General features: G+C 46.6%; 97 protein-coding genes, 4 tRNA genes and 1 rRNA gene (1 of these 102 running past the window's edge). 49 read left to right on the top strand and 53 right to left on the bottom strand.

Features of this window, described 5'->3' with window-relative positions; all coding sequences use genetic code 11:
• The 4 genes from AB6805_RS30910 to AB6805_RS30925 form a co-directional block, all read right to left on the bottom strand.
• Positions 1 to 276: ribosomal RNA gene (locus AB6805_RS30910) — 16S ribosomal RNA — on the bottom strand; the annotation flags it as partial.
• 552 nt (positions 277 to 828) lie between these two features.
• Positions 829 to 1,593 carry a tRNA pseudouridine(38-40) synthase TruA gene (gene truA, locus AB6805_RS30915; RefSeq protein WP_370913302.1) on the bottom strand — a complete coding sequence of 255 codons (765 nt, stop codon included), beginning with the start codon at positions 1,591 to 1,593 and terminating at the stop codon, positions 829 to 831.
• A 108-nt stretch (positions 1,594 to 1,701) separates the two neighbouring features.
• Positions 1,702 to 3,213, bottom strand: a complete 1,512-nt coding sequence (locus AB6805_RS30920) for a DUF4476 domain-containing protein (RefSeq protein ID WP_370913303.1) — start codon at positions 3,211 to 3,213, stop codon at positions 1,702 to 1,704.
• Positions 3,214 to 3,249: 36 nt separating this feature from the next.
• A complete protein-coding gene (locus AB6805_RS30925; RefSeq protein WP_370913304.1) occupies positions 3,250 to 3,747 on the bottom strand; it encodes a biotin/lipoyl-containing protein in 498 nt (165 codons plus the stop codon).
• A 135-nt stretch (positions 3,748 to 3,882) separates the two neighbouring features.
• Here AB6805_RS30925 and AB6805_RS30930 point away from each other — a divergent pair, with 135 nt between their 5' ends.
• The gene (locus AB6805_RS30930) at positions 3,883 to 6,429 is read left to right on the top strand and encodes a M1 family aminopeptidase (RefSeq protein ID WP_370913305.1); all 2,547 of its coding nucleotides are present in this window, start codon (positions 3,883 to 3,885) and stop codon (positions 6,427 to 6,429) included.
• A gap of 213 nt (positions 6,430 to 6,642) precedes the next feature.
• On the opposite strand, the gene AB6805_RS30935 is transcribed toward AB6805_RS30930, so the two are convergent.
• The 4 genes from AB6805_RS30935 to AB6805_RS30950 all read right to left on the bottom strand — a co-directional run bounded on the left by AB6805_RS30935 (position 6,643) and on the right by AB6805_RS30950 (position 9,520).
• Complete coding sequence (locus tag AB6805_RS30935) at positions 6,643 to 7,563, bottom strand: hypothetical protein (protein WP_370913306.1); 921 nt, start codon at positions 7,561 to 7,563, stop codon at positions 6,643 to 6,645.
• 18 nt (positions 7,564 to 7,581) lie between these two features.
• A complete protein-coding gene (locus AB6805_RS30940; protein WP_370913307.1) occupies positions 7,582 to 8,361 on the bottom strand; it encodes a YgcG family protein in 780 nt (259 codons plus the stop codon).
• Positions 8,362 to 8,396: 35 nt separating this feature from the next.
• On the bottom strand, positions 8,397 to 8,855 hold the full coding sequence (locus tag AB6805_RS30945) for a TPM domain-containing protein (RefSeq protein WP_370913308.1): 459 nt from the start codon (positions 8,853 to 8,855) through the stop codon (positions 8,397 to 8,399).
• A gap of 86 nt (positions 8,856 to 8,941) precedes the next feature.
• Positions 8,942 to 9,520: a LemA family protein gene (locus tag AB6805_RS30950; RefSeq protein ID WP_370913310.1), complete on the bottom strand. Its 579-nt coding sequence runs from the start codon at positions 9,518 to 9,520 to the stop codon at positions 8,942 to 8,944.
• Between the two features lie 388 nt (positions 9,521 to 9,908).
• Here AB6805_RS30950 and AB6805_RS30955 point away from each other — a divergent pair, with 388 nt between their 5' ends.
• Entirely contained in the window at positions 9,909 to 10,373 is a 465-nt protein-coding gene (locus tag AB6805_RS30955; RefSeq protein ID WP_370913311.1) for a response regulator, read from the top strand.
• A 113-nt stretch (positions 10,374 to 10,486) separates the two neighbouring features.
• Here AB6805_RS30955 and AB6805_RS30960 read toward each other — a convergent pair whose 3' ends face one another.
• Positions 10,487 to 11,260 carry a hypothetical protein gene (locus tag AB6805_RS30960; protein ID WP_370913312.1) on the bottom strand — a complete coding sequence of 258 codons (774 nt, stop codon included), beginning with the start codon at positions 11,258 to 11,260 and terminating at the stop codon, positions 10,487 to 10,489.
• Positions 11,261 to 11,491: 231 nt separating this feature from the next.
• Here AB6805_RS30960 and AB6805_RS30965 point away from each other — a divergent pair, with 231 nt between their 5' ends.
• Together AB6805_RS30965 and AB6805_RS30970 are read left to right on the top strand one after the other, a co-directional pair.
• Positions 11,492 to 12,862 (top strand): dipeptidase, encoded by a 1,371-nt coding sequence (locus tag AB6805_RS30965; protein ID WP_370913313.1) that lies wholly within the window; start codon positions 11,492 to 11,494, stop codon positions 12,860 to 12,862.
• A gap of 48 nt (positions 12,863 to 12,910) precedes the next feature.
• On the top strand, positions 12,911 to 13,309 hold the full coding sequence (locus AB6805_RS30970) for an RNA-binding S4 domain-containing protein (RefSeq protein ID WP_370913314.1): 399 nt from the start codon (positions 12,911 to 12,913) through the stop codon (positions 13,307 to 13,309).
• A gap of 71 nt (positions 13,310 to 13,380) precedes the next feature.
• Here the strand turns inward: AB6805_RS30970 and AB6805_RS30975 are convergent, their stop codons facing one another.
• Positions 13,381 to 14,736 carry an ATP-binding protein gene (locus tag AB6805_RS30975; protein ID WP_370913315.1) on the bottom strand — a complete coding sequence of 452 codons (1,356 nt, stop codon included), beginning with the start codon at positions 14,734 to 14,736 and terminating at the stop codon, positions 13,381 to 13,383.
• 515 nt (positions 14,737 to 15,251) lie between these two features.
• Here AB6805_RS30975 and lysA point away from each other — a divergent pair.
• Together lysA and AB6805_RS30985 are read left to right on the top strand one after the other, a co-directional pair.
• A complete protein-coding gene (lysA, locus tag AB6805_RS30980; protein ID WP_370913316.1) occupies positions 15,252 to 16,475 on the top strand; it encodes a diaminopimelate decarboxylase in 1,224 nt (407 codons plus the stop codon).
• Positions 16,476 to 16,697: 222 nt separating this feature from the next.
• A complete protein-coding gene (locus AB6805_RS30985; RefSeq protein ID WP_370913317.1) occupies positions 16,698 to 19,031 on the top strand; it encodes a GAF domain-containing protein in 2,334 nt (777 codons plus the stop codon).
• A 72-nt stretch (positions 19,032 to 19,103) separates the two neighbouring features.
• Here AB6805_RS30985 and AB6805_RS30990 read toward each other — a convergent pair whose 3' ends face one another.
• Together AB6805_RS30990 and AB6805_RS30995 are read right to left on the bottom strand one after the other, a co-directional pair.
• Positions 19,104 to 22,757: a BamA/TamA family outer membrane protein gene (locus AB6805_RS30990; RefSeq protein WP_370913318.1), complete on the bottom strand. Its 3,654-nt coding sequence runs from the start codon at positions 22,755 to 22,757 to the stop codon at positions 19,104 to 19,106.
• On the bottom strand, positions 22,754 to 23,602 hold the full coding sequence (locus AB6805_RS30995; RefSeq protein WP_370913319.1) for a hypothetical protein: 849 nt from the start codon (positions 23,600 to 23,602) through the stop codon (positions 22,754 to 22,756). Before AB6805_RS30995 ends, AB6805_RS30990 begins: the two co-directional genes overlap by 4 nt.
• Positions 23,603 to 23,764: 162 nt before the next feature.
• Here AB6805_RS30995 and AB6805_RS31000 point away from each other — a divergent pair, with 162 nt between their 5' ends.
• From AB6805_RS31000 to AB6805_RS31020, 5 genes are read left to right on the top strand one after another with little or no spacing between them, the layout of a single operon-like run.
• Positions 23,765 to 25,027: a Pycsar system effector family protein gene (locus AB6805_RS31000; protein WP_370913320.1), complete on the top strand. Its 1,263-nt coding sequence runs from the start codon at positions 23,765 to 23,767 to the stop codon at positions 25,025 to 25,027.
• 6 nt (positions 25,028 to 25,033) lie between these two features.
• Entirely contained in the window at positions 25,034 to 27,025 is a 1,992-nt protein-coding gene (ppk1, locus tag AB6805_RS31005) for a polyphosphate kinase 1 (RefSeq protein WP_370913321.1), read from the top strand.
• Positions 27,026 to 27,053: 28 nt separating this feature from the next.
• On the top strand, positions 27,054 to 27,557 hold the full coding sequence (locus tag AB6805_RS31010) for a thioredoxin family protein (RefSeq protein WP_370913322.1): 504 nt from the start codon (positions 27,054 to 27,056) through the stop codon (positions 27,555 to 27,557).
• Positions 27,558 to 27,564: 7 nt separating this feature from the next.
• Positions 27,565 to 28,074, top strand: a complete 510-nt coding sequence (locus tag AB6805_RS31015; RefSeq protein ID WP_370913323.1) for a DUF4442 domain-containing protein — start codon at positions 27,565 to 27,567, stop codon at positions 28,072 to 28,074.
• Between the two features lie 33 nt (positions 28,075 to 28,107).
• Positions 28,108 to 29,511, top strand: coding sequence for an MBL fold metallo-hydrolase RNA specificity domain-containing protein (locus AB6805_RS31020; RefSeq protein ID WP_370913324.1), 1,404 nt, complete (start codon positions 28,108 to 28,110; stop codon positions 29,509 to 29,511).
• 41 nt (positions 29,512 to 29,552) lie between these two features.
• On the opposite strand, the gene AB6805_RS31025 is transcribed toward AB6805_RS31020, so the two are convergent.
• The 3 genes from AB6805_RS31025 to AB6805_RS31035 all read right to left on the bottom strand — a co-directional run bounded on the left by AB6805_RS31025 (position 29,553) and on the right by AB6805_RS31035 (position 33,778).
• The gene (locus AB6805_RS31025; RefSeq protein ID WP_370913325.1) at positions 29,553 to 32,750 is read right to left on the bottom strand and encodes a two-component regulator propeller domain-containing protein; all 3,198 of its coding nucleotides are present in this window, start codon (positions 32,748 to 32,750) and stop codon (positions 29,553 to 29,555) included.
• Between the two features lie 158 nt (positions 32,751 to 32,908).
• Positions 32,909 to 32,980: transfer RNA gene (locus tag AB6805_RS31030), tRNA-Glu, on the bottom strand.
• 111 nt (positions 32,981 to 33,091) lie between these two features.
• Positions 33,092 to 33,778: a DUF1345 domain-containing protein gene (locus AB6805_RS31035; RefSeq protein WP_370913326.1), complete on the bottom strand. Its 687-nt coding sequence runs from the start codon at positions 33,776 to 33,778 to the stop codon at positions 33,092 to 33,094.
• Positions 33,779 to 34,069: 291 nt separating this feature from the next.
• Between AB6805_RS31035 and AB6805_RS31040 the strand changes: the two genes are divergently transcribed.
• The 4 genes from AB6805_RS31040 (at position 34,070) to AB6805_RS31055 (ending at position 36,739) form a co-directional block, all read left to right on the top strand.
• A complete protein-coding gene (locus AB6805_RS31040) occupies positions 34,070 to 34,618 on the top strand; it encodes an RNA polymerase sigma factor (protein WP_370913327.1) in 549 nt (182 codons plus the stop codon).
• A complete protein-coding gene (locus AB6805_RS31045; RefSeq protein WP_370913328.1) occupies positions 34,615 to 35,061 on the top strand; it encodes a hypothetical protein in 447 nt (148 codons plus the stop codon). Before AB6805_RS31040 ends, AB6805_RS31045 begins: the two co-directional genes overlap by 4 nt.
• A gap of 90 nt (positions 35,062 to 35,151) precedes the next feature.
• Positions 35,152 to 35,586, top strand: a complete 435-nt coding sequence (locus AB6805_RS31050) for a hypothetical protein (protein ID WP_370913329.1) — start codon at positions 35,152 to 35,154, stop codon at positions 35,584 to 35,586.
• A 7-nt stretch (positions 35,587 to 35,593) separates the two neighbouring features.
• A complete protein-coding gene (locus tag AB6805_RS31055) occupies positions 35,594 to 36,739 on the top strand; it encodes a C1 family peptidase (protein WP_370913330.1) in 1,146 nt (381 codons plus the stop codon).
• Positions 36,740 to 36,797: 58 nt separating this feature from the next.
• Here the strand turns inward: AB6805_RS31055 and AB6805_RS31060 are convergent.
• Positions 36,798 to 36,869, bottom strand: a tRNA-Glu gene (locus AB6805_RS31060).
• A 140-nt stretch (positions 36,870 to 37,009) separates the two neighbouring features.
• Here AB6805_RS31060 and gap point away from each other — a divergent pair.
• The 3 genes from gap to AB6805_RS31075 all read left to right on the top strand — a co-directional run bounded on the left by gap (position 37,010) and on the right by AB6805_RS31075 (position 40,933).
• Positions 37,010 to 38,026, top strand: a complete 1,017-nt coding sequence (gene gap, locus AB6805_RS31065) for a type I glyceraldehyde-3-phosphate dehydrogenase (protein WP_370913331.1) — start codon at positions 37,010 to 37,012, stop codon at positions 38,024 to 38,026.
• Between the two features lie 163 nt (positions 38,027 to 38,189).
• Positions 38,190 to 39,383 carry a phosphoglycerate kinase gene (pgk, locus tag AB6805_RS31070; RefSeq protein WP_370913332.1) on the top strand — a complete coding sequence of 398 codons (1,194 nt, stop codon included), beginning with the start codon at positions 38,190 to 38,192 and terminating at the stop codon, positions 39,381 to 39,383.
• Positions 39,384 to 39,520: 137 nt separating this feature from the next.
• Positions 39,521 to 40,933 (top strand): cation:proton antiporter, encoded by a 1,413-nt coding sequence (locus AB6805_RS31075; protein WP_370913333.1) that lies wholly within the window; start codon positions 39,521 to 39,523, stop codon positions 40,931 to 40,933.
• A gap of 79 nt (positions 40,934 to 41,012) precedes the next feature.
• Here AB6805_RS31075 and AB6805_RS31080 read toward each other — a convergent pair whose 3' ends face one another.
• From AB6805_RS31080 to AB6805_RS31120, 9 genes are all read right to left on the bottom strand, one after another.
• On the bottom strand, positions 41,013 to 42,290 hold the full coding sequence (locus AB6805_RS31080; protein ID WP_370913334.1) for a lytic transglycosylase domain-containing protein: 1,278 nt from the start codon (positions 42,288 to 42,290) through the stop codon (positions 41,013 to 41,015).
• 10 nt (positions 42,291 to 42,300) lie between these two features.
• Entirely contained in the window at positions 42,301 to 43,746 is a 1,446-nt protein-coding gene (gatA, locus tag AB6805_RS31085; RefSeq protein WP_370913335.1) for an Asp-tRNA(Asn)/Glu-tRNA(Gln) amidotransferase subunit GatA, read from the bottom strand.
• A gap of 60 nt (positions 43,747 to 43,806) precedes the next feature.
• On the bottom strand, positions 43,807 to 44,061 hold the full coding sequence (locus AB6805_RS31090; protein WP_370913336.1) for a twin-arginine translocase TatA/TatE family subunit: 255 nt from the start codon (positions 44,059 to 44,061) through the stop codon (positions 43,807 to 43,809).
• A gap of 189 nt (positions 44,062 to 44,250) precedes the next feature.
• Complete coding sequence (rplS, locus tag AB6805_RS31095) at positions 44,251 to 44,598, bottom strand: 50S ribosomal protein L19 (RefSeq protein ID WP_079473603.1); 348 nt, start codon at positions 44,596 to 44,598, stop codon at positions 44,251 to 44,253.
• Between the two features lie 119 nt (positions 44,599 to 44,717).
• Positions 44,718 to 45,389 carry a tRNA (guanosine(37)-N1)-methyltransferase TrmD gene (trmD, locus tag AB6805_RS31100; protein ID WP_370913337.1) on the bottom strand — a complete coding sequence of 224 codons (672 nt, stop codon included), beginning with the start codon at positions 45,387 to 45,389 and terminating at the stop codon, positions 44,718 to 44,720.
• A gap of 36 nt (positions 45,390 to 45,425) precedes the next feature.
• A complete protein-coding gene (rimM, locus tag AB6805_RS31105) occupies positions 45,426 to 45,947 on the bottom strand; it encodes a ribosome maturation factor RimM (protein WP_370913338.1) in 522 nt (173 codons plus the stop codon).
• A gap of 130 nt (positions 45,948 to 46,077) precedes the next feature.
• Positions 46,078 to 46,542: a 30S ribosomal protein S16 gene (gene rpsP, locus AB6805_RS31110; RefSeq protein WP_370913339.1), complete on the bottom strand. Its 465-nt coding sequence runs from the start codon at positions 46,540 to 46,542 to the stop codon at positions 46,078 to 46,080.
• Positions 46,543 to 46,651: 109 nt separating this feature from the next.
• Positions 46,652 to 47,977, bottom strand: a complete 1,326-nt coding sequence (gene ffh / locus AB6805_RS31115; RefSeq protein WP_370913340.1) for a signal recognition particle protein — start codon at positions 47,975 to 47,977, stop codon at positions 46,652 to 46,654.
• Between the two features lie 273 nt (positions 47,978 to 48,250).
• Complete coding sequence (locus AB6805_RS31120) at positions 48,251 to 49,123, bottom strand: RNA polymerase sigma factor RpoD/SigA (RefSeq protein ID WP_209857032.1); 873 nt, start codon at positions 49,121 to 49,123, stop codon at positions 48,251 to 48,253.
• Between the two features lie 357 nt (positions 49,124 to 49,480).
• Here AB6805_RS31120 and AB6805_RS31125 point away from each other — a divergent pair, with 357 nt between their 5' ends.
• Complete coding sequence (locus AB6805_RS31125; RefSeq protein ID WP_079473597.1) at positions 49,481 to 49,861, top strand: START-like domain-containing protein; 381 nt, start codon at positions 49,481 to 49,483, stop codon at positions 49,859 to 49,861.
• Here AB6805_RS31125 and AB6805_RS31130 read toward each other — a convergent pair.
• Positions 49,858 to 50,472 (bottom strand): hypothetical protein, encoded by a 615-nt coding sequence (locus AB6805_RS31130; RefSeq protein ID WP_370913341.1) that lies wholly within the window; start codon positions 50,470 to 50,472, stop codon positions 49,858 to 49,860. The two genes, AB6805_RS31125 and AB6805_RS31130, sit on opposite strands and share 4 nt — an antisense overlap.
• Before the next feature lie 132 nt (positions 50,473 to 50,604).
• On the opposite strand from AB6805_RS31130, the gene AB6805_RS31135 reads away from it, so the two are divergent.
• The 3 genes from AB6805_RS31135 (at position 50,605) to AB6805_RS31145 (ending at position 54,439) form a co-directional block, all read left to right on the top strand.
• Positions 50,605 to 52,050 (top strand): LptF/LptG family permease, encoded by a 1,446-nt coding sequence (locus tag AB6805_RS31135; protein ID WP_370913342.1) that lies wholly within the window; start codon positions 50,605 to 50,607, stop codon positions 52,048 to 52,050.
• A gap of 28 nt (positions 52,051 to 52,078) precedes the next feature.
• Positions 52,079 to 52,753, top strand: coding sequence for a phosphatase PAP2 family protein (locus tag AB6805_RS31140; protein WP_370913343.1), 675 nt, complete (start codon positions 52,079 to 52,081; stop codon positions 52,751 to 52,753).
• 63 nt (positions 52,754 to 52,816) lie between these two features.
• Entirely contained in the window at positions 52,817 to 54,439 is a 1,623-nt protein-coding gene (locus tag AB6805_RS31145) for an ArnT family glycosyltransferase (RefSeq protein ID WP_370913344.1), read from the top strand.
• Positions 54,440 to 54,657: 218 nt separating this feature from the next.
• Here the strand turns inward: AB6805_RS31145 and AB6805_RS31150 are convergent, their stop codons facing one another.
• Positions 54,658 to 55,386, bottom strand: a complete 729-nt coding sequence (locus tag AB6805_RS31150) for a superoxide dismutase (RefSeq protein WP_370913345.1) — start codon at positions 55,384 to 55,386, stop codon at positions 54,658 to 54,660.
• A 447-nt stretch (positions 55,387 to 55,833) separates the two neighbouring features.
• On the opposite strand from AB6805_RS31150, the gene AB6805_RS31155 reads away from it, so the two are divergent.
• From AB6805_RS31155 to AB6805_RS31180, 6 genes are all read left to right on the top strand, one after another.
• Positions 55,834 to 56,931, top strand: a complete 1,098-nt coding sequence (locus AB6805_RS31155) for a ThiF family adenylyltransferase (RefSeq protein ID WP_370913346.1) — start codon at positions 55,834 to 55,836, stop codon at positions 56,929 to 56,931.
• Positions 56,932 to 57,017: 86 nt separating this feature from the next.
• Positions 57,018 to 57,668, top strand: coding sequence for a hypothetical protein (locus AB6805_RS31160; RefSeq protein WP_370913347.1), 651 nt, complete (start codon positions 57,018 to 57,020; stop codon positions 57,666 to 57,668).
• A 71-nt stretch (positions 57,669 to 57,739) separates the two neighbouring features.
• Positions 57,740 to 59,890 carry a 7TM diverse intracellular signaling domain-containing protein gene (locus AB6805_RS31165; RefSeq protein ID WP_370913348.1) on the top strand — a complete coding sequence of 717 codons (2,151 nt, stop codon included), beginning with the start codon at positions 57,740 to 57,742 and terminating at the stop codon, positions 59,888 to 59,890.
• A gap of 18 nt (positions 59,891 to 59,908) precedes the next feature.
• On the top strand, positions 59,909 to 61,006 hold the full coding sequence (locus tag AB6805_RS31170; protein WP_370913349.1) for an ATP-binding protein: 1,098 nt from the start codon (positions 59,909 to 59,911) through the stop codon (positions 61,004 to 61,006).
• Positions 60,990 to 61,409 carry a two-component system response regulator gene (locus AB6805_RS31175; RefSeq protein ID WP_370913350.1) on the top strand — a complete coding sequence of 140 codons (420 nt, stop codon included), beginning with the start codon at positions 60,990 to 60,992 and terminating at the stop codon, positions 61,407 to 61,409. The genes AB6805_RS31170 and AB6805_RS31175 overlap by 17 nt, the downstream gene beginning before the upstream one ends.
• A 56-nt stretch (positions 61,410 to 61,465) precedes the next feature.
• Positions 61,466 to 61,538 (top strand) — tRNA-Ala (locus tag AB6805_RS31180).
• Positions 61,539 to 61,591: 53 nt separating this feature from the next.
• On the opposite strand, the gene AB6805_RS31185 is transcribed toward AB6805_RS31180, so the two are convergent.
• The 5 genes from AB6805_RS31185 to AB6805_RS31205 form a co-directional block, all read right to left on the bottom strand.
• On the bottom strand, positions 61,592 to 62,875 hold the full coding sequence (locus tag AB6805_RS31185) for a response regulator (RefSeq protein WP_370913351.1): 1,284 nt from the start codon (positions 62,873 to 62,875) through the stop codon (positions 61,592 to 61,594).
• 88 nt (positions 62,876 to 62,963) lie between these two features.
• A complete protein-coding gene (locus AB6805_RS31190; RefSeq protein WP_370913352.1) occupies positions 62,964 to 63,536 on the bottom strand; it encodes a chemotaxis protein CheB in 573 nt (190 codons plus the stop codon).
• An 18-nt stretch (positions 63,537 to 63,554) separates the two neighbouring features.
• Positions 63,555 to 64,382 carry a protein-glutamate O-methyltransferase CheR gene (locus AB6805_RS31195; protein ID WP_370913353.1) on the bottom strand — a complete coding sequence of 276 codons (828 nt, stop codon included), beginning with the start codon at positions 64,380 to 64,382 and terminating at the stop codon, positions 63,555 to 63,557.
• Positions 64,379 to 64,759 carry a response regulator gene (locus AB6805_RS31200; RefSeq protein WP_370913354.1) on the bottom strand — a complete coding sequence of 127 codons (381 nt, stop codon included), beginning with the start codon at positions 64,757 to 64,759 and terminating at the stop codon, positions 64,379 to 64,381. The genes AB6805_RS31195 and AB6805_RS31200 overlap by 4 nt, the downstream gene beginning before the upstream one ends.
• Positions 64,760 to 64,764: 5 nt before the next feature.
• Complete coding sequence (locus AB6805_RS31205; RefSeq protein WP_370913355.1) at positions 64,765 to 68,775, bottom strand: response regulator; 4,011 nt, start codon at positions 68,773 to 68,775, stop codon at positions 64,765 to 64,767.
• Between the two features lie 157 nt (positions 68,776 to 68,932).
• On the opposite strand from AB6805_RS31205, the gene AB6805_RS31210 reads away from it, so the two are divergent.
• Positions 68,933 to 69,334, top strand: coding sequence for a response regulator (locus AB6805_RS31210; RefSeq protein WP_370913356.1), 402 nt, complete (start codon positions 68,933 to 68,935; stop codon positions 69,332 to 69,334).
• A 144-nt stretch (positions 69,335 to 69,478) separates the two neighbouring features.
• Here AB6805_RS31210 and AB6805_RS31215 read toward each other — a convergent pair whose 3' ends face one another.
• Entirely contained in the window at positions 69,479 to 70,894 is a 1,416-nt protein-coding gene (locus tag AB6805_RS31215) for a S41 family peptidase (protein WP_370913357.1), read from the bottom strand.
• 130 nt (positions 70,895 to 71,024) lie between these two features.
• Here AB6805_RS31215 and AB6805_RS31220 point away from each other — a divergent pair, with 130 nt between their 5' ends.
• Positions 71,025 to 73,313 (top strand): hypothetical protein, encoded by a 2,289-nt coding sequence (locus AB6805_RS31220; RefSeq protein WP_370913358.1) that lies wholly within the window; start codon positions 71,025 to 71,027, stop codon positions 73,311 to 73,313.
• A 66-nt stretch (positions 73,314 to 73,379) separates the two neighbouring features.
• Here the strand turns inward: AB6805_RS31220 and AB6805_RS31225 are convergent, their stop codons facing one another.
• Positions 73,380 to 73,796, bottom strand: coding sequence for a VOC family protein (locus tag AB6805_RS31225; RefSeq protein ID WP_370913359.1), 417 nt, complete (start codon positions 73,794 to 73,796; stop codon positions 73,380 to 73,382).
• Positions 73,797 to 73,854: 58 nt separating this feature from the next.
• Positions 73,855 to 75,078 carry an ROK family transcriptional regulator gene (locus AB6805_RS31230; RefSeq protein WP_370913360.1) on the bottom strand — a complete coding sequence of 408 codons (1,224 nt, stop codon included), beginning with the start codon at positions 75,076 to 75,078 and terminating at the stop codon, positions 73,855 to 73,857.
• Between the two features lie 237 nt (positions 75,079 to 75,315).
• Between AB6805_RS31230 and AB6805_RS31235 the strand changes: the two genes are divergently transcribed.
• The 5 genes from AB6805_RS31235 to AB6805_RS31255 all read left to right on the top strand — a co-directional run bounded on the left by AB6805_RS31235 (position 75,316) and on the right by AB6805_RS31255 (position 79,488).
• Positions 75,316 to 75,397: transfer RNA gene (locus AB6805_RS31235), tRNA-Leu, on the top strand.
• 217 nt (positions 75,398 to 75,614) lie between these two features.
• Complete coding sequence (gene tig, locus AB6805_RS31240; protein ID WP_370913361.1) at positions 75,615 to 76,994, top strand: trigger factor; 1,380 nt, start codon at positions 75,615 to 75,617, stop codon at positions 76,992 to 76,994.
• Positions 76,984 to 77,685, top strand: a complete 702-nt coding sequence (gene clpP / locus AB6805_RS31245; RefSeq protein ID WP_370913362.1) for an ATP-dependent Clp endopeptidase proteolytic subunit ClpP — start codon at positions 76,984 to 76,986, stop codon at positions 77,683 to 77,685. The genes tig and clpP overlap by 11 nt, the downstream gene beginning before the upstream one ends.
• Positions 77,686 to 77,901: 216 nt before the next feature.
• Complete coding sequence (gene clpX / locus AB6805_RS31250) at positions 77,902 to 79,146, top strand: ATP-dependent Clp protease ATP-binding subunit ClpX (protein WP_079473576.1); 1,245 nt, start codon at positions 77,902 to 77,904, stop codon at positions 79,144 to 79,146.
• A gap of 54 nt (positions 79,147 to 79,200) precedes the next feature.
• A complete protein-coding gene (locus tag AB6805_RS31255; protein WP_079473575.1) occupies positions 79,201 to 79,488 on the top strand; it encodes a hypothetical protein in 288 nt (95 codons plus the stop codon).
• Between the two features lie 62 nt (positions 79,489 to 79,550).
• On the opposite strand, the gene AB6805_RS31260 is transcribed toward AB6805_RS31255, so the two are convergent.
• The 6 genes from AB6805_RS31260 to AB6805_RS31285 form a co-directional block, all read right to left on the bottom strand.
• Positions 79,551 to 80,426, bottom strand: a complete 876-nt coding sequence (locus AB6805_RS31260) for a cytochrome c (RefSeq protein WP_370913363.1) — start codon at positions 80,424 to 80,426, stop codon at positions 79,551 to 79,553.
• A gap of 419 nt (positions 80,427 to 80,845) precedes the next feature.
• Positions 80,846 to 81,985, bottom strand: a complete 1,140-nt coding sequence (locus AB6805_RS31265; protein ID WP_370913364.1) for an acyl-CoA dehydrogenase family protein — start codon at positions 81,983 to 81,985, stop codon at positions 80,846 to 80,848.
• Positions 81,986 to 81,997: 12 nt separating this feature from the next.
• Complete coding sequence (locus AB6805_RS31270) at positions 81,998 to 83,035, bottom strand: helix-hairpin-helix domain-containing protein (RefSeq protein WP_370913365.1); 1,038 nt, start codon at positions 83,033 to 83,035, stop codon at positions 81,998 to 82,000.
• Positions 83,036 to 83,105: 70 nt separating this feature from the next.
• Positions 83,106 to 83,867, bottom strand: coding sequence for an MBL fold metallo-hydrolase (locus AB6805_RS31275; protein WP_370913366.1), 762 nt, complete (start codon positions 83,865 to 83,867; stop codon positions 83,106 to 83,108).
• A 25-nt stretch (positions 83,868 to 83,892) separates the two neighbouring features.
• On the bottom strand, positions 83,893 to 84,216 hold the full coding sequence (locus AB6805_RS31280; protein ID WP_370913367.1) for a hypothetical protein: 324 nt from the start codon (positions 84,214 to 84,216) through the stop codon (positions 83,893 to 83,895).
• A gap of 26 nt (positions 84,217 to 84,242) precedes the next feature.
• On the bottom strand, positions 84,243 to 85,796 hold the full coding sequence (locus AB6805_RS31285; protein WP_370913368.1) for a response regulator: 1,554 nt from the start codon (positions 85,794 to 85,796) through the stop codon (positions 84,243 to 84,245).
• 346 nt (positions 85,797 to 86,142) lie between these two features.
• On the opposite strand from AB6805_RS31285, the gene AB6805_RS31290 reads away from it, so the two are divergent.
• From AB6805_RS31290 to AB6805_RS31325, 8 genes are all read left to right on the top strand, one after another.
• Positions 86,143 to 87,387 carry an HD domain-containing protein gene (locus tag AB6805_RS31290; RefSeq protein ID WP_370913369.1) on the top strand — a complete coding sequence of 415 codons (1,245 nt, stop codon included), beginning with the start codon at positions 86,143 to 86,145 and terminating at the stop codon, positions 87,385 to 87,387.
• Positions 87,388 to 87,455: 68 nt separating this feature from the next.
• Positions 87,456 to 88,505, top strand: coding sequence for a UDP-3-O-(3-hydroxymyristoyl)glucosamine N-acyltransferase (gene lpxD, locus AB6805_RS31295; RefSeq protein WP_079473567.1), 1,050 nt, complete (start codon positions 87,456 to 87,458; stop codon positions 88,503 to 88,505).
• 40 nt (positions 88,506 to 88,545) lie between these two features.
• On the top strand, positions 88,546 to 89,961 hold the full coding sequence (locus AB6805_RS31300; protein ID WP_370913370.1) for a bifunctional UDP-3-O-[3-hydroxymyristoyl] N-acetylglucosamine deacetylase/3-hydroxyacyl-ACP dehydratase: 1,416 nt from the start codon (positions 88,546 to 88,548) through the stop codon (positions 89,959 to 89,961).
• A 5-nt stretch (positions 89,962 to 89,966) separates the two neighbouring features.
• Positions 89,967 to 90,767, top strand: coding sequence for an acyl-ACP--UDP-N-acetylglucosamine O-acyltransferase (gene lpxA, locus AB6805_RS31305; RefSeq protein ID WP_325643621.1), 801 nt, complete (start codon positions 89,967 to 89,969; stop codon positions 90,765 to 90,767).
• The gene (locus AB6805_RS31310) at positions 90,751 to 91,368 is read left to right on the top strand and encodes an ATP-binding cassette domain-containing protein (protein WP_370913371.1); all 618 of its coding nucleotides are present in this window, start codon (positions 90,751 to 90,753) and stop codon (positions 91,366 to 91,368) included. Before lpxA ends, AB6805_RS31310 begins: the two co-directional genes overlap by 17 nt.
• Positions 91,369 to 91,414: 46 nt before the next feature.
• On the top strand, positions 91,415 to 92,692 hold the full coding sequence (locus AB6805_RS31315) for an MFS transporter (protein ID WP_370913372.1): 1,278 nt from the start codon (positions 91,415 to 91,417) through the stop codon (positions 92,690 to 92,692).
• 41 nt (positions 92,693 to 92,733) lie between these two features.
• Positions 92,734 to 93,573 (top strand): MBL fold metallo-hydrolase, encoded by an 840-nt coding sequence (locus AB6805_RS31320; protein WP_370913373.1) that lies wholly within the window; start codon positions 92,734 to 92,736, stop codon positions 93,571 to 93,573.
• Between the two features lie 57 nt (positions 93,574 to 93,630).
• On the top strand, positions 93,631 to 94,011 hold the full coding sequence (locus AB6805_RS31325; RefSeq protein WP_370913374.1) for a co-chaperone GroES: 381 nt from the start codon (positions 93,631 to 93,633) through the stop codon (positions 94,009 to 94,011).
• Positions 94,012 to 94,094: 83 nt separating this feature from the next.
• Here the strand turns inward: AB6805_RS31325 and AB6805_RS31330 are convergent, their stop codons facing one another.
• Together AB6805_RS31330 and AB6805_RS31335 are read right to left on the bottom strand one after the other, a co-directional pair.
• Complete coding sequence (locus tag AB6805_RS31330; protein WP_079473561.1) at positions 94,095 to 94,298, bottom strand: helix-turn-helix transcriptional regulator; 204 nt, start codon at positions 94,296 to 94,298, stop codon at positions 94,095 to 94,097.
• A 21-nt stretch (positions 94,299 to 94,319) separates the two neighbouring features.
• Entirely contained in the window at positions 94,320 to 94,802 is a 483-nt protein-coding gene (locus AB6805_RS31335; RefSeq protein ID WP_370913375.1) for a DUF2975 domain-containing protein, read from the bottom strand.
• 167 nt (positions 94,803 to 94,969) lie between these two features.
• On the opposite strand from AB6805_RS31335, the gene AB6805_RS31340 reads away from it, so the two are divergent.
• Positions 94,970 to 96,523 carry a helicase HerA-like domain-containing protein gene (locus AB6805_RS31340; protein WP_370913376.1) on the top strand — a complete coding sequence of 518 codons (1,554 nt, stop codon included), beginning with the start codon at positions 94,970 to 94,972 and terminating at the stop codon, positions 96,521 to 96,523.
• Between the two features lie 48 nt (positions 96,524 to 96,571).
• Entirely contained in the window at positions 96,572 to 97,618 is a 1,047-nt protein-coding gene (locus AB6805_RS31345) for a Gfo/Idh/MocA family oxidoreductase (protein WP_370913377.1), read from the top strand.
• Between the two features lie 318 nt (positions 97,619 to 97,936).
• On the opposite strand, the gene AB6805_RS31350 is transcribed toward AB6805_RS31345, so the two are convergent.
• Both AB6805_RS31350 and AB6805_RS31355 read right to left on the bottom strand, forming a co-directional pair.
• On the bottom strand, positions 97,937 to 99,844 hold the full coding sequence (locus AB6805_RS31350; protein ID WP_370913378.1) for an ATP-dependent DNA helicase RecQ: 1,908 nt from the start codon (positions 99,842 to 99,844) through the stop codon (positions 97,937 to 97,939).
• A 245-nt stretch (positions 99,845 to 100,089) separates the two neighbouring features.
• A complete protein-coding gene (locus AB6805_RS31355) occupies positions 100,090 to 102,192 on the bottom strand; it encodes a heavy metal translocating P-type ATPase (RefSeq protein ID WP_370913379.1) in 2,103 nt (700 codons plus the stop codon).
• A 205-nt stretch (positions 102,193 to 102,397) separates the two neighbouring features.
• On the opposite strand from AB6805_RS31355, the gene tsaE reads away from it, so the two are divergent.
• Positions 102,398 to 102,835 (top strand): tRNA (adenosine(37)-N6)-threonylcarbamoyltransferase complex ATPase subunit type 1 TsaE, encoded by a 438-nt coding sequence (gene tsaE, locus AB6805_RS31360; protein WP_370913380.1) that lies wholly within the window; start codon positions 102,398 to 102,400, stop codon positions 102,833 to 102,835.
• Positions 102,836 to 102,877: 42 nt separating this feature from the next.
• Complete coding sequence (locus AB6805_RS31365) at positions 102,878 to 104,095, top strand: alanine dehydrogenase (protein WP_079473555.1); 1,218 nt, start codon at positions 102,878 to 102,880, stop codon at positions 104,093 to 104,095.
• Positions 104,096 to 104,315: 220 nt separating this feature from the next.
• Here AB6805_RS31365 and AB6805_RS31370 read toward each other — a convergent pair whose 3' ends face one another.
• The 3 genes from AB6805_RS31370 to AB6805_RS31380 all read right to left on the bottom strand — a co-directional run bounded on the left by AB6805_RS31370 (position 104,316) and on the right by AB6805_RS31380 (position 106,376).
• Complete coding sequence (locus AB6805_RS31370; protein WP_370913381.1) at positions 104,316 to 105,116, bottom strand: undecaprenyl-diphosphate phosphatase; 801 nt, start codon at positions 105,114 to 105,116, stop codon at positions 104,316 to 104,318.
• Positions 105,117 to 105,191: 75 nt separating this feature from the next.
• Entirely contained in the window at positions 105,192 to 105,467 is a 276-nt protein-coding gene (locus tag AB6805_RS31375) for a DUF3098 domain-containing protein (RefSeq protein WP_370913382.1), read from the bottom strand.
• A 36-nt stretch (positions 105,468 to 105,503) separates the two neighbouring features.
• A complete protein-coding gene (locus tag AB6805_RS31380) occupies positions 105,504 to 106,376 on the bottom strand; it encodes a cell division protein FtsX (RefSeq protein WP_370913383.1) in 873 nt (290 codons plus the stop codon).
• Between the two features lie 261 nt (positions 106,377 to 106,637).
• Between AB6805_RS31380 and leuS the strand changes: the two genes are divergently transcribed.
• On the top strand, positions 106,638 to 109,403 hold the full coding sequence (leuS, locus tag AB6805_RS31385) for a leucine--tRNA ligase (RefSeq protein WP_370913384.1): 2,766 nt from the start codon (positions 106,638 to 106,640) through the stop codon (positions 109,401 to 109,403).
• Positions 109,404 to 110,037: 634 nt separating this feature from the next.
• Here the strand turns inward: leuS and AB6805_RS31390 are convergent.
• Genes AB6805_RS31390 through AB6805_RS31400 form a run of 3 tightly spaced genes read right to left on the bottom strand, consistent with a single transcriptional unit; the run spans position 110,038 to position 112,475 of the window.
• The gene (locus AB6805_RS31390) at positions 110,038 to 110,304 is read right to left on the bottom strand and encodes a hypothetical protein (protein ID WP_370913385.1); all 267 of its coding nucleotides are present in this window, start codon (positions 110,302 to 110,304) and stop codon (positions 110,038 to 110,040) included.
• A gap of 10 nt (positions 110,305 to 110,314) precedes the next feature.
• Positions 110,315 to 111,724, bottom strand: coding sequence for a radical SAM protein (locus AB6805_RS31395; protein WP_370913386.1), 1,410 nt, complete (start codon positions 111,722 to 111,724; stop codon positions 110,315 to 110,317).
• The gene (locus AB6805_RS31400; RefSeq protein ID WP_370913387.1) at positions 111,717 to 112,475 is read right to left on the bottom strand and encodes a prolipoprotein diacylglyceryl transferase; all 759 of its coding nucleotides are present in this window, start codon (positions 112,473 to 112,475) and stop codon (positions 111,717 to 111,719) included. The genes AB6805_RS31395 and AB6805_RS31400 overlap by 8 nt, the downstream gene beginning before the upstream one ends.
• 66 nt (positions 112,476 to 112,541) lie before the next feature.
• Between AB6805_RS31400 and AB6805_RS31405 the strand changes: the two genes are divergently transcribed.
• On the top strand, positions 112,542 to 113,228 hold the full coding sequence (locus tag AB6805_RS31405) for a peptidoglycan DD-metalloendopeptidase family protein (RefSeq protein ID WP_370913388.1): 687 nt from the start codon (positions 112,542 to 112,544) through the stop codon (positions 113,226 to 113,228).
• A 59-nt stretch (positions 113,229 to 113,287) separates the two neighbouring features.
• Here the strand turns inward: AB6805_RS31405 and AB6805_RS31410 are convergent, their stop codons facing one another.
• Positions 113,288 to 114,682, bottom strand: a complete 1,395-nt coding sequence (locus AB6805_RS31410) for a RagB/SusD family nutrient uptake outer membrane protein (RefSeq protein WP_370913389.1) — start codon at positions 114,680 to 114,682, stop codon at positions 113,288 to 113,290.
• Positions 114,683 to 114,707: 25 nt separating this feature from the next.
• On the bottom strand, positions 114,708 to 115,343 hold the end of the coding sequence (locus AB6805_RS31415; RefSeq protein WP_370913390.1) for a SusC/RagA family TonB-linked outer membrane protein. It continues 2,937 nt past the right edge of the window; only the last 636 of its 3,573 coding nucleotides appear in the window; its start codon lies beyond the right edge, outside the window; the stop codon is at positions 114,708 to 114,710.

The following is a 115,343-nucleotide window of genomic DNA, read 5'->3' on the forward strand; positions in this document are numbered from 1 at the left end:
GGCTTGGTGAGCCGTTACCTCACCAACTACCTAATCAGACGCACGCCCATCTTTAAGTGATAAATCTTTAAATGCTATCTGATGCCAGATCACATTCTTATGGGGTATTAATCCAAATTTCTCTGGGCTATTCCCCGCTTAAAGGAAGGTTGCGTACGTGTTCCGCACCCGTTTGCCGGTCGCCACCCAGTATTGCTACCTGTGCTGCCCCTCGACTTGCATGTATTAGGCCTGCCGCTAGCGTTCATCCTGAGCCAGGATCAAACTCTCCATTGTAAAGAAGTTTTGATACTGACTAATTTCTCTCGAAATCAATCGGATCTTTATTAATTATGTTTAGCTGTACATTACCTGTTTGAACCTAAGCATCACTACTTAGATTCGTGCTGTTGTTTCCAATCTTTCAAAGAACTTTTGACCATCTTACATGATCATTGCTGATGTGTGAGATCCGATCTCTGTGGCTCTTTTGCCAAACATCTTATTCAACTTTTTCTGCAACTTTCGCTTTCCGTTTGTTGCCCCGTTGTTGTTGGGGTTGCAAAGGTAATCAACTTTTGTTTTCTACCAAATCTTTTTAAAGATTTTTTCAAATTTTATTTTTTCATGGTGGCTGATCGCAGAAGCACTGATACCAGGTATTACGGCTGTACCGCCATGATGAAATAAGTGTAGAAATATAGTGTCGGAAAGAGCTTTTGTATGCGTGCTTTCTATCAAAGCGGAGCGCAAAGGTAGGCGGAATTTTTACACTTCCAACTTTTTAACCCGACTATTTTTTATATTTCTCTGTAACCCTTTACTACAAAGGATTACAGAGACAAAGAATTATTGACGATCAAAGCTTATTGGCTGCAGCAACCCATCAGGATATCTTACTTTCATTAAAAACAAACCCTGCGGAGGAACTGCAAAGTCAGCATTTGTACAATCGAGGCTCTCTATCGCTGCCTTAAACTGATCTATAGAAAGCTTACCACGCCCCACTCTCAGCATCGTTCCCACCAGGCCGCGTACCATACCACGCAGGAAACGGTTGGCTGTAACGTTATAGACTATACGTTCTCCATCTACCGTCCAGTACGACTCGGTAATATTGCAGATATAAGTCTTCACCTGTGTATTGCGCTTCGAGAAAGTGGTAAAGTCGCTATAACCCTTAATCACTTCTGCTGCCTCCTGCAATGCAGCGATATCCATCTTATAAGGGAAAAAGTATCCCCTGTCCTTCAGAAAAGGATCTTTGCGGGTATATAAAGTATACTCATAGGAGCGGGCCAATGCGGCAAACCGGCTGTTGGCATCCGGCGGTACCTGGTAGATAGCCCGCAGCACGATATCATCGGGCAAAATGGCGTTGATCTTATACAGGAACTGCGGATGCAGGGGCAATTCTGTATCAAAGTGCAGGAAGTTCTGTTGCGCGTTTACGCCGGCATCAGTTCTGCTGGAGCCAGTGCTCTCCGTCTTTTCCCGGAATAATGTACTCAGCGCGTGGTCTATTTCCGCCTGCACGGTATGTGCATTTTCCTGTACCTGGAAACCGCTGTACTGCGCCCCCTTATATCCAACTTCAATAAAGTACCTGTTCATATGGGGGCGAAAATAAAGAATTACGGACTATCCGGAATGAATTACGGAGTTATAGTCAGATGATCCTGTGATCCATCTTCCTATAACTCCGTAATAATGAAGGTTATATTATTTATGCAACATGGCTTTGAACCGGCCCCTGTAATAATCATCTATTAACAGGGTTTCCAGGGAGCCATATTTCTCGGTATCCACTGTTTTGGAATAGGCCGTATCCAGCAGGCGATAGCGCGTATCATCCGCCGTGAGCAACTGTACCAGGGTTTTCACCTGAACCGTTTGCAGGCAATAGTTGCGGGTTTGTTTCTTAAATACTTCGATCATACTGTTATCCGTTCTGGCAGCTACGAATTTGCGTAACACCTTGCGGAAAGTATCATCATCCATTACATTGGTGCAATCTGAGTTGATCAGGCGTGCATCGGCTTTCTTCTTTTCAGCGGTCGTCATTTCAGGCGCCACTTCTGCTCCCACCGGCGCTCCTGCTGCATCTGCAATTGCCACTTCTTCCTCACTGCGTTTCTTCTTCTTTTTGCTTCTTACCGGTTCTTCTTCTGTAACAGCAATACCATAGCCACTGGAATCGGTGATGATATTTGCCGGGTGCTCTGTATCATCAAAGATCTTTTTCTTCTTCTTTTTGGCGCGTACCGGCGCTTCTTCTGTAGCGGTTACCGGCACTTCCACCACTACCGGCGCAGCAGCTTCCGTAGTAGCAGCTGCTGCTGCAGGAGCTGCATCATCCTGGAATTCTATAAAGTCAGGATCTCCTTCTTTTGCTTTATGTTTCTTTGATCTCTTTTTCACCGGCTCTCCGGCAGGAGCGGCGGTGGTTTCAGCTTCTACAGCAGCTTCGCCGGCGGCGGCTTTACCTTCTTCTGCCAGCACACTGCTCAAAATCGCCTGTTCCTCTTCTGTTAAAGGCTCTCTTTCTCCTTTATTACGCTTCTTCCGGGGTTTCTTCACCTCTGCTTCAGCAGCCACCGGCGCCACTTCCGCAGGAGCTGCTTCTTTTTTCACTTCCGGCTCTGGCTCCGGCTCATTCCTGTCGTCGCCGCCTACCACTACTTTATCCAGCGCAGAAGCAAAAGGATTGCCGGATTTGGCGGGAGCTGTTTTAGCAGGACCGGTTACAATTGCTTTATCGGCAAAAGTAGTTTCCAGGTCTTTCTGCAGGTTGGACATCATTTCCTTTTTGGCCGTGTCCAGCTCCGGCACAATGGAATCTGCGGCGGGAGGCGCTGCTGCCAGTGCCGTTTCGCCGGCATCTGATTTCAGTTCCCGGAAAGTTTGAAGGTTATATAAAGAATAACCGGCTTCGCCGGACTGTTTCAACAGAAAGCCCTGATCACCTTTTGTTATTCTAAGGTTAAACTGTGCTTCCCTGGATTCTTTGTTTGGAAAACCCACCGTAATGGGGGCTGTACCTGTTTCCAGCCGGGGGATAATGATGTAGCCCCTTTCGGTGGAACTCAGCACTTTGCCGTTATGTTTTACATAAAACGGCTGTCCCTTCTCGCTCTGAATATACACGTAGTGGAGTTGTTCCTGCGCCCACAGCCGGCCGCATAGTAACAGACATGCCCATACGAATATTACTGTCCTGTATTTGAGATGCATACTATATATTGGTATAAAACTGTCCTTGTGCAAATATTATTCCAGCACGATCAGCACCTCACCTTTTTCCACGGCGGTGCGCTCTTTTACCTTGATTTCTTTTACGATAGCATCTGAGCCGGCCTTGAATACGTTCTCCATTTTCATGGCTTCCAGGATCAGCACCGGGTCGCCCTTTTTGATGGCCTGACCTGCGGTTACCAGCACTTTCAGTACCAGTCCGGGCATCGGCGCCTTGATGTCATTCACCTTTTTGGTCATCGCATCCTTGATCCCCATGGAGGCCAGCAGCTGGTCGATCGGTTCTTCTATCACCACTTCAAACTGTTGCTGATTTACCTGTAACACCACGGTTTTAGTATCTTTCTCTATCCTCAACACCTGCGCCTGGTAGCTGCGGCCGTCCATTATAACGCTGTAATCGCCGGTAGGCAGCTTCACTGCCGACCAGTCCACTTCCTGGTTATCGCAGGTAAGTTTGGTATCGTTATTAACGGCAAATGTAGATTTACCATTCACTATTGCTTTGATCATAATGCTGTTTTATTGGCCTGTAAGCTCAACAAAAATAGCATTTTTAACCACTTACCTCATATTTGGCCCATTTGTTTAAATTTGACTCTTTTTAATTGGCGCAAGCCGATACATTTGTTTAAAACAGTCTTTTACATGAATCTACATCTGAAGCAATCCCTGATGGGGATGCTGATCGGAGGAATAGCCGGACTCGGGATGAGCACTTCCCTGATGGCCCAATCTGACAAAGCTGCCCAGGAAGACCCCGCACTAAAGATCTACCGCGCATCCGCCACTAAAGTGAACGATCTGGTACACACTAAGCTGGACGTACGTTTCGACTACGCCAAGCGGTACCTCTATGGCAAAGCCTGGATAACCCTCAGGCCGCATTTTTATGCCGCCGACTCCCTCACCCTGGACGCCAAAGGCATGGATATTAAAGAAGTGGCCGTAGTTAAAGCAGGTAAAAGCAGTCCGCTGAAATACAGCTACGACGACCTCCAACTGCACATCGCTTTGGATAAAAGCTACAAAGCCACCGAATCATATATCATCTATATCAGCTATACAGCAAAACCCGATGAACTCAAAGTAAAGGGAAGCGCCGCTATTTCTGATGCCAAAGGACTCTATTTTATCAACCCCGATGGCAAAGATCCCAAAAAGCCCACCCAGATATGGACGCAGGGCGAAACAGAAAGCTCTTCTGCCTGGTTTCCTACTATCGATAAAACCAACCAGAAGTGCACCGAGGAAATCAGCATGACCGTTGAAAAGAAATATGTTACCCTTTCCAATGGTAAACTGGTAAGCCAGAAAAATAATGCCGACGGTACCCGTACAGATACCTGGAAGATGGATCTCCCCCACTCCCCTTACCTGTTTATGATGGCGGTAGGCGAATATGCCATTGTAAAAGATACCTGGCGCGGCAAAGAAGTAAGCTATTATGTGGAAAAGCCTTTTGAGAAATATGCCAGAAACATTTTTGGTAATACGCCTGAAATGCTCACCTTCTACTCTAAAATACTGGGATATGATTATCCCTGGGTGAAATACTCCCAGATCACCGGCCGCGATTACGTTTCCGGTGCTATGGAAAACACCACCGCCACCCTTCACGGGGAGTTTATACAGAAAACGGACCGGGAGCTGCTCGACAATAACAACTACAATGAAGGCGTAATTGCACATGAACTGTTCCACCACTGGTTTGGCGACCTGGCCACCGCGGAGTCGTGGAGCAATCTTACTGTGAATGAATCCTTCGCCGACTACAGCGAATACCTGTGGCTGGAGCACAAATATGGTAAAGACGCTGCAGATGAACACAGCCTGGAAGCAGCACAGTCGTATATGTCGATGGTGCAATACGCCGGCGATAAAGACCTGGTACGCTTCCATTATCACGACAAGGAAGATATGTTTGACCAGATCACCTATCAGAAAGGTGGCCGTATCCTGCATATGCTCCGCAATGCCATAGGAGATTCTGCCTTCTTCAAATCACTGAACGTTTACCTGAAAACAAACGCCTTTAAAGCTACCGAAGCGCATCAGCTGCGTTTGGCCGTAGAAGAAGTAACCGGCAGGGATATGAACTGGTTCTTCAACGAATGGTATTTTGGTAAAGGCTTCCCACAGCTGGATATCAGCTATAAGTATAATGACGCCGCCAACACAGTGACCGTTATATTACAACAGATCCAGAAAGAAGATAAAGTATGGCACATTCCGATGGCCATTGACATCTATGAAGGCGGCAAAGCAAACAGGCATAACATCTTCATGGAACACCGGGTTGATTCCTTCACCTTCTCTTACACGGCTAAACCGGACCTGGTAAATGTAGATGCAGATAAGGTAGTTTTAGCCAAGATAGACGACCACCGGGCGTTCAGCACTTATGCTTATCAATATGCCCATGCGCCTAATTATATGGACCGCCATATTGCTATAGATGAAGCAGCAGATGCACAGGCCACCAACCCTGAAGCAGTGAAACTGTTGCAACTGGCTTTGAAAGATAAATATCACGGCTTAAGAACTTATGCCATCGGAAAGCTGAACATGAGCAATGCAGCTGTGAAAACAGCCGCCCTGCCTATTTTGACGGACCTTGCCAAACAAGATCCCAGCTCCCTGGTACGTGCAGCAGCACTGCTGCAACTGGGTGAACTAAAAGATCCGCAGTACGCCGCCTTGTTTGAAGCAGCAACAAAAGACAAATCCTATGCTGTAGAAGCCGCCGGCCTGGAAGGCTTAGCCACCCTGGATCTGGAAAAAGCATACACCATCGCCAAACAGCTGGAAAGCGACACCAAAGGCAAGCTGGTGAATGCCATTGCGGGTGTATATGCCAGGAAAGGCAACGCTTCAGATGTTACTTTTGTGGCAACAAAATTTGATGAAACCTCCGGCCAGGACAAGCTGAATGCTGCTTTCGACTACCTGGGTTTCTTATCCAAGATCAACAACACCCCTGCTGTAACAAAAGGTGTGGACCAGGTAAAAGCCATGACCGCCCAATTTAATAACTCACAGGTAAGCACCTACATCAGCAACTGGATGCAGGAAATCAGCAAAAGCAAATCGCAGGAAGCCACTGCCGTAACCGGCGCTAACCGCGACGAACTGCTGAAACAGGCGGACTATCTGCGCAAGGCGTCGGAGGAGATCAAAGCGAGTATTAAATAACGCGTGCGCGGATTTTGTCTTTCCCGCTGATTACGCTGATTTTACTGATTTACTTTTTTTGATTTTTAATTGATTTATTTTTTATAACTGATAATGGGAGATAGAAGCCGGACATCGCTTTTATCTCCCATTATCTTTTAATCCTAAAAAAATCAAAAAAAGTAAATCAGTAAAATCAGCGTAATCAGCGGGAAAGACAAAATCCGCGACAATCTACGCTTCAATCTCCACGAGGGCGTTGAGTTGCGGGTCCCAGCGCCAGGGGGTGTTGGCGAGTTTTACGCCTCCGAGCCAGCGGTGCTCGAGCGATATGTAGTCGAGGTAGTTTTCTTCTTCTTCCAGTATTTCCTTTCCCAGGCTGGTGATTTTCAGCATCTGGTCGTGTTCTTCGATGACGCCGGCATTGGCCATGCGATGGATGAGGACGTCGAGCTGGAAGTTGGTGAAGCCGTATATTTCCAGTTCGTTCCAGAAAAGCATGTAGAGGTCGTACCAGCGGTAGCTTCCGAGCACGAGGCGGAGCAGGAAATAGTTTTCAATGGTGTTCAGTCCGGTATTGATATCGGGAAAGCGTTTGAGATGTGCGGTGATGGCTTCGGGCAGGTATTTAAGATTTCCGGCGGGCAGCTTACTGATGGTTTCCAGTGCTTGTGGGGTACTAAGGCACCAGGCGTCCCATACGTCGGCGGCCCAAAGCAGGTCTTCCGGCTGAAGCTGTGTCCGTTGTTCAAATATCTGCGGGAATTCATCCGCGGTGGGGTGATGGTGCAGATCTACCAGGGTGATGGGGGGAAGGATAGTAAGCCGGCTGCTGAGATAGTAAAGGATGAACAGCATATTGATCTGGCAAAACAAATCGTATTCAAACCACAATACGATTTCATCTGCAGCGGAGCCGGAGAGTGCTAATTTCTCCAGCTCCTGTACTACATTGGTATAATAGGTTTGTTTATCTATTCCGTAATGGAATTCGAGATGCTTGGCGCGGCTTTCAAAGAATTCTGTGAGGTCTTTTGTATACTTTACTTTGCCTTCGCACATCATTTCCCGGCACACCACTATCTCTCCCGGCACCTTGCTTTGCCGGAACAAGGCAAGGGTAGCATCTCCATTTAACACATGCAAATATGACATAAAATAGTTTTCATGCTCTTACCAGCTGCCACTGGCGCCACCGCCGCCACCGGAACCTCCTCCGAAGCCGCCGAAGCCGCCACCTCCTCCACCGCCGGACCATCCGCCGCCGCTGCTGCCACTGCCGAAGCCCCCCATACCGCCGATTACCGGCCATATCCATCCGCCCCGTCTGTTATAGGTGGTACCGCCACCTCTGCCTCCACCACCGCCACGGCCGATGATGGAAACAATGATTACAATTACCATGATGATCAGGAAAACGGCTCCCGGGCTGATGCCGGGTTTACTCTGCCGCGGGTCTGCACGGTACTCGCCGGCAGCTGCTTTCTGAATGGCCTCCACGGCGCCGTCGAGGCCCTGGTAGTAGTGTCCTTCACGGAAAGCTGGCTTTATGATCTGTGAAATGATCTGGTTGGCGGTCGCGTCGGGCACTACGCCTTCCATGCCATAGCCTGTTTCAATCCTGATCTTCCTGTCTTCCACTGAAACAAGAATAAGTATACCATTGTTCTTGCCTTTGGTACCTATTCCCCAGTCGCGCAATATTTTTAATGATACCTGACTGATATCGTAGTCACCGATGGACTTGAGTGTAACAATTGCTATTTGCGTGGAGGTGCTGTCGAAATAGGCCACTACTTTTTGTTCGAGGGCATCATCTTCCGTTTTCAGCAACACGCCTGCAAAGTCATTGACTAAAGTGGGAGGATTAGGCCGGGGCGGTATATTCTGGGCATTTGCCAGCAAACCCGCCATCATTAATAATCCCGGTAAAAACCAGCGTAGTATCCTCATTGTATCAAAGCTAAAATCGTTAAAAAGAGTGGCTTTTATTTGCCGAAGACGATATCGTCGGGCAGTTCATTCGCATCATTACCGGCTTCATGCGGGAAAAAGGTACGGAGTGAGGCGCCTATTTCCGCTATACATGCTTCGATGCCATCGATAATACGATTGCTCTGAAAGTGGTCGATTAACAATGCTGCTTCCTTCACCCAGAATTCGTCGCCTACTTTTTCATGTATGCCCTGGTCGCCCAGGATCGCAAACTGCCGGTCTTTGATGGCCACATATACCAAAACGCCGTTGCGCAATTTTGTTTTTCCCATATCGAGTGACACGAAAGCTTCTTTCGCCCTGTCCATAGGATCCACATAGCTGCAATGGCTTTCTACAAACAACCTGATTTCTCCGGAAGTAAGCCGTTCTGCCACCCGGATAGCCTGCACGAGTCTTTCTTTCTCCGTTTCTGAAAAAATCTCTTTTCGTTTAAAAGGGAAAATGCGCATGCTGAATATAATTTTTGGATTGCTGTTCCGGGGGATGCCGGTATTGCACCAGCATCCCGGAGACAGCTTATCTTTTAAGGGTTGTTTTAGAATTTAACCTCGGGAGCATTTTGGGCACCTGCGGCTGCTTCGAAATAACCTTTTTGTTTAAAGCCAGTGATACCGGCTACAATGTTGTTTGGGAAAGTACGAACGGAGCTGTTGTAAGCATTTACCGCTTCGTTGAAATCGTTACGGGCTACGTTAATCCTGTTTTCCGTTCCTTCAAGTTGCGCCTGGAGGTTCTGGAAATTAGCATTTGCTTTCAGGTCGGGGTAGGCTTCAGATACGGCGAGTAAGCGGCCCAGTGCCTGGCTTAACTGTCCTTGTGCAGCCTGGTATTGTTGAATTTTCTCAGGGCTGAGATCATTCACATCTACTTTGATCTGGGTAGCGCTGGCGCGTGCCTGGATCACTTTTTCGAGGGTTTCAGTTTCGAAATTAGCGGCGCCTTTCACTGTGGCCACCAGGTTAGGGATCAGATCAGCACGGCGTTGATAGCTACTTTGTACCACTCCCCATTTATTTTTCACATTTTCGTCTTTAGTAACGAGGCCGTTGTATTTACCACAACCTAACATGACCAACAACGCGAGTACTACAATAACAATAATTCCTGTTTTCATCTGAATTTAAATTTAAGTTTTAAGTGCCGGCAAATGTGCAAAAGGTATTCCCGATTTTACGCTTGCCGGTGTAAGTAGTTTTTTCACCGGTGAACGCTATAAAAAAAGCGGTTAACGCGCGCTTTTCATAACTACACGAAAATATGGAAACTCCCCCACTAAATCGCTATTGGATAAGGAAACGGCTATTTTTTAAAAAAGTTCATTCATCCTTGAAATATTCATCATAAAACAGTATGTTTATATGTACCTTTGTTGAGCGTAAAACATTGAACGTTTTACCGTATGATTTAAGGTGAATGGGGCAGAATGGATACAAAATCGATATCGAAAGTTTCATTGTTTCTAACTCATTTATTATCAATAACTTGGAACTAAGTCTGCTTAAATGAGTGCACAACACATCCATATTCTCTATATTGATGATGAAATACACAATCTGAATGCTTTCAAAGCTTCATTCAGAAGGCTGTACAACGTGGTTACAGCCAATTCTGCAGAAGACGCGGAAAAGCTGCTGGCAGAACAGGAATTTCACATCATTATCTCGGACCAGCGGATGCCAAAGACAACCGGGATAGAGTTTTTTGAATCAATACTGGAAAAGTACCCCGAGCCTATACGTATGCTGCTGACCGGCTATGCCGATATCAACGCGGTAGTAGATGCCATTAACAAAGGACAGGTATATAAATATTTCTCCAAACCCTGGAATGAAGAGGAGTTGAAACACAATATCGAAAAGGCATATGAAGTGTACGCCCTCCGCAAAGAGAATAAAGAGTTAACCGCCAAATTGCTCGATGTAAACCAGAAACTGGAGTTCCTGGTAAGACAGAAACTAATTTCCTGATCATTATTAGAGGCAGTGAAGATAACGAGGCGTTCCTGTAAAATGGGGACAGGCCTGCTTATGCCTTACTTTTCCCTTGCACGCAAGGTGGACTTGATCAGGAGAACACCTGCTCATTCCCTTTGATGTACCGCCACCATGTGAGGTATACGCAAGGTAGTATTGTACTTTTTCCCGCGTGCTTCTTTGTAACAGGGTACTTTCCTTACATCCGGTATAATGGTCGCCCGCTGTTTTGTGACTGCCGGTGTGACCACTGTGACTATGTTTGCCGCTATGAACCGGCGGTTGGCTGATGCCAGCGACCCGTTGAAGCTTCTTACCTGTAGTATTACCAGCAAGGTTCCTTTTCCCGGCAACGTTACATCCAGCTCCATATCCCGGCAGGGCGTGTCCATACCGATCATTACAGTGGCAGTACGGCTACCAATGATGCGCCGTTCCAGGAAACTGACGCGAACGGCAATGGCCTTCACTTCCAGGTGGGTGGCTGTGCCTTCCGGCCGCAGGGTTTGCGCAGGTATGGTTACCACGCCGGCAGGTGAGATCACCGGCTGCTGGCAGAAGAATTGCTCCACGCCGGCATGCCTGTTGAACCGGAAGCCGGTTAACATTTGCAATTGATCCTTTCCTGCTGAGATCAGCGTTTTGTTCAGGCGGTTCACCAATGAGCCATCGCGGTTGATATCCAGGTGGGGAGTGACAGCCTGGCGGATCAATTTTCCTTTCCTGCTGGCGATCCCGAAATCCCGCGATGCATGCCGGGTAGCGGCGGTTTGCCGCACCGTTTCGGGCATGGTGCGGACAAAGTATTGCCCGTTCCTCCGGTAACCGATCAGGTTACCCAGCTTGCCCGTAAAGCTGATTACTCCAACTTGTTTTCCCATAATAGATTATTTTTTTACTGAAAATAAGATAAAAGCTTAGCAGGGTATCCGGTCAGAATTTTGAGATTGACAAACGGGAGAGTATCACGTATTGGATGTTATTCAAACGGGGAGGCATAACGGTTCACTTCTCTCTAAAACGGCATGGACTACCATTCGAAACTATCTAAATCTGTAAATGTTGATTTTCCTTTAACTTGCACCACATTGTGAACTTAATTTCCTAGAATCATGCAAGTTTGGAAAGATTACCAGGCAGAGAACAAAGATCGTTTCCTGGATGAATTACTGGCGCTGTTACGCATTCCTTCTGTGAGTGCGGATTCCCGTCACAATAAAGATACCCAGCAATGTGCGGAAGCGGTAAAAGTACGTTTGGGAGAAGCCGGCGCAGATAAAGTAGAAGTGTGTCAGACTGCTGGTCACCCGATCGTTTATGGCGAAAAGATCATAGATCCTTCCTTACCCACCGTACTGGTATACGGCCACTATGATGTACAGCCTGCAGATCCGCTGGAGCTGTGGCACAGCGGTCCGTTTGAACCCGTAATTAAAGATGGCAATATTTATGCCCGTGGCAGTGCGGACGACAAAGGCCAGTTTTACATGCATGTAAAGGCTTTTGAAACCATGAACAAAACCAACACGATTCCCTGCAACATCAAATTTATGATTGAAGGGGAAGAAGAAGTAGGTTCTGCTAACCTGGGCATCTTCCTGAAAGATAACAAAGAGCGCCTGAAAGCGGATGTCGTATTGATTTCAGATACCTCCATGATCAGCCTGGAAAACCCTTCTATTGATACCGGCCTGCGCGGACTGGCTTATATGGAAGTGGAAGTAACCGGTCCTAACCGCGACCTGCACAGTGGTGTATATGGTGGCGCCGTAGCTAACCCGGCTACTATCCTGGCCAAAATGATTGCTTCCCTGCATGATGAAAATAATCACATCACCATTCCCGGCTTTTATGATAAAGTACAGGACCTGAGTGCAGCAGAAAGGACCGCGCTGAATGCCGCTCCTTTTGATGAAGAAGAATATAAAAAAGATCTGGGTGTAGCGGATGTTTGGGGAGAGAAAGGATTTACCACTATCGAAAGAACCGGTATCCGGCCAACACTGGAAGTAAACGGTATCTGGGGTGGTTATACCGGCGAAGGTTCCAAAACCGTATTGCCATCAAAGGCATTTGCCAAGATTTCCATGCGCCTTGTTCCTAACCAGGACTGGCACGAAATATCGGACCTGTTCACCAAACATATTGAAGCCATTGCACCAAAGAGTGTGAAGGTGAAAGTAACCAAGCATCATGGCGGCAGCCCGTATGTTACGCCAATCGACTCGGTGGCATTTAAGGCAGCGCACAAGGCTATCCATGCTACTTTTGGCAAAGACCCTATCCCGGTGCGCGGTGGCGGTAGTATTCCTATCGTGGCGCTGTTTGAAAAGGAACTGGGGCTGAAAACAGTACTGATGGGCTTTGGACTGGACAGCGACAACCTGCATTCTCCCAACGAGAGGTATGGTTTAGCCAATTATTACAAAGGCATTGAAACCATTCCTTATTTCCACAAATTTTTTGCGGAGATGAGTAAATAGGCCAAACCGGCGGCAGCTCCGGTTGCCGCCGGCTTAAAGTTTTTGAATATGAGTAATACCGAAAAAGTACGCGTAGATAAATATCTCTGGTCTATAAGGGTGTTTAAAACCCGCAGCCAGGCTGCAGATGCCTGCGACGGCGGTAAAGTGAAGATGAACGGCTCCTCTGTGAAAGCCGCTAAGCCCGTAAATCCGGGGGATAAATTTGAGATCAGAAGCGAAGCCCGTAAGTGGGTGATTGAAGTAGTGAGCGTTATCTCCAACCGGGTGCCGTATAGTGAAGCCATTAAACATTATATAGACAATACCCCTGATGAGGATAAACTGGCGCCCGCCTTTGTTGCCTCTGTGTTTCAGACAGGTAAGCGGCAGAGTAAGATTGGCCGGCCCACGAAGAAAGACCGGAGGAGTATTGAAGGGTTTATGGAAGGGGATGAAGAGGAGTAGTGTAAGACCTTGTTAAAGCATATGAAGCTAATCTGAGGGAAACCGGCTACAGCCGACCATTGGGCGACACATTAAAGTTTCTGTTGGACAAACCATTCAATATATAGCGGCAAACATGTACCTAAATAGTATGGTAAGTTCATAAGTAGATAGGGCTTTTTATTAGGGGTCATGGCTTGTTCTACCTTAAAAACACCAGCATACATACGAATAGCATACGGGTGATCTGCTGCGTCAATGAATTGATGAAGTGATTTCAAGCTCCCTGTACCACCTGATTTTATTTCTATAGGAATAACTAAATCATGATTGGTGAAAAGTAGGTCAACCTCTGCATTTGATTGTGTTTTTTCCCTAACCCAAAAATTAGGCTTATGGGCTGAAATACTTTGAAGAGATATAAGCTCCTGTGTTATTAAATGAGGTATAACAGCGCCTTTATAAGCGCTATTCAAATCATCCATAGCTAACATTTCTAATTGAATACCAAGAGAATAATTGACCAAACCAGTATCCAGAAACTGTAGACGTGGTGACTTCTTTAGATCTGTTTTTAGAGGTGGGTGCAAATCTGTAGTCGGATAAATCAATCGTATAATTTTTGCATCATCAAGTGTTCTGAAAGCTTCTCCTACCTCTCTTGACCGGTAGTTGGAATTTCCAAAACCCTGAAATTTTACACGTTCATCGAGATACAGCGGAGCGGTATCCATCAAGTGCTTAATAATTTTTCTTTCGGTATCATTAGACGTATACTTTTCCACGTCACTTTTATAGGTCCCCCAAATACTTTCATATATCCTTGGTAAATCAGAAAGATTTTGCTGCTGAACATCCATTTTTATTACTTCCGGCATTCCACCAATAATTGCATAGCGATGGAAAGTATCCATTAACAACTTATGAGCAACTGCCCTTACCGGAACTGTGTGTAAATGTTCTAACAACGCTTGTTTACCTATTGCTTCCAGGTATTCCTGAAAATTTAATGGATGGAGATATAAAAACTCCACTCTACCTACCGGAAAGCTTGGTACCTTTTGCATAGCAAATTCTAAAAGAGAACCGGCGCTGATCACATGAAGTTCCGGTAGTTCTTCATAGAAATACCGTAATAACTGGATAACTTTTGGACTCTCCTGAATTTCATCAATAAAAAGAAGCGTATCAGCAATAGCAGACGAAGGAATAGCATTTGCTAATAACAACGCTTCCAGAATAGTTTGAACGTCATCAAAATCTTCAAAATAACTCCGATCATTAGGCTTCTCCAGATTAAGTATAATTCTATACTGATAAGTCTTAGCAAAATCTCGTATCAGTGTTGTTTTTCCTACCTGACGTGCTCCTCTGATGATCAGGGGTTTCCGATTATCGCTTAACTTCCAAACATTAAGATATTTTTCAATATTTCTTTTAAATGACATGCCAGAGGATATTTTTTTCAAATTTGTCACAGAACAAGCCCAAATTTATTCTAATTTTGTAACAAAACAAGCCCTGTTTTGATCTCTTTTTGTAACAAAACCAGGGCAGCAAAAACGGCAGATACTGGGAGCTACCATACAAAGCGCCAGCATAGCGCCTAATGACTATATTCCGGATTAGAAAACACTTGTCCCATTATTACTTCTGTTTCCTACATGAAAATACAGTCTTATCCATCCGTGGCGGGTTATTCAAATCAAAACCATAGGCTTTTGATGTTAGATACCATGCCTGACGGAGCCGTTCAGCCAGCGAAAGGCTTAAATCGACATTATCCGCATCGGACTCAGCATATGTTTTGATCTTGAAGGCTGTTCTGTCAAATTTGTATGGCCCCATAAATACATGAATTTATTAATAAGTACCTCCACTACCGGGGATTCTCCCTTTTTTCTACAATTTCTCACTTTTGCGTAGTAATTTTGCATCCTCATTCTTAAACTAAGGATTTTCAATGCCTAAACAAAGCGACGTACTTACTGCCGATTTCCTTGTGAAAGTAGCAGAAGAATTTGGTACCCCGGTATATATATACCATGCAGAAAAGATTAAAACCCAGTATGAAAAGCTGCAAAAGGCCTTTCATAAGTCTGACACCCGCTTTTTCTACGCCTGTAAGGCATTGACCAACATCAATATCCTTAAGTACATCAATTCTATTGGTTGCGGCCTGGACACGGTGTCGATCCAGGAAGTACAACTGGGCCTCAGGGCTGGCTTTGATCCGAAGAATATCATCTTTACGCCTAACTGTGTAGACCTGCAGGAAATTATTGCAGCGAAAGACCTGGGCGTAATCATTAATATAGACAACCTCTCCATCCTGGAGCAGTTTGGCAACAAGTTCGGTGGCAGTTATCCGATCTGTATCCGCCTGAACCCACATATTATGGCGGGCGGAAATTTCAAGATCTCTACCGGGCATATTGATAGCAAGTTTGGTATTTCCATCCACCAGATGCGGCATATCGAACGCATTATCAATTCTACTAAACTGAAAGTAACCGGCCTGCACATGCACACCGGCTCTGAAATAAAGGATGTAGACGTGTTCCTGCGGGGCGTGGAAGTGATGTTTGAAATGGTGCAACACTTCCCTGACCTGGAATCTATTGACCTGGGCAGCGGCTTTAAGGTAGCTTACCAACAGGGAGATCCTGAAACAGACATCGACCTGCTCGGCAAAAAACTGAGCGAAGCGTTCAATAACTTTGCTAAATCATACGTACGCCCGCTGCAGCTGTGGTTTGAACCAGGAAAATTCCTCGTAAGCCAGAGCGGTTACTTTGTAGTAAAGGCCAACGTGATCAAGCAAACTACCGCCAACGTATTTGTAGGCGTGAATTCAGGCTTCAACCACCTGATCCGGCCGATGTTTTACGAGGCGTTCCACCTGATCCGTAATATTTCCAACCCGAAGGGCACGGAGCGGATCTATACAGTGGTGGGTAATATCTGTGAAACAGACACTTTTGGATGGGACCGTAAGATCAATGAGGTAAGGGAAGGCGATTACCTGGTGTTTTATAACGCCGGCGCCTATGGTTTTGAAATGTCCTCTAACTTTAACTCCCGCCTGAAACCGGCGGAAGTACTGGTAAAAGAAGGCAAACCACACCTGATCCGCAAGCGTGATACTTTGGAAGATCTGCTTAAAAACCAGATCGAATTGCAATAAATCTTCCGGATTTCCACGGATTCAGGTATTTGATTATCAGGTGTATACCAGATTTGACAAATACCTGAATCCCGGAATTCAATATTGATACAATATTTCCCCTACCTTTGCGTCTACATTAGTACCCTCCTCTGTTATTCCTGCAATGTTTTACTGTAAATTGTAATAAGAATTTATTACTGGCACTAAAAGGACAGCCTTTGGTTATAATTGTACGATAATATGAAAGTTTTAACTGCACACCCCGGTATATTTAACGATGATAAAGTAATTGAATCCAATATATCATTCGTACCCTTCCTCAATTATCTGAAGGAAAAGGTAACACATGAAGGAGAAGCCCGTTCGTCTTTCTATAAACTGATCATTGATAAATTTGAAAGTAACCCGGAAATACTCAAACCCATTCCCGGCAATGGTGATCTCAGCGCTTATAAGGAATACCTGGATCTATTGATAGCCGCCATTTTCCCGGTGACCACGGATTCCAGCAAAGACATCTATGGCATAGGCGTTCCGTTTAAGTTCGCCATCTTCCATTATTCTGATCTCTTTAAACAGCTATTTGCAGAAAACGGCTCCGAGTTATCGGCCGTTCCGGACGGCATTTCCATTGCACAGGTAAAAAAAGACAAGATCACCTGGTTATATAAACTGATCCTGGAAAAGGTATTCCACTTTCCCATGAACTATAAGAACGATATCATCCATACGCTGGAAACGCCGGATGGTGGTAAACGTTATGTGAAAGTAAATATTGATCCCAGGTTTGTAGATGTAAAGGTAAACGGTGAACTGCCGCACCTGAACTATGACATGTTCTGTTCCAAACAGATTACGCCGGATGCCCTGCAGGAGCTGTTGCCTACCAGCATGTTTTCTTTGGAAGGCTTTGTTATCTGGACCGTGAAAGATGTAACCCAGTCGGAAACGCTCAATAATATCAAGAGCCTGGTGATGAACATGCGTGCCAGTAACGAGGTGGAGAGCTACCGCACCCTGGAGAAAATGATCCCGGTTATTTTGGGCATACCTGATGTAACCGCCCACCTGGTACCTTTCCCCAAAGTGAATGGCAAGAACGTACTGGAAGAACAATTTTCCAATACCGATCCGATCCTGGGAGTTGGCAACAAAAAACAACAGCAACACTTTTTCCAGCTGCTGCTGGAACATGCGCAGCAAAACCCTGCGCCGCTGATTGTTCCGGATGTAAATGAGGCGTCTATTGCGCCCCACGCATTCCTGAAATATTTGCCAATCAAGAACATCCGGAGTTTTCTCATACTCCCGATCACCCATAAAAAGGAAATACTGGGCGTGCTGGAGCTGGCCTCCTCCACTCCCAACCGCTTGTCGGCTGACCCGCTGTGGAAGCTGCAAAACACCTATCCCCTGCTGGTGCTCATGCTGAACCGCAGCATGAATATCCTCGAGAACCGGCTGAATGAAGTGATCAAAGACCAGTTTACTGCATTACAGCCTTCCGTAGAATGGAAGTTTGTGGACGCTGCCTGGAGTTACCTACTGACACCCGAAGAAGAAAGAAAAGATATTGAAAGCATCAGCTTTGATGAGGTATACCCGCTTTATGGCGCTGTGGATATCCGCAACTCATCTGTACAGCAAGGCACCGCTATCCGCGAGGATTTGCAGGAACAGCTGGAACTGATCCGCGATACTCTTGAAACCATCGGTAAAACCATTCACCTGCCTTTACTGGAAGAACTGCAGTTTAAAACAAATGACCTGCTCGACAATCTCAGTAACAGCCTGCAGGCGGGCGAAGACCTGAAAGTGAATGAATTCATGGACCAGGAGATACAGCCTGTACTGGAACATCTCTGTGAAGATAATGAAGATCTGAAACCCTTACTGGCCAGCTATTTTGCCCAGATGGACAAATCGGAAGGACATGTTTATCATCACCGGAGGGAATATGAAGACAGTTTAGCCAGCATCAACACAGCCATCAGCCAGTACCTGGAGAAAGAACGCCAGTATATCCAGCATTCTTTCCCCTGCTACTTTGAAAAGTACCGCACCGATGGCGTGGAGTATACTATTTATATTGGCCAGTCGATTGCCCAGGAAAAGAAGTTTGACCAGCTATACCTGCGCAACCTGCGCCTGTGGCAACTTTCCTCTATGGCGCATATCGCAAGACTTACGCATAAACTGGGGCCTAAATTAAAAGTCCCGCTGCAAACCACGCAGATGATCCTGATGCACAGCGCTCCTATCACCATCAGCTTCCGCAGCGATGAACGCCGGTTTGATGTGGAAGGCGCTTACAATGTGCGTTATGAGATCATCAAAAAACGCATTGATAAAGTACACATAAAAGATACCGGCGAGCGGTTAACGCAGCCTGGTACCATTGCAATGGTATACTCTTATGTGAGGGAAATGGAAGAACTGAAAAAGTATATCACTTTCCTGCAAAGCAAGAAAATACTGTTGCCGGAAATTGAAATGCTGGACCTGGAAGAGTTACAAGGTGTGAGTGGATTGAAAGCGCTCCGCGTGAAAGTAAATATGGAAGCTCCGCTGTGAAGCGAGGATACGTTGCCCGTTGGGTGACACAAAAAAAGAGGCCGGCTCAAATGAGCCGGCCTCTTTTTTTATTTAGAATTTAAACCCAAAGGTTATGTAGGGTACTGTTTCTTCTTTGGAATGCCCTACCACTGCGGTAATGATGAGGGCGTTGATGGGCGCAATGTAAACGCCGCCGCCATATCCGTCGTGCCATACGTGGGAGGTTTCATTTTCCCGCCATATGCGGCCTATATCATTGAAGGCTATCAGCCCTACGCCTGCGGGCAGGAGATATGTTTTCAGGTCGAATAACTTCACGCGTATTTCTGTATTGTTATACACGCTGGCGTCGCCGGCAAAGCGGAAATTGCGGTACCCGCGCAGGTTTTGAACGCCGCCTACGGTGAGTGCCTGGAAGTACTCGTAGTTCCCCCAAAGTTTACCACCACCAAAACGGCTGACGATTACAAAATTAGCCGGGATGCGGAAGCTCATGTATAAGCTCAGATCCGATTGCAGTGAAGTAGTATTGTGACTGTTATCATTTACACCGAAGTTACCTGCGTAGGTGGTAGTCCACAGGATACCGCGGGTAGGAATGATCTTGTTGTTACGGGTATCGATAGTAGCCACTATTTTACCACCGGCATATGCTTTATTGGCGTAGATACCGGCAGAATCCAGGCCGTTGTCTTCGAAGTCGGTGATGAAACGGTCGTGATTCTCATCCTTATTAAAGGCGTAGTTATTGAATGTGGGACCATACGCAATGGTCATATGATTTCCTACGCTGGTACGCAGCAATGCTTCTGCTGTATAAAAGTTATACCGTGCGCGATAGTAGGAAATGGTTTTATTATCTGACTTATCGAATACGGTTTCGTTTCCATATCCGAAGAAGTTGATGGTATTGTTTGGCGCTTTTGCTCTTGCAAACAGCAGCAGGTCTGATTTCCCGATGACGTCTGTATATTCTCCTTCATAGCGGAAGTTCCAGGCGCGGGTGGCTACTGCGTGGGTGGCGGTGAACAGGTGTTTGGTGGAGAACGGCTCCCGGCGCCATGCGTGGCGGGTAATAGACAAGCCTACTCCAAGCAGCAAACCGTCGTCGCGGTTGTAGCCACCGGCCAGTAACGGCATTGTTTTTTCATATTTGAAAGCGTTGCGGTTATATTTGATATTAGCAGGATCGTTGGACAGGCGGCGTTGTTCATTGCCGGTGAGGGCGAAACTATCTTTGCCGGATCGCTGATCGTATATACGTATCCGTTTGCCCGCCCTGCTGGTGGTGCTGTCGATATAGGTATCTGCCTCCTTGCCGCCAATGAGACGTATGCGTATGGGTGTTGCGTTATCGCCTTTTATCACAAAGCGGTCGTTGCCACCCATGCCATATACATTTACTTCTTTGGTTACAGCAGGGTCGAAGGTGCGGGAGTAGATATTTTGCTGAACGGCTCCTTTCTTGCTGATCTTGAATATATCCAATGCTACTTTGCCACCGGGTTGTTTTTCCACGGAGATAAGTTCATTCTTTTCTGTGGCCGGCACGTCCACACCTTTAGCGAGGAAGCGGTAGTATTTCAGCATATTTTTTTCCAGGATGTTGCGGCGGGCAGATAATTTCTCTATCATCATAGGACCTACCAGCGACTGAATAGTATCTGGAAAAGCTTTTACAGCAGCGTTGATCGCACTGTCGGTCATCTTCTTTAACAGCTTATCTGTTTGTTTCTTCCAATCCTCTTCATCCATTTCGTTGAGGAAAGAGCGATCGAAGTAACGGGTGCTGAAGTTGAAGCCGTTGATATCCGGGATATCTTTCCGGAAGCCCTGGATAGCCGGCATGAACCATGGACGGGCAGCCTGGCGGGGAATAAAACCTCCGTTCAGGAAAAACGCCTGGTCGCGGTCGCGGGGTACCGGGTAATAAAATTCTTCTCCTTTGTGCTTTTCCTTATACCAGCGCCACTGGTCATCATGGCGATCGAAGTCCATGATGTACATATCGAAGATACGGGCGCGGAGCACGGATTTCTGGTCAATATGTTCATCATTGTCTCCCCAGATCTTTGCCAGCACCTTTGGTGTGTTGTAAGTTTTATCGTTGCTGCCGGTAACGGGTTCTCTTTCTTCAAAGAGGAATACTTCGTTTCCGTAGTCGTTTGCATAGATGCCGAGCGAGCTATCGGCGGGCAGGTATACAAAAGTGGGATTAGTGTGCGGCACACCGGCGGCTTCCGCCAATACGCTTACTGCCAGCGGGGCGTAGGGGTTAGCGGCGGAGATCTGGTCCTGTACTACTTCGCGGGCAATGGTTTCGCGCAGCTGTTCAGGAATGGCTGCCAGCGGGAACTTTTTCAGGGAGCGCATGGACCATTCGGTGCCGGTGCTGTCTTCCAGGCGGAGGGAGTGTGTTTGTTTTCCACCGCCGCGTTGCAGGATCTTCAGGCCGCCTTTAGCGGTTTTGAGGTCCAGTACCGGGAAGTTCAACGGGGTGGCCCATACTTTCCGGTAATTTTCTCCCAGCAATTTTTTATGAAAGTTAGAGACCTGCACATACTGTGTATCGGCGGCTACCCTGATAAAGGGAGGCAGTGATGCCGGCGGAGTATAGGTAAGCGCCTGTTGAGAAATATCCTGCAGGCGGAACAGGTTATTACTGAAAACGGGTTGTGCGCCGTTATCAGCCGTATAATACTGTACGCGCACGGTGCTGTCGGACATTAATTCAATGGTGCCAAAACCGTTATCTGTACTGGCAAAAAGGGATTTAGCGCCTTTTTTTACGCGGTTATTTTTTGCGCCGCTGCCACTTACCACGTAGGCGTTCTGCTGATCTTTTATAAGCTGGAGGGTGTGATCATGACCGGAAACAAATACAACGGGGCCATGTGGTTTCAGGGCTGCCTCCACTCCTTTGACCATCTGCTGGTACTTTGGATTGGGAATATCTTCCGGGGTACCAAAAACGCCGCGGGCGATGGGATAGATAGAACCTATCACCGGCAAAGGCACATACAGTGCGGGGCGCAGGTCTGTTAGCGGGAAAATATGTTGCTTGATCGTATAATATCCTCCGTGGATGCCGTAGCTGCGGAAAGGGTGATGGGTAGCAAATATGATCAGTTTGTTGCGGTTGGTGGCCACTATTTCCGACAGCCTGGTGAGGATCTCGTCGTTGTCTTTACAATCGCAGGAAGATTCCAGTCCGGGTTTCTGATAAGGGAACACCCACCATTCGCTATCCATAATGATGAGGGTGATATTATCAGAGATCTTTACTTCAATGGGGCCGGGGCATCCTTCTTTTGGTTCAAACTGTACGTTATCGAGGTGTTGCGAATCCACATACTGTTGCTGGTTGCGGATAATATCCCATCCATCGGGTTTGCTTTTGTCCCAGTCGTGGTTACCAGGAATAATATACCCCTGGGCTTTGGTACCGCGTACCAGGTTGATCTGGTAGTCGATGATTTCTTTGGCCACCTGGAACTTGCCGCTGGCGGAGTCGGGTAACCCGTGCGGATATACGTTATCGCCCAGGAAGAGGATGGTATTGCGGCTGTCCTGGAGGTCGAAGGTATTGCGTACGGCATCCACTACGGAGTTTTTGCCGTTGTCGTGCAGTTCTCCGGCGTCGCCGATAAGGATTACACGTTTCACTACCTGCGGCGACTGGGCGTAGGCGGCAGTACAGGTAACAATTAGCAGGGCAATATAGATGATGGTTGATCTGATCATTTGGTCTTGTAGGTAAATTTAAGAATATTGGCGGTACCGTCGTATCCGCCTTCATTGGAAATATACATATCGCCGTTTGGCGCGAAGGCCAGCCCTTCCGGTTGAAGGAACAGGCGGTGTTTAAGGTTGTAGGCTTCCTGCACATGACCCTGAAGATCGGCAATTACGAGCAGTCCGTTCACGGAGGCGATGATGTACAATCGCTTTTCGATGGGATGAATGGCTGCTGCAGATGGTTTGAAGAACCGCATATCAGAACCGGCCAGGCGGGCAATTTCCTGGTTATTGAACTTATAGACAGCTGTGGTATCAAATGTTTTGGTAGCCAGGTCGAAGCGGTAGGCGCTGGTTACGCCAAGGCGTTTATCATCTTCACAGTTCTTACAGATCATCACAATCCCGTTATGAGAAGGATCGTAGTAGGTGGTTTCAAATTCTTTCTTCCCGGTTTTAGGCATTTTGTGATGATCGCTGTAAACGCTGTCGGTGAACAGGCCGTGGACCTGGAACAGGGAGCCGTTGCTTTTCAGCACAAACCAGCCGCTATCTGTGTGACAGATATCTTCATAATCCCCGTCTTTTGCAAATTTAAAGTGCGGGTAAGGTTCCTTTGCCAATACGTCCAGCTGGTAGATGCGTCCTTCCTCATCGTTAATGGCCATGATCTTATGTTCATCGGGGAATAATTCTATACCCGAAATTTCCTGCATAGATTCCCGGACCCGGTAGCGTACCGGCTCTTTTAAATCGTAACCACGGGGGGAGGCGTATACTTTTTGTTCCCTGTCGCTCAGATTACATGACAGTAAGAAAAGGAGAAATATTAACCCGATGCGGACATCCATAGTGTAACTTTATGGCATAAAATTAACTCAAAAATGCAGTAACTTAGGCTCAATTTGCGATTTGTAATACGCGAAATAGCGAACATACCGTTATTAGTACGATAAAAAGTACAAAGTATACAGCGTATTTCGCAGTTCCTTATCTTAATTTTCGTCTTCCTTATGCAAAAGAATGCTATTATAGATGCAGCCCGGGACTATGTTTTAGCCCAGTATCAGCAACACCCGCGCCCTAACCTGGTTTATCATAATCTCGTACATACGCAACAGGTAGTACAGGCTGCCGGGCAAATTGCGGCTCATTACCGCCTGCAGGACGACGAATTAGCGGCAGTGTATGTGGCTGCCTGGTTTCATGACGCCGGGTATCTCCTGGGCGAAGGCAGTGCCCATGAAGAAAACGGCGCCAAAGAAGCCCTGCAATTCTTACAGCAACAACAGGCGCCTGAAAATGTTCAGTCGATGGTGCAGGGCGCTATCCTGGCCACAAAAATGCCCCAGTCGCCGCACAATCTGGTAGAACAGATTGTTTGTGACGCCGACCTCTCACACCTGGGGTCCAAAGAGTTCCCCGACCGGAACAAACTGCTCCGGCACGAAATGGAGCTTACCTACCAAACCGATATTCCTGCCATCAAATGGCTGAATACAAATATTACTTTTTTAACGGACCATCATTACTGGACCGACTATGCCCAAACTTTGTTTAAACAACAGAAAGAAGAGAACCTGGAGAAGCTGAAAAAGAAGCTGGAGAAAAAAACAAAAGAAGCGGCGGAAAATAATATCGCTGCTGTCACCGCCATTCCCGGTACAGACCTTTCCGGCGAGGCGCCTGCTACCGCCACTGAAAAGAAGAAAAAGGACAAGGGCAAGGACAAAGCCGGCAAATCGGAACGTGGCGTGGAAACGATGTTCAGAACCACTTCCACCAATCATATCCGGCTTAGCTCTATGGCCGACAGCAAAGCGCATATCATGATTTCGGTGAATTCCATTATCATTTCGGTGATATTGAGCGTGCTGGTAAGGCGGCTGGAAGATTATCCGAATATGGTGATCCCGTCCATTATTTTCCTTTTCACGGCAGTACTCACAGTCATCTTTTCGGTGCTGGCCACCCGCCCGAATGTAACCAGCGGCATCTTCACCAAAGCGGATATCGAAAAGAAAGATGCCAACCTCCTGTTCTTTGGTAACTTTTATAAGATGCACCTGGAAGAATACCAGTGGGGAATAAAGCAGATGATGGATGATTCTGAATTCCTGTACAGCAGCATGACCAGAGACATTTATTACCTGGGCGTAGTACTGGGTCATAAATACAAACTGCTGCGTATTTCCTATAATATTTTCATGTTTGGTCTTATCATTTCTGTATTCGCTTTCCTGATTGCAGCAATTTTCTTCCCGGTAAAAGCATAATGATTCATGGGTGTTCCTTTATATAACCGCGATCTCAGCTGGTTATCCTTTAATTACCGGGTGTTGTTGATGGCGGCAAACCAACAGGTACCACTATACGAAAGGATTAAATTCCTTTCCATCTTCTCTTCCAACCTCGATGAATTTTTCCGGGTGAGAATGCCGGCTATACTTACGATTAACCGGGTACTGGAAAATGATCCGGCAGCCGGTGAAAATGAATCGATCAGCAGCGATACCTTACAACAGGTGTTGCAGGAAATAAACCGGCAGCAACAGGAATACGGCCAGATCTTCACCGGCAGCGTGTTACCCGATCTGCAGGCACAGGGCGTACAATTGTATTATAATCAACCCTTCCAAACTGCTCATCTCTCCTTTACCAAATATTATTTCCTTACTACTGTACTGGCCTATTTGCAACCAGTATGGCTCAATGGGAAACATAAAAAATTATTTCTTGAAAATAACCAGCTGTACCTGGCGGTAACGCTGGTACCTGAAAATAATACGGGCATACAGGAATTTGTAATTGTGAATATTCCGGCCGACCTTCCGCGTTTTCAGCAGCTGCCGTCGCTGGATGGTATTCATTACATTGCTTTCCTCGACGATATTATCCGTGCTCATTTGTCCTACCTTTTCCCTGGCTATACGGTGGAAAGCTGTCACAGTGTGAAGCTTACCCGCAATGCTGAAATGGATATGGACGAAATGAAAGGCGATATCCTGGAAGAAGTGGAAACGTTGATCCGTAAACGTGAGTTAGGCGTGCCTACCCGTTTCCTGTATGATGCCGCCATTTCCCGGTCGCTGCTGCATTTCCTGGCCATCCAGTTTGATGTACAGGAGGATGAACAGGTGATGGGCGGACGTTATCATAACCTGAAAGACCTGGCTAACCTGCCTGCACCGGCAGGGTTACAACAGGTGGATTATCCCAAAGTAATACCTGCCGAAAACAAAGCCATTGTGGCTACCGACCGGTTGCTGGACCTGGTATTACAACAGGACCTGCTGATACATCTCCCCTATCAGCGATATGACTACATCCTGCGCTTCTTTAACGAAGCCGCCGCAGACCCGGATGTAGCGGAAATATATGTAACGCTGTACCGCATTGCTTCCGGTTCACAGATCGCACAGGCGTTGATCAGCGCGGCTAAGAACGGGAAAAAGGTAACGGTGTTTGTGGAACTGAAAGCGCGCTTTGACGAAGCCAATAATATCCGCTGGGCCAAGAAAATGAAGGATGCCGGCGTAAAGCTTATTTATAGTATTCCGGGCATGAAGGTGCACGCCAAAACAGCACTGGTAAAGCGTAACCGTGGCTACCAGTGGGATTATTGCGGCCTTATTGCCACCGGTAATTTTAATGAAAGCACCGCACGTTTTTATACCGATCATGTTTTGTTTACCGGGCATAAGGAAATTACCCGGGAGATGGAACTGCTGTTCCTCTACCTTCAAAGCAGGGAGCAACCAGCTGGTTACCAGTTTTTGCAGTTCCAGCATTTGCTGGTAGCGCAGTTTAATATGACAACGCGTTTTTCCGGGTTGATAGACCGGGAAATTGTTCACGTAAAAGAAGGGAAACCCGGCAGGATCATCATCAAAATAAATAACCTGCAGGAAAGAGGGATGATCAGTAAACTGTATGAAGCCAGTGAAGCAGGCGTACAGATAGACCTGATTGTGCGCAGTATCAATTGCCTGGTGCCGGATATCCCGGAAAGTAAAAATATCCGCATTACGCGTATTGTAGACCGGTACCTGGAACATGCGCGGGTATTCATCTTCCATAATAATAACCAGGAAGAAGTATATATGGGTTCGGCCGACTGGATGAACCGTAATCTTCATCGCAGGATAGAGGTATGTGTGCCGGTATATGATCCGGCGTTGCAGCAACAGCTGAAAGATATTGTTCTTTTGCAGTTGCAGGCCCCTGCCAAAGCCCAGCTGGCCATCCAGCAGTATGTGCAAAATATAGTGTAAATTAGATATCCTGATTAATTGTTTTTTTATGAAGAAGTTTGTTTGGACGTTGTTATTGAGTATAGCTTTTGCGATTCCTGCCACGCAGGCGCAAACACATGACCTGGAGCATATTTACAATCCTGCTGCCGATGCAAAGGCGGATATGGCAGCTGCGGTAAAAAAGGCAGCGAAGGAACAGAAACATGTGTTGCTGCAAATTGGTGGTAACTGGTGTATCTGGTGTAAACGATTATATAAATTTATAGAAGATGATGCCGAGCTGAAAGCGGCACTGAATGATAATTATGTAGTGTATCATCTTAACTACAGCAAGGAAAACAAGAACCTGCCTGTGCTGAAAGAGCTGGGTTATCCGCAGCGTTTTGGTTTCCCGGTGCTGGTAATACTGGATGCGAAAGGTAACCGGCTGCATACGCAGAATTCCGGGTTGCTGGAATCGGCAGATACCTATGATAAAAAGAAAGTGCAGGAGTTCCTGAAACAATGGTCACCCGCTGCGTTGCAGCCTTCCCATTATATCAACGAATAGCATCGTCATGGATAACGGCATTACCACTTTTAATACGGATGCTGTGCAATCTTTTCAGAAGTTTGCACAGCATCCGTTTAAGTTTTCGGCCTACCTGTTCTGGAAGCTGCCGGCAGCCTGGCTTTCAGGGGTACGGTTAAAATCGCTGGAAACCAATAGCTGTGTAACCACGGTTCCTTTCCGGTGGTTGTCGCAGAACCCATTCCGGTCTACCTACTTTGCCTGCCTGGCGATGGCTGCAGAACTCAGCACCGGTTTACCCGCCATGATGTATGTACGCAGCGCTCCGCGACGTGTATCCATGCTCGTTACCGGCATGGAATCTACTTTTGTAAAAAAGGCGACTGGCCTTACCACCTTTACCTGCTCCGAACTGCCGCTGCTGAGGGCTACTATAGAGCGGGCGTTAAATGATAATTCCGCTGAAACAGTAACCCTGCATAGTGAAGGCAGGGATAAAGACGGCATGTTAATTGCCTCCTTCGCGATCACCTGGTCGTTTAAATGTAAATCGTAAAATGTTGAACTCCGTTCACGCTAAATTTCAGATATGAAAATTGCATTTCATGGTGCCGCACGCACTGTTACGGGATCAAAGCACCTGATCACACTTAAGAATGGCAAAAAGATTTTATTGGATTGTGGTATGTTCCAGGGCATGGGTCATGAAACAGATGCTCTTAACAGGGACTTTGGTTTTGACCCGCAGGAAGTAACGTACATGGTGTTGTCGCATGCACATATCGACCATTCCGGTCTTATACCGCGACTGGTGAAACTTGGATTCAGAGGCGATATTTTCTGCACACCGGCCACCCGTGACCTGGCGGAAATACTGCTGCTCGACTCCGCCGAAATACAACGTGATGATGCGAAATACACCAACAAAAAAATGGCGAAAGAAGGACTTCCTTTTATAGAGCCGTTGTATAGTGTGGATGATGCCAAACTGGCCATTGACCGGTTGAAGCCTATGGATTACCGTACCTGGACGAACATTGACAAGGACATACAACTGATGTTCACCGACGCCGGGCATATTGTAGGCGCCGCGTCTGTACACCTGCGTATCACGGAGAACGGTAAAACAGAGCAGATCTCTTTCAGCGGTGATATTGGCCGCTATAATGATGCGATATTGAAATCGCCGGAGGTGTTTCCACAGGCGGATTACATCCTGATAGAATCTACCTATGGCAGCACGCTGCATGCAGACGCCGCTCCTGCTGATGCTGAGCTGCTGCGGCATATCCGGGAAACCTGTATGGAAAAAAGAGGGAAGCTGATCATTCCTGCCTTCAGTGTGGGCCGTACACAGGAGTTACTATATGCGTTGAACAATGCGCAACTGGCGGGTAAGCTACCAAAGGTTGACATTTTTGTTGACAGCCCGCTGTCGACAGAAGCAACTGCGGTTACCAAAGCGCATCCCGAAGTATTTAACAGGGAGGTGGCTGATATCCTGAAAAAGGATGATGATCCGTTTGACTTCCCCGGACTGCATTACATTAAAACGGTAGATGAATCCAAAGCACTGAATTTCCGCCAGGAACCTTGCGTGATCATTTCCGCATCGGGCATGGCAGAAGCGGGGCGTGTGAAGCATCATATCGCCAATAACATTGACAATGCCCGTAATACCATCCTGATTGTGGGTTATTGCGAGCCGCAATCGCTCGGTGGTAAACTGATGCGTGGGGCCAAAGAGGTTTCTATTTATGGTACCCGTTTCCATGTAAATGCGGCGGTAGGCGTGATCCGTTCTATGAGTGCGCATGGCGACTATGAAGATCTGGGCCAGTGGCTGGCGTGTCAGCAACCAAAAGAAGTAAAAAAACTTTTCCTGGTACACGGGGAGTATGATGTGCAGCAAATCTTCAAGGCATGGTTGTTTAAAAAAGGCTTCCAGGATATTGAGATTCCGGAGCGGCATTATGAAACCGGTCTTGCCTAAAATATTCCGGTAAATGGGAAGGCTTACTGCTTTCCCATTTGCTATTCTTCCACAAACGGGAACCACAGGTTGACTCTTGTTCCCAGTGCTTTCCCTTCTTCATCTGTCAGGTCTTCTATATCGAAGCTGGCATCTACATTAAAGCGGCTGTTATACAGTGAGAGGCGGTCGCGGGTAATTTGCAGTCCGCGGGATTGGTGGCGGGGTTTGCTCAGGCGCTTCATGGCTGCAGATTTTTCTCTTCCGATACCGTTATCTTCTATGGTACATAAAATGCGGTCATCTACTTTTTTAAAAGTGATGGTTACTTTGCCTTTTCCTTTATCGTGCAGTAACCCGTGCCAGATGGCATTTTCCACGAATGGCTGAATGATCATGGTGGGTACATCCACCATGTTGGCGTCGAGAGTGGGGTCGACGATGATTTCGTATTCAAACTCGTCGCTGAAGCGGAGTTTCTCCAGCTCCATATAATTTTCCAGCACGCTGATTTCCTGTGCTACGGTGGTATTATTGAGTTGTGAATTATCGAGTACGTTGCGGATCAGTTTTGCGAAGCGGCTCAGGTAGGCCAGGGCCTGTTCTGTTTCGCTTTTCATCATAAAGGTTTGGATAGAGTTCAGCGCATTAAAAATAAAGTGCGGGTTCATCTGGGCGCGCAGCGCTTTCATTTCCAGCTGGGCAATTTGTTGTTGAATAGCTTCGCGTTGTTTTGCTTCTCTTTTAATACCTGCAATGCGAAGCCGGTAGTAGAGGTATACCAGTGAACCTGCCAGCAGCAGGCATAATAGCCGGAACCAGGAGGTTTGCCAAAAGGCGGGTTTAATAAAGATCTGTAATGCAGTGATATGTTCAGAGAAGGTGCCCGCGGTATTTACGGCACGCACGCGGAAGGTATAATTACCGGGAGGCAGGTTGGTATATTTTGCTACCAGTAAATTATCTGTAAGCACCCAGTTTTCATCTACGCCTTCCAGCTGATAATAATAGCGGATCTTTTCTTCGTGGTATTGCAGGCTTTTAAATTCTATGCTGATAAAGTTTTGTTTATAGCTGAGTGTTACCGGCACACTGTCTTGCAGCGCGGCATGGATCAGCACTATACTATCGAGTGCTTTAAGGTTTACAATAGTAACATCCGGTGGTGGTGGCGCTACGCGCAGGCTGGTGGGATCGAAGGTCACAATATGATCAGAAGCGCCTACGAGCAGGTTGCCATCATCCAGTTTTACGAGGCGGCGTCTTACTTTGCGGGTGTTATCGATGATATCATCACCCTCGATGAAGGTTTCCACGCGGTTGTCTGCCACATGATAGCGATAAAATCCATATTGGGTGGTAAACCATATTTTGCCTGGCCCATCTTCTTCCATGCTCAGCACCCACTGATCGAACAGGTTAGTGTTGATGAGGAGCGGCTTATAGGTATGGCGCAGCGTGTTATAAACCCACAGCCCGTGATCGGTGCCAGCCAGTAATGTGGTGTCGTTAAAACGGCGGAGGGAGGTGATATTGCTGTATACTTTTGCATCCAGTTCAAATGTTTGCCGGTGGGTAATGCGGCGTGAGCGGGTATTGAACTGTATAAGGCCTGCACTGCTGGAGCCGAGCCACAGGAGGGAATCTCCATCCGGAACGATATCCATTACAGAAACGGGTCTTTTCAGGGAATCTGTTATTTCATGATAGTGTTGAAAAGTATTTTGTTGGGGGTTCCAGCTGGCGAGTCCCCGTTTGTATAGTCCTATCCAAACGGTGGTATCGTGTTGTGGTTTCAGGTTGAGTATTGTTTGTTCATAGAGTACGGGCGATGTGAGGTGTTTTATGAATTTCCCGGTGGCGGGATTAAACAGCGAGACGAATGCATTTTCCTGTCCGACGAGGATGGTCCCATCTTTCAGTTCTGCGAAAGTCCATACCAGTCCCCGTTCTTCCGGGAGTGTGTATGCGGGGTCGCCATTGTCGTGTACATAGTTGCGGATCAGTTCCAGGTTGGCATTTAAGCGGCTGAAGCCTTTTCCCCAGTATCCTATGTACACATCGCCGTTGGAAGCCTGGAAAACGCCGGTTACTTCCGTTGCCGGCAGGTGTTGTTGGGTGTTAGCGAAAGTGGTTCTGTTATCCAGGATACGGAATGTTTTGTTGTGCAGGCTAAGGATATTTATTCCCAGGTCGGTACCGATCCAGAGGTGGCCTTCGCGGTCGCTGAGAAAGCAATTGGCTTCGTAGGTATAATGAAATCCTTTTTCGTCTGCATTGTCGGCGGCGATGTTCAGATCAAAGCGTTTCAGTTCGCGGTTATAGCGGAATATGCCGCCTTTTTCGGTGGCTATCCAGAGATTTTTATCGCTGTCGGTTACCAGGTCGAAGATGGCATCATAGGCTTCATTATACTTTTTGCCTTCCGGAGCATCGAAGGTATAATGCGAGAGTTGGCGGGAAGCGGGATCGTAGTTGTATAAAAGTCCGTGTCTGCCGGCCAGCCATACCTGGTGATAGGGATCGGTAAATATTTTCTTGAAGGTATTATCGATGTTGAGTACCGGCAGTTGCTGCGGGTTATTGGCCGCATTGTATAAATTTTTCCGTTGGCGGTCAAGGATATATACACCGTGTTTTCCGCTGATCCAGAGGTTACCGCTTTCATCTTCCATGATGGCATCCATCATCTGGATGCGGACTTCTTCAGGGATGATGGACGCTTTCTGAAAGTGAAATAACTTTTCATCGAAGCGTAGCAGTCCGTCGTGCGTGGTGGCCCATATTACGCCATCGTGATCTTCCAGGATCTGGCTGCATTGCAGCCCCTCCGGCCGGACGTCCCTGCCGGCTACCAGGAGGGCTCTTACCTGGTCGGTGGCGGGGTCATATACCCGGATGTTATCGGGTGTTCCCATCCAGATGCGGCCTTTCCTATCTTCACAAAGGCAAATGTCGTCGTAATAGATAGAACCGGGTACCCTGTCGAAGCTGGCCACTGTTACCAGGTTTGTGCCGTCGTAACGTTGTAATGCGGTGCTGGCAATCCAAATAAACCCTTTCCGGTCCTGCATAATGGCGGAAACGTGATTGCTGGCCAGCCCGTTGCTGATATCGAGGTGGGTGAAGTTGTAGGTAGCATTTCCCCGTTTCTGGGCATTGGCGTTGGTGAGGGACAATATCATCCACAGCAGGTAAAAGCTATACCTGACTACAGTTTGCCATCGTTGGTCGTGTGCCTTTATAGGACCATTAATCATTTCAGTTTCAGGGAAAGGAGTGCTGTTGGAATAAATGTACTAAATGTTGTTGTGAATTTGTTGCAGGAGACAACTTTGTAGCAAAACTTTCGCGGGGGAATGAGCATAAAATGTCTGAAATAAAAGAAGGACTTCTTCGCAGAAGTCCTTCTTTTTTGTACCACGTACGGGATTCGAACCCGTGATTCCTCCGTGAAAGGGAGGCGTCTTAACCCCTTGACCAACGCGGCATTTTCGTTTGGGATTGCAAAGATAGGAAAATGTTTTACAAACCAAAACTTTTTTTCGATTCTTTATCAAAGGTAAGAAGATTATGAAGAAAACACGGTAGCCAGGCGGACTTATTGTTTCAATCCGGCGATTAAATTTATCGTTAATGCTACCACAAACGTGTTCAGCAAAAAGGACAATAAACCATGCGCTAATGCTGTACGACGGATCACTCTGCCGGTGATTTCCACATCGGAAACCTGGAATGTCATACCGATCACGAAAGCGAAATAAGCGAAGTCGATATAGTCCGGTTTTTTCTCCTTGGGAAACTCCAGTCCTTCCGCCTGTTTGGTATTGTCATCTTCTGCATCGTCGTAATACAAATGGGCATAATGAAAAGTGAGCGTAGTATGTACCATTGTCCATGAAGCCAGCATGCCGGAAACGGCCACCGGGAGATACAGGATCTTTGAAAGACCGGTCAGTTCTTTTGACAACATCATTAACAACACCAGTACCAGGCTCGCCACAGATGCTACTACCACTGTTAATGTAACGAAAGTGCGGCTGCCATCATCTATCCTCGCCCAGGTGCGGATTTCTTCAATGGTGCGGTTAAAAAAAACGATCCAGCCGGTAGTGATATAGGAAATGGCGAAGATATCCCATAACAGTGCAGTCAGCACCAACGGATGCATTGTTATCTTCAGCAATAAAAAAGCAATAAACACCAGGAGTGTGAATCCCAAACTCACCAGCACCCGTTGTAACGGATGCATACTCACCAACAGGGAAGCAACTTTCTTTTTTTTCATAGCAGACAACTTGATCTCTAAAGATACCTAAAAATAAGAGCATCTTACCTGCCGCAAGGAAGTTCGCGTGGCATTATCCATTCTCTTAAAATAATATCCAACAGATATTTCGTAGCATATAAAATGACTGAACGAGTAAGATCTTTGTTAAACATTTTGGAAGAAATCTGAGAAACCCGGCATTAGAAACAACTGCTTCCTGCAACCTTTTTCTGTTTATGACGTCTGATATATACGATGTACCCAGGGCGCCCTCCTATTCTTTCAGATGAAGACATGATAAAAAAAATCATGGAGGGCAACCCTCATGCGGCTACCCTATTGCTCCGCAGCACCGAAAAACTGGTAGCAAATATTATCTTTAAGATGATTAGTAACCCGTCGGACAGAAAAGACCTGATGCAGGATATCTATCTCAAGGTATTCAGGTATCTTCCGAAATTCCGTTTTCAATCCCGGCTGTCTACCTGGGTTGCGCAAATCAGCTATACTACCTGTTTAGACCATTTGCAAAAATACAGGCCGGAACTGACCGGCATTCCTGATGATGATAAATTGCTTTTACGCGAAAGCGCCTGGCAGGAAATCAATAAGGATACACTAGATGCCAGCCAGCTACTTTCTCTGAAAGAAAGAGCAGAGATCCTGGAAAAGCTCAGTGCTGCGTTGCCACCTGTCTACCGTACACTTATTACTTTATTTCATAAAGAAGAGCTCAGTATTGATGAGATCATGAACATCACAGGACTTCCAGCCGGAACAGTCAAAAACTATTTGTTCCGCGCAAGAAAAGTATTGAAGGAACGATTACTTGATTATTACTCAAAAGAGCATTTATGAGCAAGATACATTTAAGCGAAGAACAGCTCCAGCGCTATGCACTTGAAGAGTTCGCGGCCCCGGCGGCTGCCGGGCACGTTGCGGATTGCATCCACTGTCAAATGCAGATCAGGACTTACCAAATGCTGTATGGCCTTATCAAAGAAAGCGAAGTTCCTTTGCCGGATTTCCAAACAGCACATCTCATTCCTGATTTATTGTCTGAAGCCAATGCACCTGATAGAAAAGAAGCCCGGTATCTGTATGGCTTGCTGTTTGGCGCCATCGGCCTGGTGACCGCAGGTTTAATAGCGTGTTGGAGTACGATCAGCTGGATCTTTTCAGGCATCGCTGCGGTGGGCCTCGTGCCGGAATTGCTGCTGTTCTCTGGCGTATTGATCATGCAGTTTATGGAACTATATAACACTTACCGGAAAAAGATCAGGACATTGAATCTTGAGTAAAACTGCAACCTGAAAACCGGTATGAAGGTCTAATGATAAATAACGCATTTGACTCACGCCGGCTTCATCACCACTAAACAATTTACGCAGATGAAGAAAATAATTTTAGTCCGTTTATTAAATGCGCACATGGCTTCCGGAAGTGCTGATGGCGGTTTCACGCTTGCCAATGGCACCTATGTTCCCGATGTAATTATCCGTACCGTCATCATCATCCTGCTGTTCTATGTAGTAACGGGTTTTTTGTTAACGCTGATCCGCATGCTGCTTAATTATCGTCTTAAAAGCAAGATGATCAGCCGGGGGATTGATGTCAGTGAAGTAGAAAAGATGCTGCGGATTGGTGTGGAAAGTAAAGACTATGCAGCGAAATATTTTTTCCTGTTACTGAGTGCCGGTATCGGTTGCGCAGTAGTGAACAGCTTTCCATCCGGATGGCTTTCAGCAGGCATGCTGGCCTTCAGCTTGTCGTTAGGTTTCGCCGGGTATTATTATTATCTGAAAAAGAGAAAAGAAACATTGTAAGCCCGTTATGAAAAAAGATCTGCTACTTGCTTTATTATTCCTGCTTTTGCTGCCCGTTATCCAGGCCTGTAACAGTAAACCTGAAAAGGTTGCTACGTTGCCGCAGCGAAAAAGCAGCTACGTTTTCTCTGTTTTAACGGAAGTTCCCGCATTACCGGTTATCAGCCAGAACGCTTCGGGTACCTGTTGGAGTTTTTCCACCACTTCCTTCCTGGAGTCCGAGATCATCCGGTTGAAAGGAGAAAAAATTGATCTTTCAGAAATGTATTTTGTGAGATGCGCCTATTTACTGAAAGCCAGGAATTATATCCTGCGGCAAGGCACTGCGCGCTTTACTGAAGGCGGCCTTAATCATGATCCCATCATCAGCTCAGTTGAATTCGGGGTATTACCGCAAACGGTATATACCGGCCTGCTAAACGGACATACGGAACATAACCATTCCGCGATGTTTAAAGAGCTGGAAAGCACCGTAAAAAAATATGCTGACCCTGCCAATAAGCTGGGCGCCGGATGGAAAAAGGAGGTCCCTGCCAAACTGGATAGTTTTTTAGGAAAGGCGCCGGATGAATTCCTGTATGAAGAAAAGACATATACCCCTATGAGCTTTCTTGCCTATACCCGGTTAAATCCGGATGATTACCTGACCATTACATCTTTTACGGATGTTCCTTTCTATAAACCCTTTGTATTGAGTATCCCGGCAAACTGGGCCAATGAACGGTTTTATAACCTGCCCCTCGATGAATTTATGGCAAACATAGATCACGCGATCGATGCAGGGTTTTCCCTCGCCCTCGACCTGGATGGGACCGAGCCTACATTTACTGCAGAATTAGCAGTATTACCTGAAAAGCAGGAAGATAAGGAGCTGATACTTACGGAAGCCCGGCCGGAAAAGAAAGTGACCCAGGAAATGCGGCAATCTTCCTTTGAGGATTTCAGCACTACAGACGACCACCTTGTGCATATTACCGGCAAGCTGAAAGACCAGTACGGCAACATCTATTATAAAGCTAAAAATTCGTGGGGATCTGAAGCAGGGAGACAGGGATTCATTTATCTGAGCGTTCCTTATATGAAAATGAAAGGAATCTCCGTGTTGCTTCACAAAGATGGGCTGACGAATTCAACCAGGCGTAAGCTTTTTTAAGAGTGAGAAAGCGTAAATAAAAAAGGGTTCTTCCAAACAGAAGAACCCTTTTTATTTGTACCACGTACGGGAATCGAACCCGTGACTCCTCCGTGAAAGGGAGGCGTCTTAACCCCTTGACCAACGCGGCGCATCATTTTCGGATTGCAAATGTAGGATGTTATTCTAAATTTCCAAAAAATATTTTCATAACCTAAAATTATATTGATTAATAAGGGTATTGATTGTAAATTCGCTCTCGATTTTTTCATACTCAAATCACGATGTAAAATGGGAACTACTCTCAAAATTGGTATTAATGGTTTCGGTCGTATCGGCCGTTTGGTATACCGCCAGATTTACAAAATGCCCGGCATTGATGTGGTAGCTATCAATGACCTCACCAGCCCCAACGTGCTGGCGCATTTGCTGAAATACGATTCAGCACAGGGTAGATTCGATGCAGACGTTAAGCATTCTGAAAGCGCAATCAATGTGAACGGTGAAGATGTGAAGATATATGCACAGAGAGATCCGTCTCAAATTCCCTGGAAAGAACATAACATCGATGTAGTGATCGAATGTACCGGTTTCTTTGCTGACAGGGATAAAGCGGCCGCTCACCTTACTGCCGGCGCTAAACGTGTTGTTATTTCTGCTCCTGCTACAGGTGATCTGAAAACGATTGTTTTCAACGTAAACCACGAAATCCTGGACGGCAGCGAAACAGTTATTTCCTGCGCATCCTGCACCACCAACTGTCTCGCTCCTATGGCGAAAGTACTGCAGGACAGCTACGGTATTGCTACCGGTTTAATGACCACCGTTCACGCTTACACCAACGACCAGAACACCCTGGATGCGCCGCATCCGAAAGGTGACCTGCGCCGTGCCCGTGCTGCTGCGGCCAACATCGTACCTAACAGTACCGGTGCTGCAAAAGCTATCGGCCTGGTATTACCGGAACTGAAAGGCAAACTGGACGGTAGTGCACAACGCGTTCCTACCATCACCGGTTCTTTAACTGAGCTGACTACCATCCTCAATAAAAAAGTAACGGTTGACGAAGTTAACGCCGCTATGAAAGCTGCTTCCAACGAATCTTTCGGTTATACCGAAGATGAAATTGTAAGCTCTGACATCATCGGTATCCACTTCGGTTCCCTGTTTGATGCTACACAAACCAGGGTACTGACTGTAGGTGAGCACCAGATGGTTAAAACCGTTTCCTGGTACGATAACGAAATGAGCTATGTATCTCAGCTGGTGCGTACTGTGAAGTACTTCGCCGGTTTGATCAGCAAATAATAATTATAACAGGTACTCCCGGTGCAAACCGGGAGTCTTTAAATTCCGCGGAACTACACCATAGCAGCAATTGGCCAGCATTACCTGGTTATATACTCGCTTTGCGCTGTTGGTACCGCGGTTTTTTAATTTACCCCTTCTCGTTATCTTAAATTGATACATTATGAGCAAATTTTCTGACTATAACTTCAACGGCCGCAAAGCCTTGATCCGCGTGGACTTCAACGTGCCCCTGAATGATAAATTCGAGATCACGGATGACAACCGTATGCGTGCAGCAGTTCCTACCATCCAGAAAATCCTGAAAGATGGCGGCGCCGTTATCCTGATGTCTCACCTGGGTCGCCCGAAAGATGGTCCTACCGATAAATACTCTTTAAAACACCTGGTATACCACCTCATTTCCTTACTGGGTGGCGTAACCGTTAAATTTGCGGAAGACTGCGTAGGTCCTGTGGCAGAAAAAGCGGCTGCCGATCTGCAAATGGGCGAAGTACTGCTGCTGGAAAACCTGCGTTTCCACAAAACCGAAGAAAAAGGTGATGCCGCATTTGCTGAACAGCTCTCTAAACTGGGCGACGTATACGTAAACGACGCATTTGGTACCGCTCACCGTGCACATGCTTCCACGGCAGTGATTGCACAATACTTTGCACCGGAGAACCGTATGTTCGGTTTGCTGATGGAAGCAGAAGTAAACAGCGCACAAAAAGTACTCAACGACGCCGCATCTCCCTTTACTGCAATACTGGGCGGCGCTAAAGTGAGCGATAAGATCCTGATCATCGAAACCCTGATGGACCGCGCCAACAACCTGATCATTGGTGGCGGTATGGCCTACACTTTCCTGAAAGCCCAGGGCAAAGAAATTGGCAGCTCCCTCTGCGAAAATGATAAACTGGACCTGGCGAATGAACTGGTGACCAAAGCAAAGGAAAAAGGCGTACAACTGTTACTGCCGGTAGATTCCATTGCAGCGGATAAGTTTGCAGCAGATGCAAATACCCAGGAAGTTTCCAACGATAATATTCCTGCCGGATGGATGGGCCTCGACATAGGACCTAAGTCTGTAGCCCTTTTCAGCGAAACCATTGCTGCCTCCAATACCATTTTATGGAATGGACCAATGGGCGTATTTGAAATGGCTGCTTTCCAGGCTGGAACCAAAGGCGTGGCCGAAGCCATTGTAACGGCTACTGCCAAAGGAGCTTTCTCCCTGGTGGGCGGCGGCGACTCTGTTGCTGCAGTAAACCAGTTCGGTATTGCAGATAAAGTAAGTTATGTTTCCACCGGTGGTGGCGCATTACTGGAGTTCTTTGAAGGAAAAGAACTGCCGGGAATTGCCGCTATCAGCTAAACTGCCGGCTAATTATATCCACAAAAAGCTATTACAGCGATAACCGTATGCAAAGATTTAACCTGCTGCAGCGGTCTATCCCCGTAATAGCTTTTTGCTTTTTTATATCTTGCAGCTAACCATTAATATTTCCTGTCATGACTAAACGCTTTCTCTGGTACCCTGTGATTATTGGCGTTTTTGCAGCGCTGATCTGGGTAATCCTTCAGAAGGGACAATCTTTACCGGTGAATGCGCACACGGTTATTGCTCCTGCACCGGCAGCGACGGCTATGGCCACCGGCGGCTGGTGGCGCTACCTGGAAAATCTGAAACACCCGCTTGGACTGTTGCTGTTGCAAATCATCCTGATCATGCTGGCAGCGCGGGTATTCGGACTGATCGCCAATAAACTGAAGCAACCGGCAGTGGTGGGTGAAATCATCGCGGGTGTATTGCTGGGTCCTTCCCTGCTGGGTTGGGTGGCGCCGTCATTTTCCGGTTTTTTATTCCCGGCAGATTCGTTGAAAAACCTCCAGTTCCTCAGCCAGATAGGACTTGCCTTCTTTATGTTTATTGTTGGGATGGAGCTGGATATCAGTAAAATCAGGAATAAAGCGCATGACGCGGTAATGATCAGTCATGCCAGTATTATTATTCCTTTTTTCCTCGGGGTTTGGCTGGCATATTTCCTTTTTACGCAGTTTGCTCCTGCCAATGTCAGCTTTTTATCTTTCGCGCTGTTTATGGGCATCGCCATGAGTATTACCGCTTTCCCGGTGCTGGCGAGGATTGTACAGGAACGGAAACTAACCAATACGCCCCTGGGCATCATGGCCATTACCTGCGCCGCCGCAGATGATATTACCGCCTGGTGTATCCTGGCGGTAGTGGTGGCTATTGTGAACGCCGGCGGGATAGTGAGTGCCCTCGTGACCATTTTACTGGCAATTGCATTTGTAGCCGTGATGTTACTGCTCGTCCGCCCCTGGCTGAACAGAACCATGCAGGCACAAATGGCGAAAGGCCATCAGAAAGCAGCAGTATCCCTGATATTTTTTATGCTGCTGATATCTGCATGGGTGGCGGAAGTGATTGGAATACATGCCTTATTTGGCGCGTTCCTGGCGGGTGTGATCATGCCTCATGGCACCAATATCAGGCAACTGCTGACAGATAAGCTGGAAGATGTGAGCGTATTACTACTGCTTCCTATCTTCTTTGTGTATACCGGGTTAAGAACGCATATTGGTTTATTGAACCAGGGCGATCTCTGGGTAGTATTTGGGATGATCATGCTGGTGGCTGTAGCGGGGAAATTTGGGGGCAGTACCATCACAGCGCGGTTAATGGGTCAAAGCTGGCGGCAGTCAGTTTCTATTGGCGCATTAATGAATACCCGGGGATTAATGGAGCTGGTGGTATTGAATATCGGGTTTGACCTCGGCATCTTATCGCCGGAGATATTTGCCATGATGGTGCTGATGGCGCTGGCCACCACCTTTATGACCGGACCATTGCTGGACCTGGTAGCTTTCAGTGAAAGACGTAAAGGCTTACTTACTACCTGATATGAGCTTATTAACAATAAAAAAAGAGACCGGTGATGATCACCGGTCTCTTTTTTATTTCGTATACCCTTGCGGGTGATTATTTCTTTGTGGTAGTTTTCTTTTTAACAGCTGTCTTCTTTTTAGCGGTATAATGATGCTTTTTGGAAGAATAATGTTTTTTGCTGCTGGTAGCAGTTGCTTTTTTAGCGGTGGTATTCTTTTCTGCCATTTTCACCGGTGGCGGGAATTTGGATTTATCTACCCCAACTGCTTTATCGTCCAGGGTCATCTGAACAGATTCTTTCAGCATTTCATTTTTTTCTGCCATGAACTGCTTCATCTTTTCTTTAGGGATGCGCAGGTCGTAGTTATTTTCGGCGCTGGCCATTGCTTTGGAGAAGCCCGGGTTGAAGCGGTCTAATTCGGCCACGTTCATATCCAGTTTCTTTGCAATTGCTTCCAGGCGGTATTTGCCGGTTACATTGATTTCCACCGTATTGAAGATCTCCTCTTCTGTTAACGGGCCTCTCGCAACGGGAGCAGACAGGTTATCTGCTACAGGCACATTTACAGTAATGGTGTTATCTTCACTTACACCGAAGAAGTTATTGAACTTATCGAGGATATAACCGGTAGCAATGAATTTGTAAACATGGTTACGTGATTCTGCAGGCAGGAAGTATTGCATGCCCCAGAAATCGGTACGTCCGCTGGCTTTGATAGCGCGTTGAACGCCACCTGCGCCGCAGTTGTAAGCGGCAACTACCAGTAACCAGTCGTCGAACTGTGCATACAGCTGATTAAGGAACTGGGCAGCGGCCAGGGTAGATTTATAGAAATCTTTTCTTTCGTCAATTTTCTTACCTACGCTCAAACCAAAGATACGGGCGGTTCCGGCCATAAACTGCCAGGCGCCTACTGCTCCTACCCTGGAACGGGCATTGGTATTAAAGCTGGATTCGATTACTGCGAGGTATTTCATTTCCTCAGGGATACCATTATCGCGGAACACCTTTTCAATCATATTGAAATAGGGTTGTCCTTTATCGATCATGATTTGCAGATGCTGACTATACCGGGTGGCATAGTTACTTACGTAACCGGCAACCAGGTTATTGTTGATCTGTTCATACACTTTCGCACTGCGAATGGTGTTAGGCAGGCTCTGAGCAGCTTTCTTCACTGCCACGGATGTTGGCGATGGCAATAAAGCAGTATCTTTTGGTAAACGTACCTTGTGATTCAGCTTTACTACAGAGGTATCGGGTGAAAATACCGGATACGCCATCTCTTTAGGATTGCTATTGCCCCCCATTGCACTCACACTCACTAAACTTATTGCTGGCAACAGCAGTAGTAAAAAGATTTTTCTCATACAATTTATTTTAAACAACAGTAACCTGCTCCTTAGCCATCAATTGATGCGCTATATGTAACAAGTTTGCTTCGCTAAACTTCTTTGTGATGATCTGTACACCATATGGCATTCCGTTTGAATGCCGGTACAAAGGAACGGATATAGCCGGAACCCCTGCCAGATTTGCCAGTACCGTATAAATATCAGCCAGGTACATAGCTATAGGGTCATCAGTCTTCTCCCCTAATTTAAATGCTGTGGATGGCACAGTTGGCATTAAAATGGCGTCGTATTCTTCTAATATATCGTTGAGTTTTTCTGTTACAAGACGCCTAACCTGTTGTGCCTTAGTATAATATGCGTCATAATAGCCCGCACTCAACACAAAAGTCCCCAGTAATATACGACGTTTTACCTCTTTCCCGAACCCTTCGGATCTACTTTTTTTGTAAAATTCTGTCAAATCCAGGTTCTTTTCAGCGGTTCTGTGTCCATATTTCACCCCATCAAACCGGGATAAGTTGGAGGATGCTTCCGCTGTAGTCAGTACATAATATGCTGGAACTACATGGTCGAGGTATTCAAAACTTTTTCCTGATACCGTATGACCCAAAGACTGCAAACTTTCAAAGAAATCAATATAGCCGTTCTTCATCTCTGCGTCCAGCCCATCGTGGTACTGTGCATCCCTTAAATACGCAAATTTGAATGTTTTATTGTTTTCCAGGTCTGCTTTATAATCCGGTACTTCTTTTTGGGAAGCAGTACTATCAAACTCATCCGGGCCCGCAATCACCTGTAGAACTGACGCCACATCGGCAATATTCTTGCCAAAAATGCCTATTTGGTCAAATGAAGAGGCGTAAGCGATGAGTCCGTAGCGCGAAATACGTCCATAGGTGGGTTTCAGGCCAACTATACCGCAGAAGTCGGCCGGTTGCCGGACAGAGCCGCCGGTATCACTACCGAGACTTACCTGGCATAAGTCTGCCTGGACTGCTACGGCAGAGCCCCCGGAGGAGCCGCCTGGTACGCGGGTATTATCCAGTGCATTCAGCGTGGGGCCATAGGCGGAATTTTCATTGGTAGACCCCATGGCGAATTCATCGCAGTTGAGATTACCGATGATAATAGCATCTTCTGCCAGCAATCTTTCGATGGCGGTGGCAGAGAACAGGGAATTGAACCCTTCCAGTATCCGGGAAGCGGCGCTTACATTATGGCCTTTATAGCAGATCACATCTTTAATACCTACCACTACACCCGCGAGTGCGCCCAACTTTTCCCCGTTTTTGAGGCGGGTATCAAGCTCGCGCGCTTTCTCCAGGGCTTCCTCTTCATATACTTCCAGGAAGGCATTCAAGTGTTTTAACTGAGCTATACGGTCGAGGTAATAACGCACCCTCTCCGCACAGCTTGTGCTGCCGGCGTATAATGCTTTATGGAAAGTGATTATACTGCTGAATTCAGACAAGACTAAACCAGTTAAATTAAATTAACAGAAAAATACTCCTTTTAGGGAGTTGGCTACAATTTATACTTTGGGCAGTGGAGCTTCTTCAGTGCTGGTATGTGGTGCATCTGTAGTGGCCGGTGCTGCAGCCTGAACGGGCTTTTCCCTCATTCCTTCTTCGATTTCCTGGCGCACATTGTTCTTTGCGTCATTAAACTCGCGGATACCTTTACCGAGGCCACGCATTAATTCGGGAATTTTTTTACCTCCGAAGAGCAGCAATACTACCACAGCAATCAACAGCAGCTCGGACATTCCAATGTCCTGAAGGATCAAAAATGATGAATTTAAAAAAACAGCAGTCATCTTCTCAATGTTTAAAAGTTCAGTCAACAAAGATAGCAGATATAATCGGCTTTTTTACCGTTATGGGCAATCCTGCGCTAGTTTTAATACCATTTTAAGCACACGAAAAAAGCGGCACCGGTAATGGTCCCGCTTTTAACAAATTTCCCTGTATTTATACTAAACCCTTTTTTCTTTGATACGGGCTTTCTTACCAGCACGTTCGCGCAGATAGTAAAGCTTAGCTCTTCTTACTTTACCTACCTTGTTCAACACGATACCATCGATATGAGGAGAGTAAAGCGGAAACAGTCTTTCCACACCAATGCCATCAGAAATTTTTCTAACAGTGAAAGACATTGTTGATCCCGTACCCTGGATTTTCAACACATCACCTTTAAAGGACTGAATCCTTTCTTTATTACCTTCCACGATTTTATAGTTGACAGTGACGTTGTCGCCTGCTTTAAACTTCGGGTACTGTTTGTTAGCTGTCAGTTGTTCGTGAACAAACGAAATTGCGTTCATCTTTCAAATATTTATGGGAGTGCAAAAGTAAGTCAAGAAATAGCATTTACCAAATTAAAAATCAAGAAATTATCCCTATCAAATGGTAAAGCGCTCTATATGACCTATGTATCATTAAGTTATAACAGGTCGGGCCTGCGTTGTTTTGTTCTTTCTACTGATTCCTGGTGTCTCCATTCGTCGATCTTTTTGTGATCTCCGCTCAGGAGGATTTCCGGCACCTTCCATCCACGGAACTCTTCCGGGCGGGTGTATACCGGCGGCGCCAGTAAATTGTCCTGGAAGGAGTCTGTAAGGGCGCTGGTTTCATTATTCAGCACGCCGGGCAGGAGGCGTCCAATGGCATCCACCAGTACGGCGGCGCCCAACTCTCCCCCGCTCAGCACGTAATCGCCGATGGAGATCTCTTTGGTGATAAAGTGATCGCGGATGCGCTGATCGATACCTTTATAGTGCCCGCAAAGCATGAGCAGATTGCCTTTGAGCGACAGCTGGTTGGCCATTTTCTGGTTCAGCGTTTCGCCATCGGGGGTGAGGTAGATCACCTCATCGTACTGCACTTTTGCCTGGAGCGATTCAATCGCATTTACAATAGGCTCCAGCATCATTACCATGCCTGCACCACCACCAAACTGGTAGTCGTCTACCTGGTTGTGTTTCAGGTTGGAATACTGCCTGAGCGGGTGTACGTGAACTTCCAGTAAGCCTTTTGCCTGTGCTCTCTTCATGATAGAGTGTGACAGCGGGCTTTCGAGCAATTCCGGTAATACGGTGATTATATCTATTCGCATGATTGTGTGCCCTTTATAACAGTTGAATCCGTCAGATCAACCGGTGTATAATTCAATCAAACCATCCGGGAGGTTGAGGTGTACCGTCTGGTTCTTCTTGTCTACTTTCACCAGCGACTGCTCATTGACCGGCAGCAGGGCTTCTTTGCCCTTGATGAATACTTTTACGAGTACCTGCATAGGCATTTCAATGACTTCCTCAATAGTGCCCAGGGGGCCATATTGCTGGTCTTCCACGGCAAATCCCAGCAAAGCAAGGGGTGCAGAGGAAGCGGTTTGTTGTTTGAAGTCTTCTTCCTGCAGGTATACCTGAGCGGGCATCAGTTTGTGTGCGGCTTCCTTGGTATCTATTCCTTCCAGCTTGATGTATACGCTTTCTGCATCCTTTACGGTTACCTGCTGTATAAAGTAGGGAATAAAGCTGTTTTTGCGCTCCTCCAGGAATATAACGGTTACACCTTTCAGCGCAGATCTTTTGCCGAGGCTGTGCCTTAAAACCAGGTCGCCCTGCAAACCGTGCGCGGAGGCCAGTTTACCTATACTGAAATAATTACTCATAATTTTTTGCTGTCGGACTTTAGCGGATCAGGTAACTGATTGCTGATGAGGCTATTAACAAAAATTAAAAAAGGAAACATTTGCGGTTGCAAATATTTCCTTTTTCAGGTATTGTTAAAACGTTGCCGTTTTATGCTTCGTTACCTTCTTCTGCTGCTGGTGCTTCAGTCGCTGGAGCAGCCGGAGTGTCTTCTACCTTTCTTACGATTGGAGCAGCAATCCTTGCTTTCTTGTGACCGTCGCGGCGGGCAGAAACTTTCTGTTCGTGTTCAGCTTGCCATTGTGCGAACTTCTGGTAAGCAGTAGGCTCGTCGAACAGGTTCAAAGTAACACCTCTTAACAGGTGTTTCAAATACAATACACCTTTGAATGACAAGATTCTTCTAACAGTGTCGGTAGGTTGTGCACCTTTCTGCAACCAACGCAATGCCTTTTCGGTATCGATGTTGATGGAAGCCGGAACTGTTAAAGGATTGTAAGTACCAATTTTCTGGATGAATTTACCATCTCTTGGTGCGCGGGCGTCGGCTACTACGATAAAATAGAAAGGCCTTTTTTTCGCGCCATGTCTCTGCAGTCTGATTTTTACTGGCATAAATAAGTCGAGTTATTTTTTGCGAGTTAGGAAATATTGTTTAATTAGGGATGCAAATGTAATCAGTAAGTTGGTATTTGCAAAAAATATTTATATCAATCTGATCCGTTTATCTCACCATTCCTTTCAAACCCTTACCACCACCGCCAAATTTATTCATCATTTTCATCATCTGGCGCATCTGTTCAAACTGTTTCATGAACTGGTTGACGTCCTGGATGTTTTTTCCGGCGCCTTTTGCGATGCGTTTGCGGCGGCTTCCGTCGATCATATCCGGGTCGGCACGCTCCGCCTTCGTCATGGAGTTGATCATGGCCTCAATGCCCTTAAAAGCGTCATCGCTGATGTCCAGGTCCTTCACTGCCTTCCCCACGCCGGGGATCATGCCCATCAAATCTTTCAGGTTACCCATTTTTTTGATCTGCTGGAGTTGTTCCTTGAAATCGTCGAAATCGAACTGGTTCTGGCGGATTTTCTTTTCGAGCTTTTTGGCCTGTTCTTCGTTGAACTGTTCCTGGGCGCGTTCCACCAGGGTGGTGATATCCCCCATTCCGAGGATACGCTGGGCCATACGTTCGGGGTAGAAAACATCGAGGGTATCGAGTTTTTCACCCATACTTACGAACTTGATGGGCTTTTCCACCGTGTATTTGATGGTCAGTGCCGCACCACCGCGGGTATCGCCATCCAGTTTGGTGAGCACCACGCCGGTAAAGTCCAGGCGTTCGTTGAACGCTTTGGCGGTATTTACCGCATCCTGGCCGGTCATGGAATCCACCACGAACAGGATTTCCTGTGGTTTCACCGCAGCTTTTACAGCGGCTACTTCGTTCATCATCACTTCGTCAACCGCCAAACGGCCGGCAGTATCGATGATGATAACGTTGAAGTTATTGGCTTTCGCGTGTTTGATGGCGTTTTCAGCGATCTGAACGGCATTCTTATTTTCCGGTTCGCTGTAAACTTCCACCCCTATCTGCTCTCCCAGTACTTTCAGCTGGTCTATCGCCGCTGGGCGGTAGATATCGGCTGCTACCAGTAAGGGTTTCTTATTTCTCTTTGTTTTCAGGAAGTTACCCAGTTTACCGGAGAAGGTGGTTTTACCCGAACCCTGCAAACCTGCGATCAGTACAACGGTAGGATTGGATTTGAGGTCGAATTCTGCTTCGGTGCCGCCCATAAGTTCGGCCAGTTCGTCCTTTACGATCTTCACCATGAGCTGTCCGGGCGAAATAGCTGTTAACACCTTTTCTCCCAGCGCTTTATCCTTTACTTTATCTGTAAATTCCTTGGCAATTTTATAGTTCACATCCGCATCCACCAATGCACGACGGATTTCTTTAACGGTAGAGGCGATATTTATTTCTGAAATCCGGCCTTCCCCTTTAAGCTGTTTAAACGCGGAGTCTAGTCTCTCTGATAATGATTCAAACATTGTTGGTATTTTAAACGGACTGCAAAAGTATATTTTTTTGCGGATTCTCGCGCGGATTTTGTCTTACGCGGAGTTTGTCTTACTCAGGATTACGCTGATTAGGCTGATTACCTGGATTTGATCATTTGGGATTAAAAAAGATTAGCGAAGAATGTTGTGGTATTATCTACCGCAACAAGCTTCGCTAATCTTTAAAAATCTTTACAAAATCAACTAAAAACTCAAGGTAATCAGCCTAATCAGCGTAATCCTGAGTAAGACAACATTCGCGCGTTATCCGAGGTAGTTGCGCAGCAACTTGCTCCTGGAGGTAGTTCTTAATTTGGTGATGGCTTTGTCTTTGATCTGGCGTACGCGTTCGCGGGTCAGGCCAAATTTTTCGCCAATATCTTCGAGTGACATGGGATGTTCAACGGCGATGCCGAAGTACAGCATGATCACATCTTTCTGACGGTCTGTTAAAGTAGAGAGTGAGCGCTCGATTTCGCGGCGGAGGGAATCGTGGTGATCCAGTTCTTCGTCAGCGCTAACGGCATTCGGGTTTTCGAGTACATCCAGCAGGGAGTTATCTTCCCCGTCGATAAAAGGCGCGTCCATAGATACGTGACGGGCGGCAACACCGAGGGTTGCTTCCACTTCTTCCGTATTGATTTCGAGGATGGTAGCCAGTTCATCGGGAGATGGTTCTCTTTCATATTCCTGTTCCAGCTGGGAGTACGCTTTGCTGATCTTGTTGCTCAGGCCCACTTTGTTAAGCGGGAGGCGAACAATCCTGGATTGTTCTGCCAGTGCCTGCAGGATAGACTGACGGATCCACCAAACGGCGTAGGAAATGAATTTAAAACCGCGCGTTTCATCAAAACGTTGAGCAGCTTTAATTAACCCGAGGTTCCCCTCGTTGATCAGGTCACTGAGCGACAGGCCCTGGTTCTGGTACTGTTTCGCAACGGATACCACAAAGCGGAGGTTTGCTTTTGTAAGCTTCTCCAACGCTCTCTGATCGCCCTGCTTGATCCGGATAGCCAGGTTTACCTCTTCTTCCGGCGTAATTAAATCCACTTTCCCAATCTCCTGCAGATACTTCTCCAGGGATTGTGATTCCCTGTTGGTAATGGATTTAGTGATTTTAAGTTGGCGCATTGACATAGAGTCGGAACAGTTACAGGTTAATAAAAAGTTAAGATTTGATGAATGCCTGACAAAAATAACTTTTTTTAGATAGCCACCAAAAAAAATCTATTGTTTTTAAATCATTTCCAAATAAAATCGATTGATCATTAAGGGCTTGCAAATGTCGCGGAAATTCGCCACTATAGAGGCGAAGCAGACAGCGCTATCATATGTGGCTGTTTTATATTTATTATAAATGTAATATATATAGTTTTATTAAGACGTGTAAACTTTTTATGTATTCTATAAAAAAAAACCGTAAATTATTTTGACAGAGTAAAATATTTTCTATAATTGCAACTGGATGATATTGATTTACTAATTATTTGAGAGATGTCTAAGAAAGTGCTTTATGAGTTAGAATTTCCGGTAAGGTGCTCACCCGGTATCCTGTATGAATTCTTATCGACCCCTGCCGGTTTGCAGGAATGGTTCGCCGATAGGGTTGATTTCAGGGATAATGTTTTTTCCTTTTCATGGAACGGTACGGCTGAAGAAGCGGAAGTACTGGAACAGGAAGAGGATGAGTACATCCGGCTGCACTGGACGCATGCTCCCAAAGAGGAATATTTTGAGTTCCGCATACAAATTTCTGAAGTAACGAATGAAACTATCCTGGTAGTAAAAGATTTCGCAGAGAAGAAAGAAGTGAAGGACCAAAGTCAACTATGGGAATACCAGGTGAAAGATCTCTTCCACCGCATCGGCAGTTAAGCCCCTTTATTTTCAAGTATATTGAGTAGCGCAGCATAGGCCTCCACTACATCAGTAATTATTTTGCCCCAATGACCGATCACGAAAGGTTTAGCCACTTTGATGAAATCGTTCCGGCTAATCAGCGTCTTCCACTCATCTAAACTTAAGGTGTTTATGAAACAGTAATTTCCGTTTTCGAAATCATGCTCCCAGGGATCTTCCTGAACATATACCTGAAATCCGGCTTCCGCCAGTTTTGTGTAACTGCTTTCAAGAACAGGACTGTAATAGCGCTTCACGTTACCTGCCAGGTGCAGGGTAGCGCTAAAATAATGCCCCCACCAGAACATGGTGCGAAACGCAAAAACTTCCGTTTTACTAAAATAACGCGGGTAGTCCAGCATTACCCAGGGCAGCCCCTTGTACTGCTCCCCCTTTGAAATTTTACCGCCCTGCAGCAGCCACTCAGGCTTAAACGGGAAACTACTGTTACGGTCGTACGCTGCCAGCGCTTCCTGCAGCTTCCCCATCAACACCATTACCTTCCCTATTGCACTGTTTTTCAGGAGAATAAAGTGCGTGCTTTCTATAACGGCTGCTTCTTCCGGTGTTAATTCAAAACTTTCCATATAAATTTTAACGGTATTTTCAGGTTCTCCCTAACACTCCTTTGTGAATTCGTGCTAACTTTACCGTTTAGGAGTATCCTGACCAGTAGAATACGAAGATCGGGATTCCATCTTTTTAATACCGCATTATCAGTGAAAAAACTCGACAAACTAATTATAAAAACCTTTTTGGGTCCCTTTGTAGCTACCTTCTTTGTTACCTTATTCGTACTGGTAATGCAGTTCCTCTGGAAGTATGTGGACGACCTGGTAGGTAAAGGCCTGGATACGGGTGTAATCATACAACTCATTGCCTATACCAGCGCCACGCTGGTAACCCTGGCCCTTCCCCTTGCGGTGTTGCTGTCTTCCATTATGACCTTTGGTAACCTGGGAGAAAGTTTCGAGCTGGTGGCGTTAAAATCTTCCGGCATTTCCCTGTTGCGCTTTATCCGCCCGCTGCTGCTGGTGTGCTCCGTAATCGCTTTCCTGGCCTTTTTGTTTGCCAACTATGTGATCCCCGTAGCCAACCTCCAGGCCAAATCACTGCTCTACGACATTACCAACTCCAAACCGGCCTTTAATATCAAGGCAGGCGTATTTTATAAAGATATTCCCGGCTATACCATTAAGGTAGCCCAAAAGGATAAAGACAACCAAACCATCCACCAGGTGATGATCTTCGACCATCAGAGTGGTGGCGGCGACCGCATCATCCTCGCGGAAAAAGGACAGATGGTACTTACGGCCAACAAGCGTTTCCTGTATTTCATCCTGGACAATGGCTGGCGTTATGAAGAGCGGAACAACCGCGGATACACAGTTCCCGGCGACATGATCAGGCTGGGCTTTAAAAAATACAGCAAAGCATTTGACCTGAGTTCATTTGCTTTTAACCGCCTTAACATGGATCTTTTTGCCTCCAACCAGCAAATGCTGAACGTGAGGCAATTGGATGTAGCAATAGATTCCCTGCAGAAAATAGAGAACCAGTACAGCAAGACCGTAAATTCGTATGTTACTGTACGTTACCCTTTCTTCAAATGGAAGGATTCCGCCTGGGCTGCCAGCGCCCCCCCGTTGAAAGCAAAAGAATTTGAAGATATTATACCGGAGAAGAGCCTCCGTACCGTGTTGGAAAGAGCTGAGCAGAATGTCCGTGAAACGCAGAGCGCCCTCGAACAGCCTACCCAGGAGTTTGAAGACAAGCACGGTGTAATCCTGATGCACAAAGTAGAATGGCAGCGTAAATTCACGCTTGCTGCTGCCTGTATCGTGATGTTCCTGATAGGCGCCCCGCTGGGGTCCATTATCAGAAAAGGAGGATTGGGCACACCACTGGTGTTTGCCGTGATCTTCTTTGTGATTTTTAATGTATTTTTCATGATAGGTGAAAAGATGGCGAGAAACGGCGTGATGTTCACCTGGTCGGGCATGTGGCTATCAAATATGGTGTTACTCCCCATTGCAGGTTTCCTTATTGTTAAGGCTATGAATGACTCACAGCTTTTTAATAAAGAGTACTATTTTCGCGTTATTCAACAAATAAAAAAGTTCTTACAAAGATTTAGAAAGAAAGAAGTTCTTAAAGAGATTTAAAGCAACCTACAATTTAAAACCTACAGACTTGAAAACGCTGTTTACACTGTTCAGAAAGAACTCCTGGTTCTTTCTGCCCTTCCTGCTATGGCTAATAGTGGGCGGAGTGATGTTAGCCACTTACAGCCAACGGGACCTGTTTCTCAGTATTAACAGAGAACATTCCGGCTGGGGCGATGTTATTGTTACCGGGCTTACCTACCTCGGTGACGGGATTATGTTTGGAATAGTGCTGTTCCTGATGCTGGTAACCCAGCGGTTCCGGCTATTCTTTATCGGGCTGGCAGTGCTGCTGCTGGTCACCATCGTAGTACAGATGGCCAAACATTATTATAATGCACCACGCCCCATCTCCTATTTCGGGGATGAAACGGCTACGCTGGTGCACACGGTGAGATGGGTTAATGTACACAGCAGTTGCAGTTTCCCTTCCGGTCATTCCGCAGCGGCTTTTGGCATGTTCAGTTTTCTGGCCGTAATTGTGCGCAATAAAAAGCTGGGATTGCTGTTATTATTAATGGCGCTTGGCGCCGGTTATTCCCGCATTTACCTGGCGCAGCATTTCTTTATAGATGTATATGTTGGCAGCATTGTGGGGACTTTAAGTACTGTCATCGTGTATGGACTTTTCAGTTTCCGGGACACCAGGTCGTCGCCGGAAGTATGTGCAGAGGCGCTTTTACAGTCCAATGCCACCACATAGCAAGGCATCATTACGAACGGTCACAGGCTGACCGTTCGTAATCCAATTTTTTAAATACTTTCAATGAAATACCTATTGATTGCCCTGGTGGCCGCTTTACTATTTATACCTTTTCTTGGGGCCGTACATTTATTTGACTGGGACGAAATCAACTTTGCGGAAGCAGCACGCGAAATGATTGTAAGCCACAACTACAGCCAGGTGCAGATCGATTTCCGTCCTTTCTGGGAAAAACCACCCTTATTTATATGGATGCAGGCGGGAAGCATGCATCTTTTTGGTGTAAATGATTTTGCTGCCCGTTTTCCCAATGCCATCATCGGCATTGCCACCCTGATCAGTTTATTTGCCATCGGGAAAAAAACAGTGGATGAAAGATTCGGTTTCTGGTGGGCGCTGGTATATGCGGGCTCCTGGTTACCGCATTTTTATTTTAAGTCAGGTATCATCGATCCTACGTTTAATTTCTTCATCTTCCTTTCTATCTACTTTGCCTATCGCATCGGGTATAACCATAAACCTTTCCGTACGGCCATTTTAAGTGGCTTATTCCTCGGACTGGCTGTATTGACCAAAGGACCGGTAGCCATACTGGTAGCTTTATTGTGCCTGTTGATATACTGGATCTGGAATAAAGGAAAGATCAGTATCCGGTTTTCCCACCTTGGCTTAATCGCCTTGTTTGCCTGTATTACCACGCTGTTGTGGTTTGGATATGAGATTGCAGCGCATGGCTGGTGGTTTGTCAATGAATTTGTGGCTTACCAGATCCGTCTGCTTACTACGGAAGATGCCGGTCATGGCGGTCCTTTCTTTTATCACTGGATTGTATTGCTGATAGGCTGTTTTCCGGCGAGCACATTTCTTTTCACCTATTTACAAAGCAGGAAAAAAACGATCTACTCCACTCCTGCCGCCATTGAACTGAAGGATTTCAAAGTATGGATGTGGGTGTTATTCTGGGTAGTACTGATCCTTTTCTCTATTGTAAAAACAAAGATTGTACATTATTCTTCGCTGTGTTATTTCCCCCTGTCTTTTCTTGCGGCCTGGCAGGTATACCTGCTCTCTGAGGGAAAGCAGCGGCTGCGTGGCTGGAATATTGCCCTGATACTTTTCATCGGTATTGTGCTCGGATTGGCGATTGCAGTATTGCCGTTGGTAGGTGTTTACAAAGACCTGCTGATCCCATACATCGGCGATAAATTCGCGGTAGCCAACCTGCAGGCAGCAGTGCCCTGGTCGGTAGCCGAAGCCGGATATGGCACAGGTTATATTATACTTGTTATTATAAGCAGTGTATTGCTGATACGCCGGAAGATCAGCAAAGGATTGATGTGTTTGTTTATCAGTTCCATATTAGTGATACAGGTAACAGTAGTACATTTTGTGCCTAAGATAGAAGCCTATTCACAACGCGCTGCCATAGACTATTTCATTTCCCTGCAAGGGAAAGACGTATATGTGAAGGCGTTAGGATACCACAGTTATGCGCAGCATTACTATTCAAGAGAGCTGCCACATTCCAATAAGAACTATTACAACGAAGACTGGCTCCTGAATGGCCGGATCGACAAGCCCGCCTACTTCATTTGCCGTATTACGGATAGTGAGCCTTACCGGCGCCACCCTAACCTGGAGGTGATTGGTGAGAAGAACGGCTTCGTGTTCCTGAAGCGGAAATAGCGGATTTTGTCTTTCTCGCTGATTACGCTGATTATACTGATTACCTGGATTTTTACTTTTGGATTTTTTTTGATTTTGAGATTTAATAATTAAGGGAGATAAGAGCGGATATCCGCTTCTATCTCCCTTAATCCTTTATAAAATCCAAAAGTAAAAATCCAGGTAATCAGTATAATCAGCGTAATCAGCGAGAAAGACAAAATCCGCACCGGAGGCGATTACACCGCTGCTTTATAGCGTTTCTCCACTTCATCCCAGTTTACGGCATTCCAGAAAGCGTCGATGTATTCCGGGCGTTTGTTCTGGTGTTTCAGGTAGTAGGCGTGTTCCCATACGTCGAGCGCCAGGATGGGTGTGCCCTTATCTTTCACGATATTATGCATCAGCGGATTGTCCTGGTTAGGTGTATTGATGACAGCCAGTTTCTTATCCGGGGTTACGATGAGCCATGCCCAGCCGGAGCCGAAAACAGTTTTTGCGGCATCATTGAATTTTGTCTGGAATGCTTCCCAGCTGCCGAAAGCGCTGGTGATGGCTGACTTCAGCTTATCAGAAGGCGTCTTTTTTGTGGGCGACAATAATGTCCAGAAGAGGGAGTGATTATAATGTCCGCCACCGTTATTGCGAATGGCTTTATCTTTGTCCGTCACTTTGTTCATGATTTCTTCGAGCGACAGTGTTGCAAATGCTGTACCGGCGAGGTTATCATTCAGGTTCTTCACATAGGCAGCATGGTGCTTATCGTGGTGAATTTCCATAGTGAGCTTGTCGATATGAGGCTCAAGGGCATCATATGCGTAAGGCAACGCAGGTAGAACAAAGGGGGCTTTAGGATCGGCAAAGGCCGGCTGGCCGGATACAGAAGAAGTGGCCAGGCTGCTCAATGGCCCGCTCAGGATGGCGGCGCCGGCAAGACTGGTAAGCTTGAGAAATTCTCTCTTATCCATGTTTTATTATTTAAATATATTATTGAGTAATAAAGATCGAGTCAGGCCGGGAATGCCGCAAATATTAAACCAAATCTCGTTGGTGGAGAGAGATGAAAACTAATATTAAAACTAAGGTAAAAGTATAAAAACGATGATTTAATATCAAAATAAAGGGAAACTTTTACTTTGTTTTCATATTAAATTACTATTTTACCTTACATTCATATCATTTTTGTAATGAAAAGTTGCAATTAATTGTGTGATTGCCAGATATATTTATCCCGGGCCTGGCAGGCAAACAAAGGAACCTGTTCATTAACCCGCCAATGCGCCAACGTAATAACCGATCAGATATAATTAATATTTTAAGCGAATACTAAAGAGCAACAGGAATTGCTTTACACACGATAATTTAGCGTCATTCAGTGCAAGCAATCCTGGTCCAACCTCGATAAAGCAGGAAACATGATACAAGAGTACCTCAGGAAACAACAGGATAAGAGCAATGACTACAAGCCTGTTTTTTATGATTTGAAGCACGCACAAGACCTTCAGTCCTTCGAGACCCTTCTGGAAACCCATCCGCACCTACGCATCAACGACCATATCGACTCTCAGTTAAAGGAGCTGATGAAAATCAGGAATCCTACCAAACGCTTGACTGCAGAGGAATACGAGGAAAAAGTACAGGCACATCTTGGTGGTATTTCCCCCGAAAAATATGGCGTGTGGGTATACTATCCCTGGAACGACCAGCTGGTGCACCTGGTAAATGAAGCGGAGTTTATTGAGTTACGTACCAGCAGGAACCAGCATAAAATTACTGCGGAAGAAATTGCGGTATTGTCAAAAAAGAAGATCGGTATTGTCGGCTTATCCGTTGGGCAATCGATCGCATTAACGCTGGTCATGGAGCGTATCTGTGGCGAACTGCGGCTGGCAGATTTCGACCGGCTGGAGCTGACCAACATGAACAGGATCCGTTGTGGTGTGCACAATATACAATTGCCGAAAGTGGTGATAGCCGCCCGTGAAATTGCGGAGCTGGATCCGTTTATTAAAGTAAGCATTTACGAGGATGGCATGACAGAAGCCAATATGGATGACTTCTTTACCGGCGGTGGTGTGCTGGATATTTTTGTGGAGGAATGTGATGGCGTTGATATTAAGATATTAAGCAGAATAAAGGCGAAAGCGCTGAAGATACCGGTTGTTATGGAAATGAACGACAGGGGCATGATAGATATTGAGCGGTTTGATCTTGAACCGGACCGGCCGCTTATGCACGGTTTGATACCGGAGGTGAATATTGATACCTTAAAGGGTTTAACGGATGCGGAGAAGCTGCCCATCTTCAGTCCCATGCTGGCGCTGGACAAGGCATCTGACAGGATGAAATTCTCCCTGGGTGAGATTGGTAAAACTATTACCACATGGCCCCAGCTGGCCTCTTCAGTTGTACTGGGAGGAGCCCTGGTTGCCGACACCTGCCGTCGTATCGCCCTGGATCAGTTAAAGAGTTCAGGCAGGTATTACATAGATTTTGAGCAGTTGATTGTTTAACATACTTATGCCTTGTATAAGCGCTATTCCGCAATGTCATGATTAATGTAAGGGTATTTAGGGCTCCGGATGATCCTGAGGCTTGCATGAGATTTTATACCGGTCACCTCAAGTTGCTGGAAATTTATTTTGGTATTGCCCAGGTAACATCCGGCAGCGCTGACTGGATGCAACATGAAAATACAATAGTGATCATAGTGGAGGACGATACTCGTACCAAAACATATGGTGGGGCACGTGTGCAGATTGCTGACGGCGTGTTACCACTGCCCATTGAAACGGCGATAGGCAAATACGATCCGAAAATATATTCATATGTAAAAAAAGGCAGTGCAGAGATCTGTGGAATGTGGAATTCCAAAGAAGTGGCCGGGATGGGAATCGGCAGCCAGGTACTGGCAAGAGTAGGTGTTGTATTGGGCGCACAGTTACCGATAGACACCTATCACGTGTTATGCGCACCCATCACCACCCGGGTAGGGAAACGTGTAGGTTTTGTTATAGATGAATCACTGGGAAATAACGGTACGTTCTTTTATCCGAAAGACGACTTCCTGGCCACCGCTATGGTGATCAACGATTGCTACGAGCTGCCACATGCCGATCCCAAGGAGAAATTACTGATTTCAGATCTGCGTGAAAATCCAATGCAATCTAAAATAGAAGTGGGCCCAAAGGGTTCCTACGAGGTAAACTACAGCCTCCGGATCCCTACACACGCCCACTTTACCCCTTAAAACAATTAATCGGGGCCGGTATTTCTGAAAAAAACATATAAATTCAAGGCTGATACTAATCTATTTTCGTGATGCTGTCCAAGATTGTTGGTTTATGGTCAATCTTTACCCTGTTAGTCCTGTTTCATGTAACGGCACAACCTGTTGTTTTTAAAAACAGCAAATCGCTGTTACAGATAGGTGGTTATCTTGAGCTATATACTGATAAGGCAGACACGCTCACTATTGCCTCAGCTCCCATGCAGGCATTCAAGGCTTCGGGGCAGGACGTACCCAACCTGCAGATCACGCCATATACCCAATGGGCAAGGTTTTCCATCAATAACCAGTCGAAAGCGGAGAAGCTGCTGCTGGAGGTGGAATACCCTATTATAGACGACATCACGCTATACGAACTGTTGCCGGATGGCACTATCAGGCAAACCCGGCTGGGGGAGTTTACCGCTTACAAAAACCGGGGATACGACCACCAGAATTATCATTTCCCTATACGGCTGCTACCGAATGAAACACGGCAGTTCTATCTGAAAGTAAAGGCCGGGGAACAGCTACAGCTACCGATTTACCTGGGCACTCCCGAAAGTATCTTTGAAAAGAACAACAAACGGGAGCTGATTTTTGGTATATACGTGGGCGTTATCCTGGCCATGGCCTTTTATAATCTCTTTATTTACATATCTACCCGTGACAACAGCTATCTCATTTACGTGAGTTATATTATATGCGTGGGGCTTACCCAGGTAACGCTGCAGGGTTATTCCTTCCGTTTCCTGTATCCCAACAGTCCATGGCTGGCCATGCACGCCACGGTGCTGGTGCCGGTGTTCAACGGGCTTACGGCGCTGGTGTTTATCCAGCAGTTCCTGTCTACCAAGGTGAACTACCCCCTGGGGCATAAGCTGATGAATACCGGGATTGTGCTGTACATGCTTTGCTTTATACCCACCTTCCTGGATATGTATAATTATGCGCAGATACTGGTGCAGCTGGATGCTTTCCTCGCCGCGGTGATGGCCTTTGTTGTTGCCTACCGTATCAGTATGAAGGGAGTAAACGCAGCCCGTTTCTTCCTGTTGGCATGGTCAATATTCCTCATCAGTATTTTCGTTTTTGTACTGCGCAATTTCAATATCCTGCCGTATAACAACTTTACCTACTATGCGCTGCAGATTGGTTCCGGTGTGGAAGTACTGCTGCTGTCGTTTGCACTGGCCCATAAGATCAATGTGTTCAAGGCGGAAAAAGAAGCATCACAGCAAATGGCCCTGGCTATTTCCCAGGAAAATGAAAGACTGGTAAGGGAACAAAACATCATACTGGAAAGTAAAGTAAAGGACAGAACTGAAGACCTGCAGGCCACCAACCTGGAACTGAACATGGCCTTAACTAACCTGAAAGATGCACAAACCCGGCTGGTGGAAAAAGAGAAAATGGCATCGCTTGGTCAGCTGACGGCTGGTATTGCGCATGAAATCAATAACCCGATCAACTTTGTTACATCCAATATCAAACCGTTGAAACTGGATATCGCGGATCTGAGGGAGCTGTTAAACCGCTATGATGAATTACCTGTAAGCACAGATATATCCAAATCACTGGCGGATATTGCCCTGTTCAAGAAAGAAATTGATATTGATTACATCCACGAAGAAATTTCGTCGCTTATCAAAGGTATAGAAGACGGCGCTTCACGCACCGCCGAAATTGTGAAGGGGTTACGTACTTTCAGCCGGCTGGATGAAAGCGAGGTAAAATCCATTGACATCCACGAGGGACTGGATTCCACACTGGTACTGCTTCGTAATGCCATACCACCTTATGTGAACATCATAAAGGATTACGCAGGTTTGCCGAAGATTGAATGTTACGCCGGTAAAATAAACCAGGTGTTTATGAACATTTTCAGCAATGCGCTGAATGCTATCAAAAGCAAGAAGGAGCATCATAATGAATTTATCTCCATTACCACCAGGCAGGAGAACAGCTTCATTGTTATTACCATTAAAGATACCGGTATTGGCATGTCGGAAGCGGTGCGGGAAAAGATCTTTGATCCGTTTTTCACCACCAAAGATGTGGGGGAAGGTACCGGGCTGGGATTATCTATCGTATTCAGTATCATTGAGAAGCATAAAGGGAAGATCGTTGTGAACTCAGCGCCGGGTGAAGGAGCGGAATTTATTATATATTTACCTCTTAGTATCGCAAATCATTTATCCTAATAACCATAAGGCCCTTCAATGAAAGAAAACCGCATAAGAATATTATACATAGATGATGAGATTCATAACCTGAACGCGTTTAAAGCGAGCTTTCGCAGAAGTTATGAAATCTACACCGCTACTTCTGCGCAGGAAGGCAAACTGCTGCTGAAGGAGATCATGGTGCATATTATCATCGCCGATCAGAAAATGCCAGTAGCTACGGGTGTGGAATTCTTCAATGAAATAAAGGATATCCTGCCTGACCCGATGCGCATTTTGCTGACCGGTTATACGGATGTGGAAGATATTATTGATGCCATTAACAAGGGCCACATCTACTCCTATATCAAGAAGCCATGGGATGAGCATGAGCTGCACAAAACCATTAACAATGCCTACGAAATATACCGCACACGAAAGCAACTCCGGGAGAAGATAGAAGAGCTGGAAAAAACGAATGATGAACTCAACCGGTTTATTTACTCCACTTCGCATGATTTGCGTTCACCGTTGATGTCTGTGCTGGGAATTATCAATCTGTCGAGGCTGGATAATTCTGTGGTAGATCCCAATGGTTATATAAACATGGTAGAAACCTGTGTGTTAAAACTGGATGATTTCATCCAGAAGATCATTGAATACTACCGTAATTCCCGCCTGGAGATAGAATATGAGAGAATTGACTTCAACACCCTGCTGAACGATTGTATCACTGCGTTTAAACCGCAGAATACCCAGATCCGCTTTCAAACCAATGTGGACCAGGCCGTTGATTTCAGGGGGGATACCTTCAGGATCAGTGTTATTTTGAACAATCTTATTTCAAATGCTGTTAAATACCAGAAGCCGGAGGAAACAAACCCGATGGTTAACCTGGCGGTTAAAGTAGAGCCACACAAAGCAACTATCTGTATACGTGATAACGGGATCGGCATTTTAAGCGAGCATCTGAACAATATTTTCAAGATGTTTTTCCGGTCCAAAAACAATAATAAACCGGGCAGTGGTATTGGCTTGTATATTGTAAAGGAAGCATTGAGTAAAATAGGCGGTACCATTAATGTGGAGTCCAAATATGGCGAGGGCACCCAATTTGAAATTACCATCCCCAACAGAAATGAATTCGATACCTGACCTGCGAGTCATATTGATTGATGACAATGAAATTGATTTGTTGCTGCATGAGAAGTTGATCGGATTTCAACAAATCAGCAGAACGGTCATTTCGTTTGCAAATGCCAATAAGGCACTGGAATTCCTGTCTTCCAATATTGCCTTGCCTAAAATTCCGCCCACTGTTATCCTGCTGGATATCCAGATGCCGGAGATGGATGGCTTTGAATTTCTCCAGGCATTTGATTCTTATCCCAGTAAGATTAAGTCCCAATGTCATATCGTAATGGTGTCTTCTTCCCTGGATTATGGGGATATAACCCGTACCAACGCGAATCCCATGGTAATTAAATTACTCCGGAAACCCTTGCTGTTAAAAGATCTGAAAGAAACCGTGGAAGGAATTTTCAAAGATTTTCTATAAAATGTTGGTGTTTACAGGAAAAAATATATTTTTGCATCCCGAAGAAAGCAATAAACGGGGGATTAGCTCATCTGGTAGAGCGCAAGCATGGCATGTTTGAGGTGAACGGTTCGAGCCCGTTATCCTCCACCCGTAAAGCCTGACACAATGTGTCGGGCTTTTTTTATGGCTAAAGCCGGCGATCAGGCCAGTACATCGGTTAAGCCGGCGGCCACAGGCCTGGTTTGTTTCAGGGGTAATACGATGATGAAGGCAGCGCCCTCTCCTTCCCTGCTCCTGGCGGTGATAACTCCGCCGTGTTTATCAATCACTTTTTTGGCAATAGCCAGTCCGATGCCGGTGCCCTCATAGAGTTCCGAAGTGTGGAGGCGCTGGAAGATGGTAAATATTTTAGAAAGATATTTTTCATTGAACCCGATTCCATTATCCCGGATAATAATGCGGCAGTACTGCCCGCCTTCAAAGCTGGCACTGTCGGGGTTTAGATCCGTTACAACATCTGCGGTAATATGTATCTGAGGAGGTATATCTTTCCGTGAAAACTTTAACGCGTTGCTGATGATGTTTTGAAACACCTGGCGTATTTGCCCCGGCACAGCTTCAATCTGAGGCATTTTTTCCACAGTGATGACCGCATCCCGTTCAACGATCATCAGCTCCAGGTCGACCAGGATCTCCTGTATGATTTTATTGAAGTCGGTAACTTCGTTTATGCTTGCCCCGGATAAACGGGAATAGTTCAACAGGTCGTTGATGAGCCTTGCCATTCGTTCTGAGGAGCCTACAATCCTTTCCATATAGGAAAGGGCGTTAGGGTCCGTATGCAGAAACTTATCTCTTAAAATAGCGCCGAAAAGCTGAATTTTCCGCAGGGGTTCTTTCAGGTCATGGGAAGCGACAGATGCAAACTGTTGCAGATCGTGGTTGCTGGCTTCCAGCGATTTATTGATCTCTCTCAGTTCTTCTGTCCTTTCCCTTACTTTCTGTTCCAGCATATCATTTACCTGTTGCTGGTGTGCTATCAGTGCTTCCTGTGCGAGTTTTCTTACCTCTACTTCTTCTTTGAGCGACTGATGCATTTGCTTCAGTTCCTGCGATTGCTGATAAAGGCGGGAGAATGTCTTTACTTTCATCAGGAGGATATCCGGGTCCACCGGCTTGGTGATATAGTCGATACCGCCGGAGTCATATCCTTTTACAATAAACCGTTTGTCTTTATTCACGGCAGAGAGGAAAATAATCGGAATGTCCTTCGCTTTACTGTGCCCCGACAGTGCTTCCGCCACTTCAAAGCCGTCCATGCTGGGCATTTGCACGTCCAGGATGATAAGTGTGTAGCTGTGTTTGAGTATTTTCTTCAGGGCTTCTTCCCCGGATAGCGCGGTATCCACCTCGAACCGGTATAGTTCGAGGGTTTTCCTGATAGACAGTATATTTTCCGGCTTATCATCTACAATTAAGATCATACGACATACTCGTTATAACAGGCGGGCAACGGGTGGAAAGCGGCCCAATGTTATTCTTTTAAACTTTTAAACAATGACAGCTCAATAATCATACCTCTGCCATTCGGTTTATGAAGGCAGCCATTTCCTGTGGCTGCAGTATAGCGTCAACGGGCGCCTGGAGGATGGCTTGTCTTGGCATGTAATCCACATCCGCTGTAGCCGGGTCCTGCACTGCGGTGGTGCCTCCTGCCTCGTGTACATCTTTCAGCCCTTCGGTGCCATCTGTGTTGGCGCCGGAAAGCAGTATGGCGGTCACTTTACTGCCATAGGCCAGCGCTGCGGAAGTAAAGGTAACGTCAATACTCGGTCGGCTGAAATTCACTTTCTCCGAATCATCCAGGGAAAAAGTATGATCCGATTCTATCAGTAAATGGTAATCCGCCGGCGCGATGTAGACGGTAGCCGGTAACAGGGGTTCTTTCTCACCAGCTTCTCTGACCGGCAGGATGGATTTACTAGACAATAACTCCGTTAATACCGACTCATAATGGCTTTGGCGGTGCAATACAATTAAAATGGCTGCAGGAAGTGAAGCAACAAGTCCTGGTAACAATGTCAGGATAGGTTGCAATCCCCCGGCAGAACCGCCTATTACAATTAAATACGGTGCTGTAGTCATATGCCTCTTATTTTGTTATTACAGCTGCACCTTTCGCCAGATCTTCTCCCGGTTTTCCAGTTGTTTAAATTTACCGGTCACGCTGGTAAAGTTAAGTGTTTCCTTACTTCCCAGCGCCAGGAAGCCCAGCTGCTCCAAACTTTCACTGAATAACGTTAATACCCTGTCCTGTAGTTTTTTATTAAAGTAGATCAATACATTGCGGCAAATGATCAACTGGAATTCATTAAATGAGCCATCTGTTACCAGGTTATGCGGGGAAAAAATGATCTTTTCCCCGAGGTCTTCCCGGAACTTGGCATATTCATAATTGGCCGTATAATAGGAAGAGAAATCTTCCCGGCCACCGGCTTCCATGTAGTTGCGGGAGTATTGCTGCATTTGTGAAAGCCGGAACATTCCTTTGCGTCCCTTTTCCAATACGCCTGCATTGATATCGGTAGCATAAATCACTGCTTTGTGCAGCAGTTTCGCTTCTTTGAGCAGGATGGCAAAGGAATATACTTCCTCCCCGGTGGAGCAGCCGGCATGCCATACCCGGATAGACGGATAGGTAGCCAGCACCGGCAATACCTGGGTACGCAATGCCTGGTAGAAAGACGGGTCCCTGAACATCTCCGTTACATTTACCGTTATTTCTTCCACAAAACGTAATGCGTATGCCGGATCGGAAATAATACGGTAGCGGTATTCGGCAAAACTGGGAAAGCGGTCTACCTGGTACAGATGGTTTACCCGCCGGTTAATAGAGGCGGGCGCATACTCTGTAAAATCATACCCATACCTTTCCAGTATGTCATTCAGTAACAGCAACACTTCCTGTTCACTTATCGGGTTCCTGCTCACGTTTGCTCAGATAAATATTGTTGTAGCTGCAACAGTAGCTCATCTACATCAATTGGTTTGGAAATATAATTATCGGCGCCTGCTTCCAGGCATTTTTCACGATCGCCTACCATCGCTTTTGCAGTGACGGCAATCAGCGGCAGGCGGCTGTTCCAGGGCATGGCGCGGATAGCGGAAATCGTTTCATAGCCATCCATATCCGGCATCATGATATCCATTAACACGGCGCCGATTGCATGCTCCGGCGATAACACCCGTAATGCTTCCGCACCGGTGCCAACAGCCACGCATGGGATATTCCTGGATCGCAATACTGCCTTTAACGCAAAGATGTTGCGTGCGTCATCATCTACAATTAATACCTGTTTGTGTTCCATAAAAGTTATTTCATGGCTTTATCGTATAACCATACCCGTAATAAGGATAGCAACTGATCTACATCCACTGGTTTGGAAATATAATCAGAGGCCCCCGCCTGCAGGCATTTTTCCCGGTCGCCCATCATTGCTTTGGCGGTAACGGCAATCACCGGCAAACCTTTGAGTCCCGGTTGTTTGCGGATAGCCGCAATGGCATCATAGCCGTCCATTTCCGGCATCATCATGTCCATCAGCACTACGTCTACCGGGTGTTCTTTCAGCTGCTGCAGCGCTTCGTTACCGTCGATGGCAGACAGTACTTTCATCTGGTGTTTTTCCAGTGCTTTTGTTAAAGAGAAAATATTGCGTACATCATCATCTGCCACCAGCACGGTTTTATCTTTCAGCACTTCATTCAATACGCCCATCTTCCCACTTCCACCCTGTGCAGCCGGCGCGTTTTCAGATACCAGGTGCAGGAACAGGGATACTTCGTCCAGCATGCGCTGATAGGAATGCGCCGTTTTTACCACGATGGAATCAGCATACTGCCGGATCCGTTGTTCTTCTGCCTTTGATAAACTTTTACCTGTAAAAATGATAATAGGAAGATTTTCCAGTCCCTTTATTTCTTTCACCATTTCCAGCGCCTGATAAGCCCGCTGGTCAGGAATTCCCATATCAAGGATTACGCAGTCCACATCTTGCTGTTGCAGCAGCGATACGCCATCTTCCACGGTATTGCTGATTTCGGAACTTACGTGGTAGTTACTGAGGAAATAGGCCAGCGCTTTGGCGTGCTTCGCATTTTCTTCCAGGATCAGTACTTTTTTGGTAGACCGTTGCAATACAAACTCCATCTTTTCAAAGATCAGTTGCATGCTTTGCACGTCTACCGGCTTGCTGATAAAGTCGACCGCACCTTTCAGGAGGCTTTCTTTTTTTGCTTCCATGGAAGACATGATATGTACCGGTATCGGCCTGGTGGCCGGATCGCTTTTCAGTTCTTCCATTACCTGCCAGCCATCTTTTATGGGCAGCTGGATATCCAGCAGGATACCCAGTGGTTTGTAGATGCGTGCCAGTTCTGCGGCTTCATCACCGCGTACAGATACAATTCCTTTATATCCTCTTGCATGGGTAAAGTCGAGCAACGCCTTCGCAAAATGCGTATCATCTTCCACGATGAGTATTACGGAATCGCCGTTTTCAATGAGGCCACGGTCGTCGTAAACGTCTTCCGGAACAGTGGGCGACAGGTATCTCTGTTTCAAACCGGCGGCTGTTTCTTCCACTACCGGCGACGGCAGTACGAAAGGTTGGCTTACGGGTGCTCCTGTTTTACGAACCACCGGGATCGTAATGACGAATTCACTTCCCTCATTGTTCTTACTGCTCACCGAAATATGTCCGCCGAGCAGCTTGGCCAGTTCCCGGCTGATAGACAGCCCCAGGCCGGTGCCACCGTATTTTCTCCGGGTAGATCCATCAGCCTGCTGGAAAGCTTCAAAAATCACCTGTTGCTTTTCCGCCGGTATACCGATGCCGGTATCTTTTACTGCAAATCGGATGGTTTCGGGTGTTTCTCCTTCCAGTATTTCCATGCGGACAAATCCCCTTGCGGTAAATTTCAGGGCGTTGGATAACAGGTTTTTGAGGATCTGTTCCAGTCTCAACTGATCTGTTTCAATACTGGCCGGCACCGCAGCGTCTTTATGTATCAACAGCTGCAATCCTTTTTCTTTGGCCATTGGTTCAAACAACGCCTGCATATTGGAACTGATATCGGCAATGGATACCTGGCTGAATTCCAGTTCCATTTTGCCGGATTCTATTTTCGAGAGGTCGAGTATTTCGTCTATCAGCGTGAGCAGCCCTTTTCCGGAGCTATTGATCACCTGTGCATATTCGATCTGGTCGCCGTTAAGATTGGTGTCGTGATTTTCAGAGAGGAGCCTTGATAACAATAAGATAGAATTCAGCGGTGTACGCAGTTCATGCGACATATTAGCCAGGAACTCTGATTTGTAGCGGGTGCTGAGTGCCAGCTCTTCTGCTTTCTTATGGATATCCAGGTTCCGTTCCACGATGATCTGGTTTTTTTCTTCGAGGAGACGGCTTCTTTCTTCCAGTTCAGCGTTCGACTGCATCAGTTCTTCCTGTTGTACTTTCAGCTCTTCTTCAGACACCTGGAGCTTTTGTGTTTGGGCTTCCAGTTCTACGTTCAGGCTTTCGAGTTCGGTATGTTGTGTTTGCAGTTCTTCTGCCTGCGCCTGCGTTTCTTCCAGCAGTTCCTGCAGGCGGGTACGGCTCCGGGTACTTTGCAGGGCAATGGCGATTTTCACAGCGGCCTGCTGGGCAAAGTCGATCACATTTTCTTTAAAAGGGAACAGGGAACCCAGTTCTACTACGCCTTCCGTAACGCCTGCATGGATCAGCGGGATAATGAGCACGTGGCCCGGTTGCGCGGAGGCTGCAGCGCCGGCGATATGCAGGAAATCATCCGGCGCTTCGCGGAGATATAATGGTTCCTTTTGTAACACGCTTTGCCCGAGTAAGGTTTTCCCTACTTCAACCACGCGGGGGGCCGGATGGGCGGGCGACAGTGCATATTCAGCGGATAAACGAAGTTCATTGGAATACCGGATGTACAGCACCCCTGTTTGTGCGCCGATGTATTGTATCACATCCGTTAACGCGTCTTTACTCAGTGCCTCCATGTCCTTTTCACCCAGCAACGTTTCGCTGAGACGGTTAATACCTGTTTGTATCCATATTTTCTGGTCGGCATGATAGCGGAATGTTTTCAGATCTGCGGCCATCTGTACTATTGCATGGCCGAGTACATCATTTTCGCTGCGGGGTTTTACATCAATATTAAAATTGCCCTTACCGATACTGTCGGCCGCAGTGGCCAGTTCCTGGTTGGTTTGGTCAATAACATTAAAAGAACGCCCCAGGCTTCCGATAGCATCTTTTGTGTGTACTTCGGGCGCCGATCCCGGTACTCCTTTTGCGATATTTACAGCCGCTGCCCGCAGTAGTTCCAGGCTGTCGGTGATGCCTTTAATAGTAAAGGAAATAAATACCACCACCAACACGATGATACCTACCAACACAAGCAGGTAGCGGGTTTTTAGATCATTTTCTTTTTTGGAGATAATTTTTGCATCCCTGCCTACTTTATCCATTACGGCGCGCTGCAGCAGCTTCAGCTGATCCACGGCCACGGTGGAATTGTCCCACCAGGAGTCTGCATTAAACAGGGTATCAATTTTACGGGAAGCGATGGTGCTTTTAATAAAATCGTTTGTGATAACCATTTCATTGGAGGATTCCGTTTTAAGATAATCCTTTGACACGGCGGGAGAAGCTTTGTCTACCAGCTCTGCACGCAGGGCTGCAAACATGTCGGCGTTATTTTCTATGCGGGCAAAATCTTCCGGCCACACTTCTTTTTTCAGCATGAAATAATAAATATCCATGCGGATCATTCCCTGGTAAGCTGCCATCTGTGCCAGCAGGTATTGCGCGTTCATATCCTGCTGAACGGCTTTTAATACCGGGATATCCGGGGTGTTGGTATTGGCCAGGTCATTCAGGCGGAAAATAAGGTTGGAATAATAGTCCAGTACCTCCCGTTGCGGCATACTCTTACTATCGATATCCTTTCTCTTTTTGGGGAGTGTATTTAGCAGTGAGTATTGGAAGAAGCGGCTGTCGCTGGCCAGCAACCTGCCTTTCACCGCATCGATGGCCAGATCGGTTTTGGCGCGTTGCATGAGCAGATCATTCAGACTTCCGGTTTGCAGTACATAGTTTACACTGTTCCTGCGTTCCATATGAATTTCATCGGCTACTTTCATGATAGTGGTGGCAGTGGTAATTTTCTGCACCAGGTTATCAATAGTATCTATATCTTCAGTCTGTTTATTGAATACGGCTATACCAAAATATACGAGACACACCAGCGGTATTACAGCAACTAACATCAGCTTCCTGGGAAGAGGGAGCTGCATAAAGTATTTCTTCATTTGCCTGAGCTTGTTTAATTTTTACAGGGGCACTATTCTGCAAACTGTGCTTTCAACGGATTTAACACATTTCGTTCCAAACAGTACCACTAAAACGAACAATATGATAATAAAATAACAACAAAATCTTAGATTTGTCTCTATTCCAAAACGATATATGCCCGATAGTTGTAAATATACCTCAGTACTTTTAATTGACGATGATATAGATGACAGAATGATATTTGGTGAAGTATTAAAGGAGCTGGCACCGGATATTATTTACCATGAAGCCATCAACGGAGAAGACGCACTACTTAAGCTGAATAATAACCTGGCGCCGGATCTTATCTTCCTGGACCTGAATATGCCCAGGATAGACGGGAAACAGTTTCTTGCAGAAATACGGCAGCAGGAGCATTTAAAACATATCCCTGTGGTTATCTATTCCACGTCTTCACATGAATCGGATAAAAAAGAAACCCGTGAACTGGGCGCCTCTTATTTCCTGACGAAACCTAACAGCCTTCATGAGCTGACACATATACTGGGTCATCTTCTACAACAAAAGTTATTTTAATAAAAAGCCTCACAAAGAATTGTGAGGCAGCTTTTCTACCATTGTTACTATTTTTAAACCCTATATGCTCACGCATATGCTTATACCTCAAAGGTGGGTTTTAAATTATGTTCAAGTGTTAACCGGATCTTAACGACTCCTGCATTAAAATTGTTTCACTACTTCTTCGAGCCATCCTGCCGAATGGAAATTTACTTTCACCGCAGGCTGAATGCCTTTATTGTCAATACCCTGCCCTGCAGCAATCCTGCGGGAGCGGGTAACGGGATAGTCTATTGAGAAATCAGGCGTTGAAAACCTTACCCTGGCTACATTAGAGTAATCCAATGCTCCTGCCGTAGGAGTTCCCATGAGTTTCACTTTCTGGCTTTGTACCGCTTCCAGTAAAAACTGTTCTGCGGTATTGCTGCACCGGCCATTAATGAGCACCGCTACTTTTGCCGGGGCAGGCAACGGAGCCGGCAGGATCATGTTTTCATCCGGCCCCATACTTACCAGCCGGCCTTGCAAACCACTACCCTGTTCAATTACAGTGCGGATCTGCTCTACATATTCGCCGGGTAGCTTTCCGGTTTGTTCGTCCAGGATATGACGCCATGCCGCAATATTATCCGGTGTGGCGTAAAAGTCGGCCCCGGTAATCCTTACAGGTTGAGTATACAGCAAGGGTCGCAGGCGTTCAATCAGTTTGTCAGCGCCCGCACCGTTGTTGCGTACATCAATGACCAGGTTGGGGTTTCTGCGCAGGTACTCGTCGCTGGCATTCAGCACAGAATCTGCGGCCGGATAGAACGCTGCGTCAAAGCTGCTAATCCGCAAATAGCCGGTGCTGTCGTTTATTTGCCGGAAAAAGAAAGGCGCCGTCATTTCGGCGAAGGCAGGTATTTCCGCCGGTGCATTGTCACTCTTCTTCACGCCCGCGAGCTGCTGCGACATGGCCGCAGCGGGTTTCTGCCAACCCAATGCAGACAGACCATCGCGTTGTTTTCCGATGGTGAGGGTATCAAAGTTCACTTCCTGCGCGGCGTAGCTGATCATATCAAATTTATCCGGCCCGGTAGCGGCCAGTTCAAACAATACGTCTCCCGGTTTCCAATCCGGTGAGGCAGATTCCATGATTACGCCGGCGTAAGTACGCAATCCCCGCAGGTTCTTTACCAGGGCCACTTTATAGAGGGAGTCGGCCTGGTAAATACCGGCCACACCGCTTATGGGCTGTTTCTGTAGCAAATCCAGCTGCTGTGGGGTGAGGGTGATTTTTTCTCTGAGGGGCGTGTAGCCAATGTGCAGGGCGAGGTGCTGGTCTTTGAAGAAGCGCAGGTATCGGTTTACCAGCAGGAGACAATGCGTGGCGCCCTTGATGGTAGCCGCCTGTAACCGTAGTTTTGTCAGCATGGCAGTATAAGCCTGCTCCGTAACCGGGGTTACTTTGTCGATAAACCCTGCATAATTCTTCCTCAGATAGACCTGTACGCTGTCAAATTTCTTCCTGCAATCGCACTCCTGCGCGTTTACAACTGTATTACACAGGAGTAATAACAATACTGCTATTGCTTTCATGGCAAAGGATTTGAATGTTTCTGGCTGATAATAAATGGTCTTTAAATATATATATTCGGGAGGACACTACCAGAAAATATTTATCATCCTCCACCAATATTAATAAATTACATGTCCTAATAAAGCGCATATGCATTTTGACGAACTGGAAAGGCTGTATAATGAACAGGCATATACTGAAGCAATTACCAAACTGGAAATATACCTGCAGGATAACCCCGGCGAGGCCCGGGGCTGGCAACTACTGGGTTTATCCCAGCTGGAAAACGCCAAGGCAACCGATAACCGGGACCTGGCCACTGCTATGTACAACGAGGCTTACGAGGCATTCAGCCAGGTGCTGACCATTGAGCCTGCACATGTGCAGGCCCGTGTACACCGCGCCTATATGGGCGCCAATGTGATGGCAGACAAAGGAGATGAAACCATCAGCGACTGTGATATCCTCATTGCCGGCGGTGATGAAGAACTGACTACCAAAGCATTACTGTACCGTTTCCAGGTATGGGTGCTGAAAAATGAAACCGAAAAGGCCCTGGCAGACATGCACCGCAATCTCCAGGTATATGAATCACTGTACGCCGACGATCTGCCGCAGCTGAATGTGGCGCGGTTCCAGTGCTTTACGCGTATCGGCGATGTATACTATCACACGGAAAACAGGCCCGCCGCCCTGGAATACTACAAACAGGCCTTTGAATGTACGGTGTTTAACAACCGCCTGCTCTCTACCACCTGGTTCGCACTGGATATGGCGGATTATGATTTTGCGGCCAGCATGCTGCAGATCATGATCACGGCAGGAGAAAATACACAGGAAGACATGCTGCGTTTGCTCCGGCATATCCAGCAACTGCTTGCGGATGGCGTGCGGAATGCCGCGCTGGCAAGGGAGTTCTGCAAAGGCACTACCGAATTCTGGCAGCAGTTTTTTGGAGATGATGATGACGAAGGTACCCTGGAACAGATTTCCACCGGCAAACACTTTATTGCTGAGTACCCCGACGAAGCCTACTTCTATCATTATACCGCTACAGCATTCTTCAACATCGGCAGTTACCAGGAGGCATTGCCCTGGTATGAAAAATCGATGGCCATAAAACCTTATCCGTTCAGCATGGTGAGGTGGTATTTTACGAGTTATAAAGTGACCGGGCAATTCCCCGAAAGCTGGCCGGATGTGGAGCATCACATTCCGTACGACTGGTACGCAGCGGGTGTTATCTTCAGTGAAATTATTCAACTGGAAAAAGACAACGGCGTAAAACAGGCGTCCACCGCGCTGAAGCGCTTCCTGTATAAAAAAGCATTTGATATCTATCATGCCTACTGGTATGAAAATTCAGGGAACTCTTATGCCGGCCATCCTCATCATTTTGCCATGTGCTGTAACAACTATGGCATTGCCTTGTATGAAGGCGGCATCTTTGTGGAAGCAGCGCATGTGCACACCATCGGCTACAATATGTCGCCTTTCTGGGAACAGCTGGAATCCAGGGCTGATGCGTATCACAGCATGGGTAAGCTGGCCGAGGCCATCGCCGACCGCCATACCATCCTGGAAAATTTCACAGAAGTATTGCCGCTGATGTACTACGTGTCTATCCATGAACGAATGATCGACGACCTGTGTACATTGGAGAAACATGCCGAAGCATTGGATCTCTATGAAAAAATACTGGCGGAATACAATACCTGGATTGCAAAGGATATGCAGGAACTGGAAGACTACGACCGGGAAACCATTACGTATAACATTGACCGTATTAAAACCGGCCGCGCCTTTATCCGTACCAACAGCGCCGATGATTTGTCTGAACGTATACTGGCGCTGGAAACGCACCTGGTGGAAAAACCGGATGACAGTGACGCCTATTTCAACCTGATGTACCTGTATTTTGATAATGCCCAGTACGAACATTGTATTGGCGCTATCAATAACCGCATTTCCATTGGCGGCATCACCAAACTGCCGGTGATTTCGCAAATGAAGATCTACTACTTCCGTGGAAAGGCTGCGTTAAAGCTTGGCCGCTATAAAGCGGCGATTACTGATCTGCTGCATACGCTGCAGATTATGTCTAACGGCGACGCTGCAGACAATGCCCCCAACTACCGGTTTGGGGTATACGCTTTTCTTGCGGAGGCATATCTGGGAGAGAAAGAATATGACGAGTGCCTGGCATATGCCACGCAGTGTTTGAATATTTACGCCGGCAACAACTGGGCGTGGGATACAGAGGCATCTGCCGTAAGATATACGATGGCGCTGGCTTATGAAGCAAAAGATGATCCCGGCACCTGCAAAAAAATCATTGACCTGATTGTAGCGAATGATCCGGAATTCAGGCCCGCGGCAGAGAAAAAAAATGAACTGAGAGGAGGAGGATTATTTTCTTTTTTCAGGAAGAAGAAATAAAAAATTCAGCTGTTTACTTTCTGCACAAACTGAAGAACGTAAACAGCTGAAAAGACCATGGTCTTTTTACATGGGCTTGTTAAAGCTCACCATCCAGGGGAAACCATATTTATCGGTTAACATACCAAAGCGGTGTGCCCAGAAGGTTTCTGCCAGGGGCATCGTAACTTTTCCTCCGGCGGATAACGCATTGAATAATTTTTCCGATTCTTCGTTTGATTCAGTGCCCAGTGCCAGTGTAACGTTGTCACCATTTTTGGGCGCCTGGCCTCCCATGCCATCAGAGGCCATAAGCTCGAAAGAAGATGTTTTCAAAAACGCATGCATTACCAGGTCTTTGGATGCAGCGGGTACATTTTCGCTTTCAGGCGCGTCGCCCATTGTCATGATAAACAATTCCCCTCCGAAGATGTCCTTGTAAAAGTTCATGGCTTCGCGGCAATTAGTTCCAAAAGTGAGATAAGGTGTTAATGTGGTGGACATAACAATCTTTTTAGGGTAAGAAAATGGAATTTGGGTAGCTCCTAAAGTTAGGCAAAAACTAACTTATCAACACCTTATTTCTTACCAGCAGGCAGGCGCCGATGATACCGGCGCTTTCACCAAGCCTCGACATTTTCAGTTTGGAATCATTACTTACCAGGCTGAGGGAATATTTTTTCATAGCACTTTTTATGGGCAGGCGGATGTGGTCCTGTGTAGCGGCGAGCGCGCCACCGAGTATGACCAGTTCCGGGTTGAAGATATTCATGAGCAGGGCAACGCCGCGACCCAGGTTCTCTCCTACTTTGGCAATAAGTTCTATGGCCAGCATATCGTCGTTATTGGCTGCGTCTATAATATCGTGCAGGTGGATGTCTTCCGGGGATTGATGCGTGCGGCTCAGCATAGAGGAAGAACCTGCGGCGAGCTTTTGCCGGAACATATTCACCAGCGCCCATCCGGAGGCTTCTGTTTCCAGGCATCCTTTTTTCCCGCAGTGGCAGATGATTTCATTGTCGAACATCGGGATATGTCCTACTTCGCCGCTGTAGCCGGATTTACCGTAGTACAGCTCCCCGTTGATGAGTACGCCCATACCTATGCCATAGTCGAGGTTGAGGAACAGCACGTTACGTTCGCCATTCACCAGGTCGGAACAAAATTCTCCGTAGGCCATTGCCCGTGAGTCATTTTCCAGGAAAACGCGGATGCCTACTTTGGCGGCGATGACTTTGCTGAGAGGTTCGTCGTCGAAATAGAAGAGGCTGTAGTTGTAGCCGGTGGCGTAATTGATGCGTCCCTGGATATTGATACCAATGCCGAGGATCTTTTCTTTGGGAACGGTGAGGCCATCGATAAAGTTATTGATCAGGAGGCACAGCTGTTCCAGGGAAGCTTTGGTGTTATCCAGTTCGTAGGGGAGTCCTTCCACGGTGGTAACCAGGTTTTTGTGGAGGTCCGACAGGCCCAGGTTGAGGTGATCCTGTTTTACATCCACCCCGATGAAGAAGGCGGAATCCGGTACCAGTCCGTACAGGTTGGGTTTACGGCCGCCGGTGGATTCTATTTTGCCATAGTCCATTACGAGGCCGTCGACAATAAGGTCATTCACCAGGTTGGTAACTTTGGGTGTGCTGAGGTTGAGCTCTTTGCACAGATCGGCGATAGTGGCGTTGCCGGTATTGGCAAAATAGGCCAGCGCCGCCTTTTTCAGGTTGATATTCTTATAGGCTACACCGGTAGCGTTTGCGCTGTTGAGTTCTTCAAAAAAGGTTTTAGCCATAGCCATCAGATAGACTTTTACAGTAATTGCTCACCAATTTAACAGCTTAATTCTGATTTTTTAAAATTTAGGGGTAGAAACAGGGGAATGTTTCTCTATATAAATGATTTTGTTAATTCGCAAAAAATAATACCTTTGCAATCCTTTTTGAGTTAAAAAGGGGCTCTTGTCATGTATAGCCGGATAGGGTTTCCGGGCCGGTTGAACACTGGGAAGAGTAAGTTCTTTTTATTTATTGCGGATGTGATGAAATTGGTAGACATGCCAGACTTAGGATCTGGTGCCGCGAGGCATGGGGGTTCGAGTCCCTTCATCCGCACATATAATATTATGTGGCAATGCGTCAATATGGCAACGTGATAATGCTATGCTCTCCCTCACTTTCATTGTCACTCCTGTCTTATTCAGACACAGTTTCACCTGATTTTATTCAAAAATAGTTTCCTGCCATTCCTACTTGCCGTTGTGACTTCATGGCAGAAAAATAAACAAGGAATCATTATTGCTTCTTAAAGAACACTTTATACAATTCAATTATGGCAACCGTTACGAGAGAAAACATTGGTTTATTGAACGATAAGATCACTGTGAAAGTGAGCCAGGAAGATTACCTTCCTAATTTTGACAAAGCAGTAAAGCAATTCAGCAAAAATGCGAACATACCAGGCTTCCGTAAAGGAATGGTACCTGCAGGTATGGTTAAGAAGATGCACGGTCAGGCTATCTTTGGCGACGAAATTCTGAAAACTGTTGAGAGAGAATTAATGGGTTATGTGCAGACAGAGAAACTGGAGATCTTCGGCCAGCCGCTGTCCCTGGAAAAACAGGCAAAAGACCTGGATTTCAACAAGCCTGCTGATTATGCCTTCGAATTTGAAGTGGGTCTGAAACCCAGCTTCAGCGTTACTCCCCTGGAAGATAACAAAACCACCCTTACAAAATATAAAGTAACCGTTACCGACGAAATGGTGAACGATGAAGTACAGCGTTTACAGCTGAAAGGTGGAAAAACAACAGAACCTGAAACAATTACTTCAGAAGATAACGTGATTAACGTTAAATTCGAAGAGTCTGACGAGAAAGGTAATGTAGTGGAAGGCGGTATCGTAAAAGAAAACGCCTTACTGGTTAAATACTTTGCACCGGCTATCCAGGCTGAGCTGCAAGGTAAAAAGAATGAAGACAGCATTGTATTCCAACTGGCTACTTCCTTTGACGAGCAGCGTTTGGGCTGGATCCTGAAAGATCTGGGCTTTGAAGCAGGCGACAAGGAAGCAGCAAACAAATATTTCAAACTGACCATCACGAAAGTTGGTTTGATTGAGAAAAGAGAACTGAATGAAGAGTTCTTCAAAGAAGTTTATCCGGGAGAAGAAATCACTACTGAAGAAGCTTTCCGCGCTAAACTGAAAGAAGAAATCGGCAAATACTGGGATTCTGAAAGCCGCAACCACCTTCACAACGACCTGTTTGAAGTACTGGTACACGAAACGCCGATTGAATTGCCAAAGGATTTCCTCAAACGCTGGCTGCAGGTTGGCGGTGAAAAGCCAAAAACTGCGGAAGAAGCGGAAAAAGAATTCCCTAGTTTTGACCATCAATTACGTTGGACACTCATCAGCGATAAACTGGTTAAAGAAAATAAACTGGAAGTTTCTTTCGAAGATCTGAAGGAAAATGCCAAACAAAAAGTATTAGGCTACTATGGCGGCGCCGCTGCTGATGGAGCAGAATGGTTAGACAGCTACCTGGATCGCCTGTTACAGGATGAGAAATTTGTAGACCAGACTTACCGTGAAATGATCACTGCCAAGTTATTTGACTGGGCTGAGGCTAAGGTGAACGTGAAAGAAGAGGAAATCAAAGCAGAAGATTTTGTTAATTTACCTCATAAACATCACCATCATGAACATTAATAATGAATTCAGAAAATATGCCATCCAGCATCGGGGAATCAGCAGCCTGGTAGTAGACAGTTACACCAAAAGCCACCAGATCAACAGTCTGACTCCTTATATCCTTGAAGAACGCCAGATGAATATGACCCAGATGGACGTTTTCTCCAGGTTGATGGCTGATCGTATTATTTTCCTGGGAGATCCCGTGAACGACTACGTAGCAAACGTGATTACTGCGCAGCTGTTGTTCCTTGAGTCTTCCGACCGTAACCGTGATATACAGATGTACATCAATAGCCCCGGAGGAAGCGTTTACGCCGGCCTGGGTATTTATGATACTATGCAGATCATTTCTCCTGATGTAGCTACTATCTGTACCGGTATGGCGGCCTCTTTCGGCGCTGTACTGCTGGTGGCAGGTACAAAAGGAAAACGTACCGCGCTGAAACATGCACGTGTAATGATTCACCAGCCTCATGGCGGTGCAGAAGGCCAGACTTCAGACATCGAAATCACTGCGCGTGAGTTCGTGAAACTGAAAAAGGAACTCAATGAAATCATTGCCGGCCATTGCGGACAGCCACTCAAAAAAGTGGAAAAAGATTCTGACCGTGACTACTGGCTGACTGCGGATGAAGCAAAAGAATACGGCATCATTGATGACGTACTCCAGAAAAATCCAAAGAAAAACCTGGAAACACCTCAGTAAAGCTTAAAGCACAAGGCATAAATAAGCTATTGTAGCGAAGATTACGGCGATACATATTAAAAAACGCTATTATCTTCGCTACAATAGCTTTTGTTTTGTGAGATGATAAGCTTTACTGTATTAAGACTTATGCTTTCGGCTATTTAGTGTAAATTTGTAACCCTGCAATACCAATGCAGGCAATGATAGTTTCGTAGAAAAATAATCTATTCCGAAATGAAAGAATCTAAAATCCGATGCTCCTTTTGCAGCCGCTCCAAAGAAGAAGTGCAGATACTGATTGCAGGCGCTGAAGGACACATCTGTGAAAACTGTGTAGCCAACGCACAGGAGATAATTGACCAGGAGTTATTCACCCCCGGCAAAAAAGCAGCTGCAGCCGTAGCCCCCAACTTTGCACCCAAAGTGTCTAAACCAATTGACATGAAGAAATTCCTGGACGAATACGTAATTGGCCAGGATGATGCGAAGAAAATACTGGCAGTAGCTGTATACAACCACTATAAAAGACTTAACCAGCAGATTGGTGATGACGAAGTAGAGATTGAAAAATCCAACATCATCATGGTGGGCGAAACCGGTACGGGTAAAACCCTGCTGGCTAAATCCATCGCCAAACAATTAAACGTTCCCTTTGCTATTGTGGATGCCACCGTATTCACAGAAGCGGGCTACGTGGGTGAAGACGTGGAAAGTATCCTCAGCCGCCTGTTACAGGTATGTAACTACGACGTGGAAGCTGCTGAACGTGGCATTGTTTACATCGATGAGATCGATAAAATTGCCCGTAAAAATGATAACCCGTCCATTACCCGCGATGTAAGCGGCGAAGGCGTTCAACAAGGTCTCCTGAAATTACTGGAAGGCACCGAAGTACTGGTACCTCCGCAGGGCGGCCGTAAACATCCTGAACAGAAACTGATCAAGCTGAACACGCAGAATATTCTCTTTATCTGCGGTGGTGCATTTGACGGCGTGGAAAGAATCATCAGCAGAAGGGTACAGACCCACTCTATCGGTTTTACCGTAAACAAGGAAAAAGAAGAAGAAAACAGAAAACAGATCCTGCGTTATATCAACTCCCAGGACCTGAAATCCTTTGGTCTGATTCCTGAATTACTGGGCCGTTTACCGGTGGTTACCTATCTCAACTCGCTCGACAGGGATACCCTGAAACTGATCCTTACTGAGCCTAAAAACGCGCTGGTAAAGCAATACAAGAAACTTTTCAAGGTAGAAAATATCGATTTACAGATAGAAGAAGAAGCAATAGATTATATCGTAGACAAAGCGATGGAATACAAACTGGGTGCGCGTGGTTTACGCTCCATCTGTGAGGTTGTACTGAGCGATGCGATGTATGAACTGCCGTCTGCCAATGAAACACATTTTCATCTTACCAGGGAATATGCACAGGCAAAACTGGAGCAGTCGACCCTCATTAAACTGAAAGTGGCATAACTGTTCCGGTAACCCGTTAACAGCAATACTATCGCTAACTATAAAACGCTATTTATGCAGGAACTCATTCAGCAATTACAGGAAAAAGCCGGACTTACCGCCGAACAGGCCGCACAGTCCATCGATGTGATCAAAGAATATGTGAAGGGCAAATTACCTCCGTTTATTGCCGGTACAGTTGATAACTGGTTTGCAGGCATGTCGGATAAAGCCGAAGGGAAAAAGGCTGGTCTGATGGATCAGGCAGGTGATTTTCTGGATAACGTGAAAGATAAAGCGGAGGATTGGGCCGAAGAAGCAAAGGATAAAGTGTCCGACTTCTTCAACAAAGATAAAAAGTAGTTTAAAATACAGTGAAGAAGGGCTTTCCGGAGGTATTTCCCTGGAAAGCCCTTCTTCTTTTTTTAGAGGCTTCTGAGATAAAGATACAACGCGGTTAACTCTTCATCCGTGTACTGTGCAGTCATATTCCACGGCATATCTTTTACCAGCAGCTGCTTTCCTTCCGGCGTTTTACCGGTACGCAGCGTGGCAATAAAATCGTTTTGGCTCCATTTTCCGAGGTGCCCGGTAGAGGTGATATTGGCTACCGGCACAGCACCCGGAACCGGGTTATCGCCGCCGGTCAATGTGGGCTTGTGGCAACCAGTGCAGGAAACCGCCAGGTACCGGCCGTATTCTTTTGTTGCCGCCTTTGTCACCTGGTTTGGCTGTTCCCGGTGATGATCAATTTTTTCCACGGGGAACAAGGGTATTTTACCCATTACAGACAGGACCTTTCCCATCGGTCCTATTTTTATGGGAATGGAAGGCGCATCTACTTTTGGCTGTGCCTTGCAAAACGCAATTATAGCCGCAATATCGTGATCATCCATTCGGGTGAACTCCTCTGAAGGCATCAGCAATAATGGCTTATTTGCGGTGTTTAAACCGTGCCGCAATGCCTTTAGCCAATCGGTGTTATCATAGCTTTCCGGCAACCCTCCCAGGCCATAGGTGATATTATTACCCGCAATACGGCCAATGGCCGGATCATCCACCACCATTTTCCCGCGCAGATCTGCCCCGTGGCATTCGCCGCAACCCTTTATTTCATAGAGGTGCCGGCCCTCCGCAATAGTAGCGGAATCGGTGGGGATGGGAATGTTTCTTACTGTAACTGCATATTTTTTGCTGGCATACTGATGGAAGAGAAAAGTAAAAACGCCGTATGCCGTTAATACGATCACTATCAGGCCCAACACGATACGTGTGGCCCACTTAAGACTTTTGGAGAACATAACAATTAAGGAATATTTCAGCTGTAAAAGTAATAGGGATAAATATTACAGGTATCAGTAGAACTACTGAATTAAAGAAGAATCATAACGTGGATTACAGGCTTCACATTTTTACTAAGCATCTTTATACGGGATAAACCAGTTCAGACCCGGTATAGAAAAGCACCCGTATTACAGGGTGCTTTTCATTGCGTAAAAGTGTTTCAAATCTTTCTTGATTTTGTGTGTTAAGGTTGATAAACGGTAAAGAGTGATGAATTAACCCAAATTTAACGTTCCTTTTGCAATATTCAATAACACTAAAGGGGTAATATTCAATTATTTTGAAAAAATGATGAACGGCTTATAAATACTCTTTTCATAAATTATAAAAATCCTGCTATTTCAATAGAATCAGTATCAATTGCAAAATCGTTATTCTATCTCAGTGCTTCCCGGGCAATTACAATCTTTTGGATCTCTGAAGTTCCTTCCCCGATGGTACATAATTTTGCATCCCGATAAAATTTTTCCACCGGGAAGTCCTTTGTATAGCCATAACCGCCAAAAATCTGTACGGCATCGTTGGCAACCCGCACAGCCACTTCCGACGCATAATATTTAGCCATAGCTGCCTGCTGGGTCATTTTTACCTTGCGGTTTTTCATATCGGCCGCTTGCATGGTGAGCAATTCTGCTGCAGCTATTTCTGTGGCCATATCCGCCAGTTTAAAGGACACGCCCTGGAAATTAGAGATGGGCTGGTCGAACTGGTACCGTTCCTTTGAGTATTTCAATGCAGCGTCCATAGCACCTTTGGCAATGCCAAGCGATAATGCGGCGATGGAAATCCGGCCCCCGTCCAATACTTTCATGGACTGGATAAAGCCGTCGCCTTCTGCGCCCAGCATATTTTCAGCAGGAATGCGGCAATTGTCGAATACCATTTCCGCGGTTTCGGAGGCCCGCATGCCCAGTTTGTTTTCTTTCTTGCCTCCGCTGAAGCCGGGAGTACCCTTTTCCACAATGAAAGCGCTCATACCATGACTGTCGCGCACGTCGCCGGTACGGGCTATTACTACCGCCACATCGCAGCTTTTCCCGTGGGTGATCCAGCACTTGGTGCCATTCAGCACCCAGTCGTTGCCTTCTTTTTTAGCCACGCATTTCATATTCATGGCATCGGAACCGGTGTTAGGCTCCGTGAGCCCCCAGGCGCCGATCCATTCACCGGTAGCCAGCTTAGGCAGATAACGCTGTTTTTGCGCTTCATTGGCAAACTGCATCGTATGACCGGTACACAACGAGTTATGGGCCGCCACGCTTAGCCCGATCGCCCCGCAGATGCGTGAAATTTCACTCACCACGGTTACATATTCCAGGTATCCCAACCCGCTGCCACCGTACTCCTGGGGCACCAGTACGCCCATCAATCCCAGCTCCCCGAGCTGTTTGAATATATGCACCGGGAACTCCTGCTGCTCGTCCCATTCCATCACGTGAGGCTGAATATGTGTTTTCCCGAAATCCCGGATCATTTGTGCAATCTGTTGTTGCATCTCCGTAGGCGCAAAGTTCATAAACGTGTGGCTTTAATATTTGATCTCAATGTAATGTTCAATTTTACGATAAATAATCTCATCCACCAACGGCAGGTTGCGGAGGTCCGATACTGCCCTGAAACCCGCGTGGCTACTGCGGTACTGCACGATGAGACGGGCCAGTTTATAGCGTATGTATGGGTGAGCTGCCAAAGATTTTTCATCTGTGAGGTTGAGGTCTAGTTTTTTTAGAGAACTGCTACCGATCTGTAAGAACGGTTGAATTTTTTGAAATGTGGAGTCGGGTAAGCCATAACATTCCGCCACCTGCTCCACGGCGTAAAAACCTCCCAGCCGCTCGCGGAAGGCGATAATCCGCCGCGCAAAGCCCGCCCCGATGCCCGGCAGCGACTGCCAAACGAGGCTGTCTGCCGTGTTAATATCAATGGGTGCAGCCGGGGCTTTCTTACGATAACGGGTAAACGACGTATCATTATAACTGGCAAATGCACTGTCCCGGTAATAGTGACGTCCTTTTTTAAATCTTTCATACAGGGCATTGCTGTCACCGTAGTATGATTCCCGGCCATAGTTTTTATTTCCGGGTCCGCTCCGCGAACCATATCTCCCGGAAAACCGGTTATTATCCGTACCCGCAATGCGCACATAAGGTATCAGCTGTGTGCATAAGGCGGGAGACAACCCATATATCTTGCCCAGATCCGCCGGCGTCCTGAAATACCCGCCCCTGGCCAGGTACTTACCAATAGTAACAGCCGTGCGTTCGCTTACACCCAGCTGCTGCCAGCCGCTTGCCGGCAACGTGTTGGGATCGAAGTAAAACAAGCTATCTGTGTGTGCATCATTCCGCCGGGTAAAAGCCGGCTCATTCTCCGCTGCTGCCAGCCTGGCTTCAAAGGCCGTTACAGCCGCTTTCAGGTTATCACTACCGGCAACGGGCGTACGCTGAAAATAAAAAACCAGGTCGGGGATATAGCTGGTTAATATCATGAGCAGCGCCAGCGTTAATATGCCCAGCCGCTCCTTCCGGGAAAACCGCAGATATTCGCGGACAAATGATTTCCACATGGGTCAACAACAATTTTTGACCAAGCTAGGATTATGTATGCAGTGTTTTGTTAACAGAAATAAAACGCCTCTAAATTTCGAGACTAAGGCCGTCATAGGCCAGGTGGGTACCCGCAGGCAGTTCAGCTGATACCGCTTCATGCAATCCGAGCTGATGGCTGATATGGGTGAGGTATACTTCCGGCACCTCCAGCTCTTTCCCCAGCGCAATAGCCTCTTCCAGGGTAAAATGAGAGATATGCTTTTCACGGCGCAGGGCATTCAGTACCAGGATTTTAGAACCACGGATCTTTTCTTTTTCCTCCGGCGCAATGTAGTTGGCGTCGGTGATATAGGTGAAATCATGGATGCGGAAGCCCAGCACGGGCATCTGATGATGCATGACATGGACCGGCGTAATGGTTAGTCCGTTTACATCGAATGGATCGGCGGCAATAGTTTGCAGATTTATTTCCGGGATGCCGGGGTATTTAAAATCAGAAAAAGCATAGGCAAACTCACGTTTGATCACACTTTGCGAGAACTCGGTGGCGTATATATTAATGGCGCTTTTCTGAAAATAGTTAAAGGCGCGGATATCGTCCATGCCGGCAATATGATCTTTATGGGAGTGGGTGATGAGTACTGCCTCCAGGTGCCCGACTTTTTCGCGGAGCATCTGGTAGCGGAAATCCGGGGTGGTATCTATTACGATATTGCCGGCGGGCGCCGAGATCATAATACTGCTGCGTAAGCGTTTATTTTTTTTATCGGCCGAGGTGCAAACTTCGCAACCACAAGCTATAACCGGAACTCCCTGCGACGTACCTGTACCTAAGAATGTAACTTTCATCCCAACATCATTTGTCTGTTTTTGCCTATTCTGCTGCGTGTTCTTCCGAAGCCCCGCCTTCTTCCTCTCCCGCTTCCGGGATCGGTTTGCTGGCCTGTATCTGTTTATAGAGCTTATGCGACTCTGCCGTCAGCGCTTCTTCATCCAATGGCAGCGTCGTTAAAATATCGATCAGCGTATTGATACGCCCTTCGAGGTTCAGGAATTTGTTGATCACTACCACCTTCTTGTGTTCCAGGATGCAGTAACCGGACAGGAAACTACCTTTTTCGAAGCGCAATACATATTTGGCCTCGTCGAAGATCTTTTCCAGTTTAGTCAGGTTATTAGGTGTGATTTTGATATTCATGTCGCAAAAATAGCAAAAAGCTGTTGTTACTTTGTTACCATCCTGGCAAAAGGCACAATCATTTCTTCCAGGGAAATACCGCCGTGCTGGAAGGTATTCCGGTAATAGTTCACAAAATAGTTATAGTTGTTGGGATAACAGAGATACCCATCTCCTTTTGCAAAGATGTAGGAAGAGTTGACGTTGGGCTTTGGCAATCCGGCATCACGGGGATCGCGGAAGGCCAGCACTTCTTTCGGCTCATAGTTCAGGTTACGGCCATGTTTGTAGCGCAGGTTGGTTGTGGTTTGTTTATCTCCGATCACCTTTACAGGTGTTTTTACCCTTACGCTGCCATGGTCGGTGGCGATGATCAGGTTTATTTTTTTATCGCTGATACGTTTCAGGGCCTGGTGCAGCGGGCTGTGTTCAAACCAGCTGGCAGTGATAGAGCGGTAAGAGGCTTCATCGCCGGCCAGTTCCTTTAGCACTTCCATTTCGGTGCGGGCATGGCTGAGCATATCCACAAAGTTGTATACGATCACGCTCAGCGGGTAATCCAGCATATTATGGATATTATTGAGCATGGTTTGGGCATCGGCGTGATTGGTCACCTTGGTGTATGAAAACCGGGGATCCATTTTCATCTGCTTCAGCTGGGCGGCAAAAAAATGCTCTTCATACAGGTTTTTCCCGCCTTCCTCGTCGTCGTTCTTCCATTCCTGGGGAAACCGGTGTTCAATATCTATGGGCAGCATGCCGGCAAAAATGGCATTACGGCTGTATTGTGTGCTGGTAGGCAAAATGCTGTAAAAAGACTCTTCCTCCACCAACCGGAACGATTCCTGGAAAATAGGCTGGATCGCCTTCCACTGGTCGTACCGCAGGTTATCGATGAGCAGGAATACGTTGGGTACGTTGGGGTCCAGGTTGGGCACTACCTTATCGCGGAACAGGGTATGTGACATCACCGGGGCTTCTTTTGTTTTTGGATGGAGCCAGTCGCTGTAATTACGGCTGATGAACTTGGAAAACTCGTTGTTGGCCTCGGTTTTCTGGGCATTGAACACTTCCAGCATTTCCGGGCTGTTGGTTTTTGTCATTTCCATTTCCCAATACACCAGTTTCTTGTAGATGTCCATCCACTCGTTAAAGTCGGGGTTGGAGCTCAGGGCCATAAACAGGCTGCGGAATTCCTGCTGGTAGGCGGTAGTGGTTTTTTCGGCCACCAGTCTTTTGTTATCAATTATTTTTTTGAGAGATAATAATACCTGGTTTGGATTTACCGGTTTGATAAGATAGTCGGTGATCTGGGAGCCGATAGCGTCGTCCATAACGTTTTCCGCTTCATTTTTGGTAATCATTACCACGGGGATCTGCTGGTCAATTTCCTTGATTTTACCGAGGGTTTCCAGTCCGGTGATGCCGGGCATGGATTCGTCCAGTAATACTACATCTACCACCTGTTCTTTCAAAAATTCGAGTGCGTCATATCCGTTGGTAAGGGCCGAAACTTTGTAGCCTTTGCTTTCCAGGAAGATAATCTGCGATTTCAGGGACTCTATTTCATCATCTACCCATAGTATATTTATCTGACTCATAATAAGATTTAAGGTTCCGGTAAAAAAAGGAATTTACCCCTAATTTTTTGCAAATATCATTCCCCGTATATCATTTGCCGGTAATTATATGTTAAAAAGGGCTGAACACGGTAAAATGATAGCAGGAAAAAAGTGAACAGGCTGATAAAGTTATTTACCTTCGCATCCATAACTTTAATTACCTGTAACCTACCAATTGTTTTGAACTGTCATAGGGGTATCGTGGATGCCGCGCGTCATTATAAGTAAAAAAATTACATATAATTAATTTCGGGTGTAGTTTTGCATACAGGCACCAGGGATTCAGACGCGGACGCCCCCGTCTGAAATCGTATAATTAAATGCAATGACCGAACGCAAGCGAAAAATTGTTAATGATCCGGTGTATGGCTTTATTACCATAGATCACCCGTTGATTCTTAACCTCATTTCACATCCATATTACCAGCGGCTCCGCCGCATACACCAGATGGCTTTGGCGCACCTGGTGTATCCTGGTGCTATGCATACGCGGTTTCATCATAGCATGGGCGCCTATCACCTCATCAGTATGGCGCTGCTGGAGCTCCGGAGCAAGGGGGCAGACATTACCCCGGAAGAGGAAGTAGCGGCCAAAATGGCCATTTTACTGCATGACATCGGGCATGGGCCTTATTCTCATGCATTGGAGAATGGCATTATTGAAGGGGTATCTCATGAAGAGATTTCCCAGTGGCTGATGGAGGCATTGAACAAGGAGATGGGTGGCGCCCTGTCCCTTACACTGGATATTTTCAATGGACGTTATCATAAAAAATTCCTGCATCAGCTGGTGTCGAGCCAGCTGGATGTAGACAGAATGGACTACCTGAACCGCGACAGCTTCTATACCGGGGTGGCCGAGGGCACCATCGGGTACGACCGCATCATCAAGATGCTGATTGTACATAAGGGGGAGCTGATGGTAGAGGAAAAGGGAATTTATTCTATTGAGAAGTTTATTATAGCCCGGCGGCTGATGTACTGGCAGGTATACCTGCATAAAACGGTGCTCAGCGCCGAAAACATGCTGGTAAAGATCCTGATCAGGGCAAAAGCGCTGGCACAGGAGGGAAAGGAGCTGTTTTGCTCCCCTGCCCTGTCTTATTTCCTGTACAATACCATTACAAAGAACAATTTTGAATGCGGACCGGAATGCCTGGAGTTATTTTGCCAACTGGACGACTATGATATTATGGGGGCCATTAAAGTTTGGACAACACACGAAGACAAGGTTTTGTCCCTTTTATGCAAGTGGCTGATAGACAGGAACTTATTCAAGGTTGTGCTAAGTAATCAGGCGTTTGACGGAAGTGCAGCACTATTATTGAAGGAACAGGTCAGACAAAAGTGGGGGATTGAAGGAGCGGATCTGGACTACTTCGTTTTTTCAGGTGCGGCCTCGTTAAGGGCTTATAACGTTAATGACGAGAAGATCAATATCCTATTTAAAGATGGAACTGTAAAAGACATTTCCTCCATCGACAATGCACTGATTAGCCATACACTGGCGATACCGGTAAAAAAATTCTACATTTGTCATCCAAAAATTCAGGCTAACAACGTTTTATAAGGAATAAAATGTTTATAAATAAGTTCATACTATCCGGTGTAGCCTGGAAAACATTACAATTTTAAACTATGCAGTTTAGCGCATTACAATTAGCTACCATGTTAGATGGTAAGCTGGAGGGAAATCCGGACGTAAAGGTGAGCAACATCGCCAAGATTGAAGAAGCTGGCGAGGGCATGCTCAGTTTCATTGCCAATCCTAAGTATGAAGAATTCATATATACCACCAATGCCTCCATTCTGATTGTGAATGAGAGCCTGGTGATTGAGCGTCCGATCAAATCGACCCTGATCCGGGTGAAGGATGCCTATAGCAGCTTTGCGTTGTTATTAGAGCAGTACAGGTACCTGACCGGCAATAAATCCGGTATTCAGCAGCCATCTTACATTCCTGCATCTGTGAAGATGGGGGAAAACGTGTTTGTGGGTGCTTTTGCGTACCTGGGTGAAAATGTGGTGCTGGGCAACAACGTAAAAATATACCCTGGTGTATATCTCGGTGATAATGTGATCGTTAATAACGATTCCATCCTGTATCCGGGCGTAAAAGTATATGACAACTGTATTGTAGGCAGCCGCGTAATGCTGCATGCAGGTTGTGTGATCGGCGGCGATGGCTTTGGCTTTGCCCCGCAGCCGGATGGTTCCTATAAAAAAGTACCCCAGATTGGCAACGTGGTGATCCACGACGATGTGGAAATTGGCGCAAACACTACTATCGACCGCGCTACCATGGGTAGTACGGTGATCCGTAAGGGTGTAAAGCTCGATAACCTGATCCAGGTGGCCCATAACGTGGACATCGGCATTAATACGGTGATTGCGGCACAAACCGGGGTTTCCGGCAGTACCAAAATCGGCCAGAACTGCGTAATAGGTGGCCAGGTAGGGATGGTTGGTCATATCCACATAGCCGACAATACCAAAATCAATGCACAAAGCGGCTTATCCAAGTCGATTACAGTACCCAATACCTCTCTGACAGGCTCTCCGGCGTATGATTATAAAAGTTCGCTGAAAAGTCAGGCAATTTTTAGAAATTTGCCGGACCTTGAAAAGCGCGTAAAGGAGCTGGAAGAGATGGTTAAACAACTGCTGCAAGAGCGGGCAGGTGTATAAATGATTACTGGTTAAATAGTTATATATTAGTTACCTTATTATGGAAAATCAACAGTTGCAATACCAGCATACCTTAAAGGGTGAGATCACCTTGTCGGGTATTGGCTTGCATACAGGCGCCTATGTTAATATGACCCTTAAACCGGCTACACCGGGGCATGGGATTAAGTTTCAACGTGTAGACCTGCCGGGACAACCCATCGTGAAAGCAGATGTGGATTATGTAGTAGAAACAACCCGCAGCACCACGCTCGAGCACAACGGCGCCAGAGTGAGTACCGTAGAACACATTATGGCTGCTTTGGCAGGAACCGGTGTGGACAACGTACTGGTGGAACTGGATGGTGGTGAAATTCCTATCATGGATGGAAGCGCCTACGCATTTATTGAAGCGATAGAAAAAACCGGTCTGCAGAACCAGGATGCCAAGAAAGTATACTATACTATTGATACCAACATCAGTTACTATGATGAGAAGAAAAAGGTAGAAATGGTGGCGATGCCGGCCCTGGATTACCGTATTACCTGTCTTATCGACTTCAACTCACCGGTATTAGGTACCCAGCACGCGAAAATGAAGGGTATCGAAGAGTTCAAAACAGAGATTGCACCCTGCCGTACCTTCTGCTTCCTGCATGAACTGGAATACCAGCTGTCGCTGAACCTCATTAAAGGCGGGGATATCAACAACGCGATTGTGGTGGTAGACAAGCCGGTTACCGAAGAGGAGCTGGAACGTTTAGCAAAGGTATTTAACCGGGAAACCATTTCTGTACAGAAAGAAGGTATCCTGAACAATATAGAATTACGTTTCCCGAACGAACCGGCACGTCATAAACTGCTGGATGTGGTGGGCGATCTGGCCCTGATCGGTTATCCGATCAATGCGCATATCATTGCCAACCGTCCCGGACATGCCTCCAACGTGGAGTTTGCCCGTGCGATCAAAGCGTATATCAAAAAGAACAAACATAATAAAGACGTACCTGTTTACGATCCCAATCAGCCACCTGTATTTGATACGCCACGTATTGAAAGAACATTGCCGCACCGCTACCCGATGCTGCTGGTTGATAAGATCATTGAACTGGGAGAAGAGAAAGTAGTGGGTATCAAGAATGTTACCTTCAACGAACATTTCTTCCAGGGACATTTCCCTTCAAATCCTGTAATGCCGGGCGTTCTGCAATTAGAAGCGCTGGCGCAGGTAGGCGGTATCCTTGCATTGAACCGCGTACCTGATCCTGAAAACTATGATACCTATTTCCTGAAGATAGATAATTGTAAATTCAAACAGAAAGTAGTTCCGGGCGACACCATGATATTAAAAATGGAGTTGCTGAGTCCTATCAGAAGAGGACTTGTGGAAATGCGGGGGACAGTATTCATCGGCAACAAAGTAGCTACTGAGGCCGACATGATCGCACAAATTATAAAAACAAGAGAAGGCAAATAATAGCAATGATCCACCCGCTTACATACATACATCCGGACGCCAAAGTTGCGCCTAATGTAAAAATTGATCCATTTACCGTTATACATAAAAACGTAGAAATCGGTGATGGTACCTGGATAGGTTCCAACGTAACTATTATGGAAGGAGCCCGCATCGGCAAAAACTGCCGTATTTTTCCAGGCGCTGTTATTTCTGCCATCCCCCAGGATTTGAAATTTGCGGGTGAAGAAACTACCGTTGAAATCGGCGACAACACCACTATCCGTGAATATGTGACGATCAACCGCGGTACCAAAGACAAATGGAAAACCACCATCGGGAATAACTGCCTGATCATGGCATACAGCCACATTGCACACGATTGCGAAGTAGGCAACTACTGCGTATTTTCAAATAACACTACCCTTGCCGGTCACATTACCGTGGGCGACCACGTGGTACTGGCGGGAATGGTAGCCATCCAACAATTTTGTAAAGTAGGCGATCACGCATTTGTAACCGGCGGTTCCATGGTGCGTAAAGATGTGCCTCCTTTCGTAAAAGCAGCACGCGAACCACTTTCCTATGTGGGCGTAAATTCCGTAGGGTTAAAGAGAAGAGGCTTTTCCCTGGAAAAGATCAACTCTATCCTGGACATTTACCGTGTCATCTTTGTAAAAGGTTATAAATTATCAAAAGCCGTGAATATCATCGAAGCGGAATTTCCTGCTACCGATGAGAGAGATGAAATCCTGTCGTTCATCCGTGAATCAGGACGTGGCATCATGAGAGGCTATACTTCCAGGACCAATGACGATATCTCTTAACCAGACAGGTAAGCGTTTTAACTACGACTGGATCTTCCGTCGGGTAACCCTCACCTTTAGTGAAGGACAACGTTATGCCATACTGGGGCCCAATGGTTCAGGGAAATCCACTTTATTACAGGTAATCAGCGGCGCCATTCAACACAATGAAGGCGCCGTTACTTATAGCACGCCGGAAAAACCCATCGCTTCCGATGCGTTTTTCCAGTATTGCGCCATCGCTGCTCCTTATCTTGAACTCATCGAAGAGTTCACCCTCACGGAAATCATCCGGTTCCATCAACAGTTTAAAAACTTCCTGCCGGGAATCACTCCCGCCATTGCCATGCAGCTGGTAGGACTGGAAAAAGCCGCCAACAAACAACTCCGCAACTTTTCTTCCGGGATGAAGCAGCGTATCAAGCTGGCCCTCGCCATCCTGTCTGACGTTCCCGTTCTTTTGCTGGACGAACCCTGCACCAACCTGGATGCAGCGGGTATCGCCGTATACCAGCAACTCATCAATGAATATGGCGGTAACCGCCTTATTATTGTAAGTTCCAACGATGAACAGGAATACTTCATGTGCCGCGAACATATCCATATCCTGGATTATAAATAAGATAAAATCACCGGGAATATTATCTTCGTGAAAAGCTAAAAGCTATATGAAGACTGCCAGTAAGAAAGTGATTAATGGCTGGGCCATGTACGACTGGGCTAATTCCGTGTACAACCTCGTTATCACCACTACTTTTTTCCCTATCTATTTTTTAGCGGTTACAGGTGAACATGTTTCCTTTCTCGGGATGAACTTTGTAAACTCCGCACTGTACAATTATTCCATGGCAGCCGCTTACCTGCTGGTAGCCCTTGCCTCTCCTATCCTGTCGTCTATTGCGGATACCAGGGGTAATAAAAAGAATTTCCTGCGCTTCTTTACCATACTGGGCTCGCTTTCCTGCTCGGCGCTGTACTTTTTCGACGGGGATCATCTCCTGCTGGGCGTGATTTGCTTTATTCTTTCTACCATCGGGTATTGCGGCGGGCTGGTATTTTACAACTCCTACCTCCCCGAAATTGCTGCGCCGGAAGACCGGGACCGTATCAGCGCCCGGGGTTACAGCATGGGCTATGTAGGCAGCGTGATTTTACAACTGCTGGGATTTGCCCTGGTGGTATTGGGGCCAACACTGGGCCTGGGTAAAAGTCAGCCAGTGCAGCTCACCTTCCTGCTGGTAGGTATCTGGTGGTTTGGCTTTGCGCAGATCACCTTTGCCCGCCTGCCCAAAAGCACTGCTGTTACCAAACATACGGTTAACGCATTCACAGAAGGATTTACGGAATTACGGAAAGTATATGCCCAGGTAAAACAACTGCCGGTGCTGAAAAGATTCCTGCGTGGATTTTTCTTTTACAGTATGGGGGTACAAACCGTGATGATGGCCGCTACCATCTTTGGGGGCAAGGTGCTGAAGCTACCGGATGAAATGCTGATCGTTACCGTAGTGATTATCCAGATTGTAGCTATTGCCGGTGCATGGAGCATGGCCAGGCTTTCCACCAGGTTTGGTAATTTACGTGTATTGATTGCCGTTGTCATATTCTGGATAGGCATCTGTATAGCCGGTTACAAAATGCAAACGGCTATGCATTTTTATTTACTGGCCACTGCGGTAGGACTGGTAATGGGCGGTATCCAATCCCTCAGCCGGTCTACTTATGCCAAGCTGATGCCCGAAACAGAAGACACCACTTCCTTCTTCAGCTATTATGATGTTACGGAAAAACTGTCGATTGTAATTGGTATGTTTTCGTTTGCCTATATTGATGATCTCACGGAAGACATGCGGAATTCTGTACTGGCGCTGGTGGTATTTTTTGTGATCGGGCTGATTTGGATCATTTCCGCATTACGCAAACAAAAACAGCTATCGCAGAATTAGGTATCTTTCAAAATAGAACTATCCAACAAAATTCAAGGATAATGAAATTATACACCATAGAAACAGGATTCTTTAAACTGGATGGCGGCGCAATGTTTGGCGTAGTGCCTAAAACCATCTGGAATAAACTGAATCCTGCAGATGAAAACAATTTATGCAGCTGGGCCATGCGTTGCCTGCTGATCGAAGATGGCAACCGCCTCATCCTGGTAGACAATGGCATTGGCGATAAGCAGGATGCAAAATTCTTTAGTCATTATTACCTGCATGGAGATGCTACCCTGGATAAATCGCTGGCGGCACATGGCTTCCACCGGGATGATATCACGGATATGTTCCTCACCCACCTGCACTTCGATCACTGTGGCGGCAGTATTATCCGCCAGGGCGAACAGCTGGCGCCTGCCTTTAAAAATGCAACCTACTGGAGTAATGAAGATCACTGGAAATGGGCTACACAACCCAACGACCGGGAGAAGGCATCTTTCCTGAAAGAAAATATTCTTCCGATCCAGGAAAGCGGTCAGCTGAAATTTATTAATCATCTTGAAGGCGTCAACTTCACGGATAACATTTCCATCCGGTTTGCCAACGGGCACACGGATGCCATGATGCTGCCGCAGATCAGCTATAAGGGTAAAACCATTATATACATGGCCGACCTGCTGCCTTCCACCGGCCATATACCATTGCCTTATGTAATGGCATATGACATGTTCCCACTGAAAACATTGCAGGAAAAGAAAAGCTTTTTACAGGAGGCTGCAGATAAAGAATACATCCTTTACTTCGAACATGACCCGGTAAATGAATGCTGTGTGTTGCAACAAACCGAAAAAGGTATCCGTGCAGGTGAAACTTTTTCACTCAGCAGTATTTAAATTACTGTCAGTCTGTCACAATTATGCCTACTGCATTATATTTGATAGCAACTCTGTATGGCTATACACATAACAACAGATAATAAATTGAAAAAACTGATCGTTGTGGGCGACCGCGTGCTGATAAAGCCAGCTACACCCCACGAGCGCACCAGCAGTGGATTATACCTGCCTCCCGGGGTTCAGGAAAAGGAAAAGGTTCAACGTGGCTATGTTATTAAAACGGGGCCAGGGTATGCTATACCTGTGCCTGTGGACAATGATGATGCCTGGAAGCCTGAAGAAGAGAAGGTAAAATATATTCCGTTACAGGTGAAAGAAGGCGACCTGGCTATTTTCCTGGTCAGTGGTTCCACCGCGGTAGTGTACGAGGAAGAAACCTATTATATCGTACCACAGGCTGCTATCCTGATGCTGGAAAGAGAAGAAGACCTGTAGATCATCTTCTGTTATCTTATAAATAAAAAAATCTGCTAACGAATAGCAGATTTTTTTTTGTCTATCATGTATGAAAAAGCAATCTATTCTTTGTATTCCAGTATATCGCCCGGCTGACATTCCAGTACCCGGCAGATCTCTTCCAGTGTGGAAAACCGGATGGCCTTTGCTTTGCCACTTTTTAGTATACTGAGATTTGCCATCGTAATACCTACCTGCACACTCAGCTCCGTCAGCGACATCTTCCTTTTTGCCAGCATCACGTCCAGATTGACGATTATCCCCATTGTATATTGTTATTTAGATCATTAAATGGTCAACGCCTGTTCTTCCTTCAGGCTTACCGCCCTTTCAAAAACGATGGCCAGCGCCAGGATCACCATGAAGGCCATCAGCAATTCCCAGGAAGCGCCCAATACGCTCAGCAGCCGGAAATAAAGCCGGTTGTTGTACACCTTTATGCTGTCGCCCGCTATCCAGGCAAAAACGATTTTCGTGAGCAGCAGTCCCGATAATACCAGCAGGATCCCTTTTACCGCGCTGAGATTTTTACGGGAGATAATATCTTCACTCCCGGCGCCGATCAATAACCGGAAAAGATACCAGGTCATTACCAGGTACAATAAACCCAGTATGGTATTTTGAAGAACGGCTGCTTTTAAACCGGGGGTATCAGGACTGAAACGTGATTGAAAAAAAGCAACACCGTTAAAGATCGTGATGTAAACACTGATCAATACAGAAATGAGCAGCACGATTTTCAACGGGAGAAGATACTTACTGATTTTCATGTTACGCCCTGTTTAATACCTCAAAGGTATTTTCATTTTATCGAAAATCAAAATAATTTTATCGTTTATCAATAATTAATGATCGATAATCGGTATGTATGGGCGGATAATAATTTGAAGCTCAACCGCTTGTTGCTTTTTATTATCTTCATAAAAAAAATTACGTCATGCCCAATCAGGATGCATTTCTGGAATATATCAAAAGCGGCTATACTTTTAAAGGCGAGCATTTCAAGCTGGGATGTGCCATGCTGAACGGCGAAGTAGTAGCCGGGGCGGATGTTTTCCTGCCACTCAAAACACTTAACCGTCATGGTTTGATTGCCGGCGCCACTGGTACCGGTAAAACCAAAACGCTGCAGGTGATCGCCGAAGGACTCAGCGATGCCAGCGTGCCGGTACTGTTGATGGACATCAAAGGAGATCTGAGCGGCATTGCAGCCGCCGGCAGCGACAACCCGAAAATTGCGGAGCGTTACCAGAAAATAGGCGGCAGCTGGAGTGCCGCGGCCTATCCATCAGAACTGTTATCCCTCAGCCAGGAAAAGGGCGTGCGCTTACGGGCTACCGTCAGCGAGTTTGGTCCCATCCTCCTGTCGAAGATCCTGGAACTGAACGATACGCAGGCTGGCCTTGTAGCCATGCTTTTCAAATATTGCGATGATAACAAATTGCCTTTACTGGATCTGAAAGACTTTAAAAAAGTATTGCAATTTGCCGGCGATGAAGGCAAGGCTGCACTGGAAAAGGATTACGGAAAGATATCCACTACCTCTACCGGCACCATCCTGCGTAAAGTGATTGAACTGGAGCAACAGGGTGCTGCATTGTTTTTTGGAGAGAAATCTTTTGAAGTAGATGACCTGATGCGGATCAGCGACGATGGCCGCGGTATCATATCCATACTGCGCGTAAATGATATACAGGATCGTCCGAAACTGTTTTCCACCTTCATGCTCAGCCTGCTGGCAGAATTATATGCGACCCTCCCGGAAGAAGGCGACCTGGACAAACCAAAGCTGGTGATGTTCATTGATGAGGCGCATCTTATTTTCAATGAGGCCAGCGACGCCTTGCTGAAACAGATAGATACCATCATTAAACTGATCCGTTCAAAAGGCGTCGGTATTTTCTTCTGTACCCAAAACCCGATGGATGTACCTCCTTCCGTGCTGGGACAACTGGGTCTTAAAGTACAACATGCCCTGCGTGCCTTTACAGCCAACGATCGCAAAACAATCAAGCAAACAGCGGAGAACTACCCATTATCAGATTTCTATAAAACAGATGAGTTGCTAACCCAGATAGGTATTGGTGAAGCGCTCATTACCTGCCTGAATGAAAAAGGCGTTCCTACCCCGTTAGCCGCTACCATGCTGGTATCGCCACGGTCACGCATGGATGTATTAACACCGGCGGAAATTGACGGGCTGGTGAACAACTCCAAGCTGGTAAAGAAATACGGGCAGGAAATTGACAGTGAAAGCGCGTATGAAATCCTCACCGCCAAGCTGCAGGAAGCCGCCGAGAAAACAGCCGCTACTGAAGCTGCGCCCAAATCTTCCGGGAAACAAAAACAGGAAAAAGGCGTTCTTGAGCAGGTAATGGATAGCTCTGTAGCACGGCAGGTGGGCCGCACCGCTGCCAACATCATCACCCGCAGCTTACTGGGCGCATTGGGCCTGGGTGGAAAAAGCAGTAAAAGCAAAAGCTGGTTTTAATTATGCAACGACAGCCACGCTGTCAGTTTACATCAATATATCAAAAGTATGAGTAGAATTATTAAAACGGGCGTATGCTCGTACGGCATGTCTGGACAGATATTTCATGCCCCGTTCCTGCACGTAAACCCGGGATTTGAATTTACAGCGGTAGTAGAAAGAAGTAAAAACCTGGCGCAGCAACGCTATCCTAACGTTAAAGTATATACGAGCGTAGAGGATATGCTGGCAGACAAAGACCTGGAACTGATCGTAGTAAACACTCCTAACTACACACACTTCGACTTTGTAAAGGCGGCACTGGAAGCAGGAAAGAATGTGATTGTAGAAAAGCCTTTCACCGTACACGCCAAAGAAGGTGAAACACTTGCAGCCTTAGCTGCTGAGAAAGGTTTGTTGCTCAGCGTTTACCACAACCGTCGCTACGACAGCGACTATAAAGTAGTAAGAGAGGTATTGCAGTCCGGTCAGCTGGGTGATGTACTGGAAGCAGAAATACACTACGACCGCTTCAAGGAAGAGCTGAGTTATAAAAAACATAAAGAACTGGGAGGCCCCGGCACCGGCGCTTTGTACGACCTGGGCTCACACCTGATCGACCAGGCCATTACTTTGTTTGGCATGCCTAAACGCATTTGGGCCGACATCCGCGTGATCCGCCGCGACTCCATTGTAGACGATTATTTTGAACTGGTGCTTTACTATGATCAGCTGCGGGCGCGTGTAAAATGCAACTACCTGGTACGCGAAGCCCTGCCAGCTTACCAGCTGCATGGCCGTACCGGCTCCTTTATCAAAACAAAATCTGATATACAGGAAGCGCAGCTGCAAAGAGGTCTTTTTCCCAACAGCCCCGACTGGGGCGCAGAACAGCCGCATGAATGGGGCCTGCTCCACACAGAAATTGATGGCAAAGTAGTAAAGAAATATGTTCCCGGCGGAAGTGGCAACTACATGGACTACTACCAGGGCATCTACGAAGCCTTAGTAAATAAAGCCGCCAACCCCGTACCACCGCAGGACGCCATTAAAGTGATCAAAGTAATCGAAGCTGCCTTCGAGAGCAGTAAGGAGGGAAGGGTGATTGATCTTTAACGCGGATGTTGTCTTACTCAGGATTACGCTGATTTTACTGATTACCTGGATTTTTACTTTTGGATTTTTATATGATTTTTAAAAAGATTCGGGGAGACAAAAGCGATTAACCAGGATATTGATTTTAAAAGATTCGGGGAGATAAAAGCGGTTAAGCTGGATTGATCACCTTGGGTTTTAAAAGAATTCGGGGAGATATAAGCGGTTACATTCGCTTGTATCTCCCCGAATCTTTTTAAAAATCATATAAAAATCCAAAAGTAAAAATCCAGGTAATCAGTAAAATCAGCGTAATCCTGAGTAAGACAAAATCCGCTCTCACCGCGCGCAAGACAGCCGCCCCGCCTCATCCCGCACCACAATGCCTTCTTCGTTCAGGAACTGGAGGACTTCCATCAGGTCGCTTCTTTTTACGTCGGGTAGTTTGGTTTGCAGCATGTTAAACAGCAGTGGTTCTTCTTTCAGCATGGTGATAACGTGGTCGGATATACGCTTAAACCCGGCGGCATCCATTGGCTGCGATTTCTTTTTTAAACAGATATCGCATACGCCGCAAGGAGTGGCATCCTTTTCGCCGAAATAGGCTACCAGTTGCTGTGTACGGCATATGTCACGGTTACGTACATACGCAAACATGGCGGCGAGTCTGTCGGCATAAACTTTCTTGCGTACTTCCACCCTGGCCATATTGATGCGCAGGTTTTGTGAGGACACCCGTTCCTGGAGGAAACAAAGTTGTGGCTCGTCGCGGCGGGGCTGATAGTGCAGGATGCCGTATTGGTGCAGCTGGTGCAGCTGTGCGGCAATATCATCATCTTCCATCAGCATGATGCGGCCTATCTGCCGTTCATAAATGGGTACGGCATTATCGAAGATCCCTTCGTAGGTACGCAACAATGTTTTGATAATTTCCTCCAATGCGGGATATGCATTTTCAAACTCGTACAGTGATTCTTTATTGGTAACGAATTCCGCACGGGAAGGGAGGAATACGCTTTCGCTGAGCTGCAGCACGCCTTCCTGTTCCAGCACGCGCACCGCGCTGTAGGCAATGGTGAGATTCAGGTGGAAGGTGCGGGCAAAATCGTTGATATCAAAATCGAAATACATGCCTTCCGCGCTGCCTACCGGCACCTGGAGGTAGTTGACAATGCCCTGGTATACTTCACGGATCTGCTCCAGCGACGGAAACTGTAATGCAATCCGTTCATGCATATCCGTTAGTTCCTCTTCGTTATAGAGCAATACGGCATATGCCTTCTGTTCGTCCCTGCCGGCGCGGCCTGCCTCCTGGTAGTAGGCTTCCAGTCCGTCGGGCATATCGTAATGCACCACTATGCGTACATCCGGTTTATCGATTCCCATGCCGAAGGCATTGGTACAAACCATGATGCGCGTTTCATTATTGATCCAGGCTTCCTGCCGGGCGGCTCTTTCTGCCTGTGGTAAACCGGCATGGTAATAACTGGCAGGGATACCCTGTAATTCCAGCAGGGAAGCAATTTCCTTGGTGCGTTTACGGTTACGGCAATAAACGATGCCGCAGCCGGGAACGCGGTCCAGTATATGTTTTACCTTATCAATTTTGGTAGATTCTTCGAGTACGCTGTAAGAGAGGTTGGAGCGGGCAAAGCTTTTGGTAAAAACTTTTGCATCCTTCATCAGCAGTTTCTCACAGATATCTGTTTGTACGCGTGGTGTAGCCGAGGCCGTGAGTGCCAGTACCGGCGCTTCCGGGAAGAAGCTGCGGATGTCTGCGATCTGCAGGTATGCCGGGCGGAAATCGTATCCCCACTGGGAGATGCAATGTGCTTCATCAATCGCCAGCAGGTTTACCGGGAGGCCATCACAATAGGTTTGAAAAAGTTTGCTTTGTAATCTTTCGGGAGATACATATAAAAACTTGCATCCACCGCGGCGGGCGGCTTCCAGGACCCTTTCCACCTCCTGGTAAGGCATACCGGAATAGATGGAGTATGCAGTGATCCCTCTTTTTTTGAGATTGGCCACCTGGTCTTTCATCAACGCAATGAGCGGGGTAATGACCAGGCATAACCCTGGCTTCATCATGGCCGGTACCTGGAAACAAATGGACTTACCACCACCTGTGGGCAGTAGGGCCAGTGTATCCTGTCCTTCCAGTACAGCATTCACGATATCTTCCTGTAACGGGCGAAACTGTTCGTATCCCCAGTATTGCTGTAATATGGCTACGGGCGTACTCAAATAAAAATTTAATGGTTAGTGCGAAGATACGCGATTAGAGCGGATTTTGTCTTACTCAGGATTACGCTGATTATACTGATTAGCCAGGATTGATCATGTTGGATTTTTAAAGGATTAGCGAAGATATAAGCGAATGATATACCCGCTTATATCTTCGCTAATCTTTTAAAATCCTTTAAAAATCCAAAAAGTAAAATCAAAGTAATCAGTATAATCAGCGTAATCCTGAGTAAGACAACATCCGCTTAGATCACGTTTTTGTAGCGCAGGCGTATAGAGTTTACTGCCAGCACCACATCGGAGAGGCCCATTATGCCGGCGCCGACGATGGGATTCAGGAATCCGAGGGCGGCTACCGGTATCGCCACTACGTTATAAATGAATGCCCAGAAAAGATTCTGTTTGATGGTGAGATAGGTATGCTTTCCCAGTCCCAGCGCCAGTGGCAGCGAGCCCAGGTTGTTATTGAGCAATACTACGTTGGCGCTTTGCATGGCTACCTGGGTGGCATCGCTGAGAGAGATGCCAATGGTGGCTTTAGCCAGTGCGGGCGCATCATTGATGCCGTCGCCTACCATGGCGGTAGGGGCGGTTTTCATGAGGGCGTCTATCTTTTGTAGTTTTTGTTCGGGCGACTGTTCCGCGTACACTTCTGTAATACCCAGCTTGGTGGCGAGTTCCCGGCACTTGCGGGTGGTGTCGCCACTTAGTAAGATGGATTTGATACCGGATTGCTGCAGTTGTATAATTACCTGTGCGGCTTCTGGTCTTATTTCATCTGTAAAATCGATCCATCCTGCCAGCAGGCCGTTTTTCAGGAGATACAGGTTATGGCTGTCATCTTCCGTAATACCATTTGCCATGCGGAAAGAGCCTAACTGCCACTGGTTACCTGCTTTATCGCTGGCACGCATACCCAAACCTTTGTGTTCGCGGACCTGCTGCAGCGGTACTTCTCCGGCCAATTTCCAGAGCGAGGCAATAGAGCGGGCAATGGGATGGGAAGAATATTTTTCCAGGCTGTATACTATCTGTTTAAAATCTTCTTCCGGCATATCAAAAAAGCGGTATTCGCCCAATTGTAATTTACCGGTGGTGAGGGTACCTGTTTTATCAAATACCACCTGCCTGATATCCTTAAACATTTCCAGGGTGTGACCTCCTTTGATCAGGATACCGTTGCGCGCGGCGCGTCCCAGTCCTACCATCACGGCGGCGGGTGTGGCCAGGCCCATGGCGCAGGGGCAGGAAATAACCAATACGGCTACACTGCGCATCATGGCAGTGGCCAGCGTGGTATGCCCTATAAAATACCATCCGAGGAAGGTAACCAGGGCTATGCCGAGTACCAGTGGCACAAATATGGCGCTGATGCGGTCGGCCAGTTTCTGCATGGGTGGCTTATCCGACTGCGCCTGTTTTACCAGTTCTATGATATAGGACAACACGGTGTCTTTACCGGTGGCCGTGATATATACTTTGATGCTGCCGTCTTCCAGTATGGTACCGCCGATTACTTTGTCCTTTTCTTTTTTGCTGACAGGCGCGCTTTCACCGGTGATCATGGCTTCGTTGGCATGGCCGCTGCCCCAGTAGATGGTGCCGTCCATGGGTATTTTATCACCGGTATTCACCAATACGCAGTCGCCCGTACGCAGGGTACGGTTATCCACTTCATGGATATGTTCGTGACCGTGATCGGTGTTAATAAGCCGGGCTGTGGTGACCTGCATGCGTGCCAGTTCGGCAATCGCAGAAGTGGTTTGTTTCACGGACCTTTCCTCCAGCATATTTCCCAGGAACACCAGGGTGATAATGGCTGCCGTGGTTTCGTAGAACATATAGTCCGGGTTGCCGTACACAACGGTTCCTACAAAACTGTATGCGAAGGCTGCGGTGGCGCCGAGCGATACCAGCACGTCCATATTGGCCATGCGGTTGATGACGGAACGCACCGCGCTACGGCCGAAGTGCCACATTCCCACGAGGTATACCGGCAGCGTAAGCCAGAACTGTACCCAGGGGTGGTGTAACCACGACCAGCTGACCCACATATGCAGGAGCAGGGGCAGCGTAAATATGAGACAAAAAACAAATTTGAATGTAAGGGTGGTATATACTTTCTTTTCTGCGGGTTTGTCTTCCGGCAACACTACGCGATATCCCATTTGGGTAATACCGTTGAGTATTTCCGTTGAGTTGGCGCCTTCCGGTGCATTGAAACTAACTTCTTCCGTAGCAAAGCTGACGTTAACGTCCTGCATTCCCTTTTTCTCCAGGTATTTGGAAACGCCGAGTGCACAACTGGTGCAATGCATTCCTTCCACCTTGCAATTAATGGCTGTCATCTGACATCTTTCCTCCTGCATACAAAGTTAGCAGCGGATGAAATAGGCAGGTAAAATATTAATGCAACGAAGCGGCAGAAGTGCGATATGGGTAGCCCGAAACAGGCCGGACAAGGGCCTTACCTGATTTTTGACGCACTGCTGCAACTTTTGCAAAATCTGGTGACAATCGCTTTTGCTTTCTGCTTTCTCCTTATTTTTGGGGATGCAATGGACATTTACGCTGGATCAACTGCCGGAAACCGCCCGGCAGTTCTGGGATCATTTCACCGGTAAACAGGTTTTCACCCTTAAAGGCCCGATGGGGGCCGGGAAAACTACCCTGGTAAAGGCTTTATGCGCCGCCAAAGGCGTGCAGGATGCCACTGCCAGCCCTACGTTTTCAATCATAAACGAATACGCCTACACCGACGCGGAAGGGACACCCCGCCGTATTTTCCACCTGGACCTGTACCGGCTCCGGGATGAAGACGACGCCATCAGCGCCGGCGTGGAAGACACACTTTACCAGGATGCCATTTGTTTTGTGGAGTGGCCGGAAATAATAGCGCATATGCTACCGCCGGATACCATTCACCTCCAGCTGGAGGTACAACCGGATCAAAAAAGGGTCCTGCGCGAAATCGCTTCATCTCTCAAATGATGTATCTTTGGATACTTCGATTTAAAAAAACTGAACACGCATATGGAGCAGAGGCAAAAACCTGTAGTAAGTGCTGGGTTTACCTATTCACCGCTGGAAGAAACGTTGGATATTCCGCAGAAAAATTCCCGTTTGTTTATAGGTATCCCGAAAGAAACATCTTTCCAGGAAAACCGGATTGCCCTTACGCCCGATGCAGTCAGCATTCTAGCGGCACACGGACATCACATAGTGGTAGAGCACAAAGCCGGTGACGGGTCGCACTATTATGACACCGACTATTCGGAAGCCGGGGCGGAAATTGTATACGACAAAAAGGAGGTCTTTAAAGCAGAGATCATTGTAAAATCCGCACCGCTGAACGATGAAGAGATAGAGCTGCTGCACCCGCACCAGATCGTTATTTCTCCCATCCACCTGGCTGCACTGAAAGCGCCACAGGTAGAAAAAATGATGGATAAGCGTATCACGCTGTTATCTTTTGAAAACCTGAAAGATGATGCAGGCACCTACCCTATTGTAAGGGCCATGAGCGAAATTGCCGGGGGCGCCTGTATGTTGATTGCAGGACAGTACCTCAGCAACGACAACAAAGGAAAAGGTATCCTCCTGGGAGGCATTACCGGCATTCCTCCTACGAAAGTAGTGATCATAGGCGCTGGTATCGTGGGTGAGTTTGCAGCCCGTACTGCACTTGCATTGGGATCTTCCGTAAAAGTATTTGATAATAACATTTATAAGCTGAAAAGGCTGCAAAACAACATCGGGGTACGTGTATTCACGTCCGTTATCCAGCCTAAAGTGCTGGCAGAGCAGCTGCGCAATGCCGATGTAGCGGTAGGCGCATTGTCGTCGCAAAGCGGGCGGACGCCGATTGTTGTCAGCGAATCGATGGTGAGCAACATGAAAGCGGGTTCCGTTATTGTGGATGTGAGCATCGACCGGGGCGGCTGTTTTGAAACGTCGGAAATCACTACACACGAAAACCCGGTATTTAAAAAGTACGATGTGGTACACTACTGCGTACCCAATATTCCATCCGGTTTTGCCCGCACCGCCTCTGAAGCCATCAGCAATGTGCTGATGCCCTTACTCGTGGAAGCCGCCGACGACGGCGGATTCGAAAACCTTGTATGGATTAAACGCGGCGTACGCAACGGCATCTATCTTTATAAAGGCGCATTAACGAACTACCACCTGAGCGAAAAGTTCAAGCTTAAATACACCGATTTGGAGTTATTGCTGGCGGTAAAAGGATAACGCGGATTTTGTCTTGGCTCAGGATTACGCTGATTTTACTGATTACCTGGATTTTACTTTTTTGATTTTATAAAGGATTAAGGGAGATAGAAGCGGATATCCGCTCTTATCTCCCTTAATTATTATTTTAAGAAAATCTAAAAATCTAAAAAAAATCCAAAAGTAAAAATCCAGGTAATCAGTAAAATCAGCGTAATCCTGAGCCAAGACAAAATCCGCTCTACACTTCGAGTTGGTAGCCCAGCAATATGGCCGCTATGATGATAATGCCCACCACGATGCGATAGTATCCCCACATTTTAAATCCGTATTTTTTTACGGCGCCTATAAAGAATTTGATGGCGCCCAGGGCCACTACGAAGGCCACGATGTTGCCGATCAGCAGGAGCTTCAGGTTTTCAGGATGCGCGGTTAGCAACTCCCGTCCTTTCAGCAGTTTGTAGCCGGTGGCTGCTGCCATGGTAGGTACTGCCAGGAAAAAAGAGAATTCGGCTGCTACACTGCGGGACAGCTTTTGCTGCATACCACCGATGATGGAGGCTGCACTGCGGCTGGTGCCGGGAATAAGCGCCAGGCACTGGTAAAAACCTATGCGTAAAGCGGTAAAAACGTCTATTTTTTCTTCTGTGGTAATAGTGGGTTCTTTAAAATAGTCGTCTACAAACAGGAGGATGATACCACCTACCAGCAGCGTAATTCCTACTGTTAGCGGGCTTTCCAGCATGGCATCGATCTTGTCGCTGAAGAGGAAACCGAGGATCAGCGCCGGGATCACGGCGATGGCCAGTTTCAGGTAAAAGTTAAACCGGTTTTTATCAAATACCAGGAATTTTCTCCAATAAAATACCACTACTGCCAGGATCGCTCCCAGCTGGATCACTACTTCGAATAACTTGGTAAATTCATCTTTACCAATACCCAGCAGTGCGCTCACAATGATCATATGCCCGGTGGAGGAAACCGGCAGAAACTCCGTTAGGCCTTCCACGATGGCAATAATGATAGCCTGAAAAACATTCATCGAATTTAATATGGTTAAAAGTTAAAAAAAAAGCGATGAGGGATCATCGCTGTTAAAATACTTTTATAGAAGCAATTATGCCTTTGGTTTCGGACGGTGCATAATAGCATATACTTCTATCACCAGGCCCAGTACAATAACGATAGGCGCCAGGGTGATTCTGCGGAAGCTATATACCTGTTCCGGTTTGAAGCTGTTGGGATCGCTGGTATCTCCTCCCATCATGAAGAGGAAGCCCAGGATAATCACCACAATACCAGCCAGCATAAATTTGTAGTTTTCTTTTGGGAAAATAGGGCGGCTGTCGGTCAATGTGTTTTCTGCCTCCTTATTTAAAGCTGTTTTAGCCATAGTGTTTGGTATTATATCTTCGTTAAAGATTTAAAGTTAATACAGATCGTCCAGTTTCAGGCGCAGGTATTTCATGACGGAGCGGTGTGTGCTCACCAGGGAAATACTGATTCCGATGAGGATCATGCCTATAAAGAGGAACGCTATCATCAGGTTATCACGCAATCCTGCCAGTTCCGGCAATAATTTATCGGATACCGACATAATACCGATCAGGCCTGCGATGGCGATTACTGCGGCAATGGCGCCGTTGGCAATGCTGCGAAGGTCAAACGGCTTGGCAATAAACCAGCGGGTAGCTCCCACCATTTGCATGGTTTTAATCAGGAACCGGTTGCTGAACATGGCCAAACGAATGGTATTGTCGATCAGGAAAATCACCACCAGGCATAATAACCCGCTGATGATCAGGATAATCAATCCGATCCTGTTAACGTTTTCGTTCAGTTTGCTCACCAGCATACGCTGATAGGATATCTCCCTTACGATGCTTTGCTGCGACAGGTTATTTTCAATGACCTTCAGGCTATCATTGTTTACATAATTGGCATTTGCCTTTATGTTAATGCTGCTGTACAGCGGGTTATATTGCAGAAGGGTGATAAAGTCCTCCCCGAAATCCTTTTTGAACCGCTGTGCCGCCATATCTTTCGACACATATTCAATTGACTTAATATATGGCCTGTGTGCCATTGAATCGCGCAGGGCCGTGGCCTGTGCTTCTTTCACGTTATCCCGGAGGATGACCTGTATTTCTATGCTTTCCTTAAAATACACACTCAGCTTGTTAGCATGTATTACCACCAGACCCAATGTGCCCAGTAAAAACAATACCAGTGCTACACCAATGATGGAGTACAGGTAGGATGGTTTCGACTTCTTTGCTGATGATTTCCCGGATTGCGCCATTAATCTGCAGTTTATCGGCGAAAATAATAAAAATTAGTAGTTATGTGTTTAATTTTGCCAACCCGGTCAGGTAATAAACCCTTTCCGGCCAATAGAATGGCAATATATAGAGATGTTGGGGAATGACATTGGAGTATTAATGAATTTAACATTATTTTGCTGAACAGGCATTATAGCAACTTTTTAAATTATAACTGATAACGCCTTAATGACCGGACGTATTGTTTATATCCGGACAATTAAGGTTCATCTACAACAGATATGGAATACAATTTCAGGGCAATCGAAAAAAAATGGCAGCAACAATGGGAGCAATCGCATGCTTACCGTGTGAGCAATAACAGTCCAAAGCCCAAATGTTATGTACTGGACATGTTCCCCTATCCTTCCGGGGCTGGTTTACACGTAGGCCACCCGCTGGGATACATTGCAACGGACATCTACTCCCGCTATAAAAGACTAAAAGGCTTCAATGTACTCCATGCCATGGGGTATGATGCATTTGGCTTGCCAACAGAACAATATGCCCTTGAAACAGGTCAGCATCCCGCAGTAACAACCGAACAGAATATCAAAGCTTTCCGTGAACAACTGGATAACATCGGCTTTTGCTACGACTGGGACCGCCAGGTAACCACCAGCGATCCCTCCTACTATAAATGGACGCAGTGGATTTTCCTGCAGATCTTTGAAAGCTGGTACAACCGCAGCACAAAGAAAGCAGAGCCCATCACTTCCCTGGTAGCTATTTTTGAGAAAGAAGGTAACGCCGGTCATATCTGCCCCGGCGACCGGAGCATACATTTCACGGCCGCCAACTGGAAAAGCTATAGTGAGCCGGAACAGCGCAACATATTGATGCAGTACCGCCTTGCCTACCTGGCACACGCGGAAGTTAACTGGTGCGCAGCACTGGGCACCGTACTCGCCAACGACGAAGTAGTGAACGGCGTAAGTGAACGCGGCGGTTACCCGGTAGTAAAGAAGAAGATGAGCCAGTGGTTCCTGCGTATCACCGAATACGCGAACCGCCTCCTGGAAGGACTGGAAACAGTATCCTTCAGCGATGCCATGAAAGAAATGCAGCGCAACTGGATCGGCAAAAGCCAGGGAGCCGAAATTAAGTTCGCCCTGAAAAACTCCACCGAACACGTGGAGGTATACACCACCCGCCCCGATACCATCTTCGGTGTGGACTTCATGGTGATAGCGCCTGAACATGAGCTGGTATCCCGGATCACCACCCCGGATCAGCAAGCTGAAATTGATAAGTACCTCGAATACGTGCAAAGCCGCTCCGAGCGGGAGCGCATGGCCGATGTAAAACAAATTACCGGCTGCTTTACCGGCGCCTACGCCATCAACCCGTTTGATGGCCGCGAAATACCGGTGTGGATTGCAGAATACGTACTGGCCGGCTACGGCACCGGCGCCATCATGGCGGTGCCCTGCGGCGATCAGCGCGACTTTGGCTTTGCCAAACATTTCAATATCCCTATCACCAACATCATTGGCGACGCCTTCAACGGGCAGGAAGCCAATCCAACCAAAGAAGCCAAACTGCAAAACAGCGGCTTCCTCAATGGCATGGACATGAAACCTGCTATGGATGTGGTAATCACCAAACTGGAAGAACTGGGTATCGGTAAACGCCAGATCAATTATAAAATGCGTGACGCCGGCTTTAGCCGTCAGCGCTACTGGGGCGAGCCTTTCCCGATCATTTATAAAGACGGTATTCCTTACGCGATGGACGAAAAAGACCTGCCGCTGGAATTACCGCATGTGGAAAACTATAAACCCGGAGAAGAAGGCGAAGGCCCGCTGGCCAACATCACCGACTGGGTGAACGTAGCCCCCGGCGTAAAGCGCGAAACAAACACCATGCCCGGGTATGCCGGCAGCAGCTGGTATTTCCTGCGCTATATGGATCCGCATAATAACAACACCTTTGCAGACCGTAAAGCCACCGATTACTGGAACCAGGTAGATGTGTATGTAGGCGGCACCGAACATGCCGTAGGACACCTGCTCTACTCCCGTATGTGGACGAAAGTACTGTATGACCTCGGACATATCGGCTTTGATGAGCCGTTTAAATCGCTGATTAACCAGGGTATGATTGGTGGCAGCTCCAGACTGGTGTATCGCGTTCGTGGCACCCACCAATATGTTTCACACGGATTGAAAGATCAGTATGAAACAGATGAACTGCATGTAGATGTGAATATAGTAGACGGTGTAGAACTTAATACTGCCGCCTTCAAAAAATGGAAGCCCGACTTTGCAGATGCTACCTTCATACTGGAAGATGGCAAATATATTTGTGGCGTACAGCTGGAGAAAATGAGCAAGCGCTTATTCAACACCGTTAATCCAAATGACCTGGTGGAAAAGTACGGCGCTGATACTTTCCGTATGTACGAAATGTTCCTGGGCCCCGTGGAGCAATCCAAACCCTGGGATACCAAAGGTATTGAAGGTGTACACCGCTTCCTGAAAAAACTGTGGCGCCTGTTTGCCGATGAGCAGAAAGGCATCCTGGTAAATGAACAACCAGCCACACCGGAAGAACTGAAAATATTGCATAAAACGATCCAGAAAATAGATCACGACACTTCCAGCTTCTCTTACAATACAGCAGTAAGCCAGTTTATGATCTGCGTAAATGAACTCGCTACCCTGCGTTGTCACAAACGCAGCATCCTGGAACCATTGCTGATCCTGCTCACCCCCTATGCGCCTCACCTGTGTGAAGAACTGTGGCAGTATATAGGCAATAATGAAAGTATTCTGAATGCACTTTACCCGGTGTATGAAGAACAATACACAAGAGAAAGCGCTTTTAATTACCCGATTGCGATCAACGGTAAAACCCGCTCTGAAATGGGCTTTTCACTGGACGCCGCTATTCCCGACATTGAAAAAGAAGTACTGGCCAGCGAAGTAGTGCAGAAATGGCTGGAAGGTAAGGCGCCTAAAAAAGTGATTATCGTAAAAGGGAAGATGATCAATGTGGTGATATAATGCCGCGCGGAGGTTGTCTTTCTCAGGATTACGCTGATTTTGCTGATTAGCCAGGATTGATCATGTTGGATTTTTTTTGATTTGCGAAGATCGGAGCGGAGGTTGTCTTGGACACTGATTACGCTGATTTTACTGATTAATCTTTTTTGTGATTTTGGGAGATTGGTGGGGGAATTGGGATGAATAAAGATTACTTAAAGATTGACTGGGAAATACTTCGTCCATACTTAGCATATGCTTAATACATGGAGATGACCCGGAGGTGATGTGGAGGTGACGTGGACTTGAAGCTAAGATCGTTTATCACAGGGCCTTACAGACGAAAAAGTGCAGGGTGTTTAGACGCGGCACTACCTTATAAATGAAATGTATACCCGATATAGCGTGAGCGGCATTTAATAGCAATAGCTTATTAAATGCCGCTTAACTTTTAAAATTATTTAAGGAATACCGTTGGTAAGAGCTGCTGAATTTCACAGAATTTTCCAAAAATTCAATGAAAACACAAATTTAAATCAATTCTTCATAAAGAATATCAGCTACTGAATTAAAATCCGGCCAATACACTCATCTCCCAAAATCATAAAAAAGCTAATCAGTAAAATCAGCGTAATCAGTGTCCAAGACAACCTCCTTACCGTATACTCAGCCCGCTTAAAATAATCCCGCACGTGGACAACCCCACCAGCAAAATAATCCCTGATGATAATAATAACACTTTCCCTATGTGGTTCTTATTAGCAATGATCAGTATCAGTCCGATTATAAAATAGCCCCCTACCAAAAACATTGCTATCAGTCCCGCAGCAATGATCCCTTCATCGCCGGCTACGCACATCAGCAGGAAAATGCCTAGTGGTATCAGGGTAAACAAGAGTACATCTTTGAAAAATTTATTCATATACAATTATTTAAACAATAGGAATAAAGGTCCGTTCTTCCTGGAGTTGTTTTAAATAGGCCTCCTTATCATCACGGTAAAAAAGGTTCATGGTTTCAAATGGGATGATGCGGCCATCTTTATGCACAATATGCACGCACGATTTTTTAATGGCGCGCACATCAAAATCATAGGCATCGAGGAAGCGCATGATCACAATGCGGAACAGGTTCGTATAGTCGAGGCCGGGAGCCTGTACCTGTGGCAGGCAGCAAAGCAGCGACTGCATATCATTTACCGCAGCATCGGTGGAGATGCCGGTACTGAATATTTTCAGGATGTGCTGATGCAGCCTTTCGTCCTGTTCGTATACAATGGTGTTTTTTGAATTATTCAGCAACACAGCAGGATCCACGTAGCGGGTGAGCGGGTATACCTGTCCTTCTATTTTGAGGGCATAGGCCATTGCCAAAGCGTCCGGGTTGCAGGGAACGGGAATAATGTCGTGATCGTTCCAGATGGGTGATTGCTCCAGGATACGCTGCCGTACTTCCGTAAGGGTGATACGATCCGTAGCAGGGTCGAAGCCATCGGTGCGGCCGGCCACCTGTACCGGCTGGAACGTAACACCGCGAACGCAGGGTTGTTTCAGGGCATAGTCGATGATAGCGCCCATTTCATCTTCATTCACGCCGCGTTGCAGGGTTACTACTAAGGTAGTGCTGAGATTTACTTCATTGAGGTTCTCCAGCGCCTGTTTCCTCACATCTGTCAGATCCTTTCCCCGCATACGTTCCAGTGCTTCCGGCTTAAAGCTGTCGAACTGAAGATATACCTCAAAATCCGGCATGTAGGTAGCCAGGCGTGCGGTGAATTCTTTATCTTTTGCAATGCGCACACCATTGGTGTTGATCATGAGATGCCGGATCGGCTTTGTTTTGGCGATATCCAGTATTTCGAAGAACTGCGGATGGATGGTAGGTTCTCCCCCGCTGAGTTGCACTACATCGGGCTGTCCTTCGTTTTCCACGATGATATCCAGCATCTGCTCTATTTCTTCCAGGGTACGGTGCCGGCCATAGTGCGGCGACGACATGGCGTAACACGTGGGGCAGGTAAGATTGCAGCGGTCTGTTACTTCAATGACGCTCAGGCAGGAATGCTGCTCATGATCTTTACAGAGCCCGCAATCATATGGACAGCCATAGTGTGTGCTGGTATTGGTTTTAAGCGGCGCTTCGGATGGTTTGTTATAGTTGCGGGTATTTTTGTAGTACTCGATGTCGGTAGCGATTAACACCTTTTCTTTTCCATGATGCGGACAATGCTTGATCATGAAAACCTTTTCATCTTCAAATATCACCTTCGCGTCTACACGGCGCAAACAGGTACTGCAGATGCTGAGTGTAAAATCGTAGTAGGTGTAATTTTTTTCAGGCATATTGTTTTTGTGTTAGTCGTGACGGAAAAATAATCACCGGTGAATAATAGAGTAACCCGGCCAAACAGGCCAGCTGTATAGATCCCAGCCCGAAAGCGAAGCGATATCCTGGTTTGATAAAATCCAGCCCGAAACGGAACAGCAGGTAGGCAATCATGAAAAGTTTAAACCGTGCGCCGTTTGCCAGGGAATAGCGGCGGCTGATGCCGGTTAACATCTGCCATAATAATATTAAAAAAACAATTTCGTAGAGAGATACCGGGTGCCGGGGTATGCCATCGCCCAGATCCATGCCCCATGGCAATGAAGTGGGCAGCCCGTAGGTTTCTTCATAAATACCCATTGTAAAACAACCTATACGGCCAATGATCATGGCCAGTATCAGCGGATAAACAAACAAGTCGCCGGTAGAATCTTTTTCGCCGATCACCTTCTTGATCAGTTCTACTCCGGCAAGACCTCCCAGCAACCCTCCTACGATGGTTTTATTCTGATAGATATAAAACAGCAGGTTATTGGCGTGATACAGCCCCGGCGGGTTCTCCAGCGCCCCTAACAGCCGGCTGCCGAACAAAGCGCCGAAAATGGCGCCTATAATAGCCCAGACACGGTTACTGCTTTCTATCCGGTCGCCCTGCTGCTTCCGCAGGTATAAAAAATACCGGAAGCCGATAAACATACCCAGCGTTTCCGTTACTGCGTGCAGCGGAAAATGTAAGGAAAACAAATTGATATAAACGGGGAACTGCAAAGGACCAGCATTATTTAATACACAAATTAATATTTATATTTAGACGAAAGTCAAGCACTACAAAATATGTTACAGGAGGTATTAAAGAAATATCAGTCCACCTTTAAGCCGGTTATCCCGCTTCTGGGAGATCATGAGCCCCTGCTGGTAATGGATTTCACCGCCAATAACACGACCCTCACCAAAAACATACTGCAGGACATCAACCGCTTCAGCCGGTATATCGACAATACGCTGGAACAAAGTGGCTGCCGGCTGGGAATTGGCGGCTACGCGGAGCATCGTACTATTTATGCGGTAAGTCCTCATTTTGACGCAGGGGAAGAACCGCGGCGGCTGCATCTTGGCATCGATGTATGGGGAGAAACGGGCACTAAGCTGTATGCCCCTATGAATGCGCATGTACATAGCTTCCGTTTTAATGATCATTTCGGGGATTATGGCGCCACCATCATTCTGCAGCACCAGCTGGACGGATATACCTTTTACACGTTGTACGGTCATCTCAGCATTTCCAACCTGCAGGGGTTGTATGAAAATATGCCCATCACTGCCGGTCAGGCGCTGGCCCATTTCGGCACTCCTGCCGAAAACGGTGGCTGGCCGCCACATCTGCATTTCCAGGTAATTGAAGATATGCAGGGTTTCCGCGGCGATTATCCCGGCGTATGCCGCTACAGCGAAAAAGAGAAATACCTGCAAAACTGCCCCGACCCCGATATAATCCTCCAGCTCAACCAATACACCCATTAAATAAAAAAGGCTGCCGGCAATATACCGGCAACCTGGTGGTAATGGTTGGTTTTAATATCTTACTTTGAATTCTGTATCAGCCCTTCGCCATACGCCATCGCATTCAGTGAAAACGGCATAATCCATAAATGGGAATCAGGTGTAATGGAATACGTTTTATCACCTTCCTGCTTCGTGATGGTAGCCCTGAATTGCGGATCGTTGTTAAACCTGCGTAAATCAAGATATACCAGCCCGGTGCCCCTGTATTCACATTTCAGCTCCCTGCGGATCAGTGCAATGGCGCCGGCCAGGTCAGTGGCAGCTACATCTGCATAAAACTCTGGCAGGATACGTTTGCGGCGCACAGTATTTAGTACGTTCATGGCTTCTGCAATTTTCCCGGCGCGAGCCAGGCATTCTGCCTTTACATAGTACATTTCTGGCGTACGAAGTCCTGCGGCATTTACATCATCCCTTCTGCGGTAGGTCCAGATGGTTTCCAAACCAAAAGCCCGCTTTGTGAAATTAACTTTAAACCGGGCGTCTCCTTTATCATACTGCGCTGAATCGGATTCCCGCAGCATAGAAATATACATGCCCTGTACCTGCATATAAGAGCTGCCATAGTGAAAGTTGTAGTTCTCCGGGTTCCTGAATTCATACTTCGGGATATTGATAGAAGGGCTCGTACCATCTGCCAATACTTTATTCTCGTTATAATAATTCACATAATCAAACAGTTCGCTGTTCTGTTTCAAAGCTTCCTCCGCAAAGGAAGCGGCGGAGGCATAGTCTTTCATAAATAAATGTATCCTCGACAGTAATGCGTACCCTGCGCCTTTACCGGAGAAATAAGGATTGTCCGGATGTACAGGCAAATAAGGCATTGCCGCATTCAGATCTTTCAGGATAAATTCATACATCTCTTTTACCGATACCTGTTTCATGGATGCTTCCATATTATCCGATGTATTCAGGAATACACCCGGATCCGTTGCAGCGGTGGCCGGATCATACATCTTAGCATAGCTGGTGATCAGGTAAAAGTACAACATACTTCTGCCTACCCTCGCCTGGGCTATTAAGCGGTCTTTATCTGCCTGGGTACCGGTAGTGGCGTTCTGTACATTATTCACCAGCACATTATAAATAAAGATGCCTGTATAGGCGCCATTGTACCCCGCATCATCAGAAGTGTATTGCAACCGGTCTTGGGTTTCCTGCCAGTTGAAATTAATACTGGTTAAATTAAGCGTAGCCTGCCCGTTGGCTATTAAATAGAAATCATTGGCTACCTGGTTCTGATTATCGTAATCGAAAGAATGCGCTTTAGCATTTTCCACCAACGCTTTGTAATCTTCAAAACTCTGCGGGATCTTCTGCCCCTTCGGCACAATTTCCAGGTACTTCTTACAACTGATCGTTCCTGTAATCACCAATCCGCATAATATAAAATGAATGATCCTTTTCATATACAAATCTTTACAACCTCATGAATTAAAGTGAAATATTAAATCCAACATTATAGGTTGGCATGATGGGCAGCGTAAGTCCTGAACCGTTGTAGCCGGTCGCTTCCGGATCAATATCTTCTCCGTTGAACCCGATGTAGAACAGGTTATCGGCCTGTATACGGATCCTGGCATCTGCAATTTTCAACCGGTGTAACCAGCTTTTCGGAAGGGAATAACTCACAGAGAGATTTCTCGCCTTGATGTATGCGGCGCTTACGATTGTCTGATCGCCATAGATATAATAACTGTTCCTGTAATTGTTGCCATTTTTATCATAGTCCCATGTAATACGCGGCTCATTGGTGATCAGTTCATCACCCGGTTTCTTCCACGCATTGGTATTACCCGCCGGCATCACCGCGTTCGGGAACCTGCCATTGATATAAGGCACATTCATTCTCATTACATGACCTGCGTTATATACAAACAGGAAAGAAAACTGGAAACTTCTATACCGGAAATTATTGATTAACGCACCGCTGTAAACAGGTACATAAGTACCACTGTAACGCACGGCATCCGGTGTAGTGATCAGCTTGTCCGTCAGCTCATTCTTTTGGTTGTAGATCTGTGGCTCACCGATGCTGTTTAAACCGCCATAAGCGTAGCTGTAAAGACT

Origin of the sequence: Chitinophaga sp. RCC_12, assembly GCF_041360695.1 — a bacterium.
Taxonomy (GTDB): Bacteria; Bacteroidota; Bacteroidia; order Chitinophagales; family Chitinophagaceae; genus Chitinophaga.

Coding starts and splice junctions, on each gene's coding strand:
- truA (WP_370913302.1), bottom strand. CDS start 1,593: ATGAACAGGTACTTTATTGAAGTTGGATATAAGGGGGCGCAGTACAGC.
- AB6805_RS30920 (WP_370913303.1), bottom strand. CDS start 3,213: ATGCATCTCAAATACAGGACAGTAATATTCGTATGGGCATGTCTGTTA.
- AB6805_RS30925 (WP_370913304.1), bottom strand. CDS start 3,747: ATGATCAAAGCAATAGTGAATGGTAAATCTACATTTGCCGTTAATAAC.
- AB6805_RS30930 (WP_370913305.1), top strand. CDS start 3,883: ATGAATCTACATCTGAAGCAATCCCTGATGGGGATGCTGATCGGAGGA.
- AB6805_RS30935 (WP_370913306.1), bottom strand. CDS start 7,563: ATGTCATATTTGCATGTGTTAAATGGAGATGCTACCCTTGCCTTGTTC.
- AB6805_RS30940 (WP_370913307.1), bottom strand. CDS start 8,361: ATGAGGATACTACGCTGGTTTTTACCGGGATTATTAATGATGGCGGGT.
- AB6805_RS30945 (WP_370913308.1), bottom strand. CDS start 8,855: ATGCGCATTTTCCCTTTTAAACGAAAAGAGATTTTTTCAGAAACGGAG.
- AB6805_RS30950 (WP_370913310.1), bottom strand. CDS start 9,520: ATGAAAACAGGAATTATTGTTATTGTAGTACTCGCGTTGTTGGTCATG.
- AB6805_RS30955 (WP_370913311.1), top strand. CDS start 9,909: ATGAGTGCACAACACATCCATATTCTCTATATTGATGATGAAATACAC.
- AB6805_RS30960 (WP_370913312.1), bottom strand. CDS start 11,260: ATGGGAAAACAAGTTGGAGTAATCAGCTTTACGGGCAAGCTGGGTAAC.
- AB6805_RS30965 (WP_370913313.1), top strand. CDS start 11,492: ATGCAAGTTTGGAAAGATTACCAGGCAGAGAACAAAGATCGTTTCCTG.
- AB6805_RS30970 (WP_370913314.1), top strand. CDS start 12,911: ATGAGTAATACCGAAAAAGTACGCGTAGATAAATATCTCTGGTCTATA.
- AB6805_RS30975 (WP_370913315.1), bottom strand. CDS start 14,736: ATGTCATTTAAAAGAAATATTGAAAAATATCTTAATGTTTGGAAGTTA.
- lysA (WP_370913316.1), top strand. CDS start 15,252: ATGCCTAAACAAAGCGACGTACTTACTGCCGATTTCCTTGTGAAAGTA.
- AB6805_RS30985 (WP_370913317.1), top strand. CDS start 16,698: ATGAAAGTTTTAACTGCACACCCCGGTATATTTAACGATGATAAAGTA.
- AB6805_RS30990 (WP_370913318.1), bottom strand. CDS start 22,757: ATGATCAGATCAACCATCATCTATATTGCCCTGCTAATTGTTACCTGT.
- AB6805_RS30995 (WP_370913319.1), bottom strand. CDS start 23,602: ATGGATGTCCGCATCGGGTTAATATTTCTCCTTTTCTTACTGTCATGT.
- AB6805_RS31000 (WP_370913320.1), top strand. CDS start 23,765: ATGCAAAAGAATGCTATTATAGATGCAGCCCGGGACTATGTTTTAGCC.
- ppk1 (WP_370913321.1), top strand. CDS start 25,034: ATGGGTGTTCCTTTATATAACCGCGATCTCAGCTGGTTATCCTTTAAT.
- AB6805_RS31010 (WP_370913322.1), top strand. CDS start 27,054: ATGAAGAAGTTTGTTTGGACGTTGTTATTGAGTATAGCTTTTGCGATT.
- AB6805_RS31015 (WP_370913323.1), top strand. CDS start 27,565: ATGGATAACGGCATTACCACTTTTAATACGGATGCTGTGCAATCTTTT.
- AB6805_RS31020 (WP_370913324.1), top strand. CDS start 28,108: ATGAAAATTGCATTTCATGGTGCCGCACGCACTGTTACGGGATCAAAG.
- AB6805_RS31025 (WP_370913325.1), bottom strand. CDS start 32,750: ATGATTAATGGTCCTATAAAGGCACACGACCAACGATGGCAAACTGTA.
- AB6805_RS31035 (WP_370913326.1), bottom strand. CDS start 33,778: ATGAAAAAAAAGAAAGTTGCTTCCCTGTTGGTGAGTATGCATCCGTTA.
- AB6805_RS31040 (WP_370913327.1), top strand. CDS start 34,070: ATGGAGGGCAACCCTCATGCGGCTACCCTATTGCTCCGCAGCACCGAA.
- AB6805_RS31045 (WP_370913328.1), top strand. CDS start 34,615: ATGAGCAAGATACATTTAAGCGAAGAACAGCTCCAGCGCTATGCACTT.
- AB6805_RS31050 (WP_370913329.1), top strand. CDS start 35,152: ATGAAGAAAATAATTTTAGTCCGTTTATTAAATGCGCACATGGCTTCC.
- AB6805_RS31055 (WP_370913330.1), top strand. CDS start 35,594: ATGAAAAAAGATCTGCTACTTGCTTTATTATTCCTGCTTTTGCTGCCC.
- gap (WP_370913331.1), top strand. CDS start 37,010: ATGGGAACTACTCTCAAAATTGGTATTAATGGTTTCGGTCGTATCGGC.
- pgk (WP_370913332.1), top strand. CDS start 38,190: ATGAGCAAATTTTCTGACTATAACTTCAACGGCCGCAAAGCCTTGATC.
- AB6805_RS31075 (WP_370913333.1), top strand. CDS start 39,521: ATGACTAAACGCTTTCTCTGGTACCCTGTGATTATTGGCGTTTTTGCA.
- AB6805_RS31080 (WP_370913334.1), bottom strand. CDS start 42,290: ATGAGAAAAATCTTTTTACTACTGCTGTTGCCAGCAATAAGTTTAGTG.
- rplS (WP_079473603.1), bottom strand. CDS start 44,598: ATGAACGCAATTTCGTTTGTTCACGAACAACTGACAGCTAACAAACAG.
- trmD (WP_370913337.1), bottom strand. CDS start 45,389: ATGCGAATAGATATAATCACCGTATTACCGGAATTGCTCGAAAGCCCG.
- rimM (WP_370913338.1), bottom strand. CDS start 45,947: ATGAGTAATTATTTCAGTATAGGTAAACTGGCCTCCGCGCACGGTTTG.
- rpsP (WP_370913339.1), bottom strand. CDS start 46,542: ATGCCAGTAAAAATCAGACTGCAGAGACATGGCGCGAAAAAAAGGCCT.
- ffh (WP_370913340.1), bottom strand. CDS start 47,977: ATGTTTGAATCATTATCAGAGAGACTAGACTCCGCGTTTAAACAGCTT.
- AB6805_RS31120 (WP_209857032.1), bottom strand. CDS start 49,123: ATGTCAATGCGCCAACTTAAAATCACTAAATCCATTACCAACAGGGAA.
- AB6805_RS31125 (WP_079473597.1), top strand. CDS start 49,481: ATGTCTAAGAAAGTGCTTTATGAGTTAGAATTTCCGGTAAGGTGCTCA.
- AB6805_RS31130 (WP_370913341.1), bottom strand. CDS start 50,472: ATGGAAAGTTTTGAATTAACACCGGAAGAAGCAGCCGTTATAGAAAGC.
- AB6805_RS31145 (WP_370913344.1), top strand. CDS start 52,817: ATGAAATACCTATTGATTGCCCTGGTGGCCGCTTTACTATTTATACCT.
- AB6805_RS31150 (WP_370913345.1), bottom strand. CDS start 55,386: ATGGATAAGAGAGAATTTCTCAAGCTTACCAGTCTTGCCGGCGCCGCC.
- AB6805_RS31155 (WP_370913346.1), top strand. CDS start 55,834: ATGATACAAGAGTACCTCAGGAAACAACAGGATAAGAGCAATGACTAC.
- AB6805_RS31160 (WP_370913347.1), top strand. CDS start 57,018: ATGAGATTTTATACCGGTCACCTCAAGTTGCTGGAAATTTATTTTGGT.
- AB6805_RS31165 (WP_370913348.1), top strand. CDS start 57,740: ATGCTGTCCAAGATTGTTGGTTTATGGTCAATCTTTACCCTGTTAGTC.
- AB6805_RS31170 (WP_370913349.1), top strand. CDS start 59,909: ATGAAAGAAAACCGCATAAGAATATTATACATAGATGATGAGATTCAT.
- AB6805_RS31175 (WP_370913350.1), top strand. CDS start 60,990: ATGAATTCGATACCTGACCTGCGAGTCATATTGATTGATGACAATGAA.
- AB6805_RS31185 (WP_370913351.1), bottom strand. CDS start 62,875: ATGATCTTAATTGTAGATGATAAGCCGGAAAATATACTGTCTATCAGG.
- AB6805_RS31190 (WP_370913352.1), bottom strand. CDS start 63,536: ATGACTACAGCACCGTATTTAATTGTAATAGGCGGTTCTGCCGGGGGA.
- AB6805_RS31200 (WP_370913354.1), bottom strand. CDS start 64,759: ATGGAACACAAACAGGTATTAATTGTAGATGATGACGCACGCAACATC.
- AB6805_RS31205 (WP_370913355.1), bottom strand. CDS start 68,775: ATGAAGAAATACTTTATGCAGCTCCCTCTTCCCAGGAAGCTGATGTTA.
- AB6805_RS31210 (WP_370913356.1), top strand. CDS start 68,933: ATGCCCGATAGTTGTAAATATACCTCAGTACTTTTAATTGACGATGAT.
- AB6805_RS31215 (WP_370913357.1), bottom strand. CDS start 70,894: ATGAAAGCAATAGCAGTATTGTTATTACTCCTGTGTAATACAGTTGTA.
- AB6805_RS31220 (WP_370913358.1), top strand. CDS start 71,025: ATGCATTTTGACGAACTGGAAAGGCTGTATAATGAACAGGCATATACT.
- AB6805_RS31225 (WP_370913359.1), bottom strand. CDS start 73,796: ATGTCCACCACATTAACACCTTATCTCACTTTTGGAACTAATTGCCGC.
- AB6805_RS31230 (WP_370913360.1), bottom strand. CDS start 75,078: ATGGCTAAAACCTTTTTTGAAGAACTCAACAGCGCAAACGCTACCGGT.
- tig (WP_370913361.1), top strand. CDS start 75,615: ATGGCAACCGTTACGAGAGAAAACATTGGTTTATTGAACGATAAGATC.
- clpP (WP_370913362.1), top strand. CDS start 76,984: ATGAACATTAATAATGAATTCAGAAAATATGCCATCCAGCATCGGGGA.
- clpX (WP_079473576.1), top strand. CDS start 77,902: ATGAAAGAATCTAAAATCCGATGCTCCTTTTGCAGCCGCTCCAAAGAA.
- AB6805_RS31255 (WP_079473575.1), top strand. CDS start 79,201: ATGCAGGAACTCATTCAGCAATTACAGGAAAAAGCCGGACTTACCGCC.
- AB6805_RS31260 (WP_370913363.1), bottom strand. CDS start 80,426: ATGTTCTCCAAAAGTCTTAAGTGGGCCACACGTATCGTGTTGGGCCTG.
- AB6805_RS31265 (WP_370913364.1), bottom strand. CDS start 81,985: ATGAACTTTGCGCCTACGGAGATGCAACAACAGATTGCACAAATGATC.
- AB6805_RS31270 (WP_370913365.1), bottom strand. CDS start 83,035: ATGTGGAAATCATTTGTCCGCGAATATCTGCGGTTTTCCCGGAAGGAG.
- AB6805_RS31275 (WP_370913366.1), bottom strand. CDS start 83,867: ATGAAAGTTACATTCTTAGGTACAGGTACGTCGCAGGGAGTTCCGGTT.
- AB6805_RS31280 (WP_370913367.1), bottom strand. CDS start 84,216: ATGAATATCAAAATCACACCTAATAACCTGACTAAACTGGAAAAGATC.
- AB6805_RS31285 (WP_370913368.1), bottom strand. CDS start 85,796: ATGAGTCAGATAAATATACTATGGGTAGATGATGAAATAGAGTCCCTG.
- AB6805_RS31290 (WP_370913369.1), top strand. CDS start 86,143: ATGACCGAACGCAAGCGAAAAATTGTTAATGATCCGGTGTATGGCTTT.
- lpxD (WP_079473567.1), top strand. CDS start 87,456: ATGCAGTTTAGCGCATTACAATTAGCTACCATGTTAGATGGTAAGCTG.
- AB6805_RS31300 (WP_370913370.1), top strand. CDS start 88,546: ATGGAAAATCAACAGTTGCAATACCAGCATACCTTAAAGGGTGAGATC.
- lpxA (WP_325643621.1), top strand. CDS start 89,967: ATGATCCACCCGCTTACATACATACATCCGGACGCCAAAGTTGCGCCT.
- AB6805_RS31310 (WP_370913371.1), top strand. CDS start 90,751: ATGACGATATCTCTTAACCAGACAGGTAAGCGTTTTAACTACGACTGG.
- AB6805_RS31315 (WP_370913372.1), top strand. CDS start 91,415: ATGAAGACTGCCAGTAAGAAAGTGATTAATGGCTGGGCCATGTACGAC.
- AB6805_RS31320 (WP_370913373.1), top strand. CDS start 92,734: ATGAAATTATACACCATAGAAACAGGATTCTTTAAACTGGATGGCGGC.
- AB6805_RS31325 (WP_370913374.1), top strand. CDS start 93,631: ATGGCTATACACATAACAACAGATAATAAATTGAAAAAACTGATCGTT.
- AB6805_RS31330 (WP_079473561.1), bottom strand. CDS start 94,298: ATGGGGATAATCGTCAATCTGGACGTGATGCTGGCAAAAAGGAAGATG.
- AB6805_RS31335 (WP_370913375.1), bottom strand. CDS start 94,802: ATGAAAATCAGTAAGTATCTTCTCCCGTTGAAAATCGTGCTGCTCATT.
- AB6805_RS31340 (WP_370913376.1), top strand. CDS start 94,970: ATGCCCAATCAGGATGCATTTCTGGAATATATCAAAAGCGGCTATACT.
- AB6805_RS31345 (WP_370913377.1), top strand. CDS start 96,572: ATGAGTAGAATTATTAAAACGGGCGTATGCTCGTACGGCATGTCTGGA.
- AB6805_RS31355 (WP_370913379.1), bottom strand. CDS start 102,192: ATGACAGCCATTAATTGCAAGGTGGAAGGAATGCATTGCACCAGTTGT.
- tsaE (WP_370913380.1), top strand. CDS start 102,398: ATGCAATGGACATTTACGCTGGATCAACTGCCGGAAACCGCCCGGCAG.
- AB6805_RS31365 (WP_079473555.1), top strand. CDS start 102,878: ATGGAGCAGAGGCAAAAACCTGTAGTAAGTGCTGGGTTTACCTATTCA.
- AB6805_RS31370 (WP_370913381.1), bottom strand. CDS start 105,116: ATGAATGTTTTTCAGGCTATCATTATTGCCATCGTGGAAGGCCTAACG.
- AB6805_RS31375 (WP_370913382.1), bottom strand. CDS start 105,467: ATGGCTAAAACAGCTTTAAATAAGGAGGCAGAAAACACATTGACCGAC.
- AB6805_RS31380 (WP_370913383.1), bottom strand. CDS start 106,376: ATGGCGCAATCCGGGAAATCATCAGCAAAGAAGTCGAAACCATCCTAC.
- leuS (WP_370913384.1), top strand. CDS start 106,638: ATGGAATACAATTTCAGGGCAATCGAAAAAAAATGGCAGCAACAATGG.
- AB6805_RS31390 (WP_370913385.1), bottom strand. CDS start 110,304: ATGAATAAATTTTTCAAAGATGTACTCTTGTTTACCCTGATACCACTA.
- AB6805_RS31395 (WP_370913386.1), bottom strand. CDS start 111,724: ATGCCTGAAAAAAATTACACCTACTACGATTTTACACTCAGCATCTGC.
- AB6805_RS31405 (WP_370913388.1), top strand. CDS start 112,542: ATGTTACAGGAGGTATTAAAGAAATATCAGTCCACCTTTAAGCCGGTT.
- AB6805_RS31410 (WP_370913389.1), bottom strand. CDS start 114,682: ATGAAAAGGATCATTCATTTTATATTATGCGGATTGGTGATTACAGGA.